Below are 115343 nucleotides of genomic sequence, written 5' to 3'. Positions count from 1 at the left end.
TTGTTTGTGCCCTCAAATTTGTAAACCTTAGCGTTACTTACTGCAGTAAGGCCTTTAACAATAAGTGGGTTGGTTGTATCGTAAGTGAGTACAATATCATCTGCATTAAAAATGTAGATCATATCCTCAATACCTGAGGTGATAGGTTCATCGGTGCCCAGGCTGAAACCGGCGTTTATTTTATTATAAATTGACATGTGTTATTATTGGTTGATTGAGTTAAAATGGTTGATTAAGTTGATTGGGTTGGGAGGCAAATAACTATTCACCTAATCAACCCAATCAACAGTTCACTATGCTGACAGGTAAAATAGCTCGTTGGCAAATTTGAAATTTACAGCGGCTTTCATACGGGCTTTCATGCGTACCACGTTATCGTTGGTGTAAGGCTTAAGGTAAACGGTTGATAATTCGGAAGCATCACCCAGCAGGTCGACACCAAGGAATAGGTTTGATGATCGTGCACCTAAAATGGTATTCGCCTGCCAGTGGTTCATGATCTGAAGCGGGATACCCAGGTAGTCCATCTTTTTCATATCGGTAAAGGCATTGATAACGTTGAGTGCTTTATTAGCTTGTGCCTGGGCATAAGCATAACCTACATGCAATGGGATTTGTAAGTTAAAATCCTCCTGGATTCTGTCGGCAGGGTCAAGTTGGGCGTAAACGCTGCCCAGTACCTGTAAAACATTGCTTACGTTAATGTAGTTTACGGTAGCGGCGGTTGCGGTACCGCTAAAAGTTGCTGGTTTGCGGCTGTTGACCTCGTTATAATTACGCACCAGTTTAAATGAAGTTGCACTGGCTATTTGGATAAAGTATGATTGCCCCTGGATAGAGATGCCTGGCGCGCCGTTTGTGGTATCCTTGCTGGTACCGGTAACACCTGTAATTGTAACAACATCACCATCGGCAAGGGTTGAAGTATCAGATACGGTTACAATGCCGTTTGCATCAATTGCCGTGGCTGCTAACGAGGTAGCGGGTTTGCTTAAACCGACTTTATAAACACCGGAAGCGGCAGCTATAGAAGGGAGCAGGCCAGGAAAATCGGCAGTGAATGCTGCTTCCTTGGTTGCAGTCTTACCAAGCCAGTACAAACGCTCGTTAGCAATCTGGATTTTGGTTAAATAACGTTGTACCATAAAGTCCGAAAGATCAACCACACCTTCGTAATCCATAAAGGCACCGGGTTTTAAGGCCTGGGCTTCCCAGCTTTGAGCAAGCTTATCCCATTGTTCCTGCTTCATAAATTCATAAACCACAGGGTCAAGATAGCTTTCGGTTTGGTGGGCGGTTGTACCCTGATCGGTAAAGATGCCCGATGGGTTTTGCAAAATAACGTCATCGTCAACATCAAGAATTACCTTGCGGGCTTTTACGTCGTTAATTACTGTGAGCAGGCCACGTTTCACTGAATCGGCTTCCAATAATGTGCTTGCCATAAATCCTGCCAGCGCTTCGCCGGCGTAGGTGTTGTTTGTAAATGTAAATTGAGCCATAAAATTTAGCCCCCCAGCCCCCTAAAGGAGGAGCTTTTGATTGTTTTAAACGTATAGGGATAGTGAGAATGGGTTAATTAGATATGATAAGGTTTAGGTAATGTAATAGTCGATTTAGGAAGCTATTGCTTTTTTTACTGCGTTTTTCGCAATTTCGGTTTGTGGGGAAAAAAACGGAGCGGGCTCTGAATGGGCTTTATTGCTGCGCTTTGAACTTTCGGGGATAAAGGTTGATTTGATTTCGTTTTTTACCTCAGTACGTGTTTTTTGCAGACTGTTATTAGCTTCTTCAAGCGCTGTACGGGCTTCTGTTAGCAACGCGTTTTGTGCGTGCAAGCGGGCTTTTAACTGCTGCATGCGATTTTGCACATCGTTGATTTTTTTAGCTGATTTAAATTTGCTTTCCGGCAGATCCTCGTCTTCGTTTTCTGGCTCCGGTGCTTTTTCAGGATCGGCAGGTGTTACGCTTTGGATCATTCCTTGTTTAATATCCAGTTGTTTGCCATCGGCGCAGGTGTAAGTATCACTTATGGCAGGTGTAGTCATGTCTTCATCCTGGTAAACTTCGGCACCCTCTTCAATTTGCCCTGCGTGATGGAGCGTTCCCTTATCGGTAATGGTTTGCTTGTTGACAACCTTTTTAAAAAAGTTCATGATCTTGTCTAATACTGATGTCGTTTTCTCAATGAGTTCTTTGTTTTCGATGTTCATGCTGTTGTTATTTATGTTTAAGATTTTGTTTATGCATCGTTGGTAAACTGCGGGAGCTGCGCTTGTATAGTTTTTAATAAGTGCGCTGTTGGTGATCTTTGTACTGTAATCTTCGATTTGGTCGATAAAACCGAGATCAAGTGCCTGATCTGCGGTCATCCAGGTTACTGAGTTGATCAAGCTGTTTACAGTAACTCCGTCCAAACCAGATTTGTCTATGTAGATCTGCGCCAGCCGCTCCTGAACTACATCTAGCATCTGCACATCTTTTAAAAGCTCATCTGCATTGCCGCCGGTGCCAACCATAGGTTTGTGGATCATGAGAAGCGCGTATTTGCTCATCACTACCTCGTGTCCACCCATTGCAACAACTGATGCAGCCGAGGCGGCCAGCGCATCGATATAGGTAGTAACTTTGCCGGGATATTTTTTAAGGAGATCATAAATGGCAATGGCATCAAATGCGCTGCCGCCTACCGAACTGATGTGTACTTCAACATCATCGCCCGCTGCTACCGCAAGTTGGGTTTGCATGTATGCTGATGATAAGTTGCCTGAACCTATGCAGTCGGTTTCGGTGTCGTATAAATAAATTTTGTAGCTCATATTAAGTTGTTTTTGTCCGAAAGTCGGGAAGTCAGAAAGTCTGGAAGAAGGACTGAGGTTGTTAGTTGGCCTCGAATAGCAGACGTTTTTTAGTGTCTTATAGTGCCGGTTGGCATATATCAAAGGTCGTGGTTATTGTTTGTTTTGATGGTGACAGTGTTTTGTCAGTGGTTGTCTGAACCCGAATTTGTTGAATGAATCCGAATTTGCTTTGGCTGATTCTGGGCTTCGGCTATTTTTTGTTTAGCTGATTGACATAACAAATGTCGGCACAAATTTCTTTTAGCTTGGTGACAGTGTTTTGTCAGTGGAAGAATTTAAGCCGCTTTCTCAGAAAAACAATTGAGTGCCCGCCAGATGGTACGTTCGTCTTTATTAAACTTGATTTCGGCCTCAAGTACCGCCTGGTTTTTAGAAATACCACGCGTTTGTTGTTGGGCATTTACCCATAAATAAATTTCACGATACGTAAATACTTTAGTAGTGATGAACCCGGCTTTATACATGGCTGAGAAAATGCCTTCATCAAAAAGTGTATTAGCAATTTGAATATCCATAGAGGTTAGAGGTTAGAGGTTAGAGGTTAGAGGTTAGAGGTTAGAGGTTAGAGGTTAGAGGTTAGAGGTTAGAGGTTAGAGGTTAGAGGTTAGAGGTTAGAGGTATGTTTGGTGTGATGAATGGCATAGTCTTATTAAAGATTTACACGGTTAATGGTTTGGGCAAGTATATTTTGTTGATTGTTAATGTCCTTAACATCTACATAAACAGGAGGGAAGTTATTGATCATTTGATAGGCCAGCGTATTGGCCAGATCTTTCACATCATTAACCGGTTGGTTGTAATATCGGTTAGCATTGCCACCGTCAGTAAATATACCGCCTACGGCATAACCACGGCCGGGATTGGGTATCGAAAAGTCGCGGCCGCCATGCGCCACATTTATAGCACTTACCAGGTTACGGGCCCACGGATTGCGCATGGCTTCGGATACTACAATGGCTTCGCCCGAGCGGAGGTAGGCGTTTGTATTATCCGTACGGCTATAGCCCGGCAACAACGCACCGCGGCCGTCCGACTGATAATGCAGACCACCTTTAGCATATTGCGGTGGTTTTTGAGCCACGATAGTGGCAACCTGAATAGCCGTAGAAGCAATTATTCCCGGTATTACAAAAGGAGCCAGTATACCAGTTTGTGAGGTAGCCTTGGTTACCGCCAACGCCCCGTTTATAACAGCTTGAAGTATAGATGCTTTCTGTTCTGCTTTAAAAGCTTTAACTTTTTCGGCGGCTTCCTTTTTTTGATATTTATCCTCAATTGCTTTTTTCTGGGTGTTTGTCAGGTTTTTATTACTCAATTCGGCTGCTTTGTCCTTTTCTAATCCTCTTATTTGGGCATCGCTTTGAGTTTTAATGTTATTTTGAATGATAGAAAAAGCTTTGTCGGCCACTTGTTGCGCGCTTTGCAAGGCGAACTCTCTGCGTTGTTGCTCGTATTGCTGAGTTAAGGCTGTAATATCCTTTTGCTTTTGATCTTCCAGCGCTTTGATTTTTTCGGCGTTACCAGCGGCGAGGCCTATCTCATAGGTATACTTATCATTAATAAGCTGTTTCTCGGCATCTAATTTTTGGCCAGGTAATAGTGCTTTATCAACCTTTTTCTGATCCTTTGCCATGGTATCCTCATGCTGTTGGGCATCAATCATGGCTTGCATTTGCTTTTGCGCTTCAGCAAAATCATTTTTGTTGAAAAACTGGATCTTATTGCCTATACCAAGATGAAATTTTTGTTGAAGTTGTTCGGCTTTTTTGTTGTAATCGTCCTGACTGATCAGTTTTTTATTGAGTTGTTCGTTTAAAAGATTAAGCTCGGTATCATAATTTTGTTTATCAAGCTCAACTTGCTTGGCAAAGTCAATTGCTTTAGCTTGAAGTATCGCAGTACTTCTTGAAGATGCTATCTTTTTTTTCCGTTTGGCGTGCTCTTCTTCGCTTATATGTATTTTAACAGATGTACCGTAATTAGATGAGTTTTTATTACTATCCGAATCTGTCTCAATACCATTTAACTGATCAAGCTGCTTTTGCAAATTTTGTATACTGATAAACGTTTTTGAACCTATGACACCTGCATCAGTCAGTTTTTTTAGGTCTTCAATTTGTTTCTTTATTCTGTTTATTGGGGTGTTTTTTTCGATGTCTGCCCATAATGTCTCAAATTTTGTGGCATTTGCCAACAAAGCATTGGCTTTATCTTCAAAAGGTTTTGCTGCGTCTTCTCTGTTTTTTTTTGCATGATCTTGATAAATCTTTTTTATTTCGGGATCATTTGAGTTGGCTAATCCACTATCCGAATAGCTGCTGCTTTCTTTGTCCGATTTTGCCCTTTCTTTTGCAGCCAAAACCTGGTTTTCGGCGGCTTCTTTAACAGCAGCCATCGCTGCCGCCTTGTACATCATTGATTTAATGTAATCTGCGGAATTGTTTTTTAATATGGTTTCAACCTCATCAAGGCTTTTAACCTGCCCAATGGCTTGACCGATAGTGTTATTGTATTCTTTTACAACTTCCGATTTGTCAATCATTCCCTTCTTTGCAAGGCCCACTTTGATGCGAAGCATATCAACATTTTCAATAGCATGTGAATAGTCAGTTGATGCTAATCCCTTATTAAGATTGTTTAAACTAAGCGTGGCATCATCTATAGCTTCTTTTCCTTTAAAAAGAGCCATTGCCCAGTTAATTATTTCCGGGCCATAAACGGCCAGGATAGCCAAACCTCCTGTTAATGCGCCCTCCAAAAGAGTGAATGCCCCTTCTGCCAGTTCTGAGCCCTTTTTAATTAAGTCCAGTACGTCTTTCCAGTTAAGGAATGCGCTAACCACATCAGGGATCTTGTTAGCAACTTTGTCACCTGAATCAGCCAGTTTGAGATTTTGCGTATTTAATTTGTCAATGGCATCGGTTAGTTTAGGAAGGTCTGAACTTAAGTTGTTCAAAGGCTTTGACATGTCAGCAATAGAATTGCGTAAGTTGACAAAAGCTTTTGTATATAAGTCGAGTTGCCTTTGTCCATCGCTGTTAACCTTAACATCGATGGTTATTTTTTTATCATCTGGCATATAATATAAGTTGTTTTATTTGGTTGGTCATTGTTGGAAATAGGAATGAGAATAGAAGATGTTTAATAGAGCTACTGTGGGGTAGGCGTTTTGCAGGATGGAAAGAGGATTTTTGTTTGAATGATGTTAGTGTTGTTTTCGCTTGTAAGCCAATTATTTGTGACTTATATTGTTATGTATGTAATGCTATATGGCATACGTGTTGTGTCGGTAAAACATCAAGTTTGCCGATTTTGGAAAATTTGCTATCTCAAGTTACGACTTATTTGACGTTTATATATGGCCGAAGAAGTAAACCAGGAATGAGCAAACAAACAGCATGAATTAACCTTAAGTGTGCTCATAACCATTTACTATTTATGAGGTAATATCCTATAATTAGGTACGCTAATCATTTAACCAGCAGTTTTTCTTAACTGCTTAAATCATGGCCGCTTGGTTATGCTTTGAATATTAAATTTAAACGCAGGGCTGCTAAAGCCTTCTTGTAGATCAATGAAATTATCAAAATCAATATTGTTTACGACATCCCTTACAAATGTTCCTGAAACTATTACTCTGTCTCCGTCTTTCATTTCTTTCAAGGCATTTTTTACTGAGTCTTCGCTATCGATTTGAGCATCAAATATTATTGTATTAAATTCAGGAACTTTTTCGTCTAAATAATTATTCCTCGGAATCAATAATCTTACGTTGATATCAAGATCATCATTTACAAGCGTCCTCGTTTTTATAGTTTCTATAACCGCTAACCATTGTTTTACATTTCCCTGTAAGGTATCTTGTACAAATTTTAAAATTGCTGCTTTATGGTATTTAAGGGCTTCACCTTTTTTGATTGGGTTATCGTTAACTAATTCAACGGAGTCGGCAATTTCAACTCTTTTAATGAGGGCCAGCTCCGGGGCCGGCATATTTTTCAATTGGTCTCCCTGTTGTGTACTATCACTACAAGCAGCAAGGCAAAATAAAACGGGAACTAATCGTGATAATTTCATGTTGTAGGTTTATTGATTTATAGTATAATAAAATGCTAACTTTTTTGGTAAATATACTATTTATATAATATCGTACAAATGGTATTTAACAATTAATAGTTATCATCCCAACTTCACCAATTCAACCTTTGTGGGTTGCCCTTTACGCCAGCTATCAATTTTGTTGATATAATAGTAACAGCTATCCTGCTCCAGATAAACGGGAATAAGGAGGTCGAGTTCCAGTATGTCGCGTGGAGTTAGTAAAAAATAACGTACTACCTTTTTGGTTTGAGTTAGTATTTTTTCGAGCTGGGGATAATGGTTCGTTTTTAACCCTGGTTGTAAGCCGTTTTTACCGGGCATATCCTTAAAGCAGAGATTATAGTTGCCATCCGGTTTATAAAAATAGGGTACTGATATAATATCGTTAACGGCAATGTCATTTGTAGCATCGCCGTCAGTAAACTTTATGCTTGTATTATCGCCATAATTGCGAAGGTCAATTTTTTGATCAACCAAGATCCGTGGCGATGTACTAATGCTGAAGCTATCATCACCACTTGTCGTGTCTGCTTTTTTTATTTGTGCTATAGTTCCGCCAATGTAGGCGCGGTTAAACGTTGGCGCAAACTGGCTTTCAAAAAGATCAGCAGTGGCAGGGAGTGTCTTGTCGGCTACTGTAATTTGGGCATTGGCAAAATCTTTTGGTGTAATATTGTCATCTTCCTTATACTTCATGTAATTGGTTTGTGCATAGCCTCCCAATTGAAAGGAGATGGTTTTGCCCTGATCAATGCATTTGCTTGTCCAGTTTTTGGAGATAGGGATATTGGCAACTATATCAGCAAAAGAATTAAATGATATTGCTTTAGTACTGTTGTCTGTTTGGCAAACAATGCCAAAACGCTGCAATGTGTCTTTAAGCAGGTCCTTTTGGCTGATATCTGGAAAAATGCGTTCACATTGTATTTCCTGACCATAAAGCACCGGCTTTTGATCTGCAACGAATTGGAATTTTGCTCCCTTTTTTATAATTACACGGGTGTTATAGCGGTGCAGGTGGTATGATATAAATAATGATTCGCCTTTTACGAGTTCAAAATCATGCGTTATCTTGATGTTTTTAAATTCTTCAAAACGATCACGTGCCCCTGGCGGGGTTGATTTTTGATCGAAATTTAACGTAATTTTTTCTTGTTCGCTTTCTACACCATGAACATCCCGATAATAAATGGAAAGCTCAAAATAACCGTCGTTGCCGGTACCTGCTATGCCTGCCATTGTTAGATCAACAATTAGACTGGCTGTACCGTGGATGGTTTGAGTTGCATGATATTCCTGGAAACCAATGGGGCCTGTTTTATCAGTTGGTTTTTTATCGTTCAACCCTAACAGGTCGCCATCTAACAAAATATCTGATGTAGATGTGTATGATAATGACGCTGATTGGCCTAAGCCATCAACAGCATTTTGTAAATCGGTACCGTGCTCAAAGCTATCGTTAGCAAACTGGCAAATGAGCAATGGATACAATGGATTGTTAAGCAGTGATCCTTTAGCTTTATACCCGGCCGATTTTATCATCAGGTCGATAGCTGTTTTAATGAAAAATCCGGGGCGTTGATTACGCACATTTATCGGTTCGGTAAAATCAACCTCACCGATAAAGCCATAATCAACTACAGGCCAGATCCAACCGCTTGTATTAGCCTGCGATGCAACTACGTTTTCAACATTCCATTTATGGTTATATGGTTGCCAAAGTAAGGTTTTGCCAAAATTGCTCCACTGGCTTGTGCTATCGCCCATGTCGTAAATTTTACCGTCAATAGCGTCAAAAAAATCAACGTTGCCGCTTAATATGGTAATGTTGGCCATATCCTGTTCAATGCTGTTGAGCACGGCCAGCCCGTAAGGAATGATCTCAAGGCCATCTTGTATGATTTTTGCCTGGTAATTATCATAAGGGAATGCATTGGTAAAAGCAATATCATCCGGAAAGCCCAGGATTTGCCGGTTACGCTGTGTCAGTGGTATCTTAAACTGGTTGCTGGTGTTTCCCTGCTGGTTTTTAACTTCGGCCAGGTTGTTGATCTGGAAGGTGAGCGCTATTGGACTGTCGTCAGTCAGGTCGACCAGTTGGTCATTAATATAAAGTTGTATCTGATTCATGAAATTAATAAATGATAGTATTGAGTGCTGTTTAAAGGGAGCTATTAAACAATTGGTTTATTATCAATAATTTATTAAGTTTAGCTATTGCTTCCGGAGCCCTGGCAGTAACCCTAAAACAGCACATATGCATATGAGATATTTTTTTGTAGTTGCTGTGTTGGCATGCTGTCTGGCATCATGTAAAAAGGATAGCAATGCTGCCAATCCTGAAATTACTATAGTAGGTAAGTGGTATCTTAAAAAATATCACACCCGTAGTTATAAGAATGATATACTGGTACGGGATACATCCCGGTCAAATTATACAGCTACAGATTTTGAAATATTTAATGCTGATGGCTCAGGCTATACCTCAAACCTAACACCTGCGGGCGAAACTGCACTAATTAAATACAACTATACATTAAACGGAAAAACTTTGATGATAACCCAAAATACGCCTGCTTTTTATGAAGGCACTTACACCATAATTCAGCTTACCGAAAATACGCTTGAAGTTACTTATGAAAGTGCAGTTGTGTATAATGGCGATCATTACCGGGGAATTGATAATGTGCTTTTTAAAAGGTAACCGCAGCTTTTATTGTGTTTGGATGTTTATTGATGGCATATTGAACGTAACGCTAAAAGGCGCCTGACCGTTTCGCGTTTCATATTCGCTATATGTTGCTGTATTTATAACTACAGTTTGCCACTTAATGGGGTTTTTATTTACCAGCAGCTGAACTTTGGGCGAATATTTTATGGACTGCAGTCCACGGATGTCATTTACAGAAAGATCTTCGGCTATTACTTTCATTTTTTGCCCTGCACTTTTACTGATCACTTCTTCAATTCCTTCCTGGGTTTGCCAGTTTTGTACAAAGTTTTTGATGATAACCGCATTTTGAACGTCAAGACTTATTTCCTGGTTAAACACGAAACGATAGTAGTTCCAGGCGCCACCGAGCCCAATCCATCTCAAGTATACTGAACTGTCGTCAACCGCGTCATCTATCCTTACAGTTTGTACTTTAGTTAATGAATGCGAACCATTTTCATCATCATACCTGATCTGGATATTAAAATAATAAGCCTCTGGCGGTAAACTGGCACTAACCATAAGCCGGTGAAGACCGGCAGGTCCGGCTAAAGGAATCACAAATGATGTTTGGTTTCCAATGCTAAATTTACTGCCGTCTTCATTCAGGAGCCATGAATCATCTTCATTTTGCAGGTAGTCGGGTTCAGAACCGCCGGGTAATGGATTCCGGTTAATATCGAGCAAGGTAAGCTGGCAATAAGGCTGAAGGTTTGTCATTTCATCAGTAAAGAGATATCCTATATCAAATGGATACCCTGCAGAGTATGCCGGTTCTTTGAAATCGGTTATCCACTGCGCAGGTGAGTTAATAGTGGGAACATAAGCAGCGAGGTTGCCTCCATATTTATCCCCAAGTTGTTTGGCTGCATAAACTGCATAATATGGATGTGGTATTTGACTAAAATTGCTTGTAAACCCTTCGCTTGATCCATCATCATAATGCCTGGCATAGTCAATCATAAAACTGGTACAAAGATTGGTATCCGCATGATCAACCTGGTTGTAGTTATTATTATCTGCAGGGCGCAACAAACTTTGTAAAAAGTTTGACAGATCGGCTTTTATCACCCCTGAATTATCCGGCCGGTTTACTGATTTGATAGTGGATAGGGTATTGGTAAACGGATCGGTATAAGTAATACGTGTATGCAGTTCATAATAGGGGTACATGCTGTTTATATTGATAAAACCGGTTGTATCACTACTTACAAAAGGCGTGTTGATCACAATATTATTGATACCACTAACTTTTTCGATAGTATAAACTCCTTTATATCCAGGTGTATTCAAATAAACTTTATCACCTTCCTTCACTTTTGGCAAACCTGTATTGGGATCATTGAAGTTGGCATTGACACTGATGATAGCGTGTCCTTGTCCGCTATCAGCTGTTATGCTTTTAATTGTGAAATCTTTTCGTTGATAGGTAAACACAATGGGGTTAAATGCCGCATTCCATCGTGAAACATACCCATCGGGCAGCGTAACTGAAGGATCGCCGGTTAACAGGTTTGTAGATGTTAAAATGCTGATCTCCGCTGTATCGGTACAGCCTAAGGGATTACTGTCTTTTACCAGTATGTGTTTTAATCCGCCGCTCAGGTTTGAAAAAACAGGAGAGCTTTGCCAGTTTACGCCCAGATCAATACTGTATAATATAGATGCAAAACTTGAGCTTGCATTGACTGTAATTTGAGCATCGGCAGCTCCCGGAGCCGACTCAATCTTGTTAATATCTATATAGTTTATTTTTAGGTCACATACAGAGGGATTAGTGGAGGGACTATCTCCGGCTTTTACAGAAATTAGGGTGAACGATACATAATCGCTCCGGATCATATCTCCCTGAGGGCTGTACTCATAGTCTCTGATAATGCCCGAGTAAAGTGGGAATGACTGCCCGGCTACAACGACTGTGTAGTTAGCCGATCCTCCGTTTTCGTTTCGCTGATACGTAACTTCGCAGTTGTTACCATTAGTAGGTTGTTTGGTATCTGCATCAATAATGCTGATGAATACATCACCCTGGTCAATTTGCCCGCCATTTTGATCGGGATAAGTTGTCGAGGTAATGATTTCATTAATTTGGGCTATTATATTCATTGTTTAAATGTTGGGTTAAATGTGCAGATTTAAATAAGGTCAAAATACATGGTTGACAGCGTTATGGTTAAACCTACGCCGGTGGTGTTAACATCAAACTTATTATAAACAGGTACGCATTTAGCTTTTTGCCCCGCTTTGATTCTGAAATACCTGCCTTCCCCTTCGCGATATTTGGATGCTTTCACCATAAACTGATTAGCCATTTGTAATGCCTGTGATATGTGGGGCTCATTTTCGGCGGTGAATTGCCCAAAATCTGTTTTGAATAAAAACTCCATGTAGATGGAGAAAGTATTATCTACAGAACCATTAACCTGCGCACTTACTTCGATAGATTGAAGCGGATAAAGGAACACGCAGGGAAAGGTGATGTCGTCTGCCAGAGTGTTTAATTCAGCCTGGGTGCCATAGGCAAATGTTGGGTTACCATTAAGTGTTTGTACTATAGCTTCTATTTGGTTACGCATAAAATTAAAACCCCGATCCCTGATTGGGGCTGGTTAAGTGTTTGGTGCCTTGCAGGGATTAGGCGTTAAGTTGAGGATTGAGATAGCTCGCTATATCGTTTTTGATACTCTGCTTCAGTTTTGTTGAGCAGCAGCTTCGTAAGCACCCGCTCATATGGCATGTCCATAATCAGGTGCCATTTGGTAATATCGCCGCCCGCTAAGGAGTTTACCGTGTTGATGTACTTGAATTTTTCGAATGATTGGATGCCTGCCCTTTTTTCAAGCGCGGTAGGAACCGACGCCAAAAGTTTGTTTTCGGTATCGATAAGTTGGGATAACAGGTAAAAAAATGTTTCGAGATGGGCAGTGCCTCCGTTACCCGTAGTTTTTTAACTTCATCAATAAAGCTTTCAACCTCATATTCGCTATATTTTTTACCTGTTGCCCGGCAATAAAAATATTGTGCCAATACCTGGCAGCAGGCATTTAACGAAGGATTAAAATGCTCCTGCCAGTCGTCTTCTCCATGGGTTTTTATGTGGGCGTTTATTTCTTCGGCTATAATATGGCGGGCAGCCATAAAAGCGCCTGCGGGTTCAACCGATAGGTTTTGTATTACTTTCACTTTTGTTTTTTGAAGCGGCGCTCCATTGGTGCCCAACATTGTAAAAACTACTTCTTTGGGGATCTCATTACTGTTATACAGGTATTTGATCTGGTACGATAGTGAAAGTACTGTCTCTCCAAACTGATGCAGGTCATCATAGTTTTTGATGTTGTGAAGTTCATTTACCGGGATGCCGGAGAGTATACTGATGGCTTCAATATCCGTTATATCGGGTCGGGCTTGTAAATCCATCATTTGGCCAAGGGTAACCTCATTTAATTGGGTTGGCATCTGAATGCGCAGCTTACCACCGGTGGTTTTTAATATTCGTTCTGTCATAATTATAAGCCTGTATTGTTTTAATGACGGGTGTTAAATCAGTCCGTGTAATGCGTTGATTTGCCGGCTGCCTGACAAGTGTGGCAGACGCGACTGAAGTTTGCCTGCGCTATTTATTTTTAATTTATTAAGGGCGATATATCTTAGCGGATCTATCAGGTGGTTCCATGAATCAACCGGCTCATTAATGGTTTTGCCTGTTGCATCTACGCGCCATTTGTAACGGCTAAGCTCGTTACGGAGGTTTACACTGTTGCGGGTTACGTTTATTTTGTATCGTTTAAGGATATCAATAGAGTTTTTAACACTATCAGCACCTTTTTTTGCGGCTGTAACACGCCATCCAAGCCGTTTTAACTCTTCTATTGATTTAGGCTCGGCACTATCGGCAATGATCTCATTATTAATGTTTACCCCTGTTGCTTTCAATTTTGCAGATATATCAGTGTTTGTTAAGCCGGTTTCATAAAGCAGTTCATTTACCCACAGTTCGCCATTTTGCTGATATACTTCAATACATCCGGTTTCATCGTTGGTGAAACCAAAATCCAGGCCAAGGGCTATCAAGCGGGCATCGGCAGGAATTGATTCGCAGATGTGCCAGTTGTCAAATATAAGTCCGGTTATTTTGCCTGTTAAGCCGCGGGCATATACCTTCCAAAGTTCAATATCGACGGTTTTTAGCGCTTCTATTTTATCACGCACTTCTGTCCCTAAAAATGGGTTGTGCCTATGGTCGGATACAATGAGCTGTACTCCTGGTTTGCCAATTAAATGCTCATGTACCCAAAAGCCTGTATTGGGGTTGTAATCAATAAAAATGCGCTTTTTAGTACGTAGTGCCAGTTCGGTATATACATCCCATGTGAGGCCATTTGCTTCATTGATGAACAGATAATCGCGTTTGCCTGATTTTGCGTCCTGGCTGTTATCGTAACTCTTAAACTCGATCAAACTGCCATTAACAAACTCAAAAATACGGTCGCTTTTATTATAGCTTTTTATTTTGGCCTGTAATATTAGTGAAGAACTATATATGTTAATCGCATCGCGCAAAGCGCCAGCTTTAAGGTTAGGGATGTCCTGTCCAACAATAGTGATTACCTGTTTAGGGTTTTCGCAGGCAAGGCAAAATAGCACCTGTTCAATGGCAAATGTTTTACCGCTGCTGGTGCCCCCCTGATTGATTACCACATGGGCGGCTGAGAGATAATTTTGTTTGAACAGGACAGAGCAGTGGAAACCTTCCGGTTCTTTAAATTCAATTTCTGTATTTATTTCTTCATTGGTCATAATTGCTGGTCTTTGATCCAATGGCTAAGTTGCAATTGGCTTTAGTATTATAGCTTTACATCTTTTTCGCTGCCGGCAGGAGTAGGGCCGGAGTCAACTATCTGTACTTTTAAAGTATTATCTGCGTTTGTATTAGCAGGTGGTGAATCAGGCTTTTCGCTCCACCCCATGCTTTTTAATGCGAACATGGCACCCGTTGTGTTTTGATGTAAATGAGCTTCGTAATATGCCTCTACGCGTAGAATCCCTTGTTTAACAGCTTTTGAAAAACGGCCATGATGCACATAATCGTGAAACTCCTGGCGGCTGTTGAAGCCGAGAGCAAGTGCCAGTGCCGATAAGGTTGCGGGTTCGGGATCCCGGTCCCAAACTTTGTGTTCAATAGTTTCTGCATTATCTTTATTGTTTTTTGCGGGTTTGTGTTCAAGGTGATATTCACCTTTTATGTTTTCGAAATAATTATCAATAAGCTGCTTAACCTGGGCAGCGTTATTGCAGGAAGATATGTTGGGTTTCATTATGTTTACAATGCCGAATGGCATAAAAGAATAATCAAATATCGGAAATGTTTTTTGCAATTGCTAATTTTATTGGTAATTTTTTATTTTAATATAACAGGCAAATAGATAAACCGACTGGGAAATAAAATGTAAATATTTTCTATTTTAATAGAAAATATTTACATTTGTGTATGAGCAAAGCAATCAAAAATCGTAATACAGGTGTTGAAGCCAGGGAGGGGCAAGCTGCATCTCTCCCATATGTATTTACAGATACGCCTATGCAGGCCTTTAATGATCTGCTGGTGCCTTATGAAACTTATTTTAAATCGCCTTTGGCCAAACTTGGGGCTATAAAACAAGGCTTGCATTCAAATGCTATCACCGATTTATTAAAAGTAACCGGCGCAACTCAAAGCGATATTGCCAAATGGCTGCATATCACTGAGCCTACTTTGCGTAAGCATTTGCAAAGTGCACATGAGTTAAACCAGGGGCTTAGCGAGCATATTATTCAACTTTTTGAACTTTTTGATAAAGGCCTTGATACATTTGGCTCGCTTGATGAGTTTAAAGGCTGGTTAAAACATTATAACCTGGGTATTGATGCCATTCCTTATGATTTACTTGATACTATAACTGGTATCAGTATTGTGATAAGTCAGCTTATCCGCATTGATTACGGTGTGCTTGCATAAAAGCAATTATTTAATTAATGGTTTAGCGAGTTATTGATTGCTTTTTAACGTAATTTATGTTCGCCAAGTAATTTATTAATCTATTCTACGCTATCTTTTGAACGTTTACCGGATAAGCCAAACCAAATATGCGCACGACCGTAAAGGCTCGGGCATAGACGGGCGATGGAACTCATTGGGGCAATATATGATCTATACGGGTGGTTCACTGGCGCTTTCATGCCTCGAAAAATTGGCGCATTCGCCCGGAACTGCTTTATATGCAGGCGATTTTTCGGTTATTATATTTCAAATACCTGATAATCTGCCCATTTTTGAAATCACTGTAAACAAACTCCAGAAACTTAACGCCGAATGGCATAAAGTAATTAACTACCCTGTTACGCAATTGCTTGGCGATACCTGGCTGCGTAAAATGGAAACGGCCGTTTTAAAAGTTCCATCGGCAATTATCGATCTGGAGTATAATTACCTGTTTAATCCGGCCCATCCCGATTATAATAAAATAACTATCAGTAGCGTGAGTAAGTTTACTTTTGATCCGCGGTTGAAGGCGCAATAAAACCCAGTACAAACAAATAACTTAAATAATTATTTTATAATTGCACGGATATAACCTTTACACATCCTGCATCGAATAATTATAATGGGTATTAATAAAACAGGCATTTTAATTTTTGCAGGCTTGCTCATAGGTATAAGTGTGCATGCCCAGGATCAAAAATACATTCCGATAGGGCATACTAAATATAAAGATACAGTACTGGTTACCCATCCCGACACTACCTTCGAAAAAGATATTTTTGATGTTATCGGATCCATTTTTCATGAAAGTAATAAACCCGGCAAGGTTGATTCTGTAACCTCAAAACCGGTAATATCAATTATTCCGGCTATAGGATATACTTTACAAACGGGTTTGGCCGGTACTGTATCCGGCAACGTGATTTTCAGGTTAGCTCCCAACACCAGGATCTCCACTATAACCGTAAACCCCGCTTATACTCAAAATAAGCAGGTGATCATCCCCATACAATCAAATATCTGGTCAAAAAATAATAAGTATGACTTTATAGGTGATTTTAGGTTTTACAAATATCCGCAGAGTAGTTTTGGCTTAGGCAGTAACTCTGACAGGGATAATGAAAATCCGTTGGTTTACAGTTTTTTCCGGTTTCATGAAACTGTTTTACGCAATATAACCGGGAATTTTTATGCCGGTTTAGGTTATATTTTTGATGACCGATGGAATATGTATGAGAAAGGGCAATTAAATGGAAAAACGTCTGATTATGAACGATACGGCCCCGTCAGTCGCGCTATATCAACCGGAATAACCTTTAGCGGATTGTATGACAGTCGCGATAATCCGATCAATGCATCACGCGGATTTTACACTTCGTTACAGTACCGGGATAATTATACTTTTTTAGGCAGCACAACAGCCTGGCGCTCCTTAATTGTTGACATACGTAAATATTTCAGGTTTCCGGAAAGCTCTGATAACGTATTGGCCTTTTGGTCATATAACTGGCTGGTAATTAACGGACGGCCCGCATATCTTGACCTGCCAGCCACAGGGCATGATCCCAGCTTTACTACCGGACGCGGATATATACAAGGCAGATTTCGTGGAGCGCAAATGGTTTACCTTGAAAGCGAATACCGGTTTAAGATAACCCGCAATGGTTTGCTTGGCGGTGTAGCTTTTGCAAACGGCGAATCATTTTCGGCAGCGCCGGGCACTGCTTTGCAATCTATACAGCCTGGTTTTGGTGCGGGTTTAAGGGTAAAGCTGAACAAGGTATCTAAAACTAATATCGCCATTGATTATGGTTTCGGCCGGGAAGGGTCGCGAGGCTTGTTTATAAATGTGGGCGAAGTGTTTTAATTAGTGTGTATTGCTTTGATTGACAGTATATTGTCATGTGCTTTGATTTTGATTTCTATAATTTCAAGTGTCGAAAAATCCCAAAAACGGCTTGCCAGCTATTTGTTTTTGCATTTTTATTAAAAGTGCTTTCTGACGTAATAAACCGGCAACTTTAGCATGAATATTGACGTATATCATACAAAGGTTAAAAAAAGTTAAAAAATTAATTTGTTTAACCATATTTAATGAGATTTGTAATTATTTATTGCTATGTTTATTCGCCAGTGAGCCTATGATACGTACCAGTTTTACTAAATTGTTTGTTTTACTAAGTTTAGCCATTTCGGTGGCCTTAACTTCCTGTCAAAAAGATGAGGAGGTAAAGGATATAAACGCAGTTAAAGCAACAAGCAGTAAAGACAGCGTATCATCAGTAAATATTATCAATACCCCGGGCAATTTTCTTGCAGGAAAAGGTACTTTAAAAGTCACTATCGAAGATTCAACTTATACATTTGATGCCAGCCAGGATTCGATAGCATTCATTAACGTACATAATGGTGATAACAAATATTTTGGTATCACAGCAATCAATAAAGCACATAATATGAGCTTTGGTATCAGCTCGTTAGGATTGGCTTCGGTAAAAACAAGCAGTGATGTAGCCGGAAGCCAGTTTTTATTTAAGGTTGATGAAAAAAAGCCTTTACTTCAGTACACACTTACCAGGTATGCCGGGCAGCAGGATTTTGGTAAAATTGATATGGATCAGTATAACCACGAAAATATGATTGCCAAAGGTACTTTCTTTACCTTTTTAGCTAAGGATGATAAATCCGACTCGCCGTTTTACCGTGTTGAGGGTAGCTTTGAGTTGCAGCTCAAATAAAATCCGGTTCTGTTTTTAACATTGGTTTGGAAATTTTTATTCAGTAATATGAAGGTAAAAAAGCCATTACCTAATGGTCATTAGTGTCCCGGGGTGCTGGAATCCGGCTCTTTTTTCGTACCTTTACGCAAATTTTAAAAACATTGATGAAAGTATTTATTGCAGGTCTTCCTTTAGAAGTAGATGAGGCCGAATTAACAGCTGTTTTTGGTGATTTTGGGCCTGTTAAATCGCTCAGGATCATTAAGGATCGCGAAACAAAAGAGAGTAAGGGTTTTGGTTTTGTGGAGATGGTTAACGAGGATGAAGCGAAAGAAGCGATACGTTGCATGAATGGAGCAAGTTATTATGGCCGCAGGATCACGGTTAACGTAGCCGAAGATAAGGGTCCTGGTTTTAACGGTGGTGGCCAAAAAGGTGGCTTCAGGCGTAATTAATACCAAATAAACATTATTCTTCTTTTTCAAAATATTAGCCGGCATTGCCGGCTTTTTTGTTTTTATCCCTAATGAGGAACTAAATAATTTTAATCATATTAAATTGATTGAGTTGCCGGAAAAACTTATTTTAGTATGTCTGCAAGTGATTGATAGACTAATGAGATAAAACAGATTACTATAACCTTACCTGCAATTTAATGGCCAATTATATCTGCTCTTATTATCTTCCATATTCCGGAATCCACCTGCTCGCTTACAATTTAAAATAACAGCAGTGTGTGCCTTTCTGAAACCGGCAATAGCGGTAATTACGCTTTGGCTTATAGCTTTTTCGGCTTTTGGCCAGGCACCCGATATTACCTACACTACCCCCAATGTTTATATTATTGGCGCTGCAATAACACCCTTAAGCCCTGCTAATACAGGCGGTGCTGTGCCGGCCACTATTTATGGTGAAACTAAGGTTATAGCAGGTACGGGTCAGTTTGGCAATGTAAATGGTGATGCGGCTACTGCACAGTTTAAATTGCCATATGGTATAAGTATGGATGCTGACGGAAATACATACATAGCCGAAAGCGGCGGCGGGATCCGTATGATAAGTGCTTCCGGGCAGGTTTCGTCAATAGCTACCGATGCATTACCCGGCCCTCCTTTTAACGTGCCTAAGCTTAACAACCCGCGCGGTGTAGTTAAGGATAAAAGTGGCAATTTATTTGTAGCCAATTACAGTAATCACAACATATTAAAAATTACCCCTTCCGGGATAATTACAGTTTTTGCGGGTATTAACCAAGCCGGAACTGCCGATGGGCCGGGTGATGTGGCAAATATTATCAATCCTAACGGTATAGCAATTGATAAGGATGATAATTTGTATGTGTCAGATGGTAATAACGCAATCCGCAAAATTTCTCCGTCGGGGTATGTATATACACTTGCGGGGCAGCCAGCGGCGGGTACTGCAGATGGACTTGGGCGTGCCGCCAAGTTTAACAAGCCGGCCGGACTGGCAGTTGATAAAGATGGAAATATTTACGTTGCAGATCAGGCCGGTTTTGTGATACGTAAAATTACTCCTAACGGGCAGGTTACAACAATAGCGGGCAGTGGTTCCTTCGGCACAGGCGATGGAAACGGAACGGCTGCCAATTTTCAATTTCCTGTAGGGATAACAGTTGATCCATCCGGTAATTTATATGTCACCGATGGTGGGGTTGGTACTGTACGGCGGATTTCGCCAGATGGTGAGGTTAAAACTATAGCAGGGGGCGGCCCGGTAGGGGTTGAAAGCGGGGTTGGTACTAATGTTCATTTTAGTAGTCCGAGCGGTATAACAATAGGGCCGGACGGTAATTTATATGTGGCTGAGTATGGAACAAATTCTATAAAACGGGTTATAGCAACCGGTTATACTATCGATAAAGGGTTGCCTGCCGGCCTTGTTTTTGACCCTAAAACAGGTATTATTACCGGCACTCCTACAGTTTTATGGCCAGCTACTAATTATACAGTTACCGCATATAATGCAGCGGGCAGTAGTAAGTTTATATTGAGTATAGAGGTTGATGATGTAACAAAGCCCATTATCAATAGCAGTAGCGCCAGTGGTACTATTACAGCCTGTGTTGGAACGGCATCTGCAAATTATCAAACGTTCATGGTTGCAGGAATAAACCTTACCAGCGATGCAGTTGTTATAGCTCCTCCCAACTTTGAAGTGTCGTTGATGCCGGCTGGCGGTTATAGCAGTACTGTTACTATACCGCTTGCTGATTTGGAGTTGCCACCCGATGGTGACGGAATTGCCGTGTATGTTCGTTCTGCAGCAACAGCACCCGCTGGAAATATAACCGGGAATGTGTTATTAAAATCAACCGGGGTAGCGGATGTTCAAGTGCCTGTAAGCGGGGTAGTAAACGAGATCATGACACTTGAAGTGAGCATTAATCAACAAATTTTAGGTTGCCCCGGCGAGCAGGTGATACTTGTGGCGTTGACACCCAATCCGGCCAATAATTTAAATTACCAGTGGTATGTAAACGGAATTCCCACAGGTCCTAATAGTGTGAATTTTATAAGCTCTGAAGTTACGAGTACTGATGTAATAACGGTAATGATGACTAATACCGTTGATTGTACGACTTCTCCGTCTGTTACTTCTGCCCCGGCATCACCCATGTATATACCATTGGTAAATCCGGTTGTTACAGCAGAACAGTCAGATTTAGCTTGCCCGGGGCAGCCGGTTACATTTGTGGCAAATACCCATGGTACCGAGAATGCTAATTCTGTTTACCGCTGGGAGATCAATGGTATCGATCAGAATTATAACAATAAAACATTCCAGGCACCGACTACAATTACTGCGACTGATAAAGTGACTGTTACATTGATCAATACAAGTGATTGTGGTCCTCTGAGTGCAATTTCGGTCCCGTTATCGCCTGTATATGTAACAGTAGTGCCCCCGGTAGTAACGGTAGAACAACCTGATTTGGCTTGCCCGGAGCAACCAATAATATTTGTGGCAAATACCCATGGTACCGAGAATGCTAATTCTGTTTACCGCTGGGAGATCAATGGTATCGATCAGAATTATAACAATAAAACATTCCAGGCACCGGCTATTATAACGGCTACCGATAAGGTAACTGTCACCCTGATCAATACAAGTGATTGTGGCCCTTTGCGTGCAATTTCGGACCCGGTATCGCCCCAATTTGTGCCATTAACACCTCCGATGGTAACAATAGAGCAACCGAATCTGGCTTGCCCTGGACAGCAGGTAGCATTTGTGGCAAACACCCATGATACTGAGAATGCTAATTCTGTTTATCGTTGGGAGATCAATGGTATCGATCAGCATTATGACAATAAAACATTTCAGGCACCAGCTACTATAACAGCTGTTGATAAGGTAACTGTTACGCTGAGTAATATAAGTGATTGCGGCCCTTTGCGTGCAAGTTCGGACCCGGTATCGCCCCAATTTGTGCCATTAACGCCTCCGATGGTAACAATAGAGCAACCGGACCTGACTTGCCCGGGACAGCAGGTAACATTTATGGCAAACACCCATGGCACTGAAACCATCAATTCTGTTTATCGTTGGGAGATCAATGGTATCGATCAGCATTATAACAATAAAATATTCCCAGCACCAGCTACTATAACAGCTTCTGATAAGGTAACCGTTACGCTGACTAATACAAGTGATTGTGGTCCTTTGCGTGCAATTTCTGATCCGGCTGCCCCCATTCAAACTAAAGCGCCGCCCACCGTTGAGTTTAACGGCGATGTTACTATTAAAAAAGGCGAAAGTGTTACTTTATCGCCAACACTATCCAATGGAATTATTGATTACAGCTGGTCGCCTTCAGTTGGGTTAAGTAATGCATCAGTTTCCGCTCCAATTGCATCGCCAACTGTAACCACTGCATATACATTAACAGTAGCATCTGCAGGAGGGTGCCAGTCATCGGCGACTATTAAAGTTAATGTGCTTGAACAGATGCTTATCCCCAATACTTTTACTCCCAATGGTGATGGTGTTAATGATACATGGAGCATAACCGGGCTTGCGGCTTACCCAAACTGCACGGTAAATGTGTTTAACAGGTATGGTGCAGGAATATTCCGTTCGGTAGGTTATAGTAAAGATTGGAATGGATCTTTTAATGGTTATGTACTACCTTCAGGTACATATTACTATGTAGTTGACCTTAAAGATGGCAGCAAGCCATTGTCGGGATATGTGGTGCTCCTGAAATAGTAATTTATTTATCCGATCAATAAAAATTAAGAAGCCTGTGCCAGTGAAAAATTAACCGGATCAAGGTTGTTGAGTAAGGCATCTAACTTTAAATTGAATTCTTTTAACTGGATATCTCCTTTTTCGAAAGCTTTGGTTAATTGCGTCAATTCTCCCTCAAGATTTTCAATGGCAGTGCTATTTATACCTGTACTGTGCTTTTGATGATCTTCTATTGCTTCTATTTTATATTCAGCAGCTTTAAGCAGATAAGCTTGTTGAACGTCAAAAGTGATAGGCGAGTTATCGCTCACTTTTGCTTTTTGTTGTTTGTTAAATTCTACTAAAACTATAGCAGCAATAATAGCAACAATTACCAGCGTCATTATAGGGTCCATCTTCTTCTCTTTTGTTACAGTTTTATGATTCCGGGCGGAGGGGCCTTCGGTTTATAATTACAATAAATATAACTGAATAGAAAATAAACTAATAGGCAAGTGTTGATAAAATGCCCAATTGTGAATAACTATTGAGAAATGATTGTGGACTTAGTGTGAATGTGTGAAGTTTTCTCTGAATATAGGTAAGGTGATCAGGTTTGGGTGTAGTTTCATTATTTATTATTTAGCCGCTTTTCATAGCATAAAAACTTTAAGCCGGGCCTTATATTTAAGCTAATTTCTCCGGCTAAAACGTAACCTAATTTGGGAAATAATTTTTGCGTTGCCTGGTTGACAACATTGGTGTCAATTCGCAATACGCTTATTTCGCTCCGGATGGCTTCATGTTCGGCTTGTTTTAAAAGTGCCGCTGCCACACCACGCCCCTGATAATTAATATTTACAGCAAGGCGATGCGTTACTATGGCGGTTTCGGTAATATCAAGCCCTGCCTGCGCGTATTCGGCATCCTGATCGGTAGTTATGGCGGCCACGCCTGCTATGCTTCCGGTGATTTCTGCTACCCAAAGTTGGTTAAGGCCAATATCTTCAATGAATACCTGTTTGTTGGGATAGTCATCATTCCATTGAAAATTACCTGTTGCTTGCATGGCAGGTACTACATTGGCAATAAGAGCTAATATCTGTGGTATATCGTTAAGCGTAGCCAGTCTGATTATCATTTTATCTGCAAAAGAAGTTACGGCTAAATTATAGAAGTTTTAGGCCCTGATAGTTTTCTTTTTGTAAATAATTGGCTATTTCAGCGCACGCCGGCTTTTTAATTTGATGCTCGATGCCGATTTTATCTGTACGGCTACAGTGCGGAACAGAAGTGCCAGAGAGATGTAAAACGCAAAATTTTGTACCCAGTTGCCAACGCTGAATTCATAAATGATTAGTTTTAATAGTTCACTTTGCATTATTAAAAAATAGCCCCGCTTAAGATCCTTTAAATTTGATCGCCTGAATCTTTAAAGGTTTAACAAATGCGCCGAATAATAAGCGGATATTAACAAATGGCCTTATTATATTAACTGCAGAGTAGTAAGAATGTTGCAGGTGCCAGATGTTTTGTAATAAAGGCTGATAGTGGCGGCTGCAAGTGACATGTCAAATTGCAGCCGTTAGGTAGTTTAGTGGTTGTGTTTTTTGTGGATGTCTTTAACCAGGCAAAGTTTTTTAATATCGGCCACTTTTATAATAAACGGGGCATATTTGAGCCGGTTACCAACCATTTCGGTAGTGTTATCTGAATGGGCAATTACCTCATCTGGAATATCTCCGGCGAGGAGGCGTTTATACATGCGATAGTCGCCCCATTCAATGTAATAAACCTCACCAGGCAGGATTTTTTTATCATGAATTATTTTTAGGGCAACCCAGCAACCGTTTTCAAGGTATGGGTACATACTGTGTCCCCAAACAGGAAGCGCAAAATCGCAATCTTCAATGCCTGGAAAATTCATATGGCCAACCGGCTGCGAATCATTAATGTCATTATATACCTCAACCCCCGAAGCTGTAGCGGAAATCTCATACATAGGGATGCCCTCACTGTGTTTTGATACCGTTTTTTGTTCAGAGAAATTCTGTTTTTTATCTCCGTTTATGTGTTCTTTGAATTTTTCTTTAAAAATACGGAGTTTTTCTGGGTCTATGTTCTGCCTGCTCTTTATTATCTCGGTGATTGAGCTTGGAGAATTAAAGCCTAAAGCTTCTGCTAATTGAGCATTGCCATTAAATGCCTTTCCTCTGAGTTGATTGTAGAGTATTATAAACTCCAATGTTTCGGGGCGCACAGTCTTTATTTTGCCTGGTTTTACTTCGTCTTCCATGATGAAAATAAATTAAAGATTTTTCTTGAATATAATAAAGATTATTCTGTATATTTGTTTTGTTGATAATGGCTAATGTAAGTTAAATTATTCATAAAACAAAATATAGAGCCTCTTTTGTAAAGAGTATTCTTTTGTGTAAATACAGTATTCTGTAATTTTAAATCAAGAAATAATACAATAAATAATTCAATATAATATTACCATGTATATAGCTTTTTCGGCGCTCCGGCAATCAGCCGTAGATAATAAGTATCCCAACAACCCGGATAACGTAAATGAACATGAGGTTTTACAGCGCTTTGAAGGATACAGGGCTGCGTGCGAAAAATATAGAGATGAAATTGCAGCTATTCAAAAATATCTGCCCGGATGGATGCCGGCTTTTAACCGGCAATAATTCAGTTTGCAGCCTTTATAATATAAATGACCAATTAAAATAATACGCAATCAATACACTAATTATCATGATAAAAATTTCTCAAAAACTTAAAAGTCAACTTTGGTGGCTTATTATATCGGTTGATTATGATTACAGCCGAATCACAGTTGCGGAGCATGAGCTTACGGATGAAGTACTTACCTTATGGCTGGAAGACAAACAGGATTATAAAAATTCGATTGATGAATGCCTGCAGGTAGATATCAGGATACGTGACATGGCGCGTATCATTAAGGCCGAAAACCTGAATAGCTACGAAGGAACTAAATTGCACCCAACCAAAAACTTTGCTTACAAGGCTCGTATCGAAATTAATACCCCTGTGCAATGGTATAAGGACGACGCATCTGTACTTGAACAACAATGGGCCCGGGAAGCTATATTGAAGACTTTGCTTACGCAACTTGTAGAGGCGGGAGCTGCGAGTGACTATGATTATTGAAATGTATCTGTATTATGCCATTTGGAATTTGTTACATAGTTAATAAGGCCGTTTATTGACTTGAATGCAGCTTTGATATCACTAAATTTGATTAATAGCCTGTTGCAAAAGCCTGTTAAATTCTGCAGGTTTTTCAATCATGGGAAAATGCCCGGTAGCATGTATCTGCAGCAGCTGATAGGGGATACCTGCTTTAATAAAGCCAATTGTATCGTTAGGGGTGTAATCGCTGTTAATAAGATGAAGTTTTATTTTGCTGGCTTTGAGTTTGGCTGTCGTGTTAAAATTGTTGTCTTCCATACTTGCTATGGCGATGGCGCTATCAGCATTTGCCACATCGTTTAATATGCGTTTTCTGATGGCTGCGCTGGTTGTTTTATAAAAAAGATCCTGGTTAAAATAAGCGGTGGCTACCGCTTTAAAATGCTTTTTTAACATGGCAATAGCTTCCGCGTAATCAGCTTTTGATTTTGCGGTTTTGGGTTTACCGTCAAAGCCTTTAAAATTATCAATGCCTACAAGTCCTATCACCTGTTGCGGCGCATTGAGTTTAGCTTGTACAATTATTTCACCGGCCATGGAGTGGCCAACAAGTATTACGTTTTTTAGTTTAAGGGTAGTTATTACAGAGGTCACATCGCTGGCAAAATCATTTACTGTCCAGGAATTTCGATTTTTGCCTGATTGGCCATAACCCGGCAAATCCATAGTTATAACCCGGTATTTATTGCCGAAGTATTTTGCTTGTTCGTTAAAGTAGCTTTTGTTAATGCACCAGCCATGTACAAATAACAGTGTAGTATCACCTTTGCCTATATCGGTATAAGCAATATTAACGACATGATTATTGATTTTTATTATAGGCTTATCACTTACATTTTTGCTTTGCGGGTGCTGAGTGCAGGCATACCACAAACCAATGGAGGTGATTAATGAAAACAATGCGGGTAGCTTTCTCATAAACGGATACTTATAGATAGCGTTTTGTTATTATAAATATCCGTTTATGAATAGGTTACGGCAAAATGTTTAACTTATTTTAACAAGTCGGCATTTTTTAAGTTAAGATAAGTGGGCCATGATCATAGGGCTATTTTACCTTTACTTGTTGTTGTTCTTTTTCATTTTGTTCAACAAGTACCAGCTCTTCGTCAATAGCTTCTGCCTGAGGGCTTGCATAATTTAGTTTTCGGAAACGCCATTGGGCAAACGCAGGTTCCTGAAAACGGTTTATCAGCTTGAAAAATTTGGGAAAATTGTGTACTTCTTCCAATAATAAGCCGGTTACTATACCATTGTTGTCCAGTATTTCGCGTATGGTATATTCTTTATCTTTAGTGATCCATATCTCAAAGTCCTGCTGTATTTCAGCCATCTTTTCAGGATCTATTTTGTCGTTTATACAAATTACCTTATCGCCCGGTTTCATAATGATCGCAATTTTATGTGTCCCTTTTGTTAAGAGATTGTGAATGTAAAGGTCGGCTTTTTAAGTGTATTTTAAAATTTGTGTACGATGTAATTTTTACGCCTTAAAATATTCGAAAAAGTTTTTAATAATATGAAACCTTATTTTACAGGCTTCGTATTAAAATGTACAATGAACGTTTAATATTAGGGGGTATGGATTATTTTTATTTGTTTTTGATAGCAGGTGTGGGGCTGGTATTTGTTATTTTGGAATTTGACAAACAACAAAGGCGTAGGGTTAATTCGCTGCTAAAAAATGCAAACGATGTACAACCGCTACTTATGCAGCGCTGCATGGATCAAAAATTAAGCAGGATTAATACGGAGATTAATGCTGATACATTTCATGCGCATAATAACAAAGAATTAGAGGCAAGTCTGAAACAAATAACCGTTGATTATAATACAGGAAAGATCAGCTTGCCTGTTTACAATAATAAACTCGGCGAATTGCTTGACAAGTTGGGACGTAAATAGTTATTGCTTTTAACCTAAGCTTATTTTTATTGTCATATATAGTTTTTGTTGGTTAGTTTTACTTTGAGGTCATTTGCTGTTGGGGCATTTGACCTTTTTTGTTTTGGTGCTTGTTTAATAAAGCAATTATATATTGCATGGATAAACAAAATGATTATTATTGCAGTCACTTATGTCTGACGAAGCTATTATAAAACGGTTAAAGGTTGTTGTGAAAGAGCATGGCGGCCAGTTAGGGCTTGCCGGAGCTATTGGCGTTGACCAGGGTTTTATTAGTAAGGTGATTAACAAAAAGCAGGATATTAGCTATTATCTTATCCGGAAGCTTTGTTTTCAGCTTAAATATTCGCCCGAATGGCTTATTCTTGGTACCGGCGAAAAAATGATCAACAAACCCGAATCGGCTAAGCTTATTACCGAAATACAGATGATGCGTACCGAGGTTGATATTTTACAAGCCCGTATGCGCGCCTACGAAATAGAAATGAAGGAACTTCGTGAACAATTACACATAGGGGATAAGAAGGCCGTATAGCTGATATAAAAAAACGGCTAAATGTAAAAGCCCCTTTCGGGGCTTCGTTTTGTATAGATCAGTTAATAGTTACTTATTATTATACGGGTATTGTAAATGAAAAGTTATAATTATTTACAATATTTTGATATTTGGTCGGATGCTTCTTTTGAGCCCATACTTAAAGCTTTATTCATATCAGCACAACCGCCTGTTTTATCATCTATAGTTATTTTAGCAAGTCCTCTTTGTAAGTAAGCCCGGCTGTTTTTAGCATCGAGGTTTATAGCAGTATTGCAATCCAAAATGGCACCGTTGGGGTCCTTCAAATTTATTTTGGCAATAGCTCTGTCAATGTATAGATCAGGGTTGTTTGGTGAGATTTTAAACACGGCAGCAAAGTCATCCTTTACGCCCTGGGCGTCGCCGATATAACTTTTGGCAATGCCACTGTGCGAATAGGCTTTTATGTTGGCATCATTCATATAAATGGCATTATGATAATCATCGGCAGCGCCTGCATAATCCTTCATAGCCATTTTAGTATCGCCTCTTATTAAAAATGTTTCGTCGTTTGAGTAAATTGATACTGCATGGTCAAGATCAGTAAGGGCGCCTTTATAGTTTTTAAGTTTGGCTTTTACAAAACCTCTTGCCTGCCACACCAGTGCTGTTGAGTCTGATAGTGAATCAATTTTAAGGGCGCTGCTGAAATCGGCGATAGCGCCATTGTTATCTTCGGCATCTGCTTTGGCTAAGCCACGCTTTAGCAATAATGTGATGTTTTTAGGGGCTTTGAGTATTCCTGTGTTATAATCGGTCAAGGCTCCTTTAGTATCCCCGGCAGCGGCTCTTGCTTCGCCGCGGTAAAGGTAAAAATCGGCAATTGCCGGATTTAGTGCGATGGCCTTAGTAAATAGTTGTACGCCGTTATTGGTGTATTTATAAAAATTATTGATTTTGCCCAATCGCAGATAGCCATTTTGTTGTTGCGGAGCAATGCTGATCAGTTTTTCGAGATCTTTTACGGCGGCAGCATAATCGCCGAGTTTAGTTTTTTCAATGGCGCGGTTTAAAAAAGCATAAGTATAAACCGGGTTTATAGCAATAGCTTTGGTGTAATCGTCAATAGCAGCAAGCGGAATCCCCAAATCCCGATAAGCATCGCCGCGCGACAGATATGCTTCATCACTTTTGTTGTTCAGACTAATAGCTTTTGTTAAATCGGCAATAACTCCAGCGGTATCTTTTAAAGCCATTTTGGCTTTGCTTAGGCTCACGTAAGCACTTATGCTATTGGGATTTAGTTTAATTGCCGAATCGGCATCAAGTTTGGCCCCTTCATAATTGCCTAAAGCAAGTTTCGAAAACGAACGGCTTTGGTATGCATCGCCATTTTTAGGGTCAAGAGCAATAGCTTTATTAAAATCCTCCAAAGCACCATGGTTGTCTTTTTTATCGCTTTTGATAATGCCGCGGTACATATACAGGTTGGCGCTTTGAGGGAATTGCACTATCGCCTTGTTGAAATACTCAAGCGCTCCATTGGTATCGCCAAGACTGCTTTGAGCGTTGGCCATATAAAGCAAAAGATTTTTAAGGTTTGGATTTATTGCAGCTGCTTTTTTGTAATCATCAACTGCGCCCTTAAAATCATTTAGTTTAGCCCTGGTGTTAGCGCGGTAAAAGTAGGCTTCGGCATTATTGGGATTAAGTGAAAGTGTTTTGGTATAATCGGCAATAGCTCCATTATAATCATTTATGCTACCCTTGCTGCCGGCCATATATTGATAGATCTCGGCACTGTTAGGACTTAGTTTAACTGCAGCATTATAATCGGCAATGGCTCCGGTAAAATCGTTATTATTGTTTTTGGCTAAGCCACGATATTTATACAGATCTGCATTATTAGGCGTAAACTGAAGCGCGGTTGTGAAATCGGCAATAGCACCTGAATAGTCTCCCTGGTTGCTCCTGGCATTGCCTCTGTAATGGAACATGTCTGCTGTTTTGGGCCCAAGTGTTATAGCCCTGTCGAAATCCGTGATGGCAGTTTGATAATCTTGTATTGCGGCCTCGGCATTAGCCTTATACAGGTAAGCATTGGTCAAGTCGGGTTTCAGGGTAATAGCCTGCGTATAGTCGTTAATTGCCGCTTTGTATTCCTTAATGTTACCATATGCGTTTGCTCTGTAATAAAAAACATCGGCGTTTTTAGCATTTAGTTCTATAGCGTGTGTGAAATCTTGTATGGCGCCTTTATAATCCCTGGCATTAGCTTTTGAGTTTCCCTGCTGAATATACGAGCTTGCTGTTTGCGCAAGTGAGTACAAGGGTAAAAAAAGCAGAAATAGAATTTTTTTCATGAAGGTGTCAACAGTTTTATCAAATATCAATAAAAAACTATTATTGATTGTGGCAAAACTTATACCATTATGAAATATGTTGTAAAGTAATAAGAAATGAACAGCAGAAACTGTAAAATGAGAGAAAACGGGGCATAAAGACCCCGTTTTTAAAACAGATTAGCAAATCTGATAAAAGTATTTCTTTAAAAAATTATGAAAAAGAAGCTTCGTTAGTTTGATCCTGATTTCGTCTTTTTCCATATGCTATCGCTACAGTGCAAAGTGCAATGCAAACTAATAATGCTGTTTCTATCACAACATGCATTAATGGAACGTGGCCGGGGTAATTAGATAATAAAATACCTGCATCTGGTACCAGTAAACCAACCAGCGGGAAGCAGAAAAACATTCTTAAAATTGTCAATTTTTCCATGATTGTTATTGTTTGATATGATTTTGCTAAGTTAGGCATTATTTATTTATCAATTGAATAAATTTAATGTTCTTTTGGTTGAAATTTGTAAAATTTGGCCTCGAAGCCGTTAAAAATCTTCTGTTAAACGCATCGCACATACTTCTAAAGAATCCCATGGCTAACAGATGGCCCGATTTATTGTTTTGATGAAAATAAATTAGGGGATTTATTATGTTTTTCCTAAAAAGGTAGCCAATGGCCGTTTACTGATATATTCAGTCCTTGAAGAAATTATGATGAAAATTTGACTGACAACAAAGAAATAAATTTTAAATAAACGAACGCTCACTTATATTTGCATGGAAATGAGACCACGCGACGAATATAAGGAGCAGCAAATACGCCAGAAAGCTATTGAAATGATAGTAGCCGAAGGACTTGATGGCTTCGGGATCAATAAGCTTGCAAAAGCTGCAGGAGTATCGCCTGCAACCATTTACATTTATCATAAAGATAAGGAAGAGCTTATAAGCAGCCTTTGTGTTAGTGTTGCCGAAAAAATGATGGCTTTTAGTCTTCAAAACTTTTCGCCGGATATGGACTTTGCGGATGGCTTAAGAGTGCAATGGCGCAATCGGCTTAAGTATTTCATACAATGTCCGTTAGATATGGAATTTATTGAAATCATGCGTTATACACATTTTTATGAAAAGGTAACGGCGATGCTTACAGTTAACTTCAGTGAGATTTTAGGTGCATTTATGCGTAATGCCGAAGGAAAGAAACAGCTTATTCCATTGCCTTTTGAAGTTTATTGGGCTGTAGCTTATGCACCGCTTTATCAGCTCATTAAGTTTCATAACCAGGGTAACAGCTATGTGAACAGCAGTTTTATGCTAAATGATAAACTGATGGAGCAAACGCTTGGTCTTGTATTAAAAGCATTAAAACCCTGATCATTATGCCTATAGCAAATATTAAGCTTAATCATGTTAACCTGCCTGTAACTGACGTTATTGCCAGTGCCAAATTTTTTGAGCAGTATTTTAACTTTAAATGCACAGATATAAAAGGTAATAATATGCTGGCCGTAATGGAAGGCGAGGATGGCTTTATCCTGGTGCTTATGGCTGACACCTTTAATCGTAATGGGAACAACAGTTATCCTGATGCTTTTCACATCGGTTTTTTGGTTGAGAGCCATGAACAGGTAGCCGAAGTTTTTGAACGCCTTAAAGAAGGTGGTATCGATATGTCACATCCTCCGGGCGCTTTACGTGGCGGTTACGGATTTTATTTTAATGCTCCGGGTAATATCCTTACAGAGGTTACTTGTTTAGCTTAACAAATTGAATAATTAGGTATCTAAATAGAAATAAGTATTTTATGGTACATGCATCAGCCTATAAAGATCCGCATCATGTGATGCTCTTTTTTGGAGAAATTGGTAACCCGGCAGATAATCAACAATGCCTGGCCGATAGAAGGGGGTATTACGATAATCTTAAAAGCAATGGTAAAGTTGTTATAAGTGGTGATTTCTGGAATCAGGATAAGAATTTTGTAATTGTTTCTGTATCAAATGATAATGAGCTGGTGCAGATTATCGAAAATGACCCTGCAATTAAGCAAAATGTGCTTGAGTTGATAAAAGCAATGCCTTTTTAACCCCTTTTTTTGGGTAAAAATACGTAGTGCAAAATGGGTTAAAATACGGGGTGCTCCGAGCTTGCATATCTGTATGCTACACAATATTTTTGTGTAAACTGACCCCCATGGAACCCTTTGAACTAAAAGTTAATAAACGAACTTATAAAATTATTCCTTCGGTTACTAATCAGGCTACCTTTAGTGTATTAAACTATTCTGCTTTTTACACTATAACCCGGTTAACAAAAGGTTACTGGGAAATTATTGAACATCGTTTTGGCGATCATTTGATTCCGCTACAGGAAATCGGTCGCTCTATAGAAGATTATTATAAACTCTAAAGCCATCAAATTATAGAAACCTTTCTTAATCATTAAGAAATTATTAATTGCTTTTTAGTAAATAATATTGTTTTTTATTCGTTAAAGTTGTAAATTAGTTGTGTTAAACTTATACCCCTGAAATAAATTTTATGGAAAAATTAGCAATTTTAAGACTGTTTGCAGGCTTTCCATTATTTGGTTTATTGCTGCCTGATGTTTCTACCTTTATAGTTGGTCGTTTTAAAGATATTTCGCCTTTTCATATTTACATTGAGTGCTTTTTATTGCTTTTTATAATTGCATGTACATTAGGGATAGCCTATATACGGAAGTTTGGTAATAATCCCGATTCACAGTTGCAATAATAAATTGTCGGTTTCTGCTTCGACAAATGAAAGTTGAACCGCATTGATCATTATAAACCAAAATACAGCTTAGCATTTTGAATGCACGATTGCCCGGATTAATTAAATCCGGGCTTTTTTGTTGCTTTTACATTGTTATCAAATTAATTAGTATTCCCGGTTATCTTTTTTTTGCTTATTTTTACGGTAAATGACTCCTAAACATAATTATCTAAGCGCCCCCTGCAAGGCGTACTTTCCCCCAATGAAAAAATCAAATACCTTTTTTAGGCTATTTTTAATAATTATATTACTTTATTGTTCAAATGCTACTGTGGCTCAACATCATTCAAGCCGGGCCTTAACCTATGGCGGAGGTGGTAGCGGAGCCGTTAATTTTAGCGATGGATGGGGCGTGGCGGCAGGTACAGGCGTTGATATACCTCAAGGTAATTTTAATTATACTTTTAAGCCGTCTGTTAATTTTAATGCCAGTGTTTATAGGTTTTTAGGCTCTTTTACAGCAAGTTTAACCTTGGGGTATACAAATTTTAAACCGCATGAATACTTTATTTCAGAAACAGTTGAGGGCAGCGATTCAAATGTAAACACATACAACGCGGATATGCCTGTAATTTCAACTTATGCCGGTGCAGCTTATAACATTGACATAGCTGATAATTTCAGGGTGTACGGTGGTGTAAATTTAGGGCTTTATTTTACTGATTTCGCAGTGGCTTACGAAATTGATGGCGCAAATACCTTTGTTTATGATAAATGGTCGCAGTCATTGTATTACGCTCCTAAAGTAGGTATAATATTTCCGGTGACACCTAAATTAGGTATCAGCATCGAATCTAAATATAATTTCTTTTCTCAGAAACTTACTTTAGGCGATGTATCGGGAAAACAAAATTGGAACTCCCTTTCACTTGGTGCCGAACTGGTATTTAAGTTTTAGATTGTATTAAGCAATGCTATAACAATTTACGGTTGTTGGTGTTATCAATCTCAAATTATTGGTATTTAAACTAAAAACTTGTATTGATGAAAGGCTTACGTACAGTTACATTTCTGTTTATATCTAACACCTTCATGACATTTGCCTGGTATGGGCACCTGAAGTTTAAGGAGTACGAATGGGGTAAAAACCTAAGTTTAATAGCCATTATATTTATAAGCTGGGGGCTTGCATTTTTTGAATACCTGTTCCAGGTGCCGGCTAATGAAGGCGGTTTCAAAGAAAATGGAGGTCCTTTTACCCTGGTTGAATTAAAAACCATCCAGGAAGCCATTACCCTTACCGTGTTTATGATATTTACAACCCTGCTCTTCAAAAACGAAAAACTGGGCTGGAATCACCTGGTTGGTTTCGGGCTCATTGTGCTGGCAGTTTTTGTTATTTTTAAAAAATGGTGACATGCTGAGCACATGTTTTAGTAGCTTGGTTCAACCTTTGTTTCTTTAATTCGCTGGACTACCTGCTTTCTCATTTCTGGCTTATCGAGATAGTGCAGTCACCGCTTACATTTGGTATAGATATGTAAAATACTAAATAGCATTATGGAAATAACTTATAAAACAGGTACCATACCATCGGCCGGTCAAGTGATAGAACTTTATGATACGGCCGGATTGAAACGCCCAACGCATGACGCTGAAAGAATTGCCAGGATGTATCAAAACTCCAACCTGGTGGTAAGTGCCTGGGACGGCGATAAACTGGTAGGTATATCACGCGCGCTTACCGATTTTTGCTACAGTTGCTATCTTTCAGATCTGGCAGTTACCAAGGAATATCAAAAAGAGGGGATAGGTAAAAAGCTGGTTGAACTCACCAAAGAAGCTATTGGCGATGAAACTATGCTTCTGCTGCTTTCGGCCACAACAGCCATGGAATATTATCCTAAAATAGGCATGGAAACTGTTCACAATGGGTTTATCATTCACCGGGTAAAATAAAACAAGGGCAGGGCAATAGTTTGTTTCTTATCGTCCTGCCCTTATATTTAGTGCTTATTTGCCGCCAAATATATAAAATACAGAGAGTAACAAACCATTGTTGATTATATTAAAATTAACGTTATTGGTGGTTCCAATCTGGCTGCCATCGTCTTTGATTTTGCTGTGATTGTAAGAGAAATTAGCCAATGTGGCGGCTAAGCCAAGTTTTTTTGCAGGGTAGTAAACAATGCCCATAGTTGCTCCTGCTGAATAATTGTCATTTTTAGTTGGAGTACTTGTATCGATTGATTTGAAATCGTAGCGACTGTAGCCAACATACGGCCCCGCGCGAAGCCCTAACTTATCTCCAAACATAAAATATTTCCTCAGAAAGAGTGTTGCTCCATATTGGTGCGAGGTTGCGTTGTTGGGATAAGTACTGTTTTTACTGTCCTGAGAGGTATGAGCGTAATTAACATTTATTCCAATATCAAGTTTATCTGCTATAAAATAACTATAGTTAGGACCGATACTGAAATTTGTATTTTTAACTTCAGATTCATAAGGGTTGGGGACTGCCTGAAAAACGTTTTGCGTCGATTTCTGATACATAAATTGCAGATCGATACCCAGTGTTTGTGAACCTTTTTCGGTTTGGGCTTTTGAGATTTGAAAAGCCAGTAAAAATGCAGGGATTAGGACAAGGATTTTTTTCATTTGTGTTAGTGTTTTGGTTTTATTGAGTCATTGAAACGGAAAAACACAAGAGATATTTTGCCCCAAAAAGGTTTTTAATAATATTTATAAAATAATTTTTTATTTGAATTCAGATCGATAATATAAGCTATAAATGCTCGTTAAAGTAGAATTTTTATAATGGTACTGAAATAAATATTTGAATAACAATAATAAATATCAAAAAAAAGCGTGCTATCTAAAAGTGTTGATTCTGTAAGACCAGTTACAGCGGGTTCCGTTAATTCCCTTCTAAATTATTACGGTATTGTTTTAGTGCTGTAAGAATTGATCGAACAATTTCGTTTTGCCCACTGGCCGAATTCAGGTATTCTTCGTCTGACGGATTATTAATAAAACCGGTTTCAACCAGCACAGCAGGCATGCCGCTTTGCGCCAACACCAAAACACCCTGTTCTTTTACTCCTAAACTGTGCCTGCCATTTGTTTTACGAAATTGGTTGTCGATCAAATCACCAAATTGAATGCTTTGCTTACGGTATTTTTGCTGAAATGCATTGAGTACTATGGTATTCACTGCAGCATCATCGCCGTAGCCATTATATTTTTCCTTGTAGTCTTTTTCGATAAATATAGAAGCATTTTCACGCAGGGCTTCGCGCTGCTCCTGGCTGCGGTGAAAGCCATAAACAAGTAGTAATGTTCCCCGGGATGATCCTTTGCGTTGTGGGGATGAGTTGCAGTGGATGGAGATAAATAAATTGCCGTGATTATCGTTAGCGATATCAGTGCGCTTATGCAACTCAATAAAAACATCGGTACTACGCGTCATTACTACCTTAATACCGCTCATTTCGTCATTTATGGCATCCCGCAGTTTTTTGGCGATACTTAATGAAACGTTTTTTTCCTTGGAATAAGCGCCGTGCGATCCGGGATCTTTACCTCCGTGACCTGCATCGATAATAACAGTTTTAAATTTAAACCGATTGGGCGCTGCCGCTGTGCTTTGCTGCCCATAACACACAGTGGTAAAAAGCATGCATAATAAGGAAACCAGGGGGGCAAGTATTTTAACTTTTTTAGGAAAGGTGGCAGGCATGAACAATATATGTATACAGGTTTATAATCATTTCATTCTATAATAGTTATAGGTATGATATTGTTTTTACTGTATGGTTTAAAAAACACTTCTGTTAAAGCGTGCAAATATAATACTTGTTTGATTTACAGCGCTATCTAAAAATTAATTACAGCGCTTGTGCAACGACTGTTTAAACTGTGCATTATGTATGTATATTTAATGAACTTAAACAGGTACAATCATGATGTTAAAAAAGTTGTTATTAATTGTATTGGTATGCCAGGCGTTTATGGCTTGCAGTCAGCAAAAAGGTGTGGTGTATGGAGATAACGCTGCTGCGGGTAAATATTATGATGTTAGAGGGATTAAGCTGTATACCGAAGTTTATGGCAAAGGCAAGCCATTATTAATGATACACGGCAACGGAGGCAGCATCAATGCTTTTGAAAAAAACATACCCTATTTTGCTAAAAAGTATAAAGTTATTGCTGTTGACAGCCGGGCACACGGCAAATCCACCTATCCGCGCGATTCACTTACTTTTGAAATGATGGCCGATGATTTTGCTGCTTTGCTTGATGTAATGCATATTGATTCGGCTTATGTGATAGGCTGGAGTGACGGTGGTATCAATGCTCTGGTGCTGGCCATGAGGCACCCTGAAAAAGTAATTAAGCTGGCCTCTACAGGTGCTAACCTTTGGCCCGATTCAACTGCCCTGATCCCTTCATTATGGAAGGATATGGAAAAAGAATATGCCGATAAAAAGGATTACCATTTTGTGACTGCTAAAGAAAAAAACGACAGGAAAATCTTTATGCTTGACTACAAAGAGCCTAATATTAAGCTATCGGCACTAAAAGCTATAAAATGCCCTTCGCTTATTATTGCCGGCGACCATGATCTCATTGTAACAACGCATACCGTTAATATAGCTGAGAATATCTCAAAATCTTATTTATGGATCCTGCCCAACTCAGGCCATGGCACATTGGTTGAACATGCCGATGAGTTTAATAGGAAGGTGGACGAGTTTTTTGAGCAGCCGTTTCATAAGCATTAAAGGGAGCACTAAAAAAGATAACCCGGTTGTCATGCCGGGCCATCTCACATAATTACTTTAATTTTAGTAAATCTCAATTAAAATCAAATAACACTCTTGTGTGCTTTAGGTTTTATAAAATTTAAGTTACCTCTATATTTTAGGTAAATACACTATAATAATAACGTTGCGCCTCCGTTTCTAAAATATTCAATCATAAGCTAACCTGCGGCTTTTACTGTTTAACTTAATAGTAATATGGAATCAAAAAACCAAAAGTTGCTCGTTGATACACTTTTAGCCATCTCTTTTCTTTTAATAATTTTACTGGCCGTAATTATGGTATTTCAACCAGGGGTTTATCCCAATTAATACTATATTTATCCGAAACAAAACTCCGACAGAGATTATGCTTAAAGCTGGCGAACATATAGACGGTACCCCTGCCGAATTACAGGTATTACTTGACAGCGATATGGAAGCGAATGCATTTTTTGAAAGTTTGTCAAGATCATATAAGCAAGGCTATTGCGATTGGGTTGGTTCGGCTAAGCAGGAAGCTACCCGGAAAGTAAGGGCCGATAAGGCCATGATCATGCTCCGCAACAAACAAAAAACCTTAAAAACGTAGGGCTTAAACCACTCAAAAATAGTTGACTTTTCTTGTAAGTTCTACTAAATTGGTAGTATATTGTCATCCGATTTTAATAAAAAGATGTTTAAACATCTTTTTTGTTTGAAGTTCCGATCCTTTGTATACTTTTGGGTCATAAATCAAAACAAAAAAGAAATTAAAGATCAAAACAATGAAAAAGATTCTTATCCTGTTAGCAGCAGCATTCTCGTACACGGCAGCATCAGCACAAACTACCTGGAGCGTAGATAAAGCACATTCAAACGTTAAATTTACAGTAACCCACTTAATGGTATCTGACGTTGACGGTATTTTTAAAAACTATGATGCAACTATCACTGCCGCTAAGCCAGATTTCAGCGATGCTAAATTCCAGATCAGCATACAAACAGCTTCAGTAAGTACCGATAACGATCAGCGCGATAAACACATCACAAGCCCTGATTTTTTTGACGTTGCTACTTATCCAACACTTACTTTTACCAGCACTGCTATCACCAAAACATCTGATAAGCACTACAAACTTACTGGTAACCTAACTTTACATGGTGTAACCAAACCAGCGTCATTTGATTTATGGTACCGTGGTACTATCCAAAACCCAATGAGCAAAGCTGATGATGCAGGTTTCCAGTTAACCGGTACTATCAAACGTTCTGACTTTAACTTCGGTTCAAAATTTGGTAATGCTATGGTTAGCGACGAAGTAACTATCAAAGCTAATGGCGAGTTTGGCAAAGCCAAATAATTGAAGGAATTATATTAACAAGAACGGCGCGGATAACCCGCGCCGTTTTTTTGTTTTATTAAGGTATGGGATGACAGGTTTTTAGGACCGCTGGTATTGAATTTTCAGGTCTTGTTTTTTTTGACGACGGATTATTAATGTACAAATACCGATGATGGCAATAAAGGCCGCGTCGAAAACGACATGAATGAAAGGTATTTTAAAGTCGGGGTTAATAAATGTTTCGGTTGTATCCGGAATAATGATGGCGATGAGGGGTAAACAAGAAAATAGCCTCAGGAATCCGAGCTTTTTCATAAAAAGTGATAATAGGCGTTTAGTGAATTTAGCGGTGCTAATATGCCACTATTAATCCTATTATGAAATACCCGCAATGAGGTATATTACAATCAGCGTTGCTAAATTGTTGATTAATTGAATGTTTTTGGAGTGTTGTTTTAGCCTCTTGGAAAAAAGCAGGGTAAGTTAAGCGTTGCGGGATACCAATTGCTTAAGGGTATTAAACCATAGCTGGTTTTTTGCGCCAAAAAGGGTATGGTCAACAATAAGATACAATGTTTTCAATTCTTCTTTAAGCCTGTAACGTAACCTCAGCGGCTGCCAGAATAACCCGTTACTACGCACCATCGAGCGTTTGTAAAAATCATCGAATCCTAAATATAACTGTTCCAGGCTGTCAAGCGGGATGTGCTCGTAACCGTCGCCGTCAAGTACAAGGCTTTTAGGGGTAAGTATAATTTCGCCGGTGTAGTGGTGCGGTGGTAGGGTAAATGCAAATAAAGCGCCTCCGTCATTCGCTAACCCTAATGTGCCCAGGTCATAATCATGACTCCACATTACCTTTCCTATTCTCAATATCTGCATGTTATAAACTTCGGCAATATAAACGGCAATTGCAATAGATTGTTATCATCATAGTTTCATTTTGTTACAATAATGTTAATAAAGCCCGGCATTACTGTTTTTATATGCTAAACGTAAAATCCCTATCTTTGGTTTACAGGAAAAACTTTCCTAATAAATAATAATATGGCTACAGAAGTTAAGTGTCCAAGTTGTGGTTTCGGTTTCCCGATAGAGGAGGTGATGGCCGAGGAGTATAAAAAAGAGCTCAGGGTTAAGATGATGGATTATACCCGTCAAAAAGAGGAGGAATATCGCAAAAAGGACGAGGAGTTTTTAAACAAAGAACGCCAGCAACAGGCAGCTTTCGAGCAACGGCTTAACAATGAAAAAAAGCAATTACAGCAAACGCTTGAAGATAACCTGCGCAAAACCATAAGCCAGGATTTTGAGAACCAGCTTGTATTACTAAAAAATTCTGCAGCCGAAACTGAAGAAAAGCTAAAACAATCGCGCCAGAAAGAACTGGAGTTTTTGCAACGCGAAAATATGCTGAAACAAAAGGAAGAAGAGATGGAGCTTGCCGTTCAGCGTAAATTGCAGGAGCAACGCAACGAATTGACCGACCAGATTCGCAAACAGGAAGCCGAACGCCATAGCATAAAAGATACTGAGTACCAGTTAAAAGTTAAAGAACTTGAAAAACAGCTTGACGACCAAAAGAAACTGGCCGACGAAATGAAGCGCAAAGCCGAACAAGGCTCCATGCAACTGCAGGGCGAAGTTCAGGAACTGATATTGGAAGAAGCACTGCGCAATTATTTCCCATTTGATATTATAAGCGAAGTCGGTAAAGGTGTACGCGGTGCCGACTGTGTACAAACCGTACGTAATCAGTTTGGGCAGGAGTGCGGTAAGATCATTTACGAAAGCAAGCGGACCAATGCTTTTTCGATGGATTGGATCGAGAAGCTTAAAAAAGACATGCGCAGTATGGGCGTTGACGTTGCGGTTATCGTAACCCAATGCTACCCCAAAGGGATGGACTGCTTTGGCGAGCGAGATGGCGTATGGATCTGCAGTTTTGACGAGGTAAAGGCGGTGTCATATATTTTAAGGGACGGGGTAATGAAGCTGTCAAACCTGGCCAAATCACAAGATAATAAAGGCGATAAAATGCACCTGTTGTATGATTATCTTACCAGCAGCGAATTTTCGGAGCAGTGGAAAGCTATTCGCGAAGGATATATGAGTATGCGCCAGTCTATCCAGCGTGAGCGTGATGCCATGGAGAAGCTTTGGAAGGCCCGTGAAAAACAATTGGATAAAGTGCTGCTAAGCGCGGCCCATATCCGCGGCAGTATTGAAGGCATTGCAGGTAATGATACTATTCAGCTTAATCTTACCGATGATGAGGATGCGTTGTTACTGGAGTAGCATCACAGGCAATCAAAATCGTTGATTAGTGCCATTGCTTACCCGAAAAGTGCCATGATTAACAAGTTGTTAACTGTTATTTTTGACCCTGAAAAAAGAAAAGCAAAAATGAACAGAACAATGGCCACTGAAATCATCATCAGGCAAATCAAAAATAAACAGGTTAAATACCAGGAATTGGCAGATGCTATCAACAGGAGTTTAGTGTGGACGACCCTTGCACTGCACGGGCAGGCTGTAATGGAAAAACAGGAAGCCGAAAAAATCGGTGTGCTGCTTGATCTGGACGCCGAAATTATAGCCTCTTTGCAGGAGATTCCCGACAGGGGCTCCTTAGACCAGATGCCGCCTAAAGACCCCACCCAGTACCGTTTTTATGAATTATTGCTCGTGTATGGTACAACGCTGAAAGCTATTATCAATGAGCAATTTGGCGACGGCATCATGAGTGCCATCGACTTTACCATGGATATCAGCAAAGTTGAAAATCCTGCCGGCGACCGTGTTAAAGTAGTTATGGAAGGTAAATTCCTCCCGTTTAAAAAGTGGTAAAAGTCTTTCAGTTTGAGTGCTTAAACCTATTTGGTTTAATATTTATTAGACCGTTTGCTGTGAATGTGTTAATTTTACACAATAATTTTTGAGTGCCCCAAGCGCTCATTGATTTGTGATAAGGTTTAGGTTTTAAAGCCCCATGCAGCGAGTGCTATGGGGCTTTTATTTTGATTTCCAATCTGTAATTGATTGTACTATTTAATCATAGTTTTCTGACAATGAAAAAGATATTGCCGCTTAAAAGCGCATTGGGATGCGCCTTGATATTTATGATGATTGGCGCGTCAATTATTTTTAACGACAAAGAAATTATACTTCCGGAGATGGCTGCGCTTGCCATTGGCTGCCTGATCCATCAAAATCCGGTATGGTTGGCTAAACCACTCCATATCTTTCTTCTGCCTTCCATCACCGCCATAGGTGGCTTCATGATCAACAAAATGGATGTTAACCCGGCAGCGAAACTTATATTGGCCGTGATGTTTGTGTTGCTAACCCTGCGTGTTTTTAAAAGCGGTCTGGCCCCGGCGCTGGCAACCGGCTTACTGCCTGTTATTACCAATGCCACATCGTTATATTTCATTTTTTCAATTCTGACGCTTACACTCATATTAGCTTTGAGTCTGTATGCAAAACGCGGAACGCCGCCGGAACCAACCATTTCAAAGCGACAAAGGCCGCAGGATAATATCCTGTATATAGTCTTTGTATCGGCCTGGGTGCTCACCTGTGCGCAAAATGGTTGGATGTATATTGCCGCTATTCCGCCGGTTTTGGTTGTGGGGTATGAATCAATGCATAAGGAGGAGTACACTTTCAAAATGTTTTATAAGCAGGTAGTTTGCCTGAGCCTCGCTGCTTACATAGGAATTCAGAGCTTGTACTTCTTAAATAACCTGCTCCTGGCGACATTAATGGATATCGTAGCTATATCGCTTCTGATGCGCTTGGTGGCTTTTAAATTAACCCCGGCGTATGCCATGTCATTATTGCCTATGGTGTTGCATCGCCCATCGCACCAATACTTTTATTGGAATGTTTTTGTGATGGCCTGCATTGTTTTGGGCACTATCTACTCCTATAAAAACTTTAGGTTTAGTGAGCAGCTTCGGGTGAGGTTGGCAAGGGTGAGTAGGAGCGGTGAAGAGGTTTAGCTGATTGGTTTGCGATTTCTGTATATGTAGGGGAGACTTTTATTGCAGGTGTACGCGTGCACCTGCAATAAGGATAATAGTGAGATTAAAAGGTGATTTTCACTCATATTTTCGCGCTTTAAAATGCCAACATCAGCCTCATCCTGATTATCTTACGGGATTATTAGGATTGACTGAATGACCCGTACGCTTTTATTCTTTTTACTGGCCCTATTACCCTTGGGCGGTTTTGCGCAGCAATTTACGCTGATAGTTGTTAAAGAAAATGCCCAGCCTGCTGATGGCGCCACCGTTAAACTGATTCAGGCAAACAGGCAGGTAGGCCTGAGCGTAAGTAACGTCCATGGGCAGGCCAGGTTCCAGAGCATTCCGCAGGGAACATTCAGCTTCTCTGTAACTTATACCGGTTATCAGCCTCAAACTACCCGGAGCTACACTATCGCGGACAATGTAAAGCAGGATACTATCCGCATGCAACCCCTTAGCACCGAGCTGAAAGAGGTGAGCATCACCGCCAAAACGCCACCGGTGGAAGTGAAGCAGGGAAAGGTGATTGTCAACGTTGACGCCTCGGTAACCAACGTAGGGGCTACGGTATTGGAGGTATTGGAGAAATCGCCGGGAGTAATGGTTGACCGTAATGGCGGCATCTCTTTACAAGGCAAGCCAGGAGTGCTGGTGATGATAGATGGTAAGCCTACTTACCTATCCGGTGCCGATCTGAACAACCTGCTCAGCAGTATGAGTTCCGGGCAGGTAGCACAAATTGAGTTGATTGCCAATCCCACAGCCAGGTATGATGCCAGCGGGAACGCGGGGATCATCAACATTAAAACCAAAAAGAACCGGCAAAAGGGTTTTAACGGATCGGTTTCGGCTACCGTGGCACAAGGTGTTTACCCTAAAACTAACAACACCCTGACATTGAATTATCGCGCGGGGCGTATCAGTACTTTCTTTAATTACAATATCAGCGATCAGAAATATCTTACCAACCTGTACGCGCTGCGCAAATACACCGGCGCTGGCGGGGCAACTACTTCAACATTGGAGCAGCCATCGCACTTTACCGGTACGCTGCTGAATAATACGGCCAAAGCAGGGCTGGATTATGACGTTTCGCCCAAAACTACGGTTGGCATTGTATTTGGCGTAACCATTATCCATCGCAAGGGTAACAATACGGCATCGGCGCGCTGGCTCAACCCGGCTGGTGGGGCAGATTCTGTGATTGCTACCGATAATGCCAATAACAGCCGGTTTAAAAACGGCCAGGTGAGCCTGAGCCTTCGCCATGCCATCAGCAAAAACCAGGATCTCAGTGCTGATGCCGACTGGCTGCACTACAACATTACCAGCGACCAGAATTTTAACAACCGCCTGCAAACCACCGGCGGTTATAACGAATCAACGCGCGCCAATATCCCCACCAGCATCGCCATCCTATCGGGCAAAGCCGACTATACACTTAAAACAAACAGCGATGGCCAATTTCAAATGGGCTGGAAATCGGCACACAGCAGTACCGATAACTCTGCCGGTTATCAAAACCTTACTGGGGGGCAATGGACCGACGACCTGACCCGCAGTAACCATTTCCTTTATAGCGAGAATATCCACGCAGCCTACACGCAATGGGAGCGCAAGCATAAGGCCATTTCTTACCAGGTAGGACTACGTTATGAGCATACCGATTATCATGCCCATCAAATGGGTAATTCACTGCAAAAAGACTCGGCTTTTTCGCGTAACTATGGAAGCTTTTTTCCCAGCGGCTATTTCAGCTACCAGGCTGATACTGCCAATAGCTTTACTTTAACCGTAAGCCGCCGTATTGATCGCCCGGTTTATCAAACGCTCAACCCATTCTATTTTATTATCAACAAATATACTTATCAAACCGGTAACCCTTACATTTTGCCGCAATACAGCTGGAACCTGGAGCTGAGCCACCAATATAAAAGTCTGCTCACTACCACCGTGTCGTACAGTAATATCAATAACTACTTTTCGCAAATATTTTTGAGCGATCCTACACTTGCAGGTATTCTGCTGTATACGCAGGGAAACGTGGGGCGCACGTATATTATTGGCGTATCCGAAGCTATCACAGCGACACCCACCGGCTGGTGGACGCTAACAGCACAGGCGTTGTACAATTACAAAAAACTAAGCGGTTTTAACGGCAATCATTATACATCTGATATCAACCAGCTTAACCTCAACGCCAGCAACCAGTTCACCATGGGCAAGCGTTTTACAGGCGAAGTATCGGGCTTTTATACCACCCGTGCCCGCAACGATGTACAGGAAAGGCTGTACCCTACCGGGCAGCTTTCGGCGGGACTGGGCATGTCGGTATTTAAAAAGAAAGCCAACCTGAAGTTGAGTATGCGTGATATATTCTATACCAACGCCATGGAGGGCTTAACACAGTTCCCCAACGCTACGGAGTATTTTAAGATTAAGCGCGATAGCCGTGTAGTGGTGCTTGCGTTCACCTATCGCTTCGGTAAAACCTACAAAACGGTTAAGCGCGATAATGGTGCTGCCGATGAAATGCAGCGAGTGGGAAATGGATAAAGAAATGGGACTATTATAGGTCATCCCTTGTTCTTTATAAATGGCCTTAAACCATTGTTGATGTATTGATTATGGAGGCTCTTGACCAGAACGAGAGGTACACGCCACACGCATGCCCCAGCGAAAGGAAGAGGTTTAAATTGTAACAAATGTGGTGTCCCAATTTTTTGATTCCCGAAAAAAATTGGAAAACATGCGGTACTTCTTTTTCTTAAAAAGCTCATTTGTTCCATTTTTTAAGAGTGAAACAACGGAACGGATCAAAAACATTATTAATTGATAATCAAATACTTGAATTTTTGTATGAAACATTGTTAAATTACTGATAATCAATTTTTAAAACTTTTTGGAGTGTTTGTTTGGTGTTTCACTTCTGCTCAGTATGGCTGCTGGTTTTTGGGTATGTTTTTATCATTTTTTTGATGTTTTTTAGATATCGCCTGTTGCTTGAATTTTGATGGTGACAAAGTACTGCCACCATTGCTTAAAGCCGGGAAGGTTAGCTTTGTGCTTTTCTGCGGATGTGACGAAGCGTAGCTTCGTCAGCTCTGTGATAAGGAGGTTGAAGTTTGGTGTTATTGCTGGTGCATGCGAGTAACGTGTGCCAAAATTCAGCTTTATAGAAACTCAATTAATTCCGCTTCTCCAAGGCATCTTGCACCTTCGTGGATCCACCATTTTCGGCCAATGTTCAGGTATTGCTCTATTTTTAAATTTGGCAAGAATCTCACAGTTACTACTCTTTCTTCGCCGGGCTCAATTGCAAGGCCGTCGTCCCATCTAATATCCCCTATAAATGCCTCAATCATGTTGCCGTTTGCGTCATATTCAAAAACATGATCCGGCCTGTATCCGCTTAATATTCCTGTTCGCCTTCCACCATTTTCCGTTGCTTTTAATTTTAATAGCGCATTGACTGATATCAATTCACGTTTTTCCTGCTGCTCCGGATCCTTAATACTTACGAGCGTGTTTTTATTATAAGCCATTACATCAAATACTTTTGATGCCCCTGTATCCAACCATCTTTTGTAAATGAGTTTGCCGTTCATATACAAGTAAAGTTCGTTGCCTTTAATTTCTTTATGGATTAGCATGATGGTTATAAAGATAGGGATTGATTGGGCAAAGGCAATATGGCTATTTTGATGATTGGCACACGCGACAGGCGTGCTCCAGCGGGGCCAGTTGGGGTGTCTTATATATAATTATCGTATGCAATAAAAAACACTAATTAAACCACCATTACTTTAGAAACTTACGGATATAGTTTAATAAACTATCGTTACGATAACAATAATCGCCACTTTCAATTATAGCTCCCGAAAACGATGTATTGATAGCACTTATTTTCGGTAGCTCATTGCCTTTTACCGTTTTCAAAATAATACTACATGTGCCTATATTTGCCTTTACATTAACGTCATTGAAGTTCGCGGTTTTAGATTTCTTTAAAAGAATAAGAATTTCATTTAAAGTGTCTTTATCTAAAATTGTAGTAGTTTGGGTGCCATTTATTCCTTCATCTATTAATGTGGCACTTTGTACTCCTTTAATCTGAATGTTATTAATATCAAATGAACTTTGTCTTTCAAATACATGAATTAAAAGTGATGTTAACCAAACAATTAATATAACAGAAAACATCAGCCCTATACGATTAGATAATCTCATAATAATTACTTTTTAAACGGAATCGACATTTCTTGTATTAATTTAGATTGCGTAAATGAGTATTGAACCCGCAACAGGCGTGCGCCAGCGGGGGGGCAGAAATGAGACCAAAGAATTACCTTGCCATTAAATATTCTTTATACTCTTCCTGTATCATCCCTGCCGCAACAAACCTGCTTTCTGATGCCTGGTACTTATCTATCGCAAAGGTTAAGGCTTCATTGATATTGCTAAAAGAATTAATGGTGTAAGGTTCGTCAGGGTCTACTGGTGCAAATTCGTAGATATCTAAAAAGTCCTCATCACCTTCATCAAAGCACTCTATGTAACTCACACTATATGTCGGGTCTTTTTCTTTATCTATCCTTAACCATTTTAAAATGGTATAATCATCGTGCTTTTGGTGAGATAGCCATTGTTCAATTGGCTTACCTAATGATAAATTAGTTTTTAATTGTTCTGATGATAAATATTTCATTTTGAAGGGAACAAATGTCACTCTATTATTCTAAGTAAAAGATCAAGTTCTGTATAAGCCTGGATCAATCCTGCACGGTCGTCAAGCAAAATATTATAATATACTTTAGGGCTATCGCATTTAAAGAACGGTGGATTTTCATTAATTCCATTGTAAGGTATATCATTGGCCTTTAAATAATCACTAATAGCATGGGTGTCGCTATTAGCCGTGAAACAGATCAGGTAAAAGCCTGCTTTATGGCATCTTCTTAAAAGAGCTGTCACATACCGATAGCTGTTGCCGGTGCCATGAAAATCATAAACAGTATTGTCAAAATCAAAAGCAACAACCAAAGTGCCGTGCTTTTTATAATCGTCAACTAAGCGGAGGTATGACTGATTTGGTTGCAGGTATTGATCCATTGATAAGAAGTAAAGAGTGCCTGACTAAGCACTGAGGATTCATTTATTGGTCGCTTTTTGGAATAATTTTAGTTATAAATGCCCAAAGTAATTTGTTATTCAGCAATCTCCCTTCATGATAAAAATGACCAAATTGATCAAAGCAATATTTTATCGTTGATCCTGAATAATTGAAAATTATTTTACCACGAACATCTATCGATCTACATTCTTTCTCTCTTGTAAATAGCTTCGTGGTTATTAACGAATTTAATTTAGCTAATTCAGGTTTACTGGTAAATAACTTGTATTTTCGTGTGTCCAGAAAGGAATATTCAAATTGGTCACAGTTAACGGCAACAACGCTTTCTGTCGAAAAAGATTCCCATTCGACTTTAACAGAGCGCAATGGACTTTTTTGGGCAAAAGCATTATTTGCAAATGTTGAAATTGAAATAATAAGGAACATCCAAATTGCTTTCATGAAAAAGTTTTGGGTTATGTGTTGTTATCTATTGCTTTTTACCTTGAGTATACCGACAACTATGCCATTCACGGTACCGGGGGGCATATCAACCCCGCCACAGTCCTCACCTCCACAAAGTCATCGCCCTCCAAATCCTTACAATTTACATGGGTATCGGTACAGATCAGCTTTTTAATAGCCCCGCAGGCTTTTAACTTCCCAATACCATCGTTCACAAATAAGCCATGTGTGGTGATCACATAAATATCACCGGCACCGGCATTTTTGTAGGTTAAAGCGGCGTTTACAATGCTGCCGCCTGAGCGGATCATATCGTCATAAATAATAACCGTTTTGCCGGCTACGTCGGCGTTGATGGCGCTTACTTCGGTTTGGTCGCCTTTGAGGCGGCGTTTGAGGATGAAGGCGGCATTTACACCCATGTCGTTAGCCAATGATTCAACCCATTTGGCGCGGCCGGCATCGGTGCTGGCCATTACAAAATTGCCGCCGCCGTAGCGGGTAGCTGCCTCTATCACAATGTCTTTGCAGTACACGTGTACAGGGTACAGGTCCTGCTCAAAATAGTACTGGATGCCCTCGCTGTGCAGATCGAACAGCATTACCTTATTGCCCCGGTTTGATTTAGGGATGGCCGAGAGCAGGCGGGCGCGGGTTTTGGCGGTCACAATTTCGCCGGGTTTAACGGCGCGCTCCATGGTGCTGTAACCAAAGTAGGGGATCACCAGCGTAAGCGAATCGGCGCCGTAACTTACCAGCGACGAAGCAAGGTCATAAAGTTCGAGCGTGGCGCTATCATTCACAGTACCGCCGATCAGCAATACCTCCCTGCCTTCCACGTTGGAGAGGATGCGCTGGTAGCGTTCGCCATCTGTAAAGTAGCTTACTTCAATTTCGCCGCGTTCGCAATGGCCGAGGGCAAGCACTTTCTCGGCGAGGTATTCATAACCGGTTATGGCAAATAGTAATTTCTTCATTATGTAAGAGCTTAAAGCAGAATGCATAAAGCATAAAGCTTTTTTGTTAATGTGGTTTATTGGTGCTGCAAGGTATCAATCACCTGCTCAAAAGTAAAATCTTTAATGATATGGCCGTTCTCAAAAACGGTTTGGAGCTGGTCGGCCAGTTCGGGTTGTTCGTCCTGGTGGATGGTTTTGTAGCCTTCGGCGGTTTTTACCAGTTGTAACCTGCCACCTTTGCTCTTTTTAAAGCTTGTGGTGATATTGCCGTTGACATCCATTTCGGTTGGGTGTTTTTCAACGGCTACTTCTTTGCCATCAATCACCGCGCTGCTGCATTTCAGGGCAAATTTCTGGGTATCACGGTCAACCTTTTGCAGTAACGCACCGCCCATACCCAGCACCAGGTTTTCGGCGCTGATGCCGTTTTCTTTCAGGGCTTTGTAAATCACGGCGATCTCAGTATAGTTAACGCCATCGCCCTGGATCACCCTAACCTGCGGAGGCAGCACTTTATACCCTTTGGCATTGGTAGTAAAGCCGAATTTATCAAACAGGATCTTAAAGATCTCCAACAGGGTCATCACCGGGTCGCCGCTGTCGGGGCGGATCACCAGTGTTCCGTCGCGTTTCAGGATCTCTTCTTTCAAGTCTTCGCCCCAGTACTCGCTGCAGGCGCGGAAAATGTTAAAGCTATCGCTCACGCAGGCAATAACGCCGGTAGGGAAGCTGCGCAAAACGTGTTTAAATATTTCCAGTTCGCCTTCCTGTCCAAGCAGGGTGCAAATACTATGTTCAGTAGCCGGGATACTCAGTCCGTGTACTTTTTGCGCATGATAGTATTTAATAGCCATGCCGGATCCTGCCAGGTTATCGCTGCCTGCAAAGCTAAGCAGGTGGGCCGCCCCGCCCAGTTTGGCACTCTCCACACTGCTCACCCCGCGGAAACCAAAATCATTCAGCACAAAACCAATTCCGCCGAAGGCTTCGGGCGTGGCGGTTTCTTCGTAATACTGGGTGACCACTTTTTTAACCTCGTGGCTTAGTGTTGCCACGGTACAGGGGTACCAAACCTGCATCAGCAGGGTTTCGAGAAAGTTGGTGAGCCAATAGCATTCAGGGTCGGTGTTTTCGATGGTCATGAGCACGTTGCCGGTAGGTACGCTGGTACCTTCGGCCACAGCTTTGATGCGTACCGGCAGGTGACCGTTGTATTTATCCAGTATGTACTGAAATTTGCTGCAATCAAACACATCATTGCGGCCAAAAACTTGTTTCAAAAATTCATCGGCCTCGTCCAAATCAACCTGATTAAAGGCCGGGCCCTGCAGGTATTCCTTCAAAATATATTGCAGACCGAAAAAAACGGTTTCGTTGAACATACCACCGCGGCTTTCCAGGTAACTGTAAATATTGGTGGTGCCGGGGTAGTAAAATTTATGGTGGGCGTATTTATATGCGTCGGCTAAAAGAATCAAATTTTCCCTTTTCATGGCTTTAGTTTTTAAGGTATTTGCCGGTGATGAAATTAAACAATTCAATGTGTTCTTCGCTAATGGAGCCGTCTTTTATCATTAAAGGCAGGTCGGTAAGTTTAAACCAGGCCAGGTCGGCAATATCATCCTGGGCCTTTGGCTCACCGCCGATAAAATCGCAGCTAAACAGCAGGGTAATGATCTTGTCGGCCTCGCTGCGGTAGCGCCAGTCGTTTATTTTGGCCGATGTTTCGTACTGCATAGCAGTGGTTTGCATTTCGCCGCATTCTTCGGCAAGCTCGCGTTCGGCGGCATCTTCGTAACAGGTATCTTCAGGATCGGAGAAGCCACCCACGAAACGCCATTTATTGTTGATGGCCTTTTTGCCTAACAAAATCTCATTACGGTTATTCCTGAACAGGGCTACATCAACAGTAGGGTATACCTTTGGGTATTGGTTATAGTAAGCGTACAGGATGCCCGCACGAAAATCATTGGAGTCGAAAACTTTATCGGCGTATTGTTTACGCAGTTCGGTGGCGTTATAGTCGCCATGCTCAGGCAGCTCGATAGTTTCAAATTTGCCGCTGTAGTAGGGGATAAAGCTGTCGCGGCTGCCGTACAAGCAAAACTGCTCTGCATTGAAAACACTTTTCAGCAGATTGTCCAGATTATCCGACCAGATTTTATCGCTCGGATTATCGCTGATGGGCAGTACCACAATTTCAGGATAATCCTTTTTAATCATTTTTTCACGCGTGTAATAGTCGTAAGGGTTTTTGCGACTGCCTTTTATGGGGCTAACACCCAGTAATATAATCAGTTTGGCATGGTTTTGCTTAACCTGTGCTATCAGTTGCCTGTGACCCTCATGCAGGTACGGCGTTTGAAAGCGTGCTATAATTACTCCTGTCTTCATTTCTATTTTGCGTTAATTATACACAAATATAAATATGTGTTTTTAATACGCAAATTATTTTTTGATTTTTTTTGGGGAGAAGAGGGAGCGGCTTGAGTATCCAGGGGACCTTATACAAAGTTTTTTGATTCTTGAAGCGAATAAAAACATGTCATTGCGAGGCGCGAAACGGGAATGAGCATCGGCGCGACGTGGCAATCGCATGCTATACAGAGCGGCTCTGCTTCCGTGCGATTGCCGCGCTACGCCCGCAATGACATAAAGGCTGGTCGATTTCTCTAACCCGGATGATGGATTCAGAATTATATCTCGAAACTAATGCCTTCTTTTTGAAGCTGATAGTACTTTTCCTCATTAAAACGGAAAAGGTTACCCGGCCTGCCGGCACCTTCAAGGGCTTGCTTTTCGGTTGTTTCTTCCAGGAAGCCGTATTTGGTGATCTTCTTTTTAAAGTTACGGCGGTCGATAGGGCGGTCGAGTACCGCGAGATAAAGTTTTTCGAGCTCGGAAAATGGGAACTTTTCTTCGAGCAGTTCGAAGCCTACGGGCTGATAAAGCATTTTGCTTTTAAGGCGTTCGCGGGCTACGCTGATGATGGTGGTATGATCAAACGCCAGGGCGGGAAGTTTTTTGATATTGAACCAGTTTACATCGCTGGCGTCAGTAGCTGCTTTGACAACAAAAGCATCCGGCCGTACAAGGCCATAATATGTTATGGATATCACCCTGTTCCGCGGATCGCGCCCCGGCTGGCCAAAGCTGTATAATTGTTCCAGGTAGGTGATGTTTACGCCGGTTTCTTCCCGCAGTTCGCGCTGGATAGCTTCCTCTAACGATTCATGATCAGCCACTAAACCGCCCGGCAATGCCCAGCTGTTTTTAAAAGGTTCGATATTGCGTTTGATGAGCAGTACGGACAGGCCCTCCTTTGAGGTATATCCAAATACTACCGCATCAACGGCAACCTTTATATTTTGGGTGACTGGCATAATACAAAGGTATGGATTGGGAAGTGGCGGGGCAATAGAAGGGGAACTATTCAATCAATTAAAACTAAGGTATCAAATACCATTTCCCTATGTTTTATTACCGAATCAAGTTTGTTGTAGTTTATTACATGTGAAGTATTGAAGAAAACGTCTCTTGTGTTTTTGCGGTAAATTTCCATGATCTTCCGGGCAATGGCTGTGTCTTTCTTTTGCTCATAGCTTCTGCACAGGCAGCGTGCCAGCCTGTTTTCTGCTACACGGTTTACATCGCCGTCCAATCCCGCCTCTTTGGTAATGTAATAATATTTTACATTGCAATTCTTGAATGACAAAGAATGTTCAGATCGCCTGTCGATATAGTTACGCAGGTTATAAATGGCAACGCCTGATACTATTAATAGCATTACAACTAATGTCCATTTTCTCTCGTCCATTACAATTTTAGCCATGGCTTATATTTTATTATTGATACCCGGACATTGGGAAGGTAACCCATTGTTGAGGTTTAGGTAGTATCTTATCTTGATAATAATATTTTTATATGTATTATATGATGAGATATACAGCCTGATCTCTAACCACAAACCTCTAATCTCTCACATTAATCATTCATTTCGTTCATTATTAAATCATCGTTCACTTTGTTCATAACCGTTCGTTCGTAGCTAAAAATGGCTTTTCTGAGGTAACTTTCGGTCAAATTAGTAGCACATAAATTTTGCCCTGATCATTGAGCTGCTTATTATTTCTACTTATGGAATTGATAGCTTTATCATGATTATTGGCATTTTAATAAAATGTTGATATGGATAAATTGGACCTTTTAGCTGACAAGCTCGATTTCGTGTACAAAAAGGAGGAAGCTCCCGGCGATGTCCGCAGTCTTGTTGCCATCTGCCTTAATTACTGGTATCTCTTCTGCATTGGTATAGCGGTATGCATTGTTGCTACTTTTGTATATATTCAGTACGAGCCAAGTAAATGGAATATCAGCAGTAAAATTATTGTTGAGGATGAAAAAAACTCACCTACAAAAGCCCTTACCAACGGCGTAAACTCGGACCTGGCTTCGTTGTTTGATATCAAGAGCAATGCCGATAACGAGGTTAAGGTGCTTAAATCGCGCAGTCTCCTTAAACGGGTTGTTTATCTGCTCGATCTTAATATTCATGTTTATGACAATAATGGCTTCCGCAAAGCGGAGGTGTTTGATGACAGTCCCTTTAAAATTAATATAGGTTATAAAACCGATAAGCTGGTACTGGCTAACTATACCTTAGAGGTGCTAAACAGCAACACTTTCAGGCTTACAAATGATAAAGAATCGGAAGGTATCACAGGTACTTTTGATAAGCCGGTAAGTTTACCCCAGTATAACCTTACTTTCCACAAAACGCAGTACTTCAAACCCGACGGCGAATACAAGATCAAGGTTCAAACTCCAAAACAGATTGAAAAGGAACTTGATGAAAACCTGGGTGTTGGGCTCGACGATAAGCAGGCCACCGTTATTGACCTAAACCTGAGCTACAGCAACCCCGAACGCGGACGGGTAATACTCCAGAAACTAATGGACGTTTATCTGCAAAATAACCTGGCCAACAAGATCCGTATTGCCGATAGCACTATGAAGTTTATTGATAAACGACTGGTAGTTGTTGGTGCAGAGCTGGGTAAGGTTGAAAAGAACCTGGAGCAATACAAGGTTCAGAACAAGATCTCGGATATCAACGCACAATCAAAGGCGCTGATTGAAGGTGCTAACTCCTATCAAAGTAAGTTGAACGATAACGAGGTGCAGCTGGCTATAGCCAATGATCTTTATAAATATGTAAACGATGCCGGCAATCCGCAGGTAGTACCAAGCTCGTTAATTACCAAGGATATGGCTTTTGGTACTGCTATAAACGGCTACAATGAAATGCTGCTGCGCAAAGAGCAACTGCGGATGACGCTTACCGATAACAGCGTGATCATCAAAAACCTCGATCAGCAGATTGAGCTTGCCCGTCAGGCATTGGTAACCAGTCTGAGCAATTATCGCAACAGCCTGAGAGTATCGCAATCGGCATTTAAAAAACAAAATGCTACCATTGAAGATAAAATTACAAACGCACCGGTAAAAGAAAGGATCTACCTGGATTACGCACGTGAGCAAAGCCTTAAACAGGACTTGTACCTGTTCCTGCTGCAAAAACGTGAGGAAACTGCTATATCGCAAACAGCCACACTTTCGAGCTGCCGTATTTTAGATGATGCCGATGCCGATGAAAAACCTTTCGCACCCAAAAAATCACTGTTGTATCTTATTGGCGCAATTGCCGGGATCTGTATCCCGGCAGCTGGGCTTAGTGTTAAAGAGTTGTTGAACACCCGCATCAACACCAAGGCCGATATTGATAAACATACCAGTGTGCCATTATTTGGCGAAATAAGTCGCGGTGATAAGCGTTCAAGGCCCCTGGTTTATAATGATGCCCGTTCGGCTGTAGCCGAGGAGATCAGGGCCCTGCGTACCAGTTTAAAGTATGTTACCGATAATAAAAAGGGCTCAAATGTGATCATGTTTACCTCAAGCATGAGCGGTGAGGGTAAATCGTTCATTTCGCTTAACCTGGGCAATTCTATAGCGCTTACCGGCAAAAAGGTAGTGTTGCTCGAGCTTGATTTGCGCAAACCTAAATTGCTCAAAAACATGGGTGGCATGAAAGATGAATATGGTTTCACCAATTATGTGATCTCGCCCGAAGGATGCGTTGACTGCCTGGTTAAACCTTTTGAAAGTAACCCTAATTTCTTCTACATATCATCGGGCCCGGTACCGCCCAATCCGGCCGAGTTGCTGATGGACGACAGGCTTAAAATCCTTATTGAAGACCTTAAGAAAAAGTTTGATTATGTGATCATCGATACTGCCCCGGTTGGCCTGGTATCTGACGCACTCATTATCGAAGAGTTTGTTGATGTTACTTTCTATGTGGTACGGCAAAATTATACGCTTAAAACACAGCTGGGCATTGTAAATGATTTGCACCGCACCAAAAAAGCTAAACACATGTACCTGATAGTAAATGATATTGAAATGCGTACCAATACCATTACCGGTTACGGACACGGTTATGGCAGCTATGGTTACGGGACACCTTACGAAGATAGCAGCAGTAAAGTGGCAGACTGGCTCCGGAAAATAAAAATGAACGTTTGGTAGCATTGTATCCTTAATCTGCTTTAAATCCCCCTTAAATCATTTTATGTTGCAAGTATTAACAGTTGGTATTAACCGGTTTTTTAACAAAGGCCATGAACGCTCGGTAAGGGCGCGGAAAAATATTTTTCGCTCAATAGTGCTTAAGGGCGGCAGCGTGGTTATTACGCTGGTCATGATCCCGCTTACCATCAGGTATGTAAACCCTACTCAATATGGTATCTGGCTTACCCTAAGCTCGCTGATAACCTGGGCGGCTTTGTTTGATATGGGTTTGGGTAATGGCCTGAAAAATCAACTGGCCCAGGCCATAGCCCTTAATGAGCCCGAAAAGGGCCGGGTTTATGTAAGCTCAACCTATGCCATTATGTGCGTGATAGGGATAATCATGTTTGTTGTTTTTTACTTTGTTAACCCCTACATAAAATGGACAAGTATTTTGAATGTACCTGATGATGGCAGCGGTTATTTGAATAAAATAGTATTGATCATCTTCGGTCTTTTTTGCTTTCAGTTTGTGGTGCAGCTTATTAACACAGTGCTGGCGGCTAACCAGGAGCCGGCCAAAACAGCACAGTTGAATTTTGTTGGGCAGATACTTTCGTTACTGGCCATATTGATATTGATGAAATTGGTGCCAGGTTCATTAACCTGGCTGGTGATGGTGATGGCGGGTGTGCCTTTATTAGTAATGCTTGGGGGAAGTATGCTAATGTTCAAAGGCGATTACAGGTTACTGGCACCCGCCATCAGCGTAGTGAATTTTAAAAGCGCCAGGCAAATGCTTGGCGTAGGCAGTACGTTTTTTATCATCCAGATTTGTGCGCTGGTCATGTACGAGTCGGATAATATTGTTATCACCCAGCTGTTTGGGCCAAAGGAGGTAACTGTATTTAATATTGCCTACAAATTATTTTCGGTGGTACTGATGTTTTTTGTGGTGGTGATAACGCCTTTCTGGAGCGCGTTTACAGAGGCTTACACTAAAAATGAGTACGAGTGGATCAAAAATACACTTGCCAAAATAAACAAGCTATGGCTGGGACTCAGTTTATGCACAATTGCGCTCACTGTGCTGTCGCCCTGGCTATATGACATATGGGTAGGTAAAAGCATTTCAGTACCGCTGAACCTTTCTATAGCCATGTGCATTTACATTATAACGTTGATATGGCAGGCCATTCACGTGCAGTTTTTAAATGGAATAGGCAAAATTAGGCTGCAACTGTACCTGGGGATAACTACCTCGGTAATTAATATTCCGCTTTCCATTTTATTAGGAAAGCTGATAGGTGTAGCGGGGATTCCTTTAGCCAATGCCATCATTTTTGTGGTGATGGGGATAGTTTTTTCTACTCAAACTAACAAAATCATTAACCGTAAAGCAACGGGTGTTTTTAACCGGTAAGGAGAACAGGAAAATGGGACTAAGTTATATCATCAGAAAATTTTACCGGGCGTTGAGGGTGGTTTACTTTAAATCTGCCCGTAATTATTCGCATTTGGTAACTACGTTTAAATTCTGGTTAAACAATGTAGACTATCATAAAGATTTCACCGGCTATGGCATTCCTATTCTTGATATCAACATGAAAGGGAAGTTCAGTATAGGTAAAAACTTCTGGTTTAACAGCGGTAAATATCATGCCATGGGAGGGAGGCAGCAGCAATGCTATTTTGTAGTTGCTGCAGGTGGTGAGCTAAGCATTGGCGACTATGTGGGCTGTACATCTGTGGCTTTCATCTGCCACGATAAAATAAAAATTGGTAATCATGTTAAGATAGGCATCAATACCGTAATCTACGATACCGATTTCCATTCGCTATACGCCGAAGCCCGAAACGATATTCCAGAACGCCTGGATGGTTTGCGTACTAAACCGGTTATCATTAAAGACGGAGCTTTTATAGGTGGCCACACCACCATATTAAAAGGGGTAACCATCGGCAAAAATTCGATAGTAGGAGCCGGTTCGGTAGTTTTTCAGAGCATACCTGATGAGCAGATCTGGGCGGGGAACCCGGCAGTTTATGTACGTGATACTTATAAAATGGAGTTGGAAACATGCAGCAGGTAAATCAAACCGTTTACGCCCTTTTGTTTCTGGTAATGGTGCTGGCATCATTTTTTCACATGCAGGCGCCGGTACTTGGCCTTGCCTTGCTCATCATTTTGCCGCCGGTTAAACACCAGCTTGCCGTTATAAAAATGGCAGGAGTGTTTGCTGTGCTATTTGTCCCCGCACTGCTGGGCTTAATAGCGGGTTATCAAAATAGTACTTATCTTATTTTTAAGGATTTTTATTATTTCTCAATACCAATATTATTTGTGCTGGCAGGCATTGTGCTGGCCCGTCGCATCGAAGTTGAGCTGTTTTTGAAAACGCTTGTTATAGCAGGGGTATTGGTATCATTCCTGGTTACCGGGATTTCCATTTCATATATGGGGGGAGGTGCGTTAACCGATCCATATTCGGCCCATTACGCTATCGGTATTGTGGGCACACCTGCGCCGCCAATAGCCTTTGCCTGTTTATTGTTTACCTGGAAATTTGACATCAGGTTGTTCCGGCGCAATTTGTTCAGGCTGTTTTTGGGTGTCAACGCCTTTGGTATCTATATGTTTGCCTCGCGAACCTATCTCATCATCACCCTGTGCTTTATGCTGCTGCTTATCGCCGACAGGGTAAAACGGGTGTGGATTTTCCCAATTATATTCCTGCTTGGATTATTTGTTATTGTGGTGCCATTTATTACCGTAAGTGTAAGCTCAGATAGTACCTTCCTTAACAAAATCATGGGCTCGTTCAATGAGGTGAGCGTGGGGAACTTTAATACCGAGCAGGATATTAACCTCCGCTACCGCGGTTATGAATCATTTATGGCTTTTAAAGGCTACCTGGATGGCGGGCTGCGCGACTGGATCTTCGGCGGCCTCGGCAAGCTTATCGACCTCAAAACATTTGTACATCTTGGCGAAGATGCTGATTTTCAATATATCCCGGTTTTGCATAACGGATGGCTTTATATTCTTGTAAAAACAGGTGCCCTTGGTGTGCTGGTTTATATAAGTATTTTTTTCGGTTTGATTGCAACCAAATGGCGTTCATACGCGGATGTGAAGGGCAAGCCGGTTATCCGGATTTTTTCGGCTTTTATTATCGGGTGTGTGTTGAGTTTGCTGCTCACCAATTATATCGTAACTGCTTTTTTCAATATGGAAATGAGCGTAGTAATGGTATTGCTTGGCTACAGCTACCTGAATGTACATGTATTGATGCATCAATTAAAAACAAGGCAGCAGTTTACAGAATTTCAGTTGGCTGGCTTAAATGTTTAACGAGGATAGGATATGGAGCAAATTTATAACCCACAAAAAGTAACCATTATTACGGTAGTTTATAATGCCGTAAATACCATTGAAGGCACTATAGAGAGCGTTCTTAATCAAACCTATAAAAACTTAGAATACATCATTGTTGATGGCGGATCAACTGACGGCACATTGCAGATCATTGAAAAATACCGGAATAGGATTGACCGGTTTATCAGTGAGCCTGATAAAGGCATTGGCGACGGATTTAATAAAGGAATCTCCATGGCCTCGGGCGAGTGGATAGGCATGATCAATGCCGACGATTGGTACGCTGAAGACGCTGTAGAGCATATCATGCACCATGTTTCAAAAGATGACTTTGTGTGCTGCGGTAATATCAGGCTGATAGGTGGTAACGGCACCGAACGGGATAAAAAAAGCAAGGTAGGCTGGCTTAATTTCGGTATGTATGTGATGCATCCCAGTTGTTTTGTGCGCAGAAATGTATACCGGAACGTAGGGAATTATGATATCGGGCTCAGGATAGCTATGGATTTTGACATGTTTTTACGCATTAAAAGATTGGGCTATAAAATAAAATACGTCGACAAAGTAATTGCCTACATGCGTACCGACGGTGTAAGTAATGACACTGCTAAAATGCACCGCGAAGAACTAAAAGTAATGCGCAGGCATTTGCATGGTATCAATTACATGCTCTCGTACCTGTTTAATTACCTTAACCGCTTACGCTGGCGTTTTTTTTATAAAGATCCATTCAGGAAACCGATGAGTTTACAGGCATAAGCTATGAATAAAAATATACTTATATCCGCATATGCAATATCGCCCAGTAAAGGTTCTGAATATGGTGCCGCCTGGAATACGGTTATGAACCTTTCCACAAGGCACAAATTATGGGTATTGTATGGCATGTCCGACGATCATATGGGCGATACGCAAACCATGCGCAAATATCTGTCAGAAAACAGGATCGCCAATGTAAATTTCATTGAGGTACAGCCTGGCTTTATCGCAAAAACAATTAACCTGCTTAACAAAGTGGGTTTAGGCTGGTTCTTTTATTTCGCCTATTATTTGTGGCAAAAGGAAGCATATAAAACAGCCCAAAAACTATTGGAAACTGTTGATATTGACGTGGTGCATCAACTTGGGCCTATAGGCTACCGCGAACCGGGCTTTTTATACAAGTTGGGTAAGCCAACCGTTTGGGGACCGATAGGTGGGATGATGGTTATTGATGAGCGTTTAATGCGAAACAAACCATTGACTACCCGGGTTAAATTCATGCTTAAAAATATCATTAACAGGGTACAGCTTGGTCATTCGACGCGGATAAAGAAAGCATTTGAACAAGCCGATGTATTGATCTCGGCGACTAAAACCGGCCAGCAAACCATCATGAACAGGTTTGGCCGTGATAGCTATTACCTGTCTGAACAGGGTATCATAGGAGAAATGTCATTGAACCAAACGAAGTTTAACAGCGATATAGTGCAATTGATATGGTGTGGCACCCATATCGAACGTAAAAACCTGCAGCTTTGTCTTGACGCTCTCGCGCAGGTAGAAAATAATAATTGGGTGCTTAATGTGCTGGGTACCGGGCCACTTACCGGTAAACTAAAGCAGTATGCCGCCAAACTGGGTTTACAGGATAAAATTATATGGCATGGGCAGTTAAAACGAACCGAAGCCATGAGTATGATGGCTGCATCTCACCTGCACATCATTACCAGCATAGCGGAGGATAACCCGGCCGTGGTTTTTGAAGCCATGAGCTGTGGTGTTCCTTCGCTTACTATTGACCATCATGGTATGGGCGATGTCATTTGTAAGAAAAACGGCATTAAAATACCGGTTGATGAGTACCCTTTTATGGTAAGAAGCATTGCGGAAAACCTTGATGATGTGTTTGCCAAACCTCAGTTTTTACGGGATTTAGCTCACTCTACAATTGATTATGCCGCTACTTTTAAGTGGGATAAGAGATTAGATACCCTGGATGATATTTATAGCAGGGCTATCAGATTGCGGGAGCAAAGTACCGCCTGCCTGGTAGCAAATGAAAACTTAATTGCTTTATGATATGAGGGGACAGGATATGAAGATACGGTTAGGGATAGATGCCAAATGGTATTTCGATGGGCCGCCGAGTGGGCACATGGTGGTGAAAAACCTGGTGGATGAAATTATTCGTACTGGTGATGATCGTTTTGAGGTATATCTTTTCCTTGTTAATAAAAGTAAGACTAAAGCCCAATCTCATTTTCCGGCACATGTAAAACTGATTTTTTTACCGGGAATCCCCAATCTGTTGTCAAACCTGTTCCTGGTGCCGCTAATGACATTGATATACAATATTGATGTTTTGCTGTTTCAGAATTTTAGCAGTACATGGCCGGCCAGGGCTTTGAAAATAGCCTACATTCATGATGTGTTGTTTCTTGATTATCCGCAATATTACACCAAAGCCGAGGCAACCTATTTTAAGCAGATGATTCGTTTTGCAGCTAAGGCCGATCAGATCATCACCATATCCAATTGTGAAAAAGAGCGCATGCAGAAGCATGGTATAAATGTCCCGCTTGGAGTCAATGTAGTTTATCACGGAATTAACAAGGCGTTTAAACCGCTTCATGCGTATAATGAAAATGATATTCTAACCATTCAAGCGAAATATAATCTGCCCCAAAATTACCTGCTGTATGTCGGCCGGGTAAATATTCGAAAAAACCTTATTGGTTTGGTTAAGGCATTAAACCTGTTGCAAAATTTTGATCTGATGTTGGTTATTGCCGGTGAACGTGGTAACTATCCTGAGCTTGATGGATATGTAACCTCAAAACAGCTTTGGGAGCGCATAATTTTTACCGGGCATGTACCCGAGGCCGACCTGCATTTGCTTTATGCGCGGGCAAAAGTATTTTGTTTTCCGTCATACGCCGAAGGTTTTGGTTTGCCACCGCTTGAGGCTATGCAATGCGGTGTGCCGGTTGTGGTTTCAGACAGAACGGCTATGCCCGAGGTATGCGGAACTGCCGTTCTTTATGCCAATCCGGATGATGAAAACGAGATTGCCCTTGAAATAGAATTGCTTTTGAGCGATCAGGCTTTGTACAACGAAAAAGTAAACCAGGGATTTGCCCAGGCACGCAAGTTTTCATGGACAAAAGCTGCAAACGAAATACTAACCTTAATTACTGAGGCTTATGCTGGTAGAGAAAATTATTCGGAAGCTCAAGCGCAACCCCGACTATAAATGGGAGAGCAAGTACACCTTCGTGGATATGGGGGTGATACTATCGGGCAGGTTTGGCCAGGTATTACGGGGCGGGTGGATGCGTTTGTTTTTGAAGCATGTGGAAGGTTTGCTTTTTATAGGCAGCAATGTGAAAATAAGGCATGCCTATCTTTTTTCGGCAGGTAAAAATCTGATCATTGAAGATAATGTATTTATCAACGCGCTGTCATATGATGGGATAATGGTAAAAGATAACGTGTCTATTGCCCGCAATTGCACCCTGGTGGGTACCGGGATCATATCGCAAAAGGGAAAGGGTATAAGTATTGGCAATAATACAGGCATAAATGCCGGTGCTTATCTTGGCGGTCAGGGAGGGATTGAAATCGGAGATAACGTGATAATTGGTCCTGGTGTGCAGGTGTTTTCCGAAAATCATAATTTTTCGGACCTCAACGTCAATATTAAAGATCAGGGGGTATCCCGCAATGGTGTGGTTATTAAAAACGACTGCTGGATAGGGGCCGGAGCTATCATTTTAGCCGGGGTTACTATAGGCAACGGATGTGTGATAGCCGCCGGGAGTGTGGTAACCCGGTCGGTTGATAATGATTCGGTAGTGGCTGGCGTACCGGGAAAAGTTTTGAAAAACCGTAAGGTGATTAGTGTAGGGAAGGTAGCATAGGGCAATAAAAGAATTTCGATTCAACATGAATATAACCGAACAAAATATAATGCATATATCAACAGACGAAGCACCGGCTGTTGTGGCAACGTCATTTGATAAATTAAAAGGCTCTTTTATTTATATGATCTGTGGTGTAATCGGCTATCTCCCTTTTCATACCCTGCGGATCTTTTGTTTACGTATGCTGAAAGCAAAAGTAGGTAAGCGTACCGGTATTTATAGAGGATTTGAAGTGAGGCGTCCGCGGCTTTTAACCATTGGCAATAGTTCAGTTATTGGTCACGGGGCATTGCTTGATGCGCGTTGCGGTTTAACTATCGGTGATAATGTTAACCTGAGTAACGAGGTGATGATCTGGACCTTACATCATGATTATAATGATAGTAATTTTGCTCAAACAGGAGCCCCGGTTACCATTGGCAACTATGCCTGGATCTGTTCGCGGGCTGTGATTTTGCCCGGAGTTACTATAGGTGAGGGGGCAGTTGTTGCCGCCGGAGCTGTTGTTACCCGCGATGTTGCACCATACACCGTAGTTGGCGGGGTACCTGCTAAAGCTATCGCCAAACGAAATGAAAATTTGAACTATGACCTGGGCGATGCCATTTTGCCAATTATTTGATTTTTAATATTTCCAGGTAATATTTTCTTTGAGCACCCGCATTGGGTTGCCTCCAAAAATGCTTTTCTCGCCAACCAGTTTCTTGGTAACCAAGGACCCTGCTGCAATAATACTTCCGTTGGGTAAATTAGATCCTTTCAAAATGGTGCAGCGGCAACCAACCCAAACATTATCGCCTATAACAACTTCTTTGGGGTGATTAAAAACCTGGCCGTTTTCATCGAAAATGTGATGGAAATCGGTATCCATTACCAGGCTTTCCCAGCTTATGCCGCTATTATTACCAATGGTGATTTTCTTTTCGGCTACTAATGCGCATTCGGTGCTCATGTTAAAATTTTCGCCAAAAATGAGTTGCCCATTTTCGCCCACGTTTATTTTGCAGCCATGCATAATGAAGGCGCGGCCATTAAAAACCACCTCGCCAAATACCTGCCAAACGCCGCGGGCCCTTTTAAAATCGGAGATGCCAACTTTACCGTAGCCAATTTGTATCAGCGCCGTTTTGATGGGGCCGTTTATAGTAACCTTCCCCTTGGTTTCGTGCAGGTAAATATTGTTCGAAATTAAAACGGGTAGTTTTATGGCCGTTTTAAAAGGAAAATATTTGAAATTAAAAACAATGGTTTTCAGGTTGATCCGCGAGAGTAGTTTCAGTGTTTTGCTCATTTACTAATAAGGTTTAAATAACTGCGAGCTTATTTAAATATATACAATTACCACTTCATTCGCATCCCGCATGGTTGTTAAATTTTAAACTCATGATTTTAATTTACAGTGGGCTAAAGATACATAAAATACCTGTTAAATAATAATCGTAAAATATTATTATTTGTGAATTATTATTTTATTGCTGTTTGTTTTGTTCACATCTGTTCATCCCGTTCATTCCGTTCATATGCCTTCAAAAAGCATAAAAATCGGGTTTTTGTGCGTAATATTAGTCATTCATTAGTTCGGATACTTGTTTTTAATGTAGGTATTAAAGCTGATGTATTTTAAATTAATATTTATATAATATCAAAAATTTGGCTTATGCGGATTGCTATTATCGGAACCAGAGGTATCCCAAATCATTACGGTGGTTTTGAACAATGTGCCGAATATTTATCGGTTGGTTTAGTGAAAAAGGGTTATGAAGTTGTGGTTTACAACTCGCATAATCACCCATACCAGCAAAAGGAATGGAATGGCGTTGAAATACGGCATTGTTATGACCCGGAATGCAAGCTGGGTACCATAGGCCAGTTTTTTTACGACCTAAATTGCATCAGGGATTTACAGAAAGGCAATTTTGATATTATACTGCAGCTGGGGTACACCAGTAGTTCTGTTTGGTCATGGCTTTTCCCGCGTAATTCGGTGATAACCACCAATATGGATGGGCTGGAATGGAAACGGGCCAAATATTCAAAGCCTGTGCAACGTTTCCTGCATTTTGCCGAAAAGCTTGCTGTAAAATACAGCGACTACCTGATTGCCGATTCGACCGAAATTCAGCACTATTTGGGTAATAAATATAAAAAGAACGCAACTTTTATACCTTATGGCGCCGAGATGTTTGAAAATCCGGATCCGGCAATACTGAATGACTATGCAATAAAAGCCTATGAATACGATATGCTGATTGCAAGGATGGAACCCGAAAACAGTATTGAAACAATACTTGACGGCGTTGTAAGGACCAATAACAACAGGCCGTTCCTGGTTGTTGGTAATACTGCCAATGATTTTGGTGAATATCTTAAATTGAAATTTGCACCTTTTGATAAAATCAGGTTTGTGGGTGGGGTGTATGATATGGCGAAACTTAATAACCTGCGTTACTACTCTAATTTATATTTCCACGGACATACAGTTGGCGGCACAAACCCTTCTTTACTTGAAGCAATGGCTTCAAGCGGTCTTATTTGCTCGCACGATAATAAATTTAACCGTGCAGTATTAGGTGATGACGCCTTTTATTTTAGTAGCGCCATGGATGTGGCCGAACATTTACGCGCTGTAAATAAGGTCGATAAGGTATATGAACACTTTTTGGCTAATAATACCAACAAGATCAAAACGGTTTATACCTGCGAAAATATCGTAAACCAATATGCAAGTCATTTTGAAAGCATTAAACTGAGCAAGAAAAAAACTCAGTCAATACAGCCTGGAAAAGTGGAAGTTGCACTATATCTCGAAAACGCTTAAACAACAATTCAATTTTATTCCCCCAATTTAAAAATGATCAGATGTATTTCCCCCCAGCCATTAAAGTTGGTTTTAATGGCGTTTTTGCTGCTGTGTTTTTTCAGCTCATGCTCCTACAAGCAAAACCAGGCTTTCCTGGAAAGGAAAGACGCGGCATCGCCTATAACAGGCTTCACTGGTAATGCTCAGGTATACAAAATAAAACCGCAGGATGTTTTGCAGGTGCGCAACCTGCAAAACATTAAATACATAGTTGATGACATCCCGACGGGTGCCGGCACGGCCCCTTCATCATCGGGCGGCGGCGCTGCTGCTGTGGGGCAAAGTTATGAAGTGGCCGAAGACGGTACCGTTGCACTGCCTGTAATTGGCCGTGTAAAGGTTGATGGTTTATCAAGGCTGGAGGCTGCCAATAAAATTCAGGACCTGTATGGCAAAAATCTTATCAAAAACCCTATTATCGATGTGAAGATTATCAACCTTAAAGTTACCGTACTCGGCGAAGTGAGGCGCCCCGGTAATTATCAGCTTATAAAAGATAATGCCAGCTTAATAGATATGCTCGGTGAAGCCGGCGGTATAACCGACAAAGGCAATGAAAAGCATGTTAAGGTTGTGCGTGGCGGGATTGTTAACCCGCAGATCATAGAGCTTGATTTGAGTGATGTGGCCTCATTATCAAGCCCGGCCATGATGATGCAAAACAATGATGTTATTTACATTGAGCAAAACAAGAAGTCGTTACGTAACGAAAAACTGCAGAACTTTTCGACTTTAATACAGCCTATATTGCTGCTGCTTAACTCGGCACTTATTATAACAACGATAAAGTAATGCTCTCTTCTTAAGATGCCGTTTGAAATGCAAAATATTCATTGCCGTTGGTTAAAACCAACGGGACAAAGGCTAAAGAGCCCTGGCTTTAGCCCAATTCTGCAAGTCGATTTGGGCTAAAGCCCTCTTGTTGGTACTCATTATACCGTTGGTTAAAACCAACGGCAATGAAGTTTTACCGGGGCGTAAACAACATTCATAAATTTTAAGCATCTTCTAAAACCTTTCAATGCCTGGCTATAGCTGCCAGGCGTTTTTTGTTTAAGACAATTGAATCAATGAACCGACAAAAAATATCGTAGGTTAGCCATGTTTACCGATGAGTGATATCAAAAGTTTTTTTATTTAAAAATTTTCTTGTAAATATGCCCCACCAATCAGTAAACCGTTTTACCGCCCACTTATGCTCCACGACAAGGAATATCAAATGTGGCCTGATGCCCGGTTATTGGAGCAGTTAAGGCTTGATGACCGTAAGGCATTTGAAATTCTGTACCATAAATATTCGTCGAAGTTGTTTTATGCGGCCTATAATCTTTTCAGGGATAAAGATGTTTGTGAAGATCTGGTGCAGGAATTATTTATTGATCTGTGGACAAAGCGCAACCAGTTAAATATTACCTCACTCGAGGCTTACCTCAAAGTAGCGATCAGGCATAGGGTGTTATTTTACCTGCGCACCAAAAAAGCATCTGTAGATCTTACCGTGATTGAAACACTGGTCGAAAAATATTCGGCCGATAGCAAGTTGTTCCAGGATGATATTGCACATTTACTGGAAGATGGCGTAGCGCAACTCCCCGAAAAATGCAGGCAGATCTTTACCCTGAGCCGTAAGGAATATCTCAGCAATAAAGAAATAGCCGCCCGGCTAAACATCTCCATCAAAACCGTCGAAAATCAGATCACTATCGCTTTGAGGTATCTGCGCACTGGTTTAACTGATTATCTGCCATCGGTAGTAGCGCTGTTGTTGCTGCATGTGTTCGGAAAATAAATGCGATTGTTCGCATTTTAGCATGCACTTTTCAGACAGCGCAGTTGATAGGTTAAAAGTTGTCGATTTTAAAGTCGCTCTGCGCTATTTTTTAAACGAAAATAGCCATGAGAACAAGTCTGGTTCAGCAAATACCCTGGCTTCAATGTCATGTTTTAAGCCTGGGTATTCTGTATATTTCGCGTTTTTTGCACCATTTTGTTGTAGAGCCTTTATCAGGCTCCTGTCTGGCCATGGGTTAATAATGTCATCAGCCGCGCCGTGAAAAATCCATACCGGAACGTTAGCTGCCTTTTTTGGATATAGCACTACATTGGCCTGACCGCATATAGGGAAAGCTGCCGCAAAATAGTCTGGATAATGCACTATCAAATCGTAAGTGCCAAAGGCGCCAAGCGAAGTGCCGCCCAGGTAAATTCTTTTTCTGTCTGCAATTTTATGTTTAGCCAAACTGTCAATTAAAAGTTTTACCATCCGCTCTGGTGTTGAAAGTGCCAGGGTGTTCATTTTATGGTTAACTGCTGCTGTAGTATCATAAGGTGCCGACGGAGGGATTTTGAACCACATGCTGTCGGCAGGACATTGTGGGAAAACTACAAGTGCAGGATATTTTTTCCGGACCGAATCATTTAAAAAATCTTTGCCAGCTCCGTAATACTTGCTATTGCCGCCGAGTTGTTGTTCATTATCATTCCCTCTAAAGCCTGCACCATGAAGGTAAACGATTAAAGGGTATGACTTTCCGGGTTCATAATGTTCAGGATATAATATCCTGTAACGTAACGTGTCTTTGCCCCTAATAAAGAATGCTTTTTTATATGCGCTAAAATCCTGTGCCCGGGAGAAATGAGGACTTATTAATAACGCCGAAACTATCAGGAAGCCCTTGATCCAGGTATTTTCTATGATCGAAGTTTTAAATCTTTTTTTCATCTTTTGTTTAAATCAGATGTTCTATTGTTTCAGTATAACCGAACCCCGGAAGGTTATAATAGGGCTCCATGAGCCTTACATACCCAAAGATAACCGTCGTTGCAGGCATACCGAAATCCAATTGACGAACGGCAGCGGTCAATTGACAACCTGTAAAAAATCGTAAGATCAGAAAGCTTTAGGCCATGATAATAGGCTGTGAATAATGGCAATAAAGCTTCCTGGAAAAAATATTTTCAATTACTTTGGGGGGTATCCCGGTTTATTGCATCCTGCAGTTATAAACCATGGCAAAGTTCCCTTTCAGAAAAAAACAATCCGGTGCAAATGACAGGCATTTGCAGGAAGAGCTTGTAAATAAGTATTTCGATGAGCTTGATCTCAGCAGCGTACAAAACGAAGCCGGGGACGATGTGGAATTTAATGCCGATGGCGTATATAGCAGGATCAATGCCGCTTTAGATAATGCAGAGAAGAAAAAAACTGGTAAATCCAAAACATGGATGGTTGCAGCCTCGCTTCTTGCGGGTTTATGTATTTCAATAATGGCAGCCTATCATTATCGTTATGCCCTGCTTGATCGTTTGGATCCTATCGCCAGCAAGCAATTGGTTGCTGCTAACGGACAAACCATAAATTTTACCCTTGCCGATGGTTCCAAAATATGGTTGAATGCAGGCAGTAAGCTTACCTATCCTGAAACATTCAGAGGCGAAAAACGCGAAATTAAGCTTGAAGGCGAGGCTTTTTTGGATGTGGCCCATGACCCGGCCAAAGCCTTCATCATCCATACCGGAAACGTACGCACCCAGGTATTAGGTACCAGCTTTAATATCAAAGCCTACGCTAACGAAAGTTTTATTAAGGTTGATGTTTTAAGCGGAAAAGTAGGGGTGGTTACTCCTGCGGGTAAGGCGAAGAGTACAACAACGTTTTTAACCCCTGCCGAAGAAGTTGTTTTTGATAAGAATAAGCTATCCGTAATAAAAAATGCACAGGTAGATGTGAATGCGCTAAGCAGCTGGAAAGATGGCGAACTGGTATTTAAAAACGCGGCGCTGCCCGAAGTGCTCAACACCATTAACCGCCACTTTAACGTAACTGTAAAAGCCGATGTTAACCTGGCGCGTTGTTCGATTACAGCCAATTTTACTAATGTTTCGCTGGAAAATATCATGAAGATCATATCGAAACTGGTAAAAGGTAAAGCCATGCAAAAAGGTACGGTTTACCAGCTAAAAGGGCGAGGTTGCTAACATAAAAACCAATTAATAAAAGAGATATACCAATTATCAGTTAACCTAAATAGCAAGCTATGATAACATAAATACATTAAAAAACCCTGCTCAAAAGGGATTTTGACAGGGTTAAACTAAAATGCCGGGTTATTAATAAGTGCAGCGTTTAGAGGTCCAATTCAGAACGAAGCACTTGAATTTCAAACACTTTAATTTTCTCAAATCTATGAATATATCTCTATTTTCAAATGGAGTAATTCGTCATGTATTAATATTAATGAAAATTACCTCGCTTGCCTGCTTTGTGGTTTGCCTCATGTGCTTTACGGCCGTGGCAAACAACACGTTCGGGCAAAAATTTCTGGAGGTATCGGTTACGCTCAAGCTCAAAAATGCCAAACTAACCGATGCACTGGATAAGATCTCGAACGAAAAGCATATCAAATTTGCCTACGCCGATAATGTACTTAAACCTACTTATGTTGTAAACCTTAAGGTTAAAGACAAAAGTATCAGGGAAGTACTTGATCAGGTGCTAACGCCCTTTAATCTCAGCTATAAGATCATCGACGATGTTATAGTTATTGATGAAAAGCCTGAGATTGAAAGCAATACAGGAGGGATTGATCATGGTCCCAGGCAACCCATTAAAGTTAAAGGTAAAGTTACGGACGAGAACAACTTAGTTATACCCGGCGCAAGCGTACGGGTTAAAGGTACCACCATAGGCACAGTAACCGATATTAATGGTAATTATACCATTGATGTGCCTGATGCCAACGGTACCCTTGTATTTAACTTTATAGGCTATGCAGCTAAGGAACAGTCTGTTGGTAATGAGGCTACTATAAATGTACAGATGGTCCCCGAACGTACTTCGCTTAACGAGGTAGTGGTGGTGGGTTACGGTACCCAGCGACGTACAAATGTTATCGGCGCGGTTGACCAGGTAAGTGCCAAAGCTATCGAGTCAAAACCTTCAATCAATCTTACCCAGGCATTGCAGGGTACATCGCCCAACCTTATTATACAGCAAACAAGCTCCGAGCCCGGAGCTTATGCCAATGTGAATATCAGGGGGGTGAGCACGCTTAATGATAATACCCCTCTGGTGGTTATTGACGGTATTACCGGTGGCGATATCAACCTGCTTAATCCTTTGGATATCGAAAGTGTTTCGGTATTGAAGGATGCCGGTTCAGCGGCTATTTATGGTTCGCGCTCGGCTAATGGGGTTATTTTGGTTACTACTAAAAAAGGTAAAAATAACTCACGCACTACCGTAAATTATAACGGACAGGCCGGTATCCAGTCGCCACATGTGGGTTATAAACCGGTACACAGCTATGAAAATGCCATTTTACGTAACGAGGCTATGGTTAATGCCGGTTTACAGCCAATTTATAGTCCGCAGGATATCAGGAACTTTCAACAGGAGGGCGATCAGCAATGGTTTTTAGATGCTATTTTAAAAGATTCGTGGCAGCAAAGCCATAACCTGAGCTTAACAGGCGGTAATGCTACCACTTCGTTCCTGGTATCGGCCGGGGTAACCGATCAGCGCAGTAACCTTGTTGGGCCTGATTACGGTTTAAGGCGCTATAACTACCGCATGAACCTAACCAGCAACTACGGTAAGTTAAAGCTCACAAGTATCCTTGCCTACTCGCGCTCTGAGATCAGGGAACATTCCTACAATACCGGAACTTTGATTGTTGATGCAGGCCGTACCCCAACCTATTATAAAATTAAGGACGACCAGGGTCGATACCTCACCAATGATGTACTGACCGAGTTTAACCCGTTGGGCATCCTGGAACAGGGTGGTTACCGTACTCATGATGATGACAACCTGCTGGGTAACTTAAATGCCGAACTATCGGTTACCAAAGATTTTAAACTGAAGGCTGTTTTTGGTGGCAGGTTATTGTCCGATCATCAGTTTACCCGCGTTAAGCAGGTGAATTTTTATCCATCCGGAACTTATGGGGCAGATCGCAACACCAACGATGATAATAACAAAACCTTGTTCACCAATACGCAGTTACTGGCCGAGTTTGCCAAAACTTTCAACAAATCGCACAATGTTGATGTGTTGGTAGGCGTGGCTAACGAATCTACCACGGCTAAGCAAAACAGCATCCACCTTAAATATACCGATCCAGAGTTAGGAACACCAACCACCGGTACTATTATTGATCCGGCTACTTCATCAGCATCTAATAACGGAACTACCGAAACCAGTCTTAACTCGTTATTTGGCAGGGCAAACTATTCATACCAAAATAAATATTACGGTGAGTTTGATTTTCGTGTAGATGCTTCATCAAAATTTGCACCTCAAAACCGCGGTGCTTTCTTCCCGTCGGTATCGGGTGGCTACCGCCTTACCGAAGAGCGCTTTATGCAAAATTATCGTAACAATATCGGCGATTTGAAATTGCGTGCATCATACGGTATTTTGGGTAACCAAAGCGTTAGCGATTACCAGTACCTGCGCACTTACGGCCCCTTCCAAAATGCTTATGGTTTTAACAACTCGGGCGTGGGTGGCACAGCCATATCCTTTGCCAATCCCGATCTGCGCTGGGAACGTGCGGCAACACTTAACATAGGTGTTGATGCCGGTTTCCTGAAAAACAGTTTAACTGTAGCTATTGACTATTTTAATAAAACCACCCGCGATATCCTGCTGCCGCCCATTGTGCCGGGAACGTTTGGTGCCGGGTTGCCAAGCTACAATGCGGGTAAAGTACAAAACCACGGTTGGGAGCTAACAGTTAACTACTACCTCACTACGCAAAACTTTAAACACTCCTTTAGCTTCAACGTGGCCGACAGCAAAAACAAGGTGCTTTATCTTGAAGGCGGCGATCAGCTGAAAAGCTATGACGAGATGCAGGTGATCAATCGCGTAGGCTTGCCGATAGGCTCATACGTTGCCTTAAAACGTGATGGTTATTTTCAAAACCTGGATGATATTAAAAACGGTCCTAAACCAACCGGCTTAACCGTATCACCGGGCGATAACCGTTATGTGGATGTTAATGGCGATGGCGTAATTGATGATAACGACAAGTTTGTTTTCGGTAGCCCGTTCCCCCGCTTAACTTTTGGGTTTACTTATAATGTAAGTTACAAAGGATTTGACTTTAACCTGTTTTTACAGGGCGTAGGTAAACGCAGCATGTTTATCCGCGGTGAGCAGGTTGAGCCTTTTCACGTAAACTATTCGCAGGTTATCTATCAGCACGAGCTTGATTTCTGGACACCTCAAAACCCGGATGCGCGTTTCCCGAGGCTTGCGGCCAGCGGCAGTCAATCAAACGAAAACAACTTCAGGCGCGGTTCAGATATGTATTTATTTGATGGCAAGTACCTGCGTGTAAAAAACGTACAGGTAGGTTATACACTTCCCAATGCATGGGCCAAGTTATTGGGCTTACAAAAACTGAGGGCTTATGTATCGGGCCAAAACCTGCTTACGTTTTCGGGCGTGAAGTTTATCGATCCAGAATCGACAGAGTTTAACAGTAACCTGGGGGCAGGTGGTGCCAACAGTGCCCGCGCTTATCCAACGCCCATTTACTACGGTTTTGGTTTAGATGTAACCCTATAATACTATCCATCATGAAAAAATATTCGACATATAAAACCGCCTTTTTAGTGTTACTGGCCAGTTTATCGGCCTGTAAAAAGCTTGATCTGGCGCCAACCAATAAATTTACCGACAGTAATTTTTGGACTACCACCGAAAAAGCCGACGCGGTGCTAAATACAGCCTATTCGCAAATGTTCAGCAACGACTATTTCTTCTATAATGAAGGAGCGTCGGATAATGCCTACAATGGCCGTGGCGATAATCAGGGTGCAGCTTCACTTGCAGCAGGTACTTATGACCCATCATTGGGGCGGATCAAACAGGAGTGGGGTTTCCATTACAGCGGTATAAAAACCTGTAACATCTTTTTAGAGAATGTAGACAGGGTAACTGCCATGGATGCAACGTTGAAAGCCCGTATGAAAGCCGAAGCAAGGTTTATACGTGCTTTCCATTATTTTATGCTTGAAACCTGGTGGGGCGATGTGCCTTTGTTTGATAAAGACATCAGCATTGACCAATCAAAAAGCATTGCCCGTACCCCGAAAGCACAGGTTGTTGATTTCGTACTGAAGGAGCTTGATGCCGCCACAACTGATTTGCCGGTTAATACCGCTTATAAAGATGCCGACAGGGGACGGATCACCAAAGGTGCTGCTATCGCCTTAAAAGCAAGGGTGCTGCTGTATGAAAGCCGCTGGCAGGAAGTTGCAACTACCTGCGAAAAGTTGATGAATGATAACAGCAACGGTACCTACAGCCTGTTCCCATCGTACGAGGGATTGTTTTTACCACAAAATGAGTACAACAGTGAGGTGATCTTCGATCTGGAGTTTGTTCCGGATGTGCGCACATACAGCAACTTCTTTGACATGGCGCCGCTTGCTGTTGGTGCCCGTTTAAACGCGCTTGCCCCAACCCAGGAACTGGTTGACAGCTACCTGATGGAAAATGGCAAAAAGATCACTGATACGGGTTCGGGATACGATGAAAACAATCCATATGTAAATCGCGACCCAAGGCTTACCAATACGGTTGTGTACAATGGTTATAAATGGAAAAAGCCCGATAACAGCGTTCAGGTTATTTACACCAAACCGGGCGATGATCCGGGTGCTACCAAGCCTGATGAGTATGCGCCGGGCAAGGTAAGTTCGCCAACCGCTTATTATACCCGTAAATATTACGACCCTTCATCTGCCGTGAATTTTCAATCTGCTTTAAACCTGATCCTGATCCGTTATGCCGATGTACTGCTCATGTATGCCGAAGCCAAAAACGAACTTGGTCAGCTGGATGCCGGTGTTTGGGACAAAACCATCAAAGCACTGCGTACCCGTGCCGGCTTTACCGATGCTCCTGCATTAAATTTTGCAGCCGGAAGCCAGACCGATTTAAGGGAGATAGTTCGTAATGAACGCCGTGTAGAGCTGGCGATGGAAGGCCTGCGAGTGTTTGATATCCGTCGCTGGCATACCGCCGAAACCGTGTTGAACGGTTGGGCTCACGGAGCCAAATATGGCCCTGCATCTGTTGATAATGGTTACATCAGGGCTAACCTCCGCACGTTTGATAAGGGTAAAAATTACCTGTGGCCAATCCCACGCGATGAGCGTGCCGTTGACCCTAACCTTACTCAAAACCCTGGCTGGTAAATCAATAATTATTTATAAAAAGACATTATAATCAATTGCGATCATGAAAAATATTACATACTGCCTTATGGCAGGCATCATAACCATTTTAATGGTAACAGGCTGTAAAAAGGACAAAACATTACAGCATACACAGGTATCGGCAGTAAATAACCTGTTTGCTCCTGCAAATAACAAATTCATCCAGTTGGAGCCGGTAACCGGTTCTGCCACCTTTGAATGGGCCGAAGCTCATGCGGAAGATAATGGACTGGTTTTGTACGAAGTAGCTTTTGATAAAGAAAGCGGTGATTTTTCAAAACCGATCTACACCATTCCTTCAGATGCTAATGGTTTGTACAACAAACTTACCATCTCCTATAAAGATCTGAACAAGGTTGCCGATCTCGCCGGGATCCAGCCGCAGGCTACCGGTAAATTGAAATGGACTGTAATGTCGTCAAAAGGTATCAATGTGGTTAAGGCTACTGCTTCAAGCATTATTGAGGTTCAGCGTGCGGCCGGCTTTACCGACATCCCTGCCGATCTGTACCTTACCGGCTCAGCTACCGAAGGCGGCGAGGATTTAAGCAAAGCCGTACATTTCAAGCAAACTGCTGCAGGTGTATTTGAAGCCTGGACATCATTAAAAGCGGGTACTTATCATTTCGCCGAGCGTAATACCGGTACGCCTGCCACTTACTCTATTGATGGCGCCAAACTGTTAAAAGACGGTAGCACAACAGTAACGGGTGCAACTAAAGTTGAGCGTATAGTGGTAGACTTTACCTCTGCATCGGCTACTATAACCGAAGTAACCGAGGTTGGTTTATGGTTTGCTGCCGATAATAAAGTTTGGTTCCCGCTGCCTTACAAAGCCGGTGGTAAATGGGAAATTGATAATGCTTCTATTGTTTTCCACCAGGAGTCATGGGGTAGGGATGAGCGTTATAAATTCCGCTTTACGTTTAAAGACGCCGCAGGTAATAGCTCAACGCAGTTTTACGGCAGCAAAAACTCAGATAATAGCCGCCCGGATGCAAATACGGCCAAATCATTCTGGTACATGGTGCCTGTTAATGATGCACAATATGATTTCTGCTTTAAGTTTACCGGGGCTGCCGATAATCACAATGCAGATATTGTGGTTGATTTTAGTGCTGATGCGGCTGCATATACCCACTCAGTTACTGTAAAATAATTAATGATTAACACCTGTCGCCTTACGGCGGCAGGTTCACAATAACCATATTTTATGAAAAATAAAGTATTCAGAAAATTAGCCGCCATTGCCCTCACAGGAGGGGTGGTAGCAAGCTTTTCATCGTGCCTAAAGGATAAGCCTTTCCCGCTGTATGGCAACAAGGCTTCGGCGAAGGTGGAATATAAATACGCTGAAACAGCCGACTCCTTACAGGAAAAAACATATACCACATTTCTATCGGCAAACGGAAGTTATTTTGTGGCTAACAATGCCGGCAGTACCACTTTTAATTACTGGCCAAATGCCCATACGCTTGATATTTTTACCGATGCCTATCTGCGCAGCAAAAATGATATTTACAAGCAAAGGATGAGTTCACTTTTGACTGGTATTAAAACAACCAATGGCGGTTTATCAAACAATTTTTATGACGATATGGAATGGTTGTCGCTGGCTACATTGAGGGCATACAGTGCAACCAACGATGCCGCTTATTTAACCGCAGCGCATACGCTTTGGGCAGATATTCAAACCGGCGAAAACAGTAACCAGGGTGGTGGGATAGCCTGGCAAAAGAAACAGCTGGATTATAAAAATACGCCAGCCAATGCTCCGGCTATCATTTTTGCTGCACGTTTATATGCTTTGGAAAAAAATGAGGCCGACCTCGCAACAGCAAAACGCCTGTACACCTGGCTAAAGAAAACCCTGCTTGATCCATCTGGCATCATTTGGGATGGCATAAATGCCAACGGCGATGGGCAAATTAGCAAATGGAAGTTCACCTATAACCAGGGCGTGTTTATTGGCGCAGCGCTGGAACTTTATCATGTTACCAAAGATGCTGCCTACCTTACCGACGCGGTAAATACGGCTAATGCAACCATTAATGACACTGATATTTCGCCGGGCGGAATCCTGAAGTCGGAAGGGCAGGGTGACGGTGGCTTATTCAAAGGCATCTTGATCAGGTACCTCACACTGCTGGCCCTTGACCCGGATGTTGCTGAAACAGATAAAAGTAAGTTTATCAGCTTCCTGAAATTTAATGCCGAAACACTCTACACGGCGGGGATCGAACGGCCATCGCTGATGATAAGTCCCGACTGGAAAAAACAACCATCTGGTACAACCGATTTAACTACGCAACTAAGCGGTGTAATGATGGTTGAAGCTGCGGCAACGCTTAAAGCCGCGGGCAAATTTTAAAACAACAGCTATTGTAACAATAAAAGCCATAAAAGTATTCAACCACTTTTATGGCTTATTTTAGCATTTAAATTATACCTGTCTCAAATACAATTATTGTCTATGAAAAATAAATTGATTACCCTGCTATTTCTTTTCACTGCTTTAAGCGCAAGCGCCCAAACACCTAACTACAAGGAGCGGATAAAGATCATCAATCAAAACATCAACACCTATTTTGCTGATACAAAAAGCGGCCTGTATCTCGAAACTACTGATTCGGCCGAGAATAAGGGCAACCATTCATTTTTGTGGCCGCTGTGTGCTTTGGTACAGGCTGCTAACGAAATGGAAGTGCTGGAGCCCTCAAAGCAATACCTTAAACCGGTGATGGGTGCTATTCAGCAATATTATTCCCCGCGTTCACCGGCACCGGCTTACCAGGCCATGGTAGCAAAAGAAAAGCAGGATTCACGGTTTTACGATGATAACGAATGGGTAGCTATAGCTTTAATGGATGCCTATAACCGTACCCATAATAAGCAATATTTGGAAACCTCAAAAATGATCTATCGGTTTTTATTAACCGGTTATACCAATGAAGCAGGCGGCGGTTTTTATTGGGAAGAGGGCAATTTGAAAGGTAAAAACACCTGCTCAAATGGTCCGGGGATATTGGTGGCTTTACAATTATACAAAGCAACAGGGCGCAAACAATATCTGGACACTGCATTACTGGCTTATAACTGGACAAATAAAAACTTACAGGCACCATCAGGCTTGTTTTATGATAACATCAAGGTGCCGTCGTTAAAGATTGATTCGGCCATTTACACTTACAATGCTGGTACCATGCTGCAGGCTAATGTGTTGCTCTATAACATTACTCATGATAAAAAGTATCTTGTTGAAGCCCGCCGTATCGCCAAAGCTTCTGAACAATACTTTTACCGTAACAACAGGTTGCCCGGCAATTACTGGTTCAATGCCGTTTTACTTCGCGGTTACCAGGAACTGTACCGTGTTGATAAGGACAAAAAGCAATTCCGGTTTTTTGTTGACGACGCCAACCGCACCTGGCAGCAGGAACGGGACGATAAAAACCTGCTCGGCCCCCGCCGGATTAAAAGCCTGATTGACCAGGCAGCGATGATAGAGATTTATGCGAGGCTGGAAGAGATGGGAGGGTAATATGAAGATATGTCATTGCGAGCGTAGCGCGGCAATCTCGTAGCTATACAGAGCAGTTTTGCCTATGTGCGATTGCCGCGCTACGCTCGCAATGACATGGTTTTAATCACATGGATTAAATATCCTATTCATCCCCCTTATCCAAACAAATTATTGGTAAACTCAACTTTTATCCGGCTTTGGAAATTATCTATGGTTTTAAAAATCTCCTTTAAGGCTACTTTTTCAATTTTGGTGAGCTTATCCGGGTCGATGTAGTTGTCGGGTTCGGTGCGGTCCTGGATAATTTGAGAAGCCTGGTTGCGGAGGCGCAGGCCCATTAAAAAATAGTACGACTGGATCAGTTCGTGGGCCTCTTTTTCATTGAACACATTTTTCTCTTTTAGCGCTTTTAACCGCTCGCCGGTATTAACCTCAAAAATACGATGACGCAGGGAATACATCCGCACAAGGTCAACAATAGGTGTCATGGATTTTTTGATATCGAAAACTTCCTGGCTGCCTTTGGTAAACGTTTTGATGTTTTTGAAAAAGGTGAGCGGCGGCTCATATTGCAAAGCATTTTTAGCCATATGGAAAAAGATCTTGCCTAATGGTTTTTGCAGCTCCTCGTCCAGGAATTCTTTGAGCTCATCCATAATGCTTGCTTCACCATACAGGTAGCGGCAGTCAAAAAAAGTAGAGAACTGAATTACAGTTTCGGGCACGGCCTCGGCCATCCAGCTTTCGTAATTGCGTTTCCAATGAGAAAGTGAGTGCGTCCATTTAGGGTTTTGGGCCATATAACCGCCTGTGCAAAAACTAAAACCAATATGATCGAGCTTTTCGGATACTTGCTGAGCAAAACTCAGGAAATATTCGCGCACTAATTCACGGTGTTCGTTGGCTTTATCTTCGTAAATGATAGCATTATCCTGATCGGTTTTGAAGGTTTGCTCCTTGCGGCCTTCGCTGCCAAGTACCATGAAAACAAATTTGGCAGGCGGCTGTCCCATGGTTGCAATAACACTTTCAATTACCTTTATGGCAATAGTATCGGCAATGGTGGTGATCACCTGGTTCACAATTTCGGCATTTACACCACGGCCAAGCAATTGCGTAACCATTTGCGGTACCGATTCCCATTTACGTTTAAGTTCCTGTACAGAAATAGCCTGTTTTACCGACTGTATAAACACCAATGGCGATTGTGCCTGCTCGGACAATAATTTATTCCTGCTGATGCTGCCTACAAATTCATCGCCGTTTTTAATGAGCAAATACCGGGTTTTGGTGCGGAACATCATCAGGATCGCTTCGTAAACGTAAGCATTGGTGCTGATGCAAACGATGGGATTATCCATAATGTTGCCTACGGGCTGGGCAGTATCGGCCTGTTTGGAAACCACATTATCGCGCAGTGTAATATCAGTTACATAACCTACAATTTTGGCTTGTTCATCGCGGATAAAAATGCAGCTTACCTTGTGTTTGGCCATTAAGCGTGCGGTTTCGTAAACCGGGGTACTTTGCAGACAGGAAACTATCTCACGATATTCAATGCTTTCTATCTTACGCGAATACATTTGCTCAGAAGCTATGTAGCTTTCCTCAAAAGTTGCCGGGCGCTTATAAAAATGAGCAAACTCATCGTTAAGCATCCGCTTGCCGAAATCGGCTGTAAAATATTGTACAAAGTCTTCGTAGGCTTTACATAGCGAACGGAAATCCTTACGGTGCAGGAAAAACACTGTGGTACCTTTCTTGGCAATCACCGTACGGATAGACTGCTTGCGGTTCAACAAAACAGAAATGCCGCCATAGCAATAGCCCGAATGATGGTGCTCTAACAGGCGTTTATTTTGCTGGCTATCGTAAAAAAAGGATTCGTATTCGCCCTCGGCAATGATGTCCACGCCGCGCATTTTGGTTACTTCCTGTTGGTAAATAACCGTGTCTTTACTATAACGAATCTCCTGCAATTGGTCGGCAACCTGTTCAAGTACATCGGCCGGGAGCAGGCTAAAAGGGGATACTTTACTTAAAAATTCAAGACGTTGAACCATATAACCAAAAAGCTATGATGATGATCAAAATTAAAACAATGGCTGCGGGTAAAAGGTATTTTTTTTCGGAGCGGATTTTTTGCAGGTAAACCTCCTGGTGCTCCACGCTGTCTTCGGTAATATCGCCGCGTTTCAGCATCTCAAAAAAGCATTCTGCTGTTGCTTCTGCATCTTCAAGTGCATTGTGCTGCCTGTCGAGCGTTTTGTTAAACAGCACCTCGTACAACTGGTTTAACCTTAAATATTTGGTTTGCGGATTTTGTACCCATTTGGTGGTAGCCAGCATGGTACAAAAGGTTTTTAAGTTTTGAAGCGGATTGGTGATACCTGTGCGGTAAAACTCCACGCCGGCAACGTTAAGGTCGAGCTCAATAAAGTGTCCTATAACCAATGGCTGATATTCTACCAGGTCATTAGCCAGCATGGTCATCACATCTTTGCGCCATTCGCCGTGCTCAACCAGGTATTCCTGCGTAAGGCCATGTACTGCCCGTGCCTTCTCGCTTATGGTGAAGTCGTTATCTTTAATGTAATGATCTTCGCGCTTAACCTCCTGCATATCACGGGTGTAAACAATCCATGACACCTGCAGCGCATAGGGCCAGTTGTCGTTATCGCAATAGGGGAGGTCCCACTTTTTGGGCAGGCCGGAGGTTTCAGTATCTATGAATAAAAGGTAATCTTGCACATGCTAAATTTATGAATTTATTTGAATGATGATAGTAAAGCAGATTTTTGTAATTGATTTGTGAACCATCTTTTTGGGGAATTATCACAATTTAGCCCAATGTTGGGGCGGGGTACAAGATAACCGGGCAGGCGATAGCAAATGCGCTGCAGTTGAGTAGGTCTTATTGATAAAGAAAAAAAATGTCATTGCAAGCGTAGCGTGGCAATCGCATGCTATACAGAACCGCTTTGGATCCGTGCGATTGCCACGCTACGCTCGCAATGACATGATAATAAGAATGTGTCTTAGCTCCCCATTAAGGGGGCCGCGGGCTTACGGTGCTATTAACGTCTTCTTTACTACCGTATGCACACTAAAATATCCGAGTGCACCGCCCTTGATATTGGTTAGCGGGTTGGCCGGAGCGGCGTTATTGCCATCGCCATTGGCACTGTTGCTGAGGCTGTAAAAATATTTATAAACAGCCTGGTCAATGCTCATCATTTCAATGGTTACCTCATTGCCGGGGCGGATGTCGCGCGCAGGGTTATCATTATCATTGCTGAACCGGAGGTTGTTGTTTACTACCTGCCCGTTAGTAAATTCATCATCTTCCAGCATAATTGTTTCTTCTTTGCGGCCGTTTACGTATTGTACAAAGCGGTAATAGTTTTTAACTGCTGCAGGGTCATTGTATTTTACGGTAACGTATTTACGCGTAGTGCCATCCTTATTATTTACAAGTTCATCTTTAACTAAATAAATGCTATCTAACGGAACAGCAGGGAGCATCAGGCAACTTGAAGTAAATGTTTTACCGTCAATATTCACATTAAGTTGATAAGTATGACCGGGAATACCTGTTAAAGTGCTGTTTTGGTAAACGCCGGTGCTGGTGGCAGTAAGTGGGTAAACGTTGTTGTTATCATCGGCCATGGTAACGGTTGCGCCGCTTATGCCGTTGAAATCATTATTGTCAGTAAAGTTTTTGGTTTGGCTTAGCAATACTTTGCAACCGCCGGCTGCGTCGGTCAATACGCCCTCAACTACGTATTGCGGCGTGGTGTCTTTCAGTTTAAGGTCGATGGCCTTTTCGCAACTGCTTAGGGCCGCTGCAAACAGGGTAATGGTTATATATTTTATAGTGTTTTTCATCGGCTTAAAATTTAAAGTTATAGGTAACCGAAGGTACAAAGGTGAATAAAGTGGTACGCACGGCTTCGGTACGGCTTGCATCAGTCTTGTTATCGCGGAAAAATATACGGTAGGCGTTAGGGTTGCCGTAAGCATTATAAAGACTGAATGTCAGATCGGACTGAAATTTTGCGGTTTTTTTGAGCTGTTTGGTAGCACCCAGGTCCAGGCGGTGATAAGCGGGCATCCTGTCGGCATTGCGGTTGGTGTAGTAATAATAAGTTACGCCGTTAACCTGGTATTTACCGCTCGGGAAGGTTACTGCATCGCCGGTGTAATACACGAAATTGGCCGAGAATGTCCATTTATCGCTGGCTTTGTACATGGCAACAATGGCTATATCATGTGTGCGGTCTTGCCTGGCGTTGTACCATTGGTTATTGTTGATACCATCAATCATCCTTTCAGATTTTGACAGCGTATAACTGATCCAACCGCTAAGCCTGCCGGTTTTCTTTTTCAGCAAAAACTCGGCGCCATATGCGCGGCCCTTGCCGTAAAGCAATTGCGTTTCGATAGGCTGATTGGTAAATACGTTGGCGCCGTTGCGGTAATCTATCTGGTTTTGTAGCTTTTTGTAATAGCTTTCAACCGTAAATTCATAATTGTGTTCGTTGAAATCTTTGTAGTACCCTACAGAGAACTGGTCTGCCAGTTCTGGTTTGATAATATTGGTACTTGCTACCCATTTATCCGTTGGCGAACCGGAGTTTGAGTTGGAAATCAAATGCAGGTTTTGTGCGTTGCGGGCGTATGAAGCTTTAATGGAGCTTACGTCGTTTAGCTGAAATGCTGCGGCAACACGGGGCTCCAGGTTAACATAGGTTTTAACCTCCTGCCCCGGTGTGTAATGTTTTGAGCCGATGATGTTCCCGTCAGCATCAATATCATAATAATCACCCGAACCCAGTATGGTAAATGCCGAAAGGCGTACGCCGTATGTTAAGGTAAAGCGATCTGTTGCTTTCCAGGTATTGCTAACATAAGCCGCGTTTTCAAGGGCATACCTGTTTTGCAGGCTTTGTGATATAACCCCAGAGTTACCCGTGGCCGAAATTTCGCCTGGCTTAATGGTATGGTAAATGCTGTTAACGCCAAAACTGATGGTGTTTTTGTCGCCGGCATACCATTGCATGTCTTCCTTAAAGTTGAAGTCGCGGATCTGCGAATAGATATTGTATTCGTTTACGTCCTGCTTAATGTTAAGCTTGTAATCGTAGTTACTGTAAATAAGAGAGGTGTTTGAAAAAAGCTGGCTATTAAAAATGTGGTTCCAGCGCAGGGTAGCAGTGGTATTGCCCCAGTTAATGCCTGCTATATCGGCTGCTTTAAGCACATCCTTGCCAAAATATCCCGAAATAAATAAGCGGTCTTTATCTCCTAAAACATAGTTAGCCTTGGCATTAAGGTCATAAAAGTAAAGTTGGCTGTTTTTAGCAATACTATCTTTTGATAGTTTTAAAAATGCATCTGCATATGTTCGTCGGGCCGAGATCAGGAAAGATGATTTGCCCTTTTGAATAGGGCCCTCCACATTTACCCTGGCTGCAATAAGACCAATGCCGCCGCTTACTCCAAATTTTTGGTTGTTGCCATCATTCATTTTAACATCCAAAACCGACGATAACCGGCCACCATATTGCGCAGGCATATCGCCCTTGTAAATATTCATGTTTTTGATAGCATCGGAATTAAAGGTAGAGAAGAAACCCAGCAAGTGTGATGCGTTGTATACCGGTGCTTCATCAAGCAGGATTAGGTTTTGATCAGTTGCTCCGCCGCGTACAAAAAATCCGCCGCTGCCTTCTCCTGCCGATTTGATCCCGGGCAGCAATTGAATGGTTTTGATCACATCGCGTTCGCCAAGCAGCACCGGGATGTTTTTGGTTTCCTGTATGCTGAGGTGTTCAACCCCCATCTGCGGGCTGGCCAGGTCGCGGGCCCCGGCGGGGGCAGCTTTGATGGTTACTTCCTGTAACAGTTGGGAATTGTCTTCGAGGGCAATATCCAGCTTAAGGTTAGCATTAAGTGATATGGGCATTACAACAGTTTTTTGCCCCATAGCACTTATCGAAAGTTCATGATTGCCGGCAGGCAGGGTAAGCGAATAAAAACCGTACTCATTACTCGATGTGCCTGTGTTTGCGCCTGAAACCCGGATATTTGCACCAATGATCGTTTCGCCGGTTTGTTTTGATTTAATGGTGCCGCTTACGGTGTATTTTCCGTCTGCCGGAGCGGCTACCTGCTTTTTTGCTTTACTCGCATCGTATTTGATAAGTACCTCGTTATCGAGCACGGTGAAACTAAACGGATGCGGGGCAAGGGCCTTCTTCAATACATCGCCCAATGGCTGGTTTTGAGCGCTAAGGCTGATTTTTGCGGTGCTTTTAGCAACCGTTTCATTATAAGTAAACCTTACACCACTGGCGGCTGTTATTTTATCTAAAGCCTGTTTAAGGGGCTCGTTGTTTATAGTTATAGTAACGGGCTTATCTAAAGGGCCCTGGGCATGCGCTTTGTTTTGTGCTATCGTTAAAAGTAACAATATGCAAAATGCCGTTCGGAGGGGTATTCGCGTTATTTCGCAAATCAGCATGGGGAGCCATGCCGGTCTGTTAGTTTTCATAAATGCTTTAAATTGTTGATTTGGTTTTTCCTTTTGGGGAGATGTTTTAAAATAAAAAGGTTAATTGTTGAGTGGTAAGGGTTGCAGGTAATATTCATTATCAACCCTGTTCCAACGCAGGTCCATTACCGCGCAAAGTTTATTGAGCGTTTTATCTACCTGCTCATTGGTGTTGATATGCCCGTAAAATCCTTTTTGAGCAATACCCGGGGCAAGCCTCAGGCTAATACCGTATTGGTTGGCCAGGTCATCGGCAACGGTTTGCAGCGACGAACCATCATAACTGAACAAGCCGGTACGTTGCGACAGGAATTTTGAAGCGTTGGGATAATTTTCTTTAATCAACGATCTGTCGGTTTTGTTATAAACGGCACGCTGGTTAAGCACCATGACGGCCTGCTTGCTTTTAGGCAAATCATGCGCCTGTACGGCCACTTTTCCGCTGATAACGGTCACTTCGGATATGATTTGATCAGGGTAGGCTTTAACGTTAAAGCTGGTACCCAGTACCACGGTTTTAAGTTGCCCCGATTGGATCACGAAAGGATGATCTTCATCATGTACCACATCAAAAAACGCTTCACCTTCCAGTTTTACCAATCTTTCTTTGGTCCTGAACTTATCCGGGTAGCTAATGTGGCTGCCGGGACTAAGCCAGATCCGGGTGCCATCGGGCAGGCTGATTTGCCGGTGTTTGCCTGGGGCCGTAACCAGTTCAACCTGTTTGGCAGGATCAATAACTTCCAATACCTCGTTTTTGTAAAGCGCAGCAAATGTAACCAGCAATACCACAGCCGCTGCAGCAGCTATGCTTCGCCATAAGGTAATTACCTTACGCGCGGGTTTCCCCGGTGTTCCCATTTGCGCGGTTATCTTATTCAAAATACTTTCCTGCAGCTGCTCAGGGTTTTGGTATTTTGAGGCCGATAGCAAAACTTCCTCATCGCTAAAATTGGCATACCAGGCATCGAGCCAGATTTTTTCGTCCGGACTGATGGTGCCCTGCATTAACTTATGAGCAAGCTCCTTTACGTTATAGGTAGTGTTTTCCATTGTGACTGATCTTTCAACCTTTTGCACATATAGTCAGTGATGAGAGCAGATACCCTTAGTGCAAAATGAAAAATATTTAATGTTGAATTTTCTGTTTAAGCCGAAGCGAAATTGATGTAGCGTGTTAGCTCTCGTTTTATAAACCCGGGTAATACTTAATTGATTTTTAAAGAGTGAAATCTAAAAACGAACGGCTATTCGTTCGGTTACATTACACTTGAATTATTAAATTTACTATATCTTTTTGGTTATCAATAATTTAGTATTTTGGATCAACGATTGAAGCAATAAACCCATTTGGATACCACTCTTTTTCATATTGCTCCCTATCAATTGGCGCGCTTAACGCTGCTGGTGAGCGGGATTACGCTGGCCTTACTGTTATGGTTCGCCCGGAGAGATAACCCCAATGCTAACCGGTTACTGAGCCTGGCGTTGATTGTTCTTTTATTACATGTAGCCGGGCTACCCCCGGCTGTTTTATTGGCCTTTGGGCCGTTGCTTTATTTGTACGTACGTGAGCTTATCTCGCGGGATAATTCATGGCACTGGCAGGATGGGCTGCATTTTTCCCCTTTATTGGCAGGCTATTGGATGCCAGGCTGGTTGGTTTTGATCCCGGTTCTCATGTATCTATATCTGTCGCACCGCTTAATCCGGCAATTTTATCAAAGTTTACAGCCCGTGCTCATGGATAGGCCACGATTTGCATTCCGGAGATTGGAAAAAGTATTGCTATTACTGGGATTGCTTTGCCTGCCTGGCATCATTAACGGAATTTTTTGTTTGGCCATTGCCCCGGTGATGATGGGGATGGCGGTAGCAGCAATATTGAAAACAGCTGTAAATGTACAGCTGACTACAGGTAACATGAATGAAAGGGAAAAAGCCCGGCGCCTGAAAGAGGCGGTGGCTGCCGGCCGTTTGTATGAGGATGCTGAGTTGACCCTGACGTCGCTGGCTGTTAAATTAGGTCTCCATCCGCATGAACTATCCCGGATCATCAATAATGGTTTACAGAAGAACTTTAATGACCTTATCAATGGTTTTCGCGTTAGGGAGGTTGCGCGGAAAATGCGTGATCCGGCTTATGACCGGTTCACCCTGTTGGGTATCGCCTATGAGTCTGGTTTTAATTCCCAGCGCACGTTCACCCGCGTTTTTAAAGAGCTGACTGGCAAAAGCCCGGTTGAATACAAAAACAGCCTGAAAAAAGAGTGGCCAAATGATAAGCTGGCTACTCCGTCGGGCTTACGTCCGGTAATATTGCGTCAGGAAAGCCCGCTGGTTGGGGTTTTCGAAGCCACCAAACGCAATATTATGATCCGTAATTATTTTAAGATCGCCTACCGCAGCCTTAGCCGAAACAGCGGTATGTCCATTATCAATATCAGTAGCCTGGCCATCGGCCTGGCCTGCGTACTGCTGATCGGTTTGTATATCAGGGACGAATTAGGTTATGACCGGTTTTTTAAAAATGCCGAACGGATCTACCGTGTAAACATTCATGAGAAAGACGGTAATAATGAATTCATCGCTGCACATACACCGCCGCCGGTGGGAGCGGCCCTGCAAGCCGGTTTTTCGGAGATTGAAAGCTATACGCGTATTTACCAGCCCGGCGATCAGGTGGTTCATTTTGACCGCAACGGGCATCGTGAAGCGCTTATCGACAAAAAATGCTTGTCAGTTGACTCTAACTTTCTGCAATTTTTCAGCTACCCCTTGTTGAAGGGTAATGCCGCCAGTTGCCTTAATGGGCCCGGCGCAGTCGTACTCACTGAAAGTGGCGCAAAAAGGTATTTTGGTGATGCAGATCCGATTGGTAAAAGCATGGTTATTGACGGCTACGACGTGCCATTCACCGTTACAGCTGTCCTGAAAGATCTGCCGGCACGATCATCATTGCAATTTGATATGCTGCAATGTAATCTGGCTATGCCGGCAATTAAACGCTATAGCTGGAGCTGGGTTTGGCTGCAAACGGGCACTTTTGTTAAACTGCGGCCAAATGTGCCCAATACCGCCGCCAATGTCCAAAAACTGGTTTCGCGTTTTCCCGAGATGGTACGGGTGCAGGCAGCTACCGCCTTTCGCCGCATAGGCACACCGTTCGACGAGTACCTGAAGAAGGGGAACAAGTACGAAGTATTACTTCAGCCGCTCACTGACATGCATTTTTATTCCGCACAGATTGGTAACCGTTATTTTGTCCAGGGTGATATCAAGTACCTGTACATATTCTCGGCCATAGCCTTATTTATTATTTTGCTTGCTTGCTTCAATTTTATGAACCTGGCTACCGCACAGTCCGCCAAACGTGCACGCGAGGTAGGTATCCGCAAAGTGCTTGGCTCCGAAAGGGGGCAATTGATCTGGCAATTTCTTTCAGAAGCACTTGTTTATACCGTACTGGCGGGGATTGTGGCTACAATCCTGGTAGTTTGCGTTTTACCGGCTTTTAACAGGCTCGCGTCCAAATCTATACCGCTCGGCGCATTATGTGATGTGCGTGTTTGGGGTGGAATGCTATTGCTCACCCTGCTTACGGCTTTATTTGCAGGTAGTTATCCTGCGTTTTTTTTGACTGCGTTCAAACCGGTTACTGTACTGAAAGGCAACACCGACGGCAAAACATCTAAGGCCGGTTTTTCAACGCGTAATGTGCTGGTAATTTTTCAATTTGCAGTGTCGGCAGTGATGATCATCTGTACCATGGTTGTGTATAAGCAACTCAGATATAATCAGTCTAAAGATCTTGGCTATAACAAAGAAAACGTACTGGTAATCGGTGATGCCGAATGGCTGGGCAACAAAGAAGAAGACTTTAGGCAGGAGATCTTAAAATTGCCCGGGGTAGCCGGTGCCACGATGAGCACTAACCTGCCGGCATCGCAAAAATATTTTGAAGATGAGTACAAACCCGAAATGGATGCCAATAATCCTTCATCTGCTGAAAAGACACTGGATCTGTCTTCTTACATGGTGGATGAGGCGTTTGTACCTACATTTAAGCTGCGTCTCATCGCGGGGCGTAATTTTTCGAAAGCCTATAATGACTCGGCATCGGTAATCCTCAATGAAGCCGCTGTAAAGCTTGCTGGCTGGAAAAATCCCATTGGCCAGCACATCGCTTATCATGGCGGGGGCGATAAGCGCTTTGAAGTGATCGGCATTACGCAGGATTTTAACCCGCTTTCCTTACATGATCAGATCACGCCATGGGCGCTGTTCTATACCAAGTCCGGAAATTATCTAACGCATTCATCGTATATCGCGGTCAAATTGCGTCCGGGTGATTATGCCGGTGCCATTGCCAGGATCCGGTCAGTTTGGAAAAGTTTTATGCCGGAATATCCTTTAGACTATCATTTTCTGGATCAGCAATATGACGAATTGTACCGTACCGATCAAACCATGGGTAAAGTATTCAGCGTGTTCACTGTGCTGTCTGTTATTGTAGCCTGCCTGGGATTATTTGGTTTGGCGATGTATACTGCCGAACGCCGCACCAAAGAGATAGGCATAAGGAAGGTGTTGGGCGCTTCCGTTGCAAATGTAGTACTGATGTTATCCGGAGATTTCCTGAAACTGGTGCTGCTGGCATCGGTGATAGCTTTCCCGGTAGCCTGGTATGCAATGCATACGTGGCTGCAGGATTTCGCTTATCGAACATCAATCAGCTGGTGGGTATTTGTCTTCGCAACCGGAATTGTTACTCTGATCGCATTGGTGACCATCAGCTTCCAAGCCCTTAAGGCGGCTACCAATAACCCCGTGAAAAGCTTGAAGAGTGAATAGGGTAAGTAATAGAAATAACACGAAGTAGCCGTATCAACCCGGAAATACTTATTTTTAGGACAACCTAACTAAAACCTGATCAAATGAGAAAAGTAATCTACGGTATTAACCTGAGCTTAGACGGATGCTGCGACCATACCAAATTTGGAGGGGGCAAGGATATATTAGAGTATTTTACCCGGCTTATGGATGGTGTAGACCTGATTGTATACGGGCGTAAAACCTACGAACTTATGGTTCCTTATTGGCCCGATGCTGCAAAGAATCCTAACTCAACCAAAGAAGAAAGGGAATTTGCACAGGCATTTGATAGTATTCAAAAACTTGTTTTTTCGCGGACATTAACCATTGCTGACGATAGAAATACAACGATTACCCACGCAAACCTTGGCGATGAGATCCGAAAATTAAAACAGCAACCGGGTGGCAATATTTCGATAGGAGGTGTAAATCTACCTTTGCAGCTTATTGAACTTGGCCTGGTTGATGAGTTCCACTATGTAATACATCCTGTAATTGTAGGCGAGGGGAGAGGTCTGCTGGAAGCTGCCGGTCTGAAAGAGAATTTAAGTTTAAAGCTAATAGAATCAAAAGTTTTAGAATCAGGGTGTATTGCGCTTCACTATGTTAAAAATTGAAGTGTGCGTTAACTAAGAAGTAAAATTAGCACCGGTAAGGAAACACCAAGCGACTGCCTGAGCGAACCTAAAGCCTTTGACATATGTGCTTCAACAGTTTTTTGTGAGATGCCCAGTTCAGCAGCAATTTCTGCATAGGTTTTATTGTCATCGCGGCTGAGCAGGAATACAATCCGGCACTTTTCGGGCAGCTGGCTGATGCTGTGATCAAGCCGTTCGCGTAATTCTTTTTCCTCCAGCCATTGAATAGTGCTATCCTCTGTTTGGGTTGAGGTAAAAGCAAGCTCATCCAAATGCTGCTGTTTCCTGTACTGACGATCAAGATGGTTGATTACCTTGTATTTGACTGCCACCGATAGGTAGGTAGCTACGGTATGAGTTAATTTAAGGCTTGCCCGGCGTTGCCAGATACTTAAAAACACTTCCTGAACCACTTCTTCGGCCTCGTGCTCATCATCCAAACGATGGTAAGCTACCGCAAAGGTTTTATCCCAATACCTGTTATACAGCTCGGTAAAGGCATCGCGGTTATCGCGGGCCATCAGTTGCAACAACTGCTCGTCGGTATGGGGCATATGCGGATTTCGTGCAGGCATTGTTTTATTTGCAATGCTATGTTAAAGAAGTTGGAAAACTTAAAATTTGCGCTTGTTTAACATGTTTTAACAGTTTGCAAGTTTAGAGTTTTATTGGCGGATAAAGTTACAATGCTTTTCATATTTATAGATTATCCCTAAAATAAAAAAGGCCGCCCCGCAAAATCGGGGCAGCTTAAGCTATAAAATCCGTTAGTTAATAGTTTAAAATGTAAAGCCTACCCTCGCGAAAAAGCGGCGGCCGTTTTGTCCCATTTGCACGGCATCAAACGGGCCCGATGGTTCGTTGTTGAAGGCGTAGCCTTTTGCCCCTTTTACATAAGCAAGATCGGGGTGTACATTGAAAATGTTGTCGGCACCGATAGATAAACGAACAGATTTGGCCACTCTATAAGCAAAATACAGGTCGCTTACAACCTTCCCGCTATAAATGTACTGGTCGGGTAGTTGTGCCGAGCCATCATCGGTAGGCACAGTAGGTGTAAGGGTTGTACCATCGCCGTAGCCGTCAATTACAACTTTACCAAAGTAGGTAAAACGAGTACCTACCGTAAAGTTTTTATGGCTGAACTCAGGGTTCAGACTGAGCTTTTGTGGCGGGGCCGATGCCAGGATAAATTTCTTTTCACGTTCGCTCAGGAAGGTTTCGCGCAGAGCGGCTGTGGTTCCAAGTATGGGCGGGTAATTTACCTTGTCAATTTTCATGGTTTGGAAATTGCCTGTAAACAGCACCCTGAACCTGTTAGCACCAATGGTTTTGTTATAGTCGATAACTACGTCTAAACCTTTATTGGTTGTATTTACAGCATTGGCAAAAAACTGGGCGGAGCTTACATGCAGATTTTTTAAGGCATTGGTAAATGTAGGGTCAAGTGTAGCGTCATCGGCACTGAACTGGCCCGAAAGCACTACGCGGTCGGTAACTTTGATATAATAACCATCAACAGTAAAGCTTAATTCCGGCACTGGTTTAAAGGTAAAGCCCAGTCCTGCATTTTTTGATTTTTCCTGCTTAAGGTTAGGGATGCCTGCCGCCTTAGTGATAGGGCTGTAGTTTGGCGCTATCTTAACTTCGGATATTACTGTTCCCTGTACGTTGGTAAAAGTTGAACTATAATTGATCTGTTGTAACGATGGCGCACGGAAACCTGTTCCCAACGAGCCGCGGATATTAAAATTATCGGTGATTTTATAGCGCGTGGCCAGTTTAGTATTAAAGTTTGAGCCAAAATCGCTGTAATGCTCGTACCGGTTGGCAAAATCAACCAGCCATTGTTTGGTGATGTCGCCTTCAAGGTCAACGTACACGCCTTCAACCGAGCGATGGGCACTTACCGCGTCGCTGGGTTGATAACCAGGGAAGCCCTGCGCGCCGGCTGCTTTTACCCCGGTTGGGTCATAGTTCTTATACGAAGCCTCCTCGCCCGAAAAGATCTTGTAGCGCTCGTAACGATATTCACCACCGAAACCAAGGTTAAGCCCCTGCATTACATTGCCGAAATGCTTGTTGATGTTTAGGTTGCTTGTGTTCTGTAAAAACTCTGATCCGCCATCATCAAAATTGGTTTTGTCGGCTCCTAATGAGGCATTAAATGTTTTATAACCAAAAAAGTGGAATTTGTTATTGCCTATGTTGTTGCTCAGATCCCAGTCCCATGCATCACCTAAAGTGCCTTTGGCACCTACCGCAACCGCGATATCGGTGTTGTGTGTTCGGATAATGGGGTTATAATAAGATTCGCCGTCGGGAGTATTAAAAATAATGCCGCTAACGGGAATTATGTTGCCGCTGTTATCGGTGGGGAACCTTTCTGGTCTGCCGGAGAAATTACGGGTAAAAGCATAATCGTCAGATGCCTTGTAACTGTAACCTCCAAAACTGTACAAAGTTGTGCGGGTGCCGGCAAGCGGCGACTCATGATTGAAGAAGAAAGTACCGCTCTCGGCCGACCCATCGCCGTTGGCCCGCCTGTAAGGGTTTATAGGAAGCGCTTTAGGGTTTGAAGTGGTGGTATCATGCGTTTGGCGGAAGGTTTTGCCGTTTTTAGCATAATCGCCTGTGAAATTAATGAAACCGCCATTTTTACCGAGGGCTAAACCATAGTTGGCGTCAATAGTAATGCCGTTGCCATCTATGGCGCCTCCATGCGGATATTGCGAGGCGACAACGCTTTTGCCGCTGTTAAAGGCAGGATCGTAGTAACCGGAGTAGCCAACATTTGCGTTAAATACACCGGTGGTTTTCTTTAGCACAAGGTTGATAACACCCGCTATAGCATCAGAACCGTATTGGGCCGAAGCGCCGTCACGAAGGATCTCGATCCTGTCGATAGAGGCGGTTGGGATAGAGCTCAGATCGACACCCGAATTACCGCGCCCACGTGTACCAAATACCGAAACGAACGCTGTGGAGTGACGGCGTTTGCCATTTACCAAAACCAATGTTTGATCTGGCCCCAGGCCGCGTAATGTACCCAATTCAACGTGGTCGGCACCATCAGAGCCGGATTGTTTATTATAATTAAAGGAAGGGGCCGAATAATTAAGAATGTCGGTAATATCCATTCGCCCGGTTACAGAAGCTGCTTTGCCTACATTAACAATATCAACCGGAACAGCTGTTTCCAGCTTTACACGTCCTGCCGAGCGTGTACCTATTAATACCACTTCGTTTAGTTGGGCCACATCACCTACCATGGTAACATCAATTTTACTGCGCCCGTTAATACCTACGGTAAGTGTTTTATAGCCTGTGTAACTTATCACCAATTCATCGGTAGCTGCCGCCGAAATGCTATACGCCCCTTTTGCGTTGGTGCTGGTGCCTAAGTTACTCCCTTTAATATGTACCGATACGCCGGGCATGGGAGCACTGTTTGCAGCATCGGTAACGGTTCCGGTAATAGTTTTCTTTTGTGCTAATGCCAGGAGGGATGACATGGTTAGCAAAATAAAGGTAAGTGGTAAAAATTTCTTCATAAAACGGTTGGTAAAGCTTTATTGATGCTGTTAATTTAATGTAAGTTAATAATTATTAAACTATTATCAATATTTACTATGTTTTATTGGGATTTTTCTATTTTAAAATTATGTTTTTTGATTTTTATATGAAATATTGTTTCGTTTTATGGGTTTTTTTATGTGTATTTTAAATTAAACTAAAAAAGCCAATTATTAAAGCGTTTATATCTTTAATAATTGGCTTTTATGGATTTAAAAAATAAACTAAATGTCGTTTTTTAGACGAAGGTTTTTAATTATAAGGCTTTTTCAGTTTCGGCAATTTTAGCTTTTTTGCTCACTTTTACCTTTTCAGGGGCAGCTGCTTCGGCTGCTTTTTTCTCTTTTTTAACTTTCGGTTCAGCAGGAGCGGCGTGTACTACGGGGCTTAATTTAACTGCTAATGTTTTTGCCAGGTTTTTAGCGGCTTTGTCAATAGCTTTCTTTGCTTTGCTGATGTCAGGGCCAAATTCACTCACCAGGGCTTCAATCTGAACTACTAATTTTTCTTTTAATTGTTTTTTAAGAGCTTTGCGGGCTTGTTTGGTAGCGGCCTTATCTTTTATGTTTTTCATGTGAATGGATTAAATCAATTGAAGCGGGGTTTTTTCTTTCGCGATGCAAAGTTAGGTTAATATAGTGTGTTTTTAATATTATGTTTATGTTAACAAATGTTGGATATGTTAAGTTTTTATAAACTGATAATCAGTGTTATTAATTAGCGCGTGCTTATTTATTTTATGATTTATAACATTGTATTTTATATAGCTTACATTAATTTTTGAAAGCCTTTTAGTTTAATTTATAACTTTACCGTTTATTTATCGCCCTAAAACAACATGATCAAAGATTTAAGCGCATTAACTCAGGTAGCCGAATTTCATACCACTTTTAAGCATCCAATTGTTGAAAAACCTGCAATGCCTTCAAAAGCACGCTGCGATTTGCGTATTGAACTTATTGCAGAAGAGTTAAAAGAACTGCAGCAGGCTGTTAACGATAATAATATGGTTGAAGTAGCCGATGCTCTTTGTGACCTGCAGTATGTATTGTCGGGTGCTGTGCTTGAATTTGGTTTAGGCTCAAAATTTAAAGAGCTGTTTGATGAGGTACACCGCTCAAATATGAGTAAGGCTTGTAAGACAGTTGAGGAGGCCGAAAAAACCATCGAACATTATAAAGCTACTGCCAATACAGATGCATATTATAAAGAGATAGATGGTTTGTACCTGGTGTACCGCACTTCTGATCATAAAACATTGAAATCTATCAACTATTCGCCTGCCGATCTGAAAACGATTGTAGGTTAATTAATATTAAACCACTTTACCATTGTCAGCACAAGAACCCAATCAGCCTGAGGCTAAGACCAATATGCACCCGCGCAATAAACATCGCGAAGGGTATGATTTTAAGGCATTGATAAAAACCACGCCAGCCTTAAGGCAATTTGTGCGTACCAATGAATACGATAATTTTACCATCAACTTTGCCAATCCGGAGGCTGTAAAAACGCTTAACAAGGCATTGCTGCAACATTATTATAGCGTCAACCATTGGGATATCCCCGAAGGGTTTTTATGTCCGCCTATTCCGGGACGTGCCGATTATATCCACTACGCGGCTGATTTGCTTGCTTCTGTTAATGATGGTGTTGTGCGTAAAGGCCGCAAGGTGCGCGTGCTTGATATCGGAACAGGGGCTAACCTTGTTTACCCTATAGTGGGTTTTAAAGAGTATGGCTGGAACTTTGTTGGCTCCGAGCTCGACCTGGAGGCAATGGCATCGGCACAAAGCATTGTGGAGCAAAACAGCCATTTAAAGGTTGCCGTTGAGTTAAGGCAGCAAAGCAAAAAGGCGGATATCTTTAAAGGCATCATCAAGCCCGGCGAGTTATTTGACCTTACCCTCTGTAACCCGCCGTTCCACGCTTCGGCCAAAGAGGCTGCTGCCGGTTCGGCCCGTAAATGGGATAACCTGGGTTTAAGGAAAGATAAACAACCAATATTGAATTTCGGTGGTCAAAACACCGAGCTTTGGTATCCCGGCGGCGAGGCGGCTTTCCTGAAGTTGATGGCTGCACAAAGTAAACCATTTGAGAAACAGGTTTTATGGTTCACAACGCTGGTATCTAAAAAAGAGAACCTCAGGATCTTATACAATGCCCTTCAAAAAGAAGGCGTAAAAGATGTGCAAACCATCAACATGTCGCAAGGCCAGAAAGTAAGCCGTATTATGGCCTGGACTTATTTAACACCCGTTGAACAACAGGCATGGAACAAACATAACCTTGATTTATAGGATTAAAGGATGCCATGATATTTAAACTATGATTTGCTGGATTTTAGGATAGCCTTGATACTTTTAATTCATGGTCATCCTAAAATCCTGTAAATCATGGTTCCTTTATACTCTTAGGAATGTCTTCTTAGTATACAAGTAATACAAAAACAGCCATTTCACCATCACGTAGCAAATAGCCATTACCACAATATTGTACGGATTTCCAACTAACTGGCCTATCCACCCGAAGAAGCCTTCGGTAGTGTAATCCCATTTAATAAAGTGACCGGATATATAAATCAGGATGGAATTCATTCCTATCACCCTGAAATAGAAGGCCCATTTCTTGTATCCTTTTACATCAATAATATAGTAAAACAGCGCCATCAGTAACAAGCTTAACCCGCCTACGTGCAGCACAAATGAGCTTGTCCACAGGTTTTTATTGATCGGGAAATCAAGGTTCCAGATCTGGGCGAGGATCAGGAATATTACACCAACAACAGCCATTGTAGTTACCTTACGCATTTGTGTAACGCCGCCTTTTTTAAGCAATATGCCGGTAAGTATACCTAATATGCCGGTGCTGATAGCTGGAATAGTTGAAAAGAGCCCTTCGGGGTCGTGGATACCTAAATACAAACGGCCCGGTAATATGCTGCGGTCAACGTATGAAGCGAAATTGCCCTTCATGGTTAGGTCGCCCATTGGGAAACCAGGGGCTGAAGTAAATTTAAGCAATAACCAGTAGCCAATGATGAAAAAGCAAAACCAAAACATTTGCCAGCGTTCCTTACTATACAGATAAATAATGTTGGCAAACATATAAGCAATACCTATGCGACCGAGTACACTCGGGAACCTGATTTCGGCAATAGGCATAATTTTTATTCCGTTGTTAACAACAAGGCCCAGCAGCACCAAAATAAATGCTCTTTTTATAACCCGGAGCAATAACTGCTGGCGGGTTTTACCCTTCTCGAGCTCGCGCCCTACAGAAAATGGCGTTGATACACCGGCCATGAACAGGAATAGCGGAAAAATAAGGTCATACAGGTGAAAACCATTCCAATCTGGATGGGTGAACTGGTTGGCTATTGCGCCCCAAAAAGGTGAACCGGTAGCTTTGGCCATGCCGTGAAAAATCTCCTCGCCACCCATAATCCAAAACATATCAAAGCCACGCAGGGCATCTAATGAAAGTAAACGGGTAGGAGCGGCATTAATATCGTCGGCCTGTTTGGCACTTGCCTGGTTTGCTGTGGTAGCCATTAGTTTAACTGTATTTTAGGTTTGAACTAAAGATAGGAAAAGCAATACTATTTAAAATTATTTTTTTACACCGATAGACTTTTAAAAGTGGTTTAAAAAGATTTTGTCCGATACTTCAATGTAGATACGCATCACATGCGTCTCCCTAAAAATAAATGGCTGCAATTGTATGTTGGAGACGCATGTGATGCGTCTCTACAAAGGAAAGATTTTAGAAATAAATCCAAAATGCTGCCGTAAATTCGCGGTCTTGTAATTATGCCGATGTTAGAGATCATATACCGCGATGAACACCTCATTGCCATCAATAAGCCGCATGGCTTGCTGGTGCACCGTTCGCCCATAGCGGCTGATGCTTCAGAATTTGCCCTGCAATTACTTCGTGATCAAATTGGTATGAAGGTTAATCCTGTTCACCGTATTGACCGGAAAACCGGCGGCATCCTTCTTTTTGCTTTTAATAAAGAAGTTGAAATTGCTATGCAAAAGGCATTTATGGAAAACCAGGTAAGCAAAAAATACCTGGCCATAGTTCGCGGTCATACGCCAGATACAGAGGATATAGACTATCCGCTTCGCAAGGAAAACGGCACGCTACAGGATGCATTCACAAGCTATACAACCTTAAATAGGGCCGAGCTTGATATTGCCTTCGGCAAGCATCCCACTTCACGATACTCATTAGTGGAAGCCGTGCCCACTACCGGGCGCATGCACCAATTGCGCAAACACCTGAGCCACATTTTTCATCCCATTATCGGCGACCGTACCCATGGCTGTAACAAACAAAACAAGCTGTTTTTAGAACAGTGGGAAATGACCACCATGCTGCTTCATGCTTCGCAGTTGAGTTTTAAGCACCCTGTAACAAACGAGGAGATAAGAATAGAAGCTACACTTCAACCCGAATTTAGCAGGGTAATGGAAATTATGGGCTGGTAATTGCTTTAATCTTTAAGCAATTATTTAAACAAAACCGGTTTAATATTGTAGTTAAATACATGGAAAAGTCGGTGATTTTTGATCTGGATACCGAAGATGGTATACGCCGGATCAGCATTGAAGCGGTACACCAGCTTATACCCGGTACACATGTTTATGCAACCGGTGTATTCAGTTTAAGTGAGGGAGAAGCAGATTTGGGAGATATTGTTTTTGATGATAACATGCACGAGTGGGAATATACCTGTATGGGGAATTTAAGCCATCGGGATGCCAAAAAGATTGCAAGGTTTATTAAGCATAATTTTGCCCAGGTAGCGGAGTAAGGGGGGCACGTTCAAGCGTCCTTCGCTTGAATGCTTATGAATAGGAGCGTCCACGCTCCCGGTTTAAGTTAAGCGTGGGTGCTTAAACCTGCGTAAGAATAGCCCCCAATAATTTTTACCCTATCTTTGCGCCTCAACAAAACAAATCATGATTGAAAAGGCATTGAGTAACCTCGGCATAACTGCCCTTAATCCTATGCAGCTTGCCGCGCTTAGTGCCGCTAAAAAGGGCGACGTAATTCTTTTATCGCCTACCGGTTCGGGAAAAACACTTGGGTTTTTATTGCCCTTGTTAAACTTAGTTAAGGCCGATATTGATACGGTACAGGTGATGATCCTGGTGCCATCGCGTGAGCTTGCATTGCAAATTGAACAAGTGTGGAAAGCAATGAGTACCGGTTTCAAAATCAATTGCTGCTACGGTGGACATGCAGTAAAAGTTGAACGAAACAACCTCTCACATCCGCCGGCAGTTTTGGTTGGTACACCCGGGCGTATCGCCTTTCACCTGCGCGAAGAAAATTTTAGTACTGATACTGTTCAAACCCTGATACTTGATGAGTTTGATAAGGCGCTTGAATATGGTTTCCAGGAAGATATGGCTTACATCATCCGGCAGTTGCCTGCAATTAAAAAGCGAATCCTGACTTCGGCCACTAAAATGGATGAGATCCCTGCTTTTACGGGTATCGATAAACCTGTTGAAGTAAATTTTCTGGCCAATGTTACCTCTACACCGGATATTAAACAAAAAGCTATAGTAACCGAAGCTACAGATAAACTCGAGGCGCTTTTTGCACTGCTTTGTAAAATAGGCAGCAATGCAACGCTTGTATTTTGCAACCATCGTGAGGCAGTCGACCGGATCAGCGAATCGCTTTGGTACATGGGATTGGAACACGATATTTTTCATGGAGGCATGGAACAGGAGGATAGGGAGCGGGCACTGATCAAATTCAGAAACGGAAGTCATAAGTTACTAATCACTACTGATCTGGCTTCGCGCGGGCTGGATATCCCGGAGATAGAATATGTGGTGCATTACCAGTTGCCGCATAATGAGGAGGCTTTTTTACATCGTAACGGCCGCACGGCACGTATGAATGCCAAAGGAACATCATACCTGATGTTAGCGCCCGATGAAAAGCTGCCATATTTAAAACAACTGCCCGAGGTTGAAGAATTGCCTAAGAAACTGATATTGCCACCGGCATCACCATGGCTTACGTTGTATATAGCCGCCGGAAAAAAGGATAAGGTAAACAAGGTTGATATAGTTGGTCTGCTGCTCAAAAAGGGAGGGCTGGCAAAGGAGGACCTTGGCCTGATAGAAGTGCTTGACTATTCATCATACGCTGCCATAAAACGCGACAAGATAGAAGGTGTAGTAAAACAGGTAAAAGCCGAAAAAATTAAAGGCAAAAAGGTGAAGATGGAAATTTCGAGGTAATTTTGTTAAAAAGAAGATATAATGAGCAATAACGATATCATGAAAAAGCTGCGGGTAGCTATGAAATTTACTGATGATGATATCATCAAGGTTTTGGCATTGGCCAATTTCAGAATTACCAAAGCCGAAATAGGCGCTATATTCCGCGCTGATGATCACCCCAATTTTAAGCCTTGTGGCGACCAGATCCTGCGTAACTTCCTGAATGGGCTGATTATCTACAAACGTGGTCCAAGGGAGCCAAAACCGAAACCGGAAGCGGGGAAGTAATTGTCTGAACTCGAATTAAACGAATTAAAGGAATGGACAGAATGCTTAGCAAATTCGATAAATTCAATTAATTCGTTTAATTCGAGTTCAGACAATATCAATGCCCTTCCACTGGTTTTTCCTGAATTAGCCTGTATCTACCTGATTTAATCAGCCTTTGTTGTGCTGCCGAAAAAGATGTACGACCACCAAAATCCTGTACCCAGTAGGTTTTATATTCAGCAACGCCAACCTCTTTAAAGTCGGGGTTCATGAGATTGCGGCAGTGGCCTTCGCTTTTAAACCAGCCGGCCATTACTTCTGCAATGCTTTGCTGGCCTTGTGCTATGTTTTCGCCTATGGCAAAACTTTTGAAGCCTTTAAATTTATAGCCGGCATACACAATCCGGTCTTCCATACTGCGACCATCCTTGCTATCATGACTAAAATAGTTTTGGCGGGCCATGTCTTTAGCGTGCCCTACGGCGGCATCTTCCAGGTCATTGTTCCAGGTGAGGGGCGGTGCAGGCGGAAAGTATTTGCTACCACAGTTACAACCCTTTTGCCGGGTAGCATTAATGCTGTTTAAAAACTCAGTCCGGAAACGTTTACTGCTTTGGCCGTAGGTCTGACCCAGGCAGGCCAGCGCAGCAAATAAAACAATTAGCTTTTTCATCTTGGTGTTTTGACAATTTTAAACGCCCGTGGTTTAAATTATTGTTTGGGTCGCCTGATTGCAGAACGCCAGCGACCGGTTTTCTTTCGTCTGTAAATGATAATTAAAGCTATAATGACGAGAACAAGAGTGGTGATTGTGAGAACGACATTGACGTTATGTGCCTGGCGTATCTTAGCATTGGCCTGCGTTTCAAGTTGCTGGTATAAACTTTTTTTTTGGCCAGAACCGAATCCTTCTTTTTGATTTTTATCGAATCGGCAGTGGCTACTTTGGCAATGCTGTCAACGGTAACCTGGTTAAGGCTATCATCTAAAAACTCGTGGCGTTTAATTGCCGCGGCCGCTTTATCGAAATCGTTCATTTTTCGGTACAGTTCGGCATAACCTACCTGTACTACAGATTCTTTTTTAGGGTCATGAGTTTTGAGCGACAGATTTAAAGCATCGTTCAGGTCCTTCATGCTTAGCTTGTAGTCTTTGATATCACTTTTGATGGCTGCGAGTTCAACGAGCGAGGTGATAATATTGAGCGTGTCTTTTCTTTGGCGTGATATAGTATTCGATTGTAATATAAACCATTTGGCCTGGATAAACTTTCGCTGGGAACGATAAACCTTTGCCAGCGCGTTAAAGCTTGTCCGCTGGCCTAAAGTATCATTATAAGTGGAATAATAATGCAGCGCAAGCATAGTGTAATTGAGCGCCTCCGTTTGAAAATAGTATTTCATTCGCCGGGTAGATACGGTGTCATATCCTAAATATTGGGCGGCTATTTGCGTATAGATGGGGCCTTTGAGGGAGTCGCTGGTAACCTGTAATTTTTGTTTGAGGCTATCCAGATCACTTGCATGTGCAGATAATTTAAACGCGGCTGTCAGAATAAAAAGTAAGGTAAAAAGTCTCTTCATATAACAGATTACTCAAAAATACAATAATCTGCTTATAATTAGGCAAATAGCGTGCCTGTTTAACGTAATCTTAATATAGTTTATATAAACAGGATTGCTTTTGATGCTTTTATTAGCTGTATAGGCTGTTTTTCAGGATAATAGCTGAGGAAATATTAATCAACAATTAGTAATCCCTTTTTCAACAGCACAGGTTTTAATACAACAGGTTGTATATAAAAGAAGATTTTGTACAAGAGCTGACTCTTAAGAAATCACTTTCTCGTAGTTGTTCAGGGCAGACTGTAAACTGCTAAATTTCTTTAGCAGTACGTTGTACAGCGTTATACCTAAACAAGCACAGGTAATGCCGGCTAACACATCAAGCACATAATGATGACTTGCATATACAGCGGTAAACCAGATACCTACAGTTACAGCGGCAAAAAAGATATTAACGAGGCCTAATCTGTTCTTTATACCATAGTAAAGCACTATAACCGGGTAGGAGGAATGCAGCGATGGCATGGCTGCAAATACGTTTGAGCCTTTGGTATAAATGTTTTTAAAAATGCTTGCGTGAAAAAAAGCATCAAATCTGGCCAGTCCCGCTGTATTACCCATAGTTAAAGGGATAAAATGAAAGCCATGGTATTGTACAAACCAGGGTGGTGCAGCAGGGTAGGTGTAATAAACTATAAAGCCCAAAATATTCACCAAAACAAAGGTGAGCGAAAAATTGAGGAACTGCTTTTTGTTTTTGAAAAACAAATAAGCTGCAAAGCCCAGCGGCACCGGAATCCAGCACAGGTAAAACAAGCCCGATACCACATCAATAAAAGTATTACTGTTAGCCAGCCAATATTCGTTTGGTGTTAATAGTTTCCCGTTGAAGTGAATACCAAACAAGTGCTTTTCTGCATTGTAGAGCTGAGCAATATGCACCGGGTTATAGTTATAATTGGGGAAGGCCTTCATGTAATCAAAAATGATCCAGTACACTATAAAAATAGTGAAGCCTAATATAAACTTGCGGGTTATAGCCGATGCATAAAATAGCACATTGAAAATAACTACCAGGGTAAGCTCATCTGGTTTATAACCTATAAGGAATGTTGAAAGCGCCAGGTAAGCAATGGAAAGCAGCGAAACAATAATTATCGAGCGGATATTTACAGTTACGCCGTTGTTGGCATTGGTCATTGCTATTTTTTTAAGAAATCTGAACGGAAAATTTTATCCCAAAACGGTGAGCTTACACCATAGCCCTTTTCAGGATCCTGGTAGTGGTGCAACATGTGGTGTTGTTTGATCTTTTTGAAAATACCGCTTTTAAAGTTAAAGTGGTGCATAGCATAATGCGAGATATCGTAGATCAAATAGCCCAGTATAAAGCCAGGAAAAAATCCCCAGATATAATCAACCGGTAATAGCCATTTAAATAAAAAGAAAAAGCCGGTAGACAAAGGGATACTTAGCGATGGGGGCAATACCAAACGTTTGGCATCGCTTGGATAATCGTGGTGTACACCGTGCATAATGAAGTGCAGGCGCTGTGCCCATTCCAGCTTTTCACTTGGATGATAGTGGAACACAAAGCGGTGCATTACGTATTCTGTAATTGTCCAGATAAATAAACCGAAAGCAAAGAGGCCTATATAACCTAAAATATTCGGGCTCATCAGGTCGAAATATTTGTAGCTGCAATATCCAATAACAGGTACAAAAATATACAAAGGCACAGTCCAGTGCACTTTAGACAGGCTCTCTAAAAAATCGCTTTTAAACATCCTCACAGATTCCTGCGAGTTGGATATATAATTCTTTTTCATTGTTTATAATCAGGATTTAAAACGCTTTTAGGATCTCTCTGCCTGTTATGGTGTATTTTTAATTTTACTAAAGATGGCTGGCCTTTAACCAACAAAAGGCAATTTTAGCAAAGATATTGCTAAGTGTAAATGCCTTTATTTAATTGTTGCGAAGATATGATATTTTGCCGGTAGTTGTAAGTTCGAAGTTCTAAGTCTTGAGCGGAAAGTTTTACATCGAGAATTTAAACCTTCGCTGTCTACCCGGAACCTGTCAACTGAAAACTATTCCTCTCCTTCTTCCAGTTTCGTTAAAGCCTTTTTAGCATCTCTTAACCTGTTAAAAGCGGTGATATTGGTTAAAACGGCGAGTATTACCAGCGGAATAGTAAATATCGATATGGTTTCAAATACATGGAATTTAATGCCGGGAACAAATAATTTATAGTTACCGCCAATGTACTGAGCTACTATACCCGATAAGGCTGCGCATAAACCGATGGTTACTACACGCTCGGGCCTTTGCATTAAGCCGCCCTTAATTTCAACACCTAAACCTTCGGCACGGGCACGTACGTAGCTTACCATCATTGAGCCAATAAGCGCAATAAAGGCTGCTATCGAGCTCACAAAGTAGTGATGTGCCACCAGGTAATAGCAAATTCCCAAAAACATGATCAACTCACTGTAGCGGTCAAGTACAGAATCATACAGGGCGCCAAAGGTCGACTTCATATTGCCTAAGCGGGCTACCTGGCCATCAAGCATATCAAATAAGCCTGCAAAAAGGATAAGGCCGCCAGCCCAGCCTACATAGCTCAGGTCGCCGCGGTTGCCTTCTTCGGCACCTAAAATAAATATACCAGCAACACCTACGTTAAGTACAAAACCAATGGTAGTAACGGCGTTGGGGGTTAAGCCTATTTTTATAAGGATCTTCACAAACGGATCAATAACCTTATAAATGCCTAATTGCAAGTTGGTTCTGAATGATCTCCTAAGTGTTGTTGTTTGCTGTTCCATTTTTCTCTCTGCTTATTTAGGTGCAATGATTAGAAGTCAAATTTAAGCCTTGTCCTTAGTCCCCATTGGGCAACGTTTGGCTGGTCAAGGTAGGTAAAGCGCTTTACAAAATCTATGCGTATAAATTTAAATATATTTTCGATACCAACGCTACCTTCAACGTAAGGTGTTTTACCTAATGTATAAGTAATTGGCACACCATCGGCACCTACCGGTAATTGATATAATGACGGATGTATTGACGGATTGTTTTGATCAGATAAACCACCATATAATACTTTTACGGATGCTGTTTCACGCCATTTCAGTTTCTTTAACAATGGTATTTTGTTGAAGAAGAAACCGCTGAAGTGCTGATCAATCCTGAAGCTTGCATATTTATCACTCACAAACTCCAAAAAGTTCATTAAGTTGTATGAGTCGATATCATATGCATAAGTTTGGTTAGCCCTGTGTATGGTTAACAATGGGTACGGTACCGAACCGAAAATTTTACCTGCCGAGGCATTGATATCCGCATAACCTAACTGCGAAAAATAGAAGCGTTTATCAGCGCGGAAATCAAGCTTTTGATAGTTGTACTCGCCGGCAAATAAGCCTTTAATACCTGAAGCGTAATCGAGCTCAAATGCAGGGTATTTATTAGGGATAGGGATCCTGTAGATTTTACCCTGGTAAAACTGCTCATGGGGTGCCCAGCGTACGCTTGCGGTAAGCTCGGTAGTGGTTAAATGATGGATAGAGTTTGGCAGATCATTGATGATATTGTCAAAATACAATGATCCGGCTGGTTCTTGTGTCCACTTTTTGAAGCCTGCGGCGTATGAAAAATGGCTTTGCAGCTCATGTACATAATCAAACCTGTAAAAATCGTTGTACAGGAACTTATCATTTACACCACGCTTAAACGATAACAGGAAGTTGTCCTCCTGTACAAACTGTAGGTTAGCACCAGGTATCTTGGTGTCACGCTGGAAACTTGCCCTGATATAGTTTTGCGGGAAACGATATATGGATTTATCGTTAAGCGAATAGGTTGCACTTAAAAAGTACTTCCAGCGCTCGTCCTTAAAACCATAAGCAGCATATGTTTCAAAATAGTAACGTTTGCTTAATTCGGGTGTTGTACGGCCACCTACACGCAGGCGGAAACCTTCAACAGGGTTAAAGCTATAAAACGTATTGGCAGGGCCTAATTCAAACTTACCGAAGCCTTTGTAACCAGCAAGCAGGAGTGTTGCTATATCAACGGTGCGCTTAAATGAAGGCATGTTGCGCAGGCTGTCAATGTTTTTATAAACTTTTGCTTCGGCAGTTCTTAAGGTATCGGGCCTGTTTTCCTGCCAAAAGGATTCCGGACGATGCTTCACTTCATCACTCAGTTCAGCATATTGAGATCCTTGATAGGTGGTGTCCGGATGGGGTTTGTTTACAACATAGTTGCTGTACGTTATGGCTCTTATACCAAACAACCCACTTTTTGCGTCTTTTTTGGATGCTCCAAAATCGGCAATGGTAGTGCTTTTGCTCAGGTGATAACGGCCGTCGGGATTTTGCTGGAACTCCAGGTTTACGTTCATCGACCTGATGAAGTTGATATTGATGTGTTTGTTGATAGTCAGATCACACTTTTGTACAGCGTAATTGCCGTCAAGGGTAATATAGATACTTCCCTCAAAAAGTACATCGGTGCTATTACGCGGAGTGAAATCAAGCTTTACAAGCTTGTTGTTGTGCGCGTCAACAATGGTATCGGCAATAAAGTATTTGTAATAGTTTGGCGAGTTATCAGAGATCGGGCTCAGGAATTGGCTGGTAATTAAAAATACGTTATTGGTATAAATGTCAACCTTGTTATACAGGTGTTTGAAATACTGGGTTAAGCCTTCGTTATCAATACCTGGACCATAATTTACACTTTTTTGACCTGTTATATCTTCCCTGGTTTTCTCAGGGTTTTTGCGGTAATAAACTTGTTGCAGCTTTTCGTCAAGATAGATAGGTAACAACGATTTGCCTGGTACCAACGAGCTATCGCGATTATCTAAAATGAATTTGTATTTGCGGAAAAACTTCCTGTCCGAAAACTGGGCCGATACATTGCTCAGCGCAAACATCATTTTATCATACTCTTTGTATTCAACATAGTCGTATGCTTCAGGACGGTTCTTTTCTTTGTTTTCGATAACCTTGCGGATCAACTCAACAGCCGGGTTATCTTTATTACGGTATTTAGGTTTTTTGCCCGATTTTACAACAACCTCATTAAGTTGTTGAGAAGCAGGGAATAGCCTTACGTTGATAACCTGCTCTTTACCCGGAACAACGGCTAAAAATGCATCTTTATAACCTAAAAACGAAACTTTGATTTGTTTATATTCCTGATTACTTGTTACGAGGCGATATTTACCGTTAACATCGGCAGTGGTACCTGTTGTTGTACCTGTAAACGATATACTTACAGAAGGTAAGGTTTGTTTGTTACCCGCATCGGTAACGGTACCTGTTATAACCGTTTGCTGTGCATATAATGCAGAAGCAGAAAAGAACAGTATTAAGAAAAATAAGCTTTTATAAATTTTTTTACAATCCATGTACTTTGTGCATTGTGCAAATACAAACTTCTTTTTTCGACTTAACACTTTTATTATTAGATAAAGAGGTATGTATTAGTTATTCAAATATTTTTGGCAGATTGATTATGCCCGCCTCCGTATGTTTTTCATTGTTCTGCCGCCTAATCACTCACAGCTTACCCTACTTTGTACACTCCCGGCAGATGGTTATTATGGAGTTTACAATTAACAGGCCAAAGGTAAAAAAAATCACTACAGACTAATGTGGTCAAAAAGTCAAATATTGTTTACACCTATTTATACTCTCGTATTACTGTAACTATAAGTAAATCCAAACAACGGCTTTAACCGGTAGTTAGTATTGCTGTTGTTTGCTGTTTGTTATATTTGTATTTGCGTAACTTATTGATAATTAGATATTATTTGGCGTTTTTTATCTTTTGGAAAGACTTCTTTCGGGGCAATAAATAACATTATTTAACAAATCTCTATTAGTGTTAATAAGACTATTGCTTTAAAATAATGTTACCCTGCAATAAATTTTTTACGTGATAAAAACAAAACAGCCGTGAAGCAGGGGTTCAACTGCTTACGGCTGTTTTGACGGTATTTAGTAATTTAACGATTATTCAGTGGCGAACATATCGTCATAGTAGTCCAAACCTAAGTGAGTGATCAGGTCTTCGCCCATTAAATAACGAAGGGTATTCTCCAATTTGATCAGTTGTTTGAAGATATCGTTCTCTGCATGTAAACCAGGTGCTGTTTGAGGCGATTTCAGGTAGAATGACAACCATTCCTGGATACCGCTCATGCCTGAACGTTTAGCCAAATCGCAGAAGATAGCAAGGTCAAGCGCGATAGGGGCAGCAAGGATAGAATCGCGGCAAAGGAAGTTGATCTTGATCTGCATTTTGTAGCCTAACCAGCCAAAAATGTCGATGTTGTCCCAGCTCTCTTTATTATCGCCATGCGGCGGGTAGTAGTTGATACGGATTTTGTGGTAAATGTTACCGTATAACTCCTGGTTATCTTCTGGTTTGAAGATATCTTCCAATACACCAAGTTTTGATACTTCTTTAGTTTTGAAGTTATCCGGATCATCAAGAACCCAGCCATCGCGGTTACCCAAAATGTTAGTTGAGAACCAACCGTGTACACCTAATGAACGTGCTGCCAGGCCCGGGGCCAATACAGTTTTCATTAAAGTTTGACCGGTTTTGAAGTCTTTACCAGCAATTGGAGTTTTAGTTAATTTAGCCAGCTCGATCAATGCGGGGATATCAACCGTTAAGTTAGGGGCACCGTTAGCAAAAGGAACGCCTAATTTTAAAGCAGCATAAGCATAGATCATGCTTGGAGCGATCAGCTTATCATCATTTTTCAAACCTTCTTCAAAAGCAGCTAATGACTGGTGTACAGCCGATGCTTCATAATAAATTTCGGTTGAGCCGCACCATACCAAAACAACCCTGTCAAGACCATTAGCCTCTTTAAAGTTTTTGATATCTTCCATAACCTGCTCGGCAAGTTCAAGCCTGGTTCCGGTTTTAACGTGGGTACCGTCAAGGTTTTTAGCGTAGTTTTTATCAAACGCGGCTTTCATTGGTTTTATAGCTTCCAATTCGGCTTTAACTGCTTGTAACAGACCTTGTTCAAGCACCTGCGCGTTTGATGCAGATTCAAATACGTTATCTTCATAAACGTCCCAGCCGCCAAAAACTAAATCGTTTAAGTTAGCGAGCGGAACAAATTCATTAATTTTAGGATTGCGGTTTTCTGTCCTTTTTCCTAAACGTATGTGGCCCATTTGAGTAAGGGAGCCAATTGGCTGCGAGATGCCTTTTTTAACGGCTTCAACGCCGGCAATCAGGGTAGTTGCCACGGCGCCTAACCCTGGGATCAGGATACCAAGCTTACCTTTGGCAGGTGTAATGTTGATTTTCATTTATGTTACTATTATTTATTTAAATTTAAGTGGCTAAAGCCATTTGTTGGTTTTATACCATTTTAGCGTTTCGGCCATACCGTTTTGCAGATTGTATAAAGGATAAAACCCCAGGTCGGATTTAGCTGCTTCAATATCGCAATTCCAGTTAATGGCGGTCAGTTCATTAAGCTTTTCAATATTCAGTACCGCAGCTTTGTTGCTCAAAGAACTTATTTTTTCGGCCACAGCTGCAATGATTTTTACAAAATTTACAGGCAGATGAAACTTTAGCGTTTTAAGCTTTAACACATCTTTGGTAATATTGCCTAACTCATAGCGATCATAAAAATTACCATCGCTTAAGTTAAATGTCTTGTTATTACCACCATACAGGGCCTTAATACTTGCCTTAGCCAAATCTTTAACATAAATAAAGCTTAGCTTTTGCGGCGTATTACCTATATAAGGCTCTATTCCTCTTACAACCTGTTTGAAAAATATAAATATGCCTGTATCCCTTGGTCCGTAAACCGCGGTGGGCCTAAGTATGGTATAATTTAAGCCGGTTACCGTTTTTAATTTTTCTTCGGCAAGTAGTTTGCTCCTGCCGTATGCTGTAACAGGCCGCGGTGGGGTTGCCTCGGTTATTACACCAGTTAATGTATTAAGCGGCCCTACCGAAGCGAGGCTGCCAATAAGTACAAACTTTTTTAAATCAGGACAGCTTTCATAAGCGGCCGAAGCAAGGTTATAAGTATAGGTGGCATTTATACGGTTATATTCGGCTTCGGAGCGGGCGCTGGTTACACCTGCAGCGTGTATGATATAATCGGGCTTAATTTCCGCCAGTTGTTTACTTAATGTTTCCTTATTGTTAAATTCTGGGTAAATATATTGAATATCTAAATCGTTTAAGTGGCTTATTTTACTACTTTTTCTGACAGCTATAAAGACCTCCAGATTGTTTTGTAAAGCCTCCTCAATTAAATGATATCCAACAAATCCGCTTCCACCGGTTATTAAAACCCGTTCCCTCATATTGCTTTTTGATATAACCTGTATTTTTTATAAGGATCACCTTTGATGGCCTCAATGGCACGGTTCACCATGTCGTTGTGTTCCAATGTCCAGCCGGCTTCAGCGTGGGCATAGCCTTTGGCTTTATATTCGCGAATAATGGTGCCGTATAAACAAGCCTCAATGCCCATTTTACGATAATCTTCAATTACCCCCAGGGCGTAAATGCGGATGCCGGTAATGTTCTTTTTACCAAATAACAGTTTAAAGATGCCGGTTGGCAGCAAACGGCCGCGTTTTATGGTTTTGAAAATATCGTTGTAGTTAGGAAGAGCCAGGCCGAATGCCACTATTTTACCATGTTGCTCGGCTACGATGGCGAAATCAGGGTCGAGGATGAGTTTAAGATCTTTGGCCAAATAATCAAACTCTTCATCGGTAAGCGGTACAAAGCCGGTATTTTTATCCCAGGCCGAGTTGTATACTTCGCGAAGCTTGGCTGCTTCTTCTTTGAAATTTTTAAGGTTAATTTTTCGGATAATGATATCGCTGCGTTTCAAACGCTCTTCAAGCGAGTTTAATAAACGTACCGACTTATCATCGTAAGCCTGTCCGTCCCAGTGCCATGCAATCAGGTCAACATCTTTGGTGAAACCAAAATTTTCTACCAGGTTGGCATAATACGCAAAGTTGTAGGTGTTCATCAGGAATGGCGAACTGTCAAAACCTTCTACCAACAAACCGCAGGGCTCATTGGTTGAAAAATTAGTAGGGCCCAATAATTTACCGGTAACACCTTTTTCTTTGAGCCATTTAGTAACGGTTTCAAAAAGCATATTGGATACATTGGTATCATTAATGCAATCAAAAAAACCAAAAAAGCCATCGTTAACGTGGCTGTATTCATTGTGGCCGTTGTTAAGGATGGCAGCTATACGGCCAACTATCTTATTGCCATCATAAGCCAAAAATGGTTGTACGGTATTGTGCTTATGAAAGGGGTGCTTGGTTAAAAGATCTCTTTGGGCAATAAACAGTTCGGGAACGTAATAAGGATCGTCCTTATACAGGTCATGCGGAAAATCAATAAATGAAGCCAGTTCTTTTTTTGATTTAACCGTTACAATTGTAATCATGTGTGGTAAATGATTGAATTAAAGCAGATTGGTATGCCTTAAAATAATAATGTGCATTTAGCTTACCTTAAAATAAAAGTAGCTAAATGCACAATTAGAGTTCTTCATTATATTTTTTCTTTAACAGAAGCGTTTACACCAACTTCTTTAAAGGCTTTTGATAGTTTTTCAACAGCTTCGTCAATTTGCTCAAAGGTATGAGTAGCCATTAATGAGAAACGGAGCAGCGATGAATCAGAAGGAACGGCAGGGGATACAACCGGGTTAACAAATACACCAGAAGCTTGCAGGTGTTTGGTAACCGCGAAAGTTTTTTCGTTATCACGAACGTAGATCGGCAAAATAGGGCTTTCGGTAGGGCCAAGGTCAAAACCTTCTTCCAATAAAAGCTTCATGGCATAATTGGTATTATCCCATAGTTTTTCGATACGCTCTGGTTCCGATTCGATGATATCTAATGCGGCAATTACGCTGGCTACAGAGCCTGGAGGCATACTTGCGCTAAACATCAATGAACGTGCACGGTGTTTGATATAATCAATAGTATCCTGATCGCTGGCGATGAAACCACCTAAAGAAGCTAATGATTTACTGAAAGTACCCATGATAAGGTCAACTTCATTAGTTAAATTAAAGTGTGAGGCAGTACCTGCACCTTTATCACCAATTACGCCAAGGCTGTGCGCATCATCAACCATGATGTTAGCACCATAAGTATCAGCAAGCTCAACAATTTTAGGCAATTTAACAATATCGCCTTCCATGCTGAAAATACCATCAACCGCAATAATCTTCACGGCATCTTCAGGAAGTATGCTTAATTTGCGCTCAAGATCGGCCATGTCATTGTGGGCATACTTGATCACTTTTGAAAACGACAGGCGGCTGCCGTCAATGATACAGGCATGATCATACTCGTCAAGTATGATATAGTCATTCCTGCCGGTAACGCATGAAAGTACACCAAGGTTTACCTGGTAACCTGTGCTGAATAAAACAGTGGCTTCTTTGCCTACATAGCTCGCCAGCCTGTTTTCAAGCTCAATGTGGATATCAAGTGTACCGTTCAAAAAACGTGAACCGGCGCAGCCTGTGCCATATTTGTCAATTGCTTTTTTTGAAGCTTCTTTGATTTTTGGATGATTGGTAAGGCCTAAGTATGAATTAGAACCAAACATTAATACCCGCTTGTTGTCAATAATTACCTCAGTGTCTTGTGCAGACTCAATAGGCCTGAAATAAGGATATAACCCCCGTTCCCGCAGCATATTTGCCACTTGAAACTGAGCGATTTTCCCATGTAGTTTTTTAACCATGTATATTAACTCTGCTTAAATTTTGTGTAAAAATACCATGAATAAGCATATAACTTATACGGTGTGTGTAAATTTTTTTAAAATAATGCCTATTAACGTATCAATACTACTTAAGAAGCACACAAATTCTTACACGGCAAATTAATTAATTTTTTTGTTTATATCGAGCCTATTATTTTCATTTTTTTGTCAAAAGCCCAAAAAGCTTACACTATCCCGCGTTTTTGTAATTTTTTACGTAAAATTCTTGTTCCAGATTTTAAAATCGTAATATTAATTACATATTCGCATTCCCCCGTATAAATCCTGCACAAATTATAAAACTTTCTTTATGATTTTTGCTTGATATACATTGTTATTTACAGCTACCGTATGAAAAAACACAAGTACTTTTTAGCACTCATTGTACTTAATTTAACATTTAGTTTACATAGCAATAGTTATGCCCAAACTGCTGCCGATAGCATTAGCGGTCCGGTGTCGCTAAAACAGGCTATTGATTTTGCTTTGCGTAACCAGCCAACAGTAAGGCAGGCTTCAATTGATGAACAGATCAACGAGCGGGATATTAAAATTGGTTTATCAGCCTGGCTGCCGCAAGTAAATGGTTCGGGTTTATACAATTACTATTATAAGGGCAGCCCTCAAGCGGGAGCATCTGGTGCCAATATCCCAAGTAACGCCGGCACCATTCGCAATCTTTCAACATTAGGAGTTACAGCTTCGCAGGTATTATATAATAATGATGTATTTCTTGCATCAAGGGCAAAAAAATATTCACGCGAATATTATAAGCAAAATACCCTGAGCAGTCAGATTGATGTGGTAAGCGATGTAAGCAAAGCCTTTTTTGATGTTTTACTTTCGGAAAAACAGCTTGATATCACCAAAGAAGATATCATCAGGTTACAAAGAAGCCTGAAAGATGCCAAAAGCAGGTATACTGCCGGCGTATCCGACCCTACAGATTATAAACAGGCTACAATTGCCCTGAACAATTCAGTTGCTACCCGTAAGCAAACAGAAGAGGCAATTAAAAGTAAAACCGCTTTACTGAAGCAGATCATGGGTGTAGGTGCAGCCACGCAGTTAAGCCTCTCTTATGATTCAACCCGTTATGAGCAGGAAGCCAGTATTGATACTTTGCAAATGCTCAACGTAAATAACCGCATTGAATACCGTTTGCTGGAAACAACAAAAGCGCTCAACAATCTCAATGTAAATTACTACCGCTTTGGTTTTTTGCCGTCGCTATCGGCGGTGGGCAGTTATCAGCACGCTTACTTCAGCCATGAT

At 41.6% G+C, this 115343-nt stretch carries 107 protein-coding genes (2 of these 107 running past the window's edge); 53 read left to right on the top strand and 54 right to left on the bottom strand.

Features of this window, described 5'->3' with window-relative positions:
* From BMX50_RS12550 to BMX50_RS12520, 7 genes are all read right to left on the bottom strand, one after another.
* A protein-coding gene (locus BMX50_RS12550) for a hypothetical protein (protein ID WP_091210861.1) crosses the window boundary here: on the bottom strand, window positions 1-197 show its beginning. 391 nt of this gene lie to the left of the window's left edge; 197 of the gene's 588 nt are visible here — the first part of the coding sequence; its start codon is at window positions 195-197; its stop codon lies off the left edge, out of view.
* A gap of 96 nt (window positions 198-293) precedes the next feature.
* Entirely contained in the window at window positions 294-1502 is a 1209-nt protein-coding gene (locus BMX50_RS12545) for a hypothetical protein (RefSeq protein WP_091210860.1), read from the bottom strand.
* Window positions 1503-1616: 114 nt separating this feature from the next.
* Window positions 1617-2819 carry a head maturation protease, ClpP-related gene (locus BMX50_RS12540; RefSeq protein ID WP_091210859.1) on the bottom strand — a complete coding sequence of 401 codons (1203 nt, stop codon included), beginning with the start codon at window positions 2817-2819 and terminating at the stop codon, window positions 1617-1619.
* A gap of 317 nt (window positions 2820-3136) precedes the next feature.
* Window positions 3137-3376, bottom strand: coding sequence for a hypothetical protein (locus BMX50_RS12535; protein WP_091210858.1), 240 nt, complete (start codon window positions 3374-3376; stop codon window positions 3137-3139).
* A gap of 134 nt (window positions 3377-3510) precedes the next feature.
* Window positions 3511-5940, bottom strand: coding sequence for a hypothetical protein (locus BMX50_RS12530; RefSeq protein ID WP_091210857.1), 2430 nt, complete (start codon window positions 5938-5940; stop codon window positions 3511-3513).
* A gap of 425 nt (window positions 5941-6365) precedes the next feature.
* Window positions 6366-6938, bottom strand: coding sequence for a hypothetical protein (locus BMX50_RS12525; RefSeq protein ID WP_143065163.1), 573 nt, complete (start codon window positions 6936-6938; stop codon window positions 6366-6368).
* A gap of 102 nt (window positions 6939-7040) precedes the next feature.
* Window positions 7041-9092 (bottom strand): hypothetical protein, encoded by a 2052-nt coding sequence (locus tag BMX50_RS12520; protein ID WP_091210855.1) that lies wholly within the window; start codon window positions 9090-9092, stop codon window positions 7041-7043.
* 133 nt (window positions 9093-9225) lie between these two features.
* Between BMX50_RS12520 and BMX50_RS12515 the strand changes: the two genes are divergently transcribed.
* On the top strand, window positions 9226-9666 hold the full coding sequence (locus BMX50_RS12515) for a lipocalin family protein (RefSeq protein ID WP_091210854.1): 441 nt from the start codon (window positions 9226-9228) through the stop codon (window positions 9664-9666).
* Between the two features lie 9 nt (window positions 9667-9675).
* On the opposite strand, the gene BMX50_RS12510 is transcribed toward BMX50_RS12515, so the two are convergent.
* From BMX50_RS12510 to BMX50_RS12490, 5 genes are all read right to left on the bottom strand, one after another.
* Window positions 9676-11781 carry a hypothetical protein gene (locus tag BMX50_RS12510; protein WP_091210853.1) on the bottom strand — a complete coding sequence of 702 codons (2106 nt, stop codon included), beginning with the start codon at window positions 11779-11781 and terminating at the stop codon, window positions 9676-9678.
* A 29-nt stretch (window positions 11782-11810) separates the two neighbouring features.
* Window positions 11811-12251 carry a hypothetical protein gene (locus BMX50_RS12505; RefSeq protein WP_091210852.1) on the bottom strand — a complete coding sequence of 147 codons (441 nt, stop codon included), beginning with the start codon at window positions 12249-12251 and terminating at the stop codon, window positions 11811-11813.
* A 208-nt stretch (window positions 12252-12459) separates the two neighbouring features.
* Window positions 12460-13179, bottom strand: coding sequence for a hypothetical protein (locus BMX50_RS12500; RefSeq protein ID WP_091210851.1), 720 nt, complete (start codon window positions 13177-13179; stop codon window positions 12460-12462).
* A gap of 33 nt (window positions 13180-13212) precedes the next feature.
* Window positions 13213-14472: a PBSX family phage terminase large subunit gene (locus BMX50_RS12495; RefSeq protein WP_091210850.1), complete on the bottom strand. Its 1260-nt coding sequence runs from the start codon at window positions 14470-14472 to the stop codon at window positions 13213-13215.
* Between the two features lie 47 nt (window positions 14473-14519).
* Window positions 14520-14990: a terminase small subunit gene (locus BMX50_RS12490; protein WP_167667885.1), complete on the bottom strand. Its 471-nt coding sequence runs from the start codon at window positions 14988-14990 to the stop codon at window positions 14520-14522.
* A gap of 173 nt (window positions 14991-15163) precedes the next feature.
* On the opposite strand from BMX50_RS12490, the gene BMX50_RS12485 reads away from it, so the two are divergent.
* From BMX50_RS12485 to BMX50_RS12460, 6 genes are all read left to right on the top strand, one after another.
* Window positions 15164-15670, top strand: coding sequence for an antitoxin Xre/MbcA/ParS toxin-binding domain-containing protein (locus tag BMX50_RS12485; RefSeq protein WP_091210848.1), 507 nt, complete (start codon window positions 15164-15166; stop codon window positions 15668-15670).
* 97 nt (window positions 15671-15767) lie between these two features.
* Window positions 15768-16232 (top strand): RES family NAD+ phosphorylase, encoded by a 465-nt coding sequence (locus BMX50_RS12480; RefSeq protein WP_167667884.1) that lies wholly within the window; start codon window positions 15768-15770, stop codon window positions 16230-16232.
* Window positions 16233-16316: 84 nt separating this feature from the next.
* Window positions 16317-17561: a BamA/TamA family outer membrane protein gene (locus tag BMX50_RS12475; protein ID WP_091210846.1), complete on the top strand. Its 1245-nt coding sequence runs from the start codon at window positions 16317-16319 to the stop codon at window positions 17559-17561.
* A 274-nt stretch (window positions 17562-17835) separates the two neighbouring features.
* The gene (locus tag BMX50_RS12470) at window positions 17836-18432 is read left to right on the top strand and encodes a hypothetical protein (RefSeq protein WP_091210845.1); all 597 of its coding nucleotides are present in this window, start codon (window positions 17836-17838) and stop codon (window positions 18430-18432) included.
* 146 nt (window positions 18433-18578) lie between these two features.
* On the top strand, window positions 18579-18869 hold the full coding sequence (locus tag BMX50_RS12465) for an RNA recognition motif domain-containing protein (protein ID WP_090523751.1): 291 nt from the start codon (window positions 18579-18581) through the stop codon (window positions 18867-18869).
* A 277-nt stretch (window positions 18870-19146) separates the two neighbouring features.
* Window positions 19147-22647: a T9SS type B sorting domain-containing protein gene (locus tag BMX50_RS12460; RefSeq protein ID WP_091210844.1), complete on the top strand. Its 3501-nt coding sequence runs from the start codon at window positions 19147-19149 to the stop codon at window positions 22645-22647.
* Window positions 22648-22673: 26 nt separating this feature from the next.
* Here BMX50_RS12460 and BMX50_RS12455 read toward each other — a convergent pair whose 3' ends face one another.
* The 3 genes from BMX50_RS12455 to BMX50_RS12445 all read right to left on the bottom strand — a co-directional run bounded on the left by BMX50_RS12455 (window position 22674) and on the right by BMX50_RS12445 (window position 24904).
* Window positions 22674-23012: a hypothetical protein gene (locus BMX50_RS12455; protein ID WP_091210843.1), complete on the bottom strand. Its 339-nt coding sequence runs from the start codon at window positions 23010-23012 to the stop codon at window positions 22674-22676.
* Window positions 23013-23239: 227 nt separating this feature from the next.
* Window positions 23240-23749 carry a GNAT family N-acetyltransferase gene (locus tag BMX50_RS12450; RefSeq protein ID WP_091210842.1) on the bottom strand — a complete coding sequence of 170 codons (510 nt, stop codon included), beginning with the start codon at window positions 23747-23749 and terminating at the stop codon, window positions 23240-23242.
* Between the two features lie 453 nt (window positions 23750-24202).
* Window positions 24203-24904, bottom strand: a complete 702-nt coding sequence (locus BMX50_RS12445; protein ID WP_091210841.1) for a S24 family peptidase — start codon at window positions 24902-24904, stop codon at window positions 24203-24205.
* A gap of 205 nt (window positions 24905-25109) precedes the next feature.
* Here BMX50_RS12445 and BMX50_RS12440 point away from each other — a divergent pair, with 205 nt between their 5' ends.
* Window positions 25110-25304: a hypothetical protein gene (locus BMX50_RS12440; protein ID WP_091210840.1), complete on the top strand. Its 195-nt coding sequence runs from the start codon at window positions 25110-25112 to the stop codon at window positions 25302-25304.
* 67 nt (window positions 25305-25371) lie between these two features.
* Complete coding sequence (locus tag BMX50_RS12435) at window positions 25372-25788, top strand: hypothetical protein (protein WP_091210839.1); 417 nt, start codon at window positions 25372-25374, stop codon at window positions 25786-25788.
* Between the two features lie 81 nt (window positions 25789-25869).
* Here the strand turns inward: BMX50_RS12435 and BMX50_RS12430 are convergent, their stop codons facing one another.
* Together BMX50_RS12430 and BMX50_RS12425 are read right to left on the bottom strand one after the other, a co-directional pair.
* The gene (locus BMX50_RS12430; protein WP_091210838.1) at window positions 25870-26748 is read right to left on the bottom strand and encodes an alpha/beta fold hydrolase; all 879 of its coding nucleotides are present in this window, start codon (window positions 26746-26748) and stop codon (window positions 25870-25872) included.
* A gap of 130 nt (window positions 26749-26878) precedes the next feature.
* Complete coding sequence (locus BMX50_RS12425; RefSeq protein ID WP_091210837.1) at window positions 26879-27217, bottom strand: hypothetical protein; 339 nt, start codon at window positions 27215-27217, stop codon at window positions 26879-26881.
* Window positions 27218-27411: 194 nt separating this feature from the next.
* Between BMX50_RS12425 and BMX50_RS12420 the strand changes: the two genes are divergently transcribed.
* Window positions 27412-27735: a hypothetical protein gene (locus BMX50_RS12420; protein ID WP_143065160.1), complete on the top strand. Its 324-nt coding sequence runs from the start codon at window positions 27412-27414 to the stop codon at window positions 27733-27735.
* Between the two features lie 172 nt (window positions 27736-27907).
* The gene (locus BMX50_RS12415; protein ID WP_091210835.1) at window positions 27908-28270 is read left to right on the top strand and encodes a helix-turn-helix domain-containing protein; all 363 of its coding nucleotides are present in this window, start codon (window positions 27908-27910) and stop codon (window positions 28268-28270) included.
* A gap of 110 nt (window positions 28271-28380) precedes the next feature.
* Here BMX50_RS12415 and BMX50_RS12410 read toward each other — a convergent pair whose 3' ends face one another.
* Both BMX50_RS12410 and BMX50_RS12405 read right to left on the bottom strand, forming a co-directional pair.
* Entirely contained in the window at window positions 28381-30615 is a 2235-nt protein-coding gene (locus tag BMX50_RS12410; RefSeq protein WP_143065159.1) for a tetratricopeptide repeat protein, read from the bottom strand.
* A 193-nt stretch (window positions 30616-30808) separates the two neighbouring features.
* On the bottom strand, window positions 30809-31030 hold the full coding sequence (locus tag BMX50_RS12405) for a hypothetical protein (protein WP_143065158.1): 222 nt from the start codon (window positions 31028-31030) through the stop codon (window positions 30809-30811).
* A 341-nt stretch (window positions 31031-31371) separates the two neighbouring features.
* On the opposite strand from BMX50_RS12405, the gene BMX50_RS12400 reads away from it, so the two are divergent.
* The 8 genes from BMX50_RS12400 (at window position 31372) to BMX50_RS12365 (ending at window position 35291) form a co-directional block, all read left to right on the top strand.
* A complete protein-coding gene (locus BMX50_RS12400) occupies window positions 31372-31968 on the top strand; it encodes a TetR/AcrR family transcriptional regulator (protein WP_244280959.1) in 597 nt (198 codons plus the stop codon).
* A 5-nt stretch (window positions 31969-31973) separates the two neighbouring features.
* Window positions 31974-32357 (top strand): VOC family protein, encoded by a 384-nt coding sequence (locus BMX50_RS12395; protein WP_244280957.1) that lies wholly within the window; start codon window positions 31974-31976, stop codon window positions 32355-32357.
* Window positions 32358-32398: 41 nt separating this feature from the next.
* Window positions 32399-32680 carry a YciI family protein gene (locus BMX50_RS12390; RefSeq protein ID WP_091210832.1) on the top strand — a complete coding sequence of 94 codons (282 nt, stop codon included), beginning with the start codon at window positions 32399-32401 and terminating at the stop codon, window positions 32678-32680.
* A gap of 107 nt (window positions 32681-32787) precedes the next feature.
* A complete protein-coding gene (locus BMX50_RS12385; RefSeq protein ID WP_091210831.1) occupies window positions 32788-33003 on the top strand; it encodes a hypothetical protein in 216 nt (71 codons plus the stop codon).
* A gap of 131 nt (window positions 33004-33134) precedes the next feature.
* Window positions 33135-33350 (top strand): hypothetical protein, encoded by a 216-nt coding sequence (locus BMX50_RS12380; protein WP_091210830.1) that lies wholly within the window; start codon window positions 33135-33137, stop codon window positions 33348-33350.
* A gap of 313 nt (window positions 33351-33663) precedes the next feature.
* A complete protein-coding gene (locus BMX50_RS12375) occupies window positions 33664-34290 on the top strand; it encodes a hypothetical protein (RefSeq protein ID WP_143065157.1) in 627 nt (208 codons plus the stop codon).
* An 86-nt stretch (window positions 34291-34376) separates the two neighbouring features.
* Entirely contained in the window at window positions 34377-34748 is a 372-nt protein-coding gene (locus BMX50_RS12370; protein WP_091210828.1) for a DMT family protein, read from the top strand.
* Between the two features lie 144 nt (window positions 34749-34892).
* Window positions 34893-35291 (top strand): GNAT family N-acetyltransferase, encoded by a 399-nt coding sequence (locus BMX50_RS12365; RefSeq protein ID WP_091210827.1) that lies wholly within the window; start codon window positions 34893-34895, stop codon window positions 35289-35291.
* 54 nt (window positions 35292-35345) lie between these two features.
* On the opposite strand, the gene BMX50_RS12360 is transcribed toward BMX50_RS12365, so the two are convergent.
* Together BMX50_RS12360 and BMX50_RS12355 are read right to left on the bottom strand one after the other, a co-directional pair.
* Window positions 35346-35990, bottom strand: a complete 645-nt coding sequence (locus BMX50_RS12360; RefSeq protein ID WP_091210826.1) for an outer membrane beta-barrel protein — start codon at window positions 35988-35990, stop codon at window positions 35346-35348.
* A gap of 259 nt (window positions 35991-36249) precedes the next feature.
* Entirely contained in the window at window positions 36250-37071 is an 822-nt protein-coding gene (locus BMX50_RS12355) for an N-acetylmuramoyl-L-alanine amidase family protein (RefSeq protein ID WP_091210825.1), read from the bottom strand.
* Between the two features lie 223 nt (window positions 37072-37294).
* Between BMX50_RS12355 and BMX50_RS12350 the strand changes: the two genes are divergently transcribed.
* The 3 genes from BMX50_RS12350 (at window position 37295) to BMX50_RS12340 (ending at window position 39477) form a co-directional block, all read left to right on the top strand.
* Complete coding sequence (locus tag BMX50_RS12350; protein ID WP_208864692.1) at window positions 37295-38116, top strand: alpha/beta fold hydrolase; 822 nt, start codon at window positions 37295-37297, stop codon at window positions 38114-38116.
* Between the two features lie 388 nt (window positions 38117-38504).
* Complete coding sequence (locus BMX50_RS12345) at window positions 38505-38726, top strand: YdeI/OmpD-associated family protein (protein ID WP_091210823.1); 222 nt, start codon at window positions 38505-38507, stop codon at window positions 38724-38726.
* Window positions 38727-38901: 175 nt separating this feature from the next.
* Window positions 38902-39477, top strand: a complete 576-nt coding sequence (locus BMX50_RS12340; RefSeq protein WP_091210822.1) for a YceI family protein — start codon at window positions 38902-38904, stop codon at window positions 39475-39477.
* An 81-nt stretch (window positions 39478-39558) separates the two neighbouring features.
* On the opposite strand, the gene BMX50_RS12335 is transcribed toward BMX50_RS12340, so the two are convergent.
* Window positions 39559-39774, bottom strand: a complete 216-nt coding sequence (locus tag BMX50_RS12335) for a hypothetical protein (RefSeq protein WP_091210821.1) — start codon at window positions 39772-39774, stop codon at window positions 39559-39561.
* A gap of 168 nt (window positions 39775-39942) precedes the next feature.
* A complete protein-coding gene (locus tag BMX50_RS12330; RefSeq protein ID WP_143065156.1) occupies window positions 39943-40341 on the bottom strand; it encodes a hypothetical protein in 399 nt (132 codons plus the stop codon).
* A gap of 165 nt (window positions 40342-40506) precedes the next feature.
* Here BMX50_RS12330 and BMX50_RS12325 point away from each other — a divergent pair, with 165 nt between their 5' ends.
* The 4 genes from BMX50_RS12325 (at window position 40507) to BMX50_RS12310 (ending at window position 46049) form a co-directional block, all read left to right on the top strand.
* Window positions 40507-41757, top strand: coding sequence for a DUF2130 domain-containing protein (locus tag BMX50_RS12325; RefSeq protein WP_167667882.1), 1251 nt, complete (start codon window positions 40507-40509; stop codon window positions 41755-41757).
* 54 nt (window positions 41758-41811) lie between these two features.
* On the top strand, window positions 41812-42309 hold the full coding sequence (gene cynS / locus BMX50_RS12320; protein WP_208864691.1) for a cyanase: 498 nt from the start codon (window positions 41812-41814) through the stop codon (window positions 42307-42309).
* A gap of 221 nt (window positions 42310-42530) precedes the next feature.
* Window positions 42531-43466, top strand: coding sequence for a hypothetical protein (locus tag BMX50_RS12315; protein ID WP_091210818.1), 936 nt, complete (start codon window positions 42531-42533; stop codon window positions 43464-43466).
* Window positions 43467-43643: 177 nt separating this feature from the next.
* A complete protein-coding gene (locus BMX50_RS12310) occupies window positions 43644-46049 on the top strand; it encodes an outer membrane beta-barrel protein (protein ID WP_091210817.1) in 2406 nt (801 codons plus the stop codon).
* A gap of 617 nt (window positions 46050-46666) precedes the next feature.
* Here BMX50_RS12310 and BMX50_RS12305 read toward each other — a convergent pair.
* The 10 genes from BMX50_RS12305 to BMX50_RS12260 all read right to left on the bottom strand — a co-directional run bounded on the left by BMX50_RS12305 (window position 46667) and on the right by BMX50_RS12260 (window position 53862).
* Window positions 46667-47146: a hypothetical protein gene (locus BMX50_RS12305; RefSeq protein WP_091210816.1), complete on the bottom strand. Its 480-nt coding sequence runs from the start codon at window positions 47144-47146 to the stop codon at window positions 46667-46669.
* A 148-nt stretch (window positions 47147-47294) separates the two neighbouring features.
* The gene (locus tag BMX50_RS12300; RefSeq protein WP_143065155.1) at window positions 47295-47723 is read right to left on the bottom strand and encodes a hypothetical protein; all 429 of its coding nucleotides are present in this window, start codon (window positions 47721-47723) and stop codon (window positions 47295-47297) included.
* 115 nt (window positions 47724-47838) lie between these two features.
* Window positions 47839-48201, bottom strand: coding sequence for a hypothetical protein (locus BMX50_RS12295; RefSeq protein WP_091210814.1), 363 nt, complete (start codon window positions 48199-48201; stop codon window positions 47839-47841).
* Window positions 48202-48218: 17 nt separating this feature from the next.
* Window positions 48219-48605 carry a hypothetical protein gene (locus BMX50_RS12290; RefSeq protein WP_091210813.1) on the bottom strand — a complete coding sequence of 129 codons (387 nt, stop codon included), beginning with the start codon at window positions 48603-48605 and terminating at the stop codon, window positions 48219-48221.
* A gap of 43 nt (window positions 48606-48648) precedes the next feature.
* The gene (locus tag BMX50_RS12285; protein ID WP_091210812.1) at window positions 48649-49068 is read right to left on the bottom strand and encodes a hypothetical protein; all 420 of its coding nucleotides are present in this window, start codon (window positions 49066-49068) and stop codon (window positions 48649-48651) included.
* Window positions 49069-49136: 68 nt separating this feature from the next.
* Entirely contained in the window at window positions 49137-50048 is a 912-nt protein-coding gene (locus BMX50_RS12280) for a ribose-phosphate diphosphokinase (RefSeq protein WP_091210811.1), read from the bottom strand.
* Window positions 50049-50104: 56 nt separating this feature from the next.
* Window positions 50105-51523 carry a nicotinate phosphoribosyltransferase gene (locus tag BMX50_RS12275; RefSeq protein ID WP_091211103.1) on the bottom strand — a complete coding sequence of 473 codons (1419 nt, stop codon included), beginning with the start codon at window positions 51521-51523 and terminating at the stop codon, window positions 50105-50107.
* A gap of 4 nt (window positions 51524-51527) precedes the next feature.
* Window positions 51528-52424, bottom strand: a complete 897-nt coding sequence (locus tag BMX50_RS12270; protein ID WP_091210810.1) for an NUDIX domain-containing protein — start codon at window positions 52422-52424, stop codon at window positions 51528-51530.
* Between the two features lie 302 nt (window positions 52425-52726).
* Window positions 52727-53413 (bottom strand): NUDIX hydrolase, encoded by a 687-nt coding sequence (locus tag BMX50_RS12265; protein ID WP_091210809.1) that lies wholly within the window; start codon window positions 53411-53413, stop codon window positions 52727-52729.
* A 50-nt stretch (window positions 53414-53463) separates the two neighbouring features.
* Window positions 53464-53862, bottom strand: coding sequence for a hypothetical protein (locus BMX50_RS12260; RefSeq protein ID WP_143065154.1), 399 nt, complete (start codon window positions 53860-53862; stop codon window positions 53464-53466).
* A gap of 356 nt (window positions 53863-54218) precedes the next feature.
* On the opposite strand from BMX50_RS12260, the gene BMX50_RS12255 reads away from it, so the two are divergent.
* The 9 genes from BMX50_RS12255 to BMX50_RS35120 are packed head-to-tail and all read left to right on the top strand — an operon-like array spanning window position 54219 to window position 64509.
* Window positions 54219-56621, top strand: a complete 2403-nt coding sequence (locus BMX50_RS12255; protein WP_091210807.1) for a GumC family protein — start codon at window positions 54219-54221, stop codon at window positions 56619-56621.
* A 43-nt stretch (window positions 56622-56664) separates the two neighbouring features.
* The gene (locus BMX50_RS12250; RefSeq protein ID WP_091210806.1) at window positions 56665-58026 is read left to right on the top strand and encodes a lipopolysaccharide biosynthesis protein; all 1362 of its coding nucleotides are present in this window, start codon (window positions 56665-56667) and stop codon (window positions 58024-58026) included.
* Between the two features lie 13 nt (window positions 58027-58039).
* Window positions 58040-58696 carry an acyltransferase gene (locus BMX50_RS12245; RefSeq protein WP_091210805.1) on the top strand — a complete coding sequence of 219 codons (657 nt, stop codon included), beginning with the start codon at window positions 58040-58042 and terminating at the stop codon, window positions 58694-58696.
* Window positions 58684-59958 carry a hypothetical protein gene (locus BMX50_RS12240; protein WP_091210804.1) on the top strand — a complete coding sequence of 425 codons (1275 nt, stop codon included), beginning with the start codon at window positions 58684-58686 and terminating at the stop codon, window positions 59956-59958. Before BMX50_RS12245 ends, BMX50_RS12240 begins: the two co-directional genes overlap by 13 nt.
* 12 nt (window positions 59959-59970) lie before the next feature.
* The gene (locus BMX50_RS12235) at window positions 59971-60741 is read left to right on the top strand and encodes a glycosyltransferase family 2 protein (RefSeq protein ID WP_091210803.1); all 771 of its coding nucleotides are present in this window, start codon (window positions 59971-59973) and stop codon (window positions 60739-60741) included.
* A gap of 3 nt (window positions 60742-60744) precedes the next feature.
* Window positions 60745-62043 carry a glycosyltransferase family 4 protein gene (locus BMX50_RS12230; RefSeq protein WP_091210802.1) on the top strand — a complete coding sequence of 433 codons (1299 nt, stop codon included), beginning with the start codon at window positions 60745-60747 and terminating at the stop codon, window positions 62041-62043.
* 16 nt (window positions 62044-62059) lie between these two features.
* Window positions 62060-63217 (top strand): glycosyltransferase family 4 protein, encoded by a 1158-nt coding sequence (locus BMX50_RS12225; protein ID WP_167667880.1) that lies wholly within the window; start codon window positions 62060-62062, stop codon window positions 63215-63217.
* Window positions 63168-63884, top strand: a complete 717-nt coding sequence (locus BMX50_RS12220) for an acyltransferase (RefSeq protein WP_091210800.1) — start codon at window positions 63168-63170, stop codon at window positions 63882-63884. Before BMX50_RS12225 ends, BMX50_RS12220 begins: the two co-directional genes overlap by 50 nt.
* Before the next feature lie 49 nt (window positions 63885-63933).
* Window positions 63934-64509, top strand: a complete 576-nt coding sequence (locus BMX50_RS35120) for an acyltransferase (protein ID WP_317040875.1) — start codon at window positions 63934-63936, stop codon at window positions 64507-64509.
* 3 nt (window positions 64510-64512) lie between these two features.
* Here the strand turns inward: BMX50_RS35120 and BMX50_RS12210 are convergent, their stop codons facing one another.
* On the bottom strand, window positions 64513-65178 hold the full coding sequence (locus BMX50_RS12210) for an acyltransferase (protein ID WP_091210799.1): 666 nt from the start codon (window positions 65176-65178) through the stop codon (window positions 64513-64515).
* A gap of 366 nt (window positions 65179-65544) precedes the next feature.
* On the opposite strand from BMX50_RS12210, the gene BMX50_RS12205 reads away from it, so the two are divergent.
* The 3 genes from BMX50_RS12205 (at window position 65545) to BMX50_RS12195 (ending at window position 68536) form a co-directional block, all read left to right on the top strand.
* Window positions 65545-66705: a DUF1972 domain-containing protein gene (locus tag BMX50_RS12205; RefSeq protein ID WP_091210798.1), complete on the top strand. Its 1161-nt coding sequence runs from the start codon at window positions 65545-65547 to the stop codon at window positions 66703-66705.
* A gap of 75 nt (window positions 66706-66780) precedes the next feature.
* On the top strand, window positions 66781-67539 hold the full coding sequence (locus BMX50_RS12200; RefSeq protein ID WP_167667876.1) for a polysaccharide biosynthesis/export family protein: 759 nt from the start codon (window positions 66781-66783) through the stop codon (window positions 67537-67539).
* Window positions 67540-67942: 403 nt separating this feature from the next.
* On the top strand, window positions 67943-68536 hold the full coding sequence (locus BMX50_RS12195) for an RNA polymerase sigma-70 factor (RefSeq protein ID WP_091210796.1): 594 nt from the start codon (window positions 67943-67945) through the stop codon (window positions 68534-68536).
* Between the two features lie 84 nt (window positions 68537-68620).
* On the opposite strand, the gene BMX50_RS12190 is transcribed toward BMX50_RS12195, so the two are convergent.
* Window positions 68621-69469 carry a carboxylesterase family protein gene (locus tag BMX50_RS12190; RefSeq protein WP_091210795.1) on the bottom strand — a complete coding sequence of 283 codons (849 nt, stop codon included), beginning with the start codon at window positions 69467-69469 and terminating at the stop codon, window positions 68621-68623.
* A gap of 287 nt (window positions 69470-69756) precedes the next feature.
* On the opposite strand from BMX50_RS12190, the gene BMX50_RS12185 reads away from it, so the two are divergent.
* The 6 genes from BMX50_RS12185 to BMX50_RS12160 all read left to right on the top strand — a co-directional run bounded on the left by BMX50_RS12185 (window position 69757) and on the right by BMX50_RS12160 (window position 79525).
* On the top strand, window positions 69757-70725 hold the full coding sequence (locus tag BMX50_RS12185; RefSeq protein WP_091210794.1) for a FecR family protein: 969 nt from the start codon (window positions 69757-69759) through the stop codon (window positions 70723-70725).
* 259 nt (window positions 70726-70984) lie between these two features.
* Window positions 70985-74326, top strand: coding sequence for a TonB-dependent receptor (locus tag BMX50_RS12180; protein WP_167667875.1), 3342 nt, complete (start codon window positions 70985-70987; stop codon window positions 74324-74326).
* An 11-nt stretch (window positions 74327-74337) separates the two neighbouring features.
* Entirely contained in the window at window positions 74338-75963 is a 1626-nt protein-coding gene (locus BMX50_RS12175) for a RagB/SusD family nutrient uptake outer membrane protein (RefSeq protein WP_091210792.1), read from the top strand.
* A 43-nt stretch (window positions 75964-76006) separates the two neighbouring features.
* Window positions 76007-77143: a SusE domain-containing protein gene (locus BMX50_RS12170; protein WP_091210791.1), complete on the top strand. Its 1137-nt coding sequence runs from the start codon at window positions 76007-76009 to the stop codon at window positions 77141-77143.
* A 54-nt stretch (window positions 77144-77197) separates the two neighbouring features.
* Window positions 77198-78355, top strand: a complete 1158-nt coding sequence (locus BMX50_RS12165) for a glycoside hydrolase family 76 protein (protein ID WP_091210790.1) — start codon at window positions 77198-77200, stop codon at window positions 78353-78355.
* Window positions 78356-78457: 102 nt separating this feature from the next.
* On the top strand, window positions 78458-79525 hold the full coding sequence (locus BMX50_RS12160; protein ID WP_091210789.1) for a glycoside hydrolase family 76 protein: 1068 nt from the start codon (window positions 78458-78460) through the stop codon (window positions 79523-79525).
* 137 nt (window positions 79526-79662) lie between these two features.
* Here BMX50_RS12160 and BMX50_RS12155 read toward each other — a convergent pair whose 3' ends face one another.
* The 5 genes from BMX50_RS12155 to BMX50_RS12135 form a co-directional block, all read right to left on the bottom strand.
* Window positions 79663-81570, bottom strand: coding sequence for a DUF294 nucleotidyltransferase-like domain-containing protein (locus BMX50_RS12155; RefSeq protein ID WP_091210788.1), 1908 nt, complete (start codon window positions 81568-81570; stop codon window positions 79663-79665).
* The gene (locus BMX50_RS12150; protein ID WP_091210787.1) at window positions 81554-82258 is read right to left on the bottom strand and encodes a 3'-5' exonuclease; all 705 of its coding nucleotides are present in this window, start codon (window positions 82256-82258) and stop codon (window positions 81554-81556) included. Before BMX50_RS12150 ends, BMX50_RS12155 begins: the two co-directional genes overlap by 17 nt.
* Before the next feature lie 315 nt (window positions 82259-82573).
* Complete coding sequence (locus BMX50_RS12145) at window positions 82574-83395, bottom strand: DUF4249 domain-containing protein (protein WP_091210786.1); 822 nt, start codon at window positions 83393-83395, stop codon at window positions 82574-82576.
* Between the two features lie 4 nt (window positions 83396-83399).
* Window positions 83400-86063 (bottom strand): TonB-dependent receptor, encoded by a 2664-nt coding sequence (locus BMX50_RS12140; RefSeq protein ID WP_244280955.1) that lies wholly within the window; start codon window positions 86061-86063, stop codon window positions 83400-83402.
* A 60-nt stretch (window positions 86064-86123) separates the two neighbouring features.
* Window positions 86124-87116, bottom strand: coding sequence for a FecR family protein (locus BMX50_RS12135; protein WP_143065153.1), 993 nt, complete (start codon window positions 87114-87116; stop codon window positions 86124-86126).
* 297 nt (window positions 87117-87413) lie between these two features.
* Here BMX50_RS12135 and BMX50_RS12130 point away from each other — a divergent pair, with 297 nt between their 5' ends.
* Window positions 87414-90917: an ABC transporter permease gene (locus tag BMX50_RS12130; protein ID WP_091210784.1), complete on the top strand. Its 3504-nt coding sequence runs from the start codon at window positions 87414-87416 to the stop codon at window positions 90915-90917.
* 83 nt (window positions 90918-91000) lie between these two features.
* On the top strand, window positions 91001-91555 hold the full coding sequence (locus tag BMX50_RS12125) for a dihydrofolate reductase family protein (protein WP_091210783.1): 555 nt from the start codon (window positions 91001-91003) through the stop codon (window positions 91553-91555).
* A gap of 8 nt (window positions 91556-91563) precedes the next feature.
* Here BMX50_RS12125 and BMX50_RS12120 read toward each other — a convergent pair whose 3' ends face one another.
* The 3 genes from BMX50_RS12120 to BMX50_RS12110 all read right to left on the bottom strand — a co-directional run bounded on the left by BMX50_RS12120 (window position 91564) and on the right by BMX50_RS12110 (window position 95726).
* A complete protein-coding gene (locus BMX50_RS12120) occupies window positions 91564-92151 on the bottom strand; it encodes an RNA polymerase sigma-70 factor (protein ID WP_091210782.1) in 588 nt (195 codons plus the stop codon).
* A 204-nt stretch (window positions 92152-92355) separates the two neighbouring features.
* Window positions 92356-95130, bottom strand: coding sequence for a TonB-dependent receptor (locus BMX50_RS12115; RefSeq protein WP_091210781.1), 2775 nt, complete (start codon window positions 95128-95130; stop codon window positions 92356-92358).
* A 278-nt stretch (window positions 95131-95408) separates the two neighbouring features.
* The gene (locus BMX50_RS12110) at window positions 95409-95726 is read right to left on the bottom strand and encodes a hypothetical protein (RefSeq protein WP_091210780.1); all 318 of its coding nucleotides are present in this window, start codon (window positions 95724-95726) and stop codon (window positions 95409-95411) included.
* A gap of 264 nt (window positions 95727-95990) precedes the next feature.
* On the opposite strand from BMX50_RS12110, the gene BMX50_RS12105 reads away from it, so the two are divergent.
* Both BMX50_RS12105 and rlmF read left to right on the top strand, forming a co-directional pair.
* On the top strand, window positions 95991-96461 hold the full coding sequence (locus BMX50_RS12105; protein WP_208864690.1) for a pyrophosphohydrolase domain-containing protein: 471 nt from the start codon (window positions 95991-95993) through the stop codon (window positions 96459-96461).
* Between the two features lie 22 nt (window positions 96462-96483).
* On the top strand, window positions 96484-97452 hold the full coding sequence (gene rlmF, locus BMX50_RS12100; RefSeq protein ID WP_091210779.1) for a 23S rRNA (adenine(1618)-N(6))-methyltransferase RlmF: 969 nt from the start codon (window positions 96484-96486) through the stop codon (window positions 97450-97452).
* A 105-nt stretch (window positions 97453-97557) separates the two neighbouring features.
* Here the strand turns inward: rlmF and BMX50_RS12095 are convergent, their stop codons facing one another.
* Window positions 97558-98706: an acyltransferase family protein gene (locus BMX50_RS12095; RefSeq protein ID WP_091210778.1), complete on the bottom strand. Its 1149-nt coding sequence runs from the start codon at window positions 98704-98706 to the stop codon at window positions 97558-97560.
* A gap of 264 nt (window positions 98707-98970) precedes the next feature.
* Here BMX50_RS12095 and BMX50_RS12090 point away from each other — a divergent pair, with 264 nt between their 5' ends.
* The 4 genes from BMX50_RS12090 (at window position 98971) to BMX50_RS12075 (ending at window position 101694) form a co-directional block, all read left to right on the top strand.
* On the top strand, window positions 98971-99648 hold the full coding sequence (locus tag BMX50_RS12090) for a pseudouridine synthase (protein WP_091210777.1): 678 nt from the start codon (window positions 98971-98973) through the stop codon (window positions 99646-99648).
* Window positions 99649-99707: 59 nt separating this feature from the next.
* Window positions 99708-99974 (top strand): hypothetical protein, encoded by a 267-nt coding sequence (locus BMX50_RS12085; RefSeq protein WP_091210776.1) that lies wholly within the window; start codon window positions 99708-99710, stop codon window positions 99972-99974.
* Between the two features lie 148 nt (window positions 99975-100122).
* Window positions 100123-101424 (top strand): DEAD/DEAH box helicase, encoded by a 1302-nt coding sequence (locus BMX50_RS12080; RefSeq protein WP_091210775.1) that lies wholly within the window; start codon window positions 100123-100125, stop codon window positions 101422-101424.
* Between the two features lie 21 nt (window positions 101425-101445).
* Window positions 101446-101694, top strand: coding sequence for a DUF1456 family protein (locus BMX50_RS12075; RefSeq protein ID WP_091210774.1), 249 nt, complete (start codon window positions 101446-101448; stop codon window positions 101692-101694).
* A gap of 97 nt (window positions 101695-101791) precedes the next feature.
* On the opposite strand, the gene BMX50_RS12070 is transcribed toward BMX50_RS12075, so the two are convergent.
* The 10 genes from BMX50_RS12070 to spt form a co-directional block, all read right to left on the bottom strand.
* Complete coding sequence (locus BMX50_RS12070) at window positions 101792-102349, bottom strand: CAP domain-containing protein (RefSeq protein ID WP_091210773.1); 558 nt, start codon at window positions 102347-102349, stop codon at window positions 101792-101794.
* 109 nt (window positions 102350-102458) lie between these two features.
* The gene (locus BMX50_RS12065; protein ID WP_091210772.1) at window positions 102459-103259 is read right to left on the bottom strand and encodes a tetratricopeptide repeat protein; all 801 of its coding nucleotides are present in this window, start codon (window positions 103257-103259) and stop codon (window positions 102459-102461) included.
* Between the two features lie 246 nt (window positions 103260-103505).
* Window positions 103506-104441 carry a phosphatase PAP2 family protein gene (locus tag BMX50_RS12060; RefSeq protein WP_091210771.1) on the bottom strand — a complete coding sequence of 312 codons (936 nt, stop codon included), beginning with the start codon at window positions 104439-104441 and terminating at the stop codon, window positions 103506-103508.
* 2 nt (window positions 104442-104443) lie between these two features.
* Window positions 104444-105070 carry a sterol desaturase family protein gene (locus BMX50_RS12055; RefSeq protein WP_091210770.1) on the bottom strand — a complete coding sequence of 209 codons (627 nt, stop codon included), beginning with the start codon at window positions 105068-105070 and terminating at the stop codon, window positions 104444-104446.
* A 264-nt stretch (window positions 105071-105334) separates the two neighbouring features.
* Window positions 105335-106072 (bottom strand): CDP-alcohol phosphatidyltransferase family protein, encoded by a 738-nt coding sequence (locus BMX50_RS12050; protein ID WP_091210769.1) that lies wholly within the window; start codon window positions 106070-106072, stop codon window positions 105335-105337.
* Window positions 106073-106101: 29 nt separating this feature from the next.
* On the bottom strand, window positions 106102-108666 hold the full coding sequence (locus BMX50_RS12045; protein ID WP_091210768.1) for a DUF5686 and carboxypeptidase-like regulatory domain-containing protein: 2565 nt from the start codon (window positions 108664-108666) through the stop codon (window positions 106102-106104).
* A 607-nt stretch (window positions 108667-109273) separates the two neighbouring features.
* Window positions 109274-110596 carry an inositol-3-phosphate synthase gene (locus BMX50_RS12040; protein WP_091210767.1) on the bottom strand — a complete coding sequence of 441 codons (1323 nt, stop codon included), beginning with the start codon at window positions 110594-110596 and terminating at the stop codon, window positions 109274-109276.
* Window positions 110597-110629: 33 nt separating this feature from the next.
* On the bottom strand, window positions 110630-111616 hold the full coding sequence (locus BMX50_RS12035) for an NAD-dependent epimerase/dehydratase family protein (protein WP_091210766.1): 987 nt from the start codon (window positions 111614-111616) through the stop codon (window positions 110630-110632).
* The gene (locus BMX50_RS12030; RefSeq protein WP_091210765.1) at window positions 111613-112731 is read right to left on the bottom strand and encodes a GNAT family N-acetyltransferase; all 1119 of its coding nucleotides are present in this window, start codon (window positions 112729-112731) and stop codon (window positions 111613-111615) included. The genes BMX50_RS12035 and BMX50_RS12030 overlap by 4 nt, the downstream gene beginning before the upstream one ends.
* A 107-nt stretch (window positions 112732-112838) precedes the next feature.
* Window positions 112839-114047: a serine palmitoyltransferase gene (gene spt, locus BMX50_RS12025; RefSeq protein WP_091210764.1), complete on the bottom strand. Its 1209-nt coding sequence runs from the start codon at window positions 114045-114047 to the stop codon at window positions 112839-112841.
* A gap of 372 nt (window positions 114048-114419) precedes the next feature.
* Between spt and BMX50_RS12020 the strand changes: the two genes are divergently transcribed.
* On the top strand, window positions 114420-115343 hold the 5' portion of the coding sequence (locus BMX50_RS12020; protein ID WP_091210763.1) for a TolC family protein. 429 nt of this gene lie beyond the right edge of the window; only the first 924 of its 1353 coding nucleotides appear in the window; the start codon lies at window positions 114420-114422; its stop codon lies off the right edge, out of view.

This window comes from Mucilaginibacter gossypiicola (genome assembly GCF_900110105.1).
GTDB classification, from domain to species: domain Bacteria; phylum Bacteroidota; class Bacteroidia; order Sphingobacteriales; family Sphingobacteriaceae; genus Mucilaginibacter; species Mucilaginibacter gossypiicola.
Note: the sequence above shows the minus strand (reverse complement) of the source record. Positions and strands in the feature narration are given on the sequence as shown.

Excerpts from the sequence above, each read along its gene's own strand:
- BMX50_RS12545 (WP_091210860.1), bottom strand. The coding sequence starts at position 1,502 with ATGGCTCAATTTACATTTACAAACAACACCTACGCCGGCGAAGCGCTG.
- BMX50_RS12540 (WP_091210859.1), bottom strand. The coding sequence starts at position 2,819 with ATGAGCTACAAAATTTATTTATACGACACCGAAACCGACTGCATAGGT.
- BMX50_RS12535 (WP_091210858.1), bottom strand. The coding sequence starts at position 3,376 with ATGGATATTCAAATTGCTAATACACTTTTTGATGAAGGCATTTTCTCA.
- BMX50_RS12530 (WP_091210857.1), bottom strand. The coding sequence starts at position 5,940 with ATGCCAGATGATAAAAAAATAACCATCGATGTTAAGGTTAACAGCGAT.
- BMX50_RS12525 (WP_143065163.1), bottom strand. The coding sequence starts at position 6,938 with ATGAAATTATCACGATTAGTTCCCGTTTTATTTTGCCTTGCTGCTTGT.
- BMX50_RS12520 (WP_091210855.1), bottom strand. The coding sequence starts at position 9,092 with ATGAATCAGATACAACTTTATATTAATGACCAACTGGTCGACCTGACT.
- BMX50_RS12515 (WP_091210854.1), top strand. The coding sequence starts at position 9,226 with ATGAGATATTTTTTTGTAGTTGCTGTGTTGGCATGCTGTCTGGCATCA.
- BMX50_RS12510 (WP_091210853.1), bottom strand. The coding sequence starts at position 11,781 with ATGAATATAATAGCCCAAATTAATGAAATCATTACCTCGACAACTTAT.
- BMX50_RS12505 (WP_091210852.1), bottom strand. The coding sequence starts at position 12,251 with ATGCGTAACCAAATAGAAGCTATAGTACAAACACTTAATGGTAACCCA.
- BMX50_RS12500 (WP_091210851.1), bottom strand. The coding sequence starts at position 13,179 with ATGACAGAACGAATATTAAAAACCACCGGTGGTAAGCTGCGCATTCAG.
- BMX50_RS12495 (WP_091210850.1), bottom strand. The coding sequence starts at position 14,472 with ATGACCAATGAAGAAATAAATACAGAAATTGAATTTAAAGAACCGGAA.
- BMX50_RS12490 (WP_167667885.1), bottom strand. The coding sequence starts at position 14,990 with ATGAAACCCAACATATCTTCCTGCAATAACGCTGCCCAGGTTAAGCAG.
- BMX50_RS12485 (WP_091210848.1), top strand. The coding sequence starts at position 15,164 with ATGAGCAAAGCAATCAAAAATCGTAATACAGGTGTTGAAGCCAGGGAG.
- BMX50_RS12475 (WP_091210846.1), top strand. The coding sequence starts at position 16,317 with ATGGGTATTAATAAAACAGGCATTTTAATTTTTGCAGGCTTGCTCATA.
- BMX50_RS12470 (WP_091210845.1), top strand. The coding sequence starts at position 17,836 with ATGATACGTACCAGTTTTACTAAATTGTTTGTTTTACTAAGTTTAGCC.
- BMX50_RS12465 (WP_090523751.1), top strand. The coding sequence starts at position 18,579 with ATGAAAGTATTTATTGCAGGTCTTCCTTTAGAAGTAGATGAGGCCGAA.
- BMX50_RS12455 (WP_091210843.1), bottom strand. The coding sequence starts at position 23,012 with ATGACGCTGGTAATTGTTGCTATTATTGCTGCTATAGTTTTAGTAGAA.
- BMX50_RS12450 (WP_091210842.1), bottom strand. The coding sequence starts at position 23,749 with ATGATAATCAGACTGGCTACGCTTAACGATATACCACAGATATTAGCT.
- BMX50_RS12445 (WP_091210841.1), bottom strand. The coding sequence starts at position 24,904 with ATGGAAGACGAAGTAAAACCAGGCAAAATAAAGACTGTGCGCCCCGAA.
- BMX50_RS12440 (WP_091210840.1), top strand. The coding sequence starts at position 25,110 with ATGTATATAGCTTTTTCGGCGCTCCGGCAATCAGCCGTAGATAATAAG.
- BMX50_RS12435 (WP_091210839.1), top strand. The coding sequence starts at position 25,372 with ATGATAAAAATTTCTCAAAAACTTAAAAGTCAACTTTGGTGGCTTATT.
- BMX50_RS12430 (WP_091210838.1), bottom strand. The coding sequence starts at position 26,748 with ATGAGAAAGCTACCCGCATTGTTTTCATTAATCACCTCCATTGGTTTG.
- BMX50_RS12425 (WP_091210837.1), bottom strand. The coding sequence starts at position 27,217 with ATGAAACCGGGCGATAAGGTAATTTGTATAAACGACAAAATAGATCCT.
- BMX50_RS12420 (WP_143065160.1), top strand. The coding sequence starts at position 27,412 with ATGGATTATTTTTATTTGTTTTTGATAGCAGGTGTGGGGCTGGTATTT.
- BMX50_RS12415 (WP_091210835.1), top strand. The coding sequence starts at position 27,908 with ATGTCTGACGAAGCTATTATAAAACGGTTAAAGGTTGTTGTGAAAGAG.
- BMX50_RS12410 (WP_143065159.1), bottom strand. The coding sequence starts at position 30,615 with ATGAAAAAAATTCTATTTCTGCTTTTTTTACCCTTGTACTCACTTGCG.
- BMX50_RS12405 (WP_143065158.1), bottom strand. The coding sequence starts at position 31,030 with ATGGAAAAATTGACAATTTTAAGAATGTTTTTCTGCTTCCCGCTGGTT.
- BMX50_RS12400 (WP_244280959.1), top strand. The coding sequence starts at position 31,372 with ATGGAAATGAGACCACGCGACGAATATAAGGAGCAGCAAATACGCCAG.
- BMX50_RS12395 (WP_244280957.1), top strand. The coding sequence starts at position 31,974 with ATGCCTATAGCAAATATTAAGCTTAATCATGTTAACCTGCCTGTAACT.
- BMX50_RS12390 (WP_091210832.1), top strand. The coding sequence starts at position 32,399 with ATGGTACATGCATCAGCCTATAAAGATCCGCATCATGTGATGCTCTTT.
- BMX50_RS12385 (WP_091210831.1), top strand. The coding sequence starts at position 32,788 with ATGGAACCCTTTGAACTAAAAGTTAATAAACGAACTTATAAAATTATT.
- BMX50_RS12380 (WP_091210830.1), top strand. The coding sequence starts at position 33,135 with ATGGAAAAATTAGCAATTTTAAGACTGTTTGCAGGCTTTCCATTATTT.
- BMX50_RS12370 (WP_091210828.1), top strand. The coding sequence starts at position 34,377 with ATGAAAGGCTTACGTACAGTTACATTTCTGTTTATATCTAACACCTTC.
- BMX50_RS12365 (WP_091210827.1), top strand. The coding sequence starts at position 34,893 with ATGGAAATAACTTATAAAACAGGTACCATACCATCGGCCGGTCAAGTG.
- BMX50_RS12360 (WP_091210826.1), bottom strand. The coding sequence starts at position 35,990 with ATGAAAAAAATCCTTGTCCTAATCCCTGCATTTTTACTGGCTTTTCAA.
- BMX50_RS12355 (WP_091210825.1), bottom strand. The coding sequence starts at position 37,071 with ATGCCTGCCACCTTTCCTAAAAAAGTTAAAATACTTGCCCCCCTGGTT.
- BMX50_RS12350 (WP_208864692.1), top strand. The coding sequence starts at position 37,295 with ATGATGTTAAAAAAGTTGTTATTAATTGTATTGGTATGCCAGGCGTTT.
- BMX50_RS12345 (WP_091210823.1), top strand. The coding sequence starts at position 38,505 with ATGCTTAAAGCTGGCGAACATATAGACGGTACCCCTGCCGAATTACAG.
- BMX50_RS12340 (WP_091210822.1), top strand. The coding sequence starts at position 38,902 with ATGAAAAAGATTCTTATCCTGTTAGCAGCAGCATTCTCGTACACGGCA.
- BMX50_RS12335 (WP_091210821.1), bottom strand. The coding sequence starts at position 39,774 with ATGAAAAAGCTCGGATTCCTGAGGCTATTTTCTTGTTTACCCCTCATC.
- BMX50_RS12330 (WP_143065156.1), bottom strand. The coding sequence starts at position 40,341 with ATGCAGATATTGAGAATAGGAAAGGTAATGTGGAGTCATGATTATGAC.
- BMX50_RS12325 (WP_167667882.1), top strand. The coding sequence starts at position 40,507 with ATGGCTACAGAAGTTAAGTGTCCAAGTTGTGGTTTCGGTTTCCCGATA.
- cynS (WP_208864691.1), top strand. The coding sequence starts at position 41,812 with ATGATTAACAAGTTGTTAACTGTTATTTTTGACCCTGAAAAAAGAAAA.
- BMX50_RS12315 (WP_091210818.1), top strand. The coding sequence starts at position 42,531 with ATGAAAAAGATATTGCCGCTTAAAAGCGCATTGGGATGCGCCTTGATA.
- BMX50_RS12310 (WP_091210817.1), top strand. The coding sequence starts at position 43,644 with ATGACCCGTACGCTTTTATTCTTTTTACTGGCCCTATTACCCTTGGGC.
- BMX50_RS12305 (WP_091210816.1), bottom strand. The coding sequence starts at position 47,146 with ATGCTAATCCATAAAGAAATTAAAGGCAACGAACTTTACTTGTATATG.
- BMX50_RS12300 (WP_143065155.1), bottom strand. The coding sequence starts at position 47,723 with ATGAGATTATCTAATCGTATAGGGCTGATGTTTTCTGTTATATTAATT.
- BMX50_RS12295 (WP_091210814.1), bottom strand. The coding sequence starts at position 48,201 with ATGAAATATTTATCATCAGAACAATTAAAAACTAATTTATCATTAGGT.
- BMX50_RS12290 (WP_091210813.1), bottom strand. The coding sequence starts at position 48,605 with ATGGATCAATACCTGCAACCAAATCAGTCATACCTCCGCTTAGTTGAC.
- BMX50_RS12285 (WP_091210812.1), bottom strand. The coding sequence starts at position 49,068 with ATGAAAGCAATTTGGATGTTCCTTATTATTTCAATTTCAACATTTGCA.
- BMX50_RS12280 (WP_091210811.1), bottom strand. The coding sequence starts at position 50,048 with ATGAAGAAATTACTATTTGCCATAACCGGTTATGAATACCTCGCCGAG.
- BMX50_RS12275 (WP_091211103.1), bottom strand. The coding sequence starts at position 51,523 with ATGAAAAGGGAAAATTTGATTCTTTTAGCCGACGCATATAAATACGCC.
- BMX50_RS12270 (WP_091210810.1), bottom strand. The coding sequence starts at position 52,424 with ATGAAGACAGGAGTAATTATAGCACGCTTTCAAACGCCGTACCTGCAT.
- BMX50_RS12265 (WP_091210809.1), bottom strand. The coding sequence starts at position 53,413 with ATGCCAGTCACCCAAAATATAAAGGTTGCCGTTGATGCGGTAGTATTT.
- BMX50_RS12260 (WP_143065154.1), bottom strand. The coding sequence starts at position 53,862 with ATGGCTAAAATTGTAATGGACGAGAGAAAATGGACATTAGTTGTAATG.
- BMX50_RS12255 (WP_091210807.1), top strand. The coding sequence starts at position 54,219 with ATGGATAAATTGGACCTTTTAGCTGACAAGCTCGATTTCGTGTACAAA.
- BMX50_RS12250 (WP_091210806.1), top strand. The coding sequence starts at position 56,665 with ATGTTGCAAGTATTAACAGTTGGTATTAACCGGTTTTTTAACAAAGGC.
- BMX50_RS12245 (WP_091210805.1), top strand. The coding sequence starts at position 58,040 with ATGGGACTAAGTTATATCATCAGAAAATTTTACCGGGCGTTGAGGGTG.
- BMX50_RS12240 (WP_091210804.1), top strand. The coding sequence starts at position 58,684 with ATGCAGCAGGTAAATCAAACCGTTTACGCCCTTTTGTTTCTGGTAATG.
- BMX50_RS12235 (WP_091210803.1), top strand. The coding sequence starts at position 59,971 with ATGGAGCAAATTTATAACCCACAAAAAGTAACCATTATTACGGTAGTT.
- BMX50_RS12230 (WP_091210802.1), top strand. The coding sequence starts at position 60,745 with ATGAATAAAAATATACTTATATCCGCATATGCAATATCGCCCAGTAAA.
- BMX50_RS12225 (WP_167667880.1), top strand. The coding sequence starts at position 62,060 with ATGAAGATACGGTTAGGGATAGATGCCAAATGGTATTTCGATGGGCCG.
- BMX50_RS12220 (WP_091210800.1), top strand. The coding sequence starts at position 63,168 with ATGCTGGTAGAGAAAATTATTCGGAAGCTCAAGCGCAACCCCGACTAT.
- BMX50_RS35120 (WP_317040875.1), top strand. The coding sequence starts at position 63,934 with ATGCATATATCAACAGACGAAGCACCGGCTGTTGTGGCAACGTCATTT.
- BMX50_RS12210 (WP_091210799.1), bottom strand. The coding sequence starts at position 65,178 with ATGAGCAAAACACTGAAACTACTCTCGCGGATCAACCTGAAAACCATT.
- BMX50_RS12205 (WP_091210798.1), top strand. The coding sequence starts at position 65,545 with ATGCGGATTGCTATTATCGGAACCAGAGGTATCCCAAATCATTACGGT.
- BMX50_RS12200 (WP_167667876.1), top strand. The coding sequence starts at position 66,781 with ATGGCGTTTTTGCTGCTGTGTTTTTTCAGCTCATGCTCCTACAAGCAA.
- BMX50_RS12195 (WP_091210796.1), top strand. The coding sequence starts at position 67,943 with ATGCTCCACGACAAGGAATATCAAATGTGGCCTGATGCCCGGTTATTG.
- BMX50_RS12190 (WP_091210795.1), bottom strand. The coding sequence starts at position 69,469 with ATGAAAAAAAGATTTAAAACTTCGATCATAGAAAATACCTGGATCAAG.
- BMX50_RS12185 (WP_091210794.1), top strand. The coding sequence starts at position 69,757 with ATGGCAAAGTTCCCTTTCAGAAAAAAACAATCCGGTGCAAATGACAGG.
- BMX50_RS12180 (WP_167667875.1), top strand. The coding sequence starts at position 70,985 with ATGAAAATTACCTCGCTTGCCTGCTTTGTGGTTTGCCTCATGTGCTTT.
- BMX50_RS12175 (WP_091210792.1), top strand. The coding sequence starts at position 74,338 with ATGAAAAAATATTCGACATATAAAACCGCCTTTTTAGTGTTACTGGCC.
- BMX50_RS12170 (WP_091210791.1), top strand. The coding sequence starts at position 76,007 with ATGAAAAATATTACATACTGCCTTATGGCAGGCATCATAACCATTTTA.
- BMX50_RS12165 (WP_091210790.1), top strand. The coding sequence starts at position 77,198 with ATGAAAAATAAAGTATTCAGAAAATTAGCCGCCATTGCCCTCACAGGA.
- BMX50_RS12160 (WP_091210789.1), top strand. The coding sequence starts at position 78,458 with ATGAAAAATAAATTGATTACCCTGCTATTTCTTTTCACTGCTTTAAGC.
- BMX50_RS12155 (WP_091210788.1), bottom strand. The coding sequence starts at position 81,570 with ATGGTTCAACGTCTTGAATTTTTAAGTAAAGTATCCCCTTTTAGCCTG.
- BMX50_RS12145 (WP_091210786.1), bottom strand. The coding sequence starts at position 83,395 with ATGAAAAACACTATAAAATATATAACCATTACCCTGTTTGCAGCGGCC.
- BMX50_RS12140 (WP_244280955.1), bottom strand. The coding sequence starts at position 86,063 with ATGAAAACTAACAGACCGGCATGGCTCCCCATGCTGATTTGCGAAATA.
- BMX50_RS12135 (WP_143065153.1), bottom strand. The coding sequence starts at position 87,116 with ATGGAAAACACTACCTATAACGTAAAGGAGCTTGCTCATAAGTTAATG.
- BMX50_RS12125 (WP_091210783.1), top strand. The coding sequence starts at position 91,001 with ATGAGAAAAGTAATCTACGGTATTAACCTGAGCTTAGACGGATGCTGC.
- BMX50_RS12120 (WP_091210782.1), bottom strand. The coding sequence starts at position 92,151 with ATGCCTGCACGAAATCCGCATATGCCCCATACCGACGAGCAGTTGTTG.
- BMX50_RS12115 (WP_091210781.1), bottom strand. The coding sequence starts at position 95,130 with ATGAAGAAATTTTTACCACTTACCTTTATTTTGCTAACCATGTCATCC.
- BMX50_RS12110 (WP_091210780.1), bottom strand. The coding sequence starts at position 95,726 with ATGAAAAACATAAAAGATAAGGCCGCTACCAAACAAGCCCGCAAAGCT.
- BMX50_RS12105 (WP_208864690.1), top strand. The coding sequence starts at position 95,991 with ATGATCAAAGATTTAAGCGCATTAACTCAGGTAGCCGAATTTCATACC.
- BMX50_RS12095 (WP_091210778.1), bottom strand. The coding sequence starts at position 98,706 with ATGGCTACCACAGCAAACCAGGCAAGTGCCAAACAGGCCGACGATATT.
- BMX50_RS12090 (WP_091210777.1), top strand. The coding sequence starts at position 98,971 with ATGTTAGAGATCATATACCGCGATGAACACCTCATTGCCATCAATAAG.
- BMX50_RS12085 (WP_091210776.1), top strand. The coding sequence starts at position 99,708 with ATGGAAAAGTCGGTGATTTTTGATCTGGATACCGAAGATGGTATACGC.
- BMX50_RS12080 (WP_091210775.1), top strand. The coding sequence starts at position 100,123 with ATGATTGAAAAGGCATTGAGTAACCTCGGCATAACTGCCCTTAATCCT.
- BMX50_RS12075 (WP_091210774.1), top strand. The coding sequence starts at position 101,446 with ATGAGCAATAACGATATCATGAAAAAGCTGCGGGTAGCTATGAAATTT.
- BMX50_RS12070 (WP_091210773.1), bottom strand. The coding sequence starts at position 102,349 with ATGAAAAAGCTAATTGTTTTATTTGCTGCGCTGGCCTGCCTGGGTCAG.
- BMX50_RS12065 (WP_091210772.1), bottom strand. The coding sequence starts at position 103,259 with ATGAAGAGACTTTTTACCTTACTTTTTATTCTGACAGCCGCGTTTAAA.
- BMX50_RS12060 (WP_091210771.1), bottom strand. The coding sequence starts at position 104,441 with ATGACCAATGCCAACAACGGCGTAACTGTAAATATCCGCTCGATAATT.
- BMX50_RS12055 (WP_091210770.1), bottom strand. The coding sequence starts at position 105,070 with ATGAAAAAGAATTATATATCCAACTCGCAGGAATCTGTGAGGATGTTT.
- BMX50_RS12050 (WP_091210769.1), bottom strand. The coding sequence starts at position 106,072 with ATGGAACAGCAAACAACAACACTTAGGAGATCATTCAGAACCAACTTG.
- BMX50_RS12045 (WP_091210768.1), bottom strand. The coding sequence starts at position 108,666 with ATGGATTGTAAAAAAATTTATAAAAGCTTATTTTTCTTAATACTGTTC.
- BMX50_RS12040 (WP_091210767.1), bottom strand. The coding sequence starts at position 110,596 with ATGAAAATCAACATTACACCTGCCAAAGGTAAGCTTGGTATCCTGATC.
- BMX50_RS12035 (WP_091210766.1), bottom strand. The coding sequence starts at position 111,616 with ATGAGGGAACGGGTTTTAATAACCGGTGGAAGCGGATTTGTTGGATAT.
- BMX50_RS12030 (WP_091210765.1), bottom strand. The coding sequence starts at position 112,731 with ATGATTACAATTGTAACGGTTAAATCAAAAAAAGAACTGGCTTCATTT.
- spt (WP_091210764.1), bottom strand. The coding sequence starts at position 114,047 with ATGGTTAAAAAACTACATGGGAAAATCGCTCAGTTTCAAGTGGCAAAT.